Origin of the sequence: Flavobacterium crocinum, assembly GCF_003122385.1 — a bacterium.
Lineage (GTDB): Bacteria > Bacteroidota > Bacteroidia > Flavobacteriales > Flavobacteriaceae > Flavobacterium > Flavobacterium crocinum.
On record NZ_CP029255.1, the window covers coordinates 3,633,301 to 3,748,643 of the forward strand.

The 115,343-nt window shown below is 34.1% G+C and carries 81 protein-coding genes and 2 pseudogenes (2 of these 83 only partly in view); 56 read left to right on the plus strand and 27 right to left on the minus strand.

Annotated elements, in window-relative coordinates; translation table 11 throughout:
- On the minus strand, positions 1 to 1,233 hold the 5' portion of the coding sequence (locus HYN56_RS16240) for a class I SAM-dependent methyltransferase (RefSeq protein WP_109193140.1). It extends 372 nt beyond the left edge of the window; 1,233 of the gene's 1,605 nt are visible here — the first part of the coding sequence; its start codon is at positions 1,231 to 1,233; its stop codon lies off the left edge, out of view.
- Between the two features lie 671 nt (positions 1,234 to 1,904).
- On the opposite strand from HYN56_RS16240, the gene HYN56_RS16250 reads away from it, so the two are divergent.
- A complete protein-coding gene (locus HYN56_RS16250) occupies positions 1,905 to 2,141 on the plus strand; it encodes a hypothetical protein (RefSeq protein ID WP_240622567.1) in 237 nt (78 codons plus the stop codon).
- An 18-nt stretch (positions 2,142 to 2,159) separates the two neighbouring features.
- On the opposite strand, the gene HYN56_RS16255 is transcribed toward HYN56_RS16250, so the two are convergent.
- The 4 genes and pseudogenes from HYN56_RS16255 to HYN56_RS25210 form a co-directional block, all read right to left on the minus strand.
- Entirely contained in the window at positions 2,160 to 2,654 is a 495-nt protein-coding gene (locus tag HYN56_RS16255; RefSeq protein ID WP_109193142.1) for a hypothetical protein, read from the minus strand.
- An 86-nt stretch (positions 2,655 to 2,740) separates the two neighbouring features.
- Positions 2,741 to 3,172 (minus strand): helix-turn-helix domain-containing protein, encoded by a 432-nt coding sequence (locus tag HYN56_RS25200; protein WP_240622568.1) that lies wholly within the window; start codon positions 3,170 to 3,172, stop codon positions 2,741 to 2,743.
- A gap of 69 nt (positions 3,173 to 3,241) precedes the next feature.
- Positions 3,242 to 3,364: pseudogene (locus HYN56_RS25205) on the minus strand (chromate resistance protein ChrB domain-containing protein); the annotation flags it as partial.
- Position 3,365: 1 nt separating this feature from the next.
- Entirely contained in the window at positions 3,366 to 3,587 is a 222-nt protein-coding gene (locus tag HYN56_RS25210; RefSeq protein WP_240622569.1) for a chromate resistance protein ChrB domain-containing protein, read from the minus strand.
- A gap of 122 nt (positions 3,588 to 3,709) precedes the next feature.
- Here HYN56_RS25210 and HYN56_RS16265 point away from each other — a divergent pair, with 122 nt between their 5' ends.
- The 8 genes from HYN56_RS16265 to HYN56_RS16300 all read left to right on the plus strand — a co-directional run bounded on the left by HYN56_RS16265 (position 3,710) and on the right by HYN56_RS16300 (position 10,278).
- Complete coding sequence (locus HYN56_RS16265) at positions 3,710 to 4,300, plus strand: Crp/Fnr family transcriptional regulator (protein WP_109193143.1); 591 nt, start codon at positions 3,710 to 3,712, stop codon at positions 4,298 to 4,300.
- Between the two features lie 74 nt (positions 4,301 to 4,374).
- Positions 4,375 to 4,962 carry an NAD(P)H-dependent oxidoreductase gene (locus HYN56_RS16270; protein ID WP_109193144.1) on the plus strand — a complete coding sequence of 196 codons (588 nt, stop codon included), beginning with the start codon at positions 4,375 to 4,377 and terminating at the stop codon, positions 4,960 to 4,962.
- Positions 4,963 to 4,984: 22 nt separating this feature from the next.
- A complete protein-coding gene (locus HYN56_RS16275) occupies positions 4,985 to 6,016 on the plus strand; it encodes an alpha/beta fold hydrolase (protein ID WP_109193145.1) in 1,032 nt (343 codons plus the stop codon).
- A 12-nt stretch (positions 6,017 to 6,028) separates the two neighbouring features.
- A complete protein-coding gene (locus HYN56_RS16280) occupies positions 6,029 to 6,778 on the plus strand; it encodes a putative quinol monooxygenase (RefSeq protein WP_109193146.1) in 750 nt (249 codons plus the stop codon).
- Positions 6,779 to 6,808: 30 nt separating this feature from the next.
- A complete protein-coding gene (locus tag HYN56_RS16285) occupies positions 6,809 to 7,633 on the plus strand; it encodes a DJ-1/PfpI/YhbO family deglycase/protease (protein ID WP_205727618.1) in 825 nt (274 codons plus the stop codon).
- A gap of 90 nt (positions 7,634 to 7,723) precedes the next feature.
- Positions 7,724 to 8,800 (plus strand): adenylate/guanylate cyclase domain-containing protein, encoded by a 1,077-nt coding sequence (locus HYN56_RS16290; protein ID WP_146194601.1) that lies wholly within the window; start codon positions 7,724 to 7,726, stop codon positions 8,798 to 8,800.
- A gap of 220 nt (positions 8,801 to 9,020) precedes the next feature.
- A complete protein-coding gene (locus HYN56_RS16295) occupies positions 9,021 to 9,656 on the plus strand; it encodes a hypothetical protein (protein WP_109193148.1) in 636 nt (211 codons plus the stop codon).
- A 172-nt stretch (positions 9,657 to 9,828) separates the two neighbouring features.
- Positions 9,829 to 10,278, plus strand: a complete 450-nt coding sequence (locus HYN56_RS16300) for a hypothetical protein (RefSeq protein WP_109193149.1) — start codon at positions 9,829 to 9,831, stop codon at positions 10,276 to 10,278.
- A gap of 320 nt (positions 10,279 to 10,598) precedes the next feature.
- On the opposite strand, the gene HYN56_RS16305 is transcribed toward HYN56_RS16300, so the two are convergent.
- The gene (locus HYN56_RS16305; RefSeq protein ID WP_109193150.1) at positions 10,599 to 12,023 is read right to left on the minus strand and encodes an FAD-dependent oxidoreductase; all 1,425 of its coding nucleotides are present in this window, start codon (positions 12,021 to 12,023) and stop codon (positions 10,599 to 10,601) included.
- A 253-nt stretch (positions 12,024 to 12,276) separates the two neighbouring features.
- Between HYN56_RS16305 and HYN56_RS16310 the strand changes: the two genes are divergently transcribed.
- The 9 genes from HYN56_RS16310 (at position 12,277) to HYN56_RS16350 (ending at position 29,276) form a co-directional block, all read left to right on the plus strand.
- Complete coding sequence (locus HYN56_RS16310; protein ID WP_109193151.1) at positions 12,277 to 12,846, plus strand: RNA polymerase sigma factor; 570 nt, start codon at positions 12,277 to 12,279, stop codon at positions 12,844 to 12,846.
- Positions 12,847 to 13,046: 200 nt separating this feature from the next.
- On the plus strand, positions 13,047 to 14,183 hold the full coding sequence (locus HYN56_RS16315) for a FecR family protein (RefSeq protein ID WP_109193152.1): 1,137 nt from the start codon (positions 13,047 to 13,049) through the stop codon (positions 14,181 to 14,183).
- Between the two features lie 135 nt (positions 14,184 to 14,318).
- Positions 14,319 to 17,966: a SusC/RagA family TonB-linked outer membrane protein gene (locus tag HYN56_RS16320; protein ID WP_109193153.1), complete on the plus strand. Its 3,648-nt coding sequence runs from the start codon at positions 14,319 to 14,321 to the stop codon at positions 17,964 to 17,966.
- 4 nt (positions 17,967 to 17,970) lie between these two features.
- Positions 17,971 to 19,395, plus strand: a complete 1,425-nt coding sequence (locus HYN56_RS16325; RefSeq protein WP_109194835.1) for a RagB/SusD family nutrient uptake outer membrane protein — start codon at positions 17,971 to 17,973, stop codon at positions 19,393 to 19,395.
- 5 nt (positions 19,396 to 19,400) lie between these two features.
- Entirely contained in the window at positions 19,401 to 21,839 is a 2,439-nt protein-coding gene (locus HYN56_RS16330; protein ID WP_109193154.1) for a zinc-dependent metalloprotease, read from the plus strand.
- A complete protein-coding gene (locus HYN56_RS16335; protein ID WP_109193155.1) occupies positions 21,836 to 22,357 on the plus strand; it encodes a DUF3347 domain-containing protein in 522 nt (173 codons plus the stop codon). The genes HYN56_RS16330 and HYN56_RS16335 overlap by 4 nt, the downstream gene beginning before the upstream one ends.
- A 794-nt stretch (positions 22,358 to 23,151) precedes the next feature.
- On the plus strand, positions 23,152 to 26,316 hold the full coding sequence (locus HYN56_RS16340) for a SusC/RagA family TonB-linked outer membrane protein (RefSeq protein WP_109193156.1): 3,165 nt from the start codon (positions 23,152 to 23,154) through the stop codon (positions 26,314 to 26,316).
- A gap of 12 nt (positions 26,317 to 26,328) precedes the next feature.
- Positions 26,329 to 27,753, plus strand: coding sequence for a SusD/RagB family nutrient-binding outer membrane lipoprotein (locus tag HYN56_RS16345; RefSeq protein WP_109193157.1), 1,425 nt, complete (start codon positions 26,329 to 26,331; stop codon positions 27,751 to 27,753).
- 149 nt (positions 27,754 to 27,902) lie between these two features.
- Positions 27,903 to 29,276: a sensor histidine kinase gene (locus HYN56_RS16350; protein WP_109193158.1), complete on the plus strand. Its 1,374-nt coding sequence runs from the start codon at positions 27,903 to 27,905 to the stop codon at positions 29,274 to 29,276.
- Positions 29,277 to 29,382: 106 nt separating this feature from the next.
- Here the strand turns inward: HYN56_RS16350 and HYN56_RS16355 are convergent, their stop codons facing one another.
- Positions 29,383 to 30,000, minus strand: coding sequence for a cysteine hydrolase family protein (locus HYN56_RS16355; protein ID WP_109193159.1), 618 nt, complete (start codon positions 29,998 to 30,000; stop codon positions 29,383 to 29,385).
- Between the two features lie 354 nt (positions 30,001 to 30,354).
- Here HYN56_RS16355 and HYN56_RS16360 point away from each other — a divergent pair, with 354 nt between their 5' ends.
- Both HYN56_RS16360 and HYN56_RS16365 read left to right on the plus strand, forming a co-directional pair.
- Positions 30,355 to 31,125 carry an alpha/beta hydrolase gene (locus HYN56_RS16360; RefSeq protein ID WP_109193160.1) on the plus strand — a complete coding sequence of 257 codons (771 nt, stop codon included), beginning with the start codon at positions 30,355 to 30,357 and terminating at the stop codon, positions 31,123 to 31,125.
- A 22-nt stretch (positions 31,126 to 31,147) separates the two neighbouring features.
- A complete protein-coding gene (locus tag HYN56_RS16365) occupies positions 31,148 to 31,966 on the plus strand; it encodes an alpha/beta fold hydrolase (protein ID WP_109193161.1) in 819 nt (272 codons plus the stop codon).
- 264 nt (positions 31,967 to 32,230) lie between these two features.
- Here the strand turns inward: HYN56_RS16365 and HYN56_RS16370 are convergent, their stop codons facing one another.
- Positions 32,231 to 33,694 (minus strand): glycoside hydrolase family 125 protein, encoded by a 1,464-nt coding sequence (locus HYN56_RS16370; protein ID WP_109193162.1) that lies wholly within the window; start codon positions 33,692 to 33,694, stop codon positions 32,231 to 32,233.
- Positions 33,695 to 33,843: 149 nt separating this feature from the next.
- A complete protein-coding gene (gene ilvN, locus HYN56_RS16375; protein ID WP_109193163.1) occupies positions 33,844 to 34,356 on the minus strand; it encodes an acetolactate synthase small subunit in 513 nt (170 codons plus the stop codon).
- A gap of 1,169 nt (positions 34,357 to 35,525) precedes the next feature.
- Here ilvN and HYN56_RS16380 point away from each other — a divergent pair.
- From HYN56_RS16380 to HYN56_RS16430, 10 genes are all read left to right on the plus strand, one after another.
- Positions 35,526 to 36,074 carry an RNA polymerase sigma-70 factor gene (locus HYN56_RS16380; RefSeq protein WP_109193164.1) on the plus strand — a complete coding sequence of 183 codons (549 nt, stop codon included), beginning with the start codon at positions 35,526 to 35,528 and terminating at the stop codon, positions 36,072 to 36,074.
- Between the two features lie 144 nt (positions 36,075 to 36,218).
- The gene (locus HYN56_RS16385; protein WP_109193165.1) at positions 36,219 to 37,373 is read left to right on the plus strand and encodes a FecR family protein; all 1,155 of its coding nucleotides are present in this window, start codon (positions 36,219 to 36,221) and stop codon (positions 37,371 to 37,373) included.
- Positions 37,374 to 37,495: 122 nt separating this feature from the next.
- Entirely contained in the window at positions 37,496 to 40,966 is a 3,471-nt protein-coding gene (locus HYN56_RS16395) for a SusC/RagA family TonB-linked outer membrane protein (protein WP_109193166.1), read from the plus strand.
- 31 nt (positions 40,967 to 40,997) lie between these two features.
- Positions 40,998 to 42,494, plus strand: coding sequence for a RagB/SusD family nutrient uptake outer membrane protein (locus HYN56_RS16400; protein WP_109193167.1), 1,497 nt, complete (start codon positions 40,998 to 41,000; stop codon positions 42,492 to 42,494).
- A gap of 189 nt (positions 42,495 to 42,683) precedes the next feature.
- On the plus strand, positions 42,684 to 43,892 hold the full coding sequence (locus tag HYN56_RS16405) for a thioredoxin domain-containing protein (protein WP_109193168.1): 1,209 nt from the start codon (positions 42,684 to 42,686) through the stop codon (positions 43,890 to 43,892).
- Positions 43,893 to 43,901: 9 nt separating this feature from the next.
- Entirely contained in the window at positions 43,902 to 45,110 is a 1,209-nt protein-coding gene (locus tag HYN56_RS16410; RefSeq protein WP_109193169.1) for a TlpA disulfide reductase family protein, read from the plus strand.
- A gap of 28 nt (positions 45,111 to 45,138) precedes the next feature.
- Positions 45,139 to 46,347 (plus strand): TlpA disulfide reductase family protein, encoded by a 1,209-nt coding sequence (locus HYN56_RS16415; protein WP_109193170.1) that lies wholly within the window; start codon positions 45,139 to 45,141, stop codon positions 46,345 to 46,347.
- A gap of 64 nt (positions 46,348 to 46,411) precedes the next feature.
- Entirely contained in the window at positions 46,412 to 46,858 is a 447-nt protein-coding gene (locus HYN56_RS16420) for a protein-disulfide reductase DsbD domain-containing protein (protein WP_109193171.1), read from the plus strand.
- An 11-nt stretch (positions 46,859 to 46,869) separates the two neighbouring features.
- Complete coding sequence (locus HYN56_RS16425; protein ID WP_109193172.1) at positions 46,870 to 48,789, plus strand: protein-disulfide reductase DsbD family protein; 1,920 nt, start codon at positions 46,870 to 46,872, stop codon at positions 48,787 to 48,789.
- Positions 48,790 to 49,080: 291 nt separating this feature from the next.
- The gene (locus tag HYN56_RS16430; RefSeq protein ID WP_109194837.1) at positions 49,081 to 51,870 is read left to right on the plus strand and encodes a M16 family metallopeptidase; all 2,790 of its coding nucleotides are present in this window, start codon (positions 49,081 to 49,083) and stop codon (positions 51,868 to 51,870) included.
- A gap of 112 nt (positions 51,871 to 51,982) precedes the next feature.
- Here HYN56_RS16430 and HYN56_RS16435 read toward each other — a convergent pair whose 3' ends face one another.
- Together HYN56_RS16435 and HYN56_RS16440 are read right to left on the minus strand one after the other, a co-directional pair.
- Entirely contained in the window at positions 51,983 to 52,438 is a 456-nt protein-coding gene (locus HYN56_RS16435) for a VOC family protein (protein WP_109193173.1), read from the minus strand.
- 46 nt (positions 52,439 to 52,484) lie between these two features.
- The gene (locus HYN56_RS16440; protein WP_109193174.1) at positions 52,485 to 53,486 is read right to left on the minus strand and encodes a hypothetical protein; all 1,002 of its coding nucleotides are present in this window, start codon (positions 53,484 to 53,486) and stop codon (positions 52,485 to 52,487) included.
- Between the two features lie 138 nt (positions 53,487 to 53,624).
- Between HYN56_RS16440 and HYN56_RS16445 the strand changes: the two genes are divergently transcribed.
- Complete coding sequence (locus HYN56_RS16445; RefSeq protein ID WP_109193175.1) at positions 53,625 to 54,647, plus strand: LLM class flavin-dependent oxidoreductase; 1,023 nt, start codon at positions 53,625 to 53,627, stop codon at positions 54,645 to 54,647.
- Between the two features lie 39 nt (positions 54,648 to 54,686).
- Here HYN56_RS16445 and HYN56_RS16450 read toward each other — a convergent pair whose 3' ends face one another.
- Positions 54,687 to 55,319 carry a DNA-3-methyladenine glycosylase gene (locus tag HYN56_RS16450; protein WP_109193176.1) on the minus strand — a complete coding sequence of 211 codons (633 nt, stop codon included), beginning with the start codon at positions 55,317 to 55,319 and terminating at the stop codon, positions 54,687 to 54,689.
- A gap of 181 nt (positions 55,320 to 55,500) precedes the next feature.
- Here HYN56_RS16450 and HYN56_RS16455 point away from each other — a divergent pair, with 181 nt between their 5' ends.
- Positions 55,501 to 56,898: an MFS transporter gene (locus HYN56_RS16455; protein WP_109193177.1), complete on the plus strand. Its 1,398-nt coding sequence runs from the start codon at positions 55,501 to 55,503 to the stop codon at positions 56,896 to 56,898.
- A gap of 9 nt (positions 56,899 to 56,907) precedes the next feature.
- On the opposite strand, the gene HYN56_RS16460 is transcribed toward HYN56_RS16455, so the two are convergent.
- Complete coding sequence (locus tag HYN56_RS16460) at positions 56,908 to 58,125, minus strand: DUF763 domain-containing protein (RefSeq protein WP_109193178.1); 1,218 nt, start codon at positions 58,123 to 58,125, stop codon at positions 56,908 to 56,910.
- Between the two features lie 531 nt (positions 58,126 to 58,656).
- On the opposite strand from HYN56_RS16460, the gene HYN56_RS16465 reads away from it, so the two are divergent.
- Positions 58,657 to 59,322: a GNAT family N-acetyltransferase gene (locus tag HYN56_RS16465; RefSeq protein WP_394336246.1), complete on the plus strand. Its 666-nt coding sequence runs from the start codon at positions 58,657 to 58,659 to the stop codon at positions 59,320 to 59,322.
- Between the two features lie 21 nt (positions 59,323 to 59,343).
- Here the strand turns inward: HYN56_RS16465 and HYN56_RS16470 are convergent, their stop codons facing one another.
- Positions 59,344 to 59,694 (minus strand): helix-turn-helix domain-containing protein, encoded by a 351-nt coding sequence (locus HYN56_RS16470; protein ID WP_109193179.1) that lies wholly within the window; start codon positions 59,692 to 59,694, stop codon positions 59,344 to 59,346.
- 396 nt (positions 59,695 to 60,090) lie between these two features.
- On the opposite strand from HYN56_RS16470, the gene HYN56_RS16475 reads away from it, so the two are divergent.
- From HYN56_RS16475 to HYN56_RS16495, 5 genes are read left to right on the plus strand one after another with little or no spacing between them, the layout of a single operon-like run.
- Positions 60,091 to 60,327, plus strand: coding sequence for a hypothetical protein (locus HYN56_RS16475; RefSeq protein WP_109193180.1), 237 nt, complete (start codon positions 60,091 to 60,093; stop codon positions 60,325 to 60,327).
- Between the two features lie 51 nt (positions 60,328 to 60,378).
- On the plus strand, positions 60,379 to 62,421 hold the full coding sequence (locus HYN56_RS16480; RefSeq protein ID WP_109193181.1) for a S41 family peptidase: 2,043 nt from the start codon (positions 60,379 to 60,381) through the stop codon (positions 62,419 to 62,421).
- Between the two features lie 3 nt (positions 62,422 to 62,424).
- Positions 62,425 to 63,630 carry a lanthionine synthetase LanC family protein gene (locus HYN56_RS16485; protein ID WP_109193182.1) on the plus strand — a complete coding sequence of 402 codons (1,206 nt, stop codon included), beginning with the start codon at positions 62,425 to 62,427 and terminating at the stop codon, positions 63,628 to 63,630.
- The gene (locus tag HYN56_RS16490; RefSeq protein WP_109193183.1) at positions 63,623 to 65,839 is read left to right on the plus strand and encodes a lantibiotic dehydratase family protein; all 2,217 of its coding nucleotides are present in this window, start codon (positions 63,623 to 63,625) and stop codon (positions 65,837 to 65,839) included. Before HYN56_RS16485 ends, HYN56_RS16490 begins: the two co-directional genes overlap by 8 nt.
- An 11-nt stretch (positions 65,840 to 65,850) precedes the next feature.
- Positions 65,851 to 66,750 carry a thiopeptide-type bacteriocin biosynthesis protein gene (locus tag HYN56_RS16495; RefSeq protein ID WP_109193184.1) on the plus strand — a complete coding sequence of 300 codons (900 nt, stop codon included), beginning with the start codon at positions 65,851 to 65,853 and terminating at the stop codon, positions 66,748 to 66,750.
- 119 nt (positions 66,751 to 66,869) lie between these two features.
- Here the strand turns inward: HYN56_RS16495 and HYN56_RS16500 are convergent, their stop codons facing one another.
- Entirely contained in the window at positions 66,870 to 67,664 is a 795-nt protein-coding gene (locus HYN56_RS16500) for a polysaccharide lyase (RefSeq protein WP_109193185.1), read from the minus strand.
- A gap of 273 nt (positions 67,665 to 67,937) precedes the next feature.
- On the opposite strand from HYN56_RS16500, the gene HYN56_RS16505 reads away from it, so the two are divergent.
- On the plus strand, positions 67,938 to 68,963 hold the full coding sequence (locus tag HYN56_RS16505) for an NAD(P)-dependent alcohol dehydrogenase (RefSeq protein ID WP_205727619.1): 1,026 nt from the start codon (positions 67,938 to 67,940) through the stop codon (positions 68,961 to 68,963).
- A gap of 74 nt (positions 68,964 to 69,037) precedes the next feature.
- On the opposite strand, the gene HYN56_RS16510 is transcribed toward HYN56_RS16505, so the two are convergent.
- Both HYN56_RS16510 and HYN56_RS16515 read right to left on the minus strand, forming a co-directional pair.
- On the minus strand, positions 69,038 to 69,856 hold the full coding sequence (locus HYN56_RS16510) for a helix-turn-helix domain-containing protein (RefSeq protein ID WP_109193186.1): 819 nt from the start codon (positions 69,854 to 69,856) through the stop codon (positions 69,038 to 69,040).
- 29 nt (positions 69,857 to 69,885) lie between these two features.
- Positions 69,886 to 70,881 (minus strand): SDR family NAD(P)-dependent oxidoreductase, encoded by a 996-nt coding sequence (locus tag HYN56_RS16515; RefSeq protein WP_109193187.1) that lies wholly within the window; start codon positions 70,879 to 70,881, stop codon positions 69,886 to 69,888.
- A 303-nt stretch (positions 70,882 to 71,184) separates the two neighbouring features.
- Between HYN56_RS16515 and HYN56_RS16520 the strand changes: the two genes are divergently transcribed.
- From HYN56_RS16520 to HYN56_RS16530, 3 genes are all read left to right on the plus strand, one after another.
- On the plus strand, positions 71,185 to 71,721 hold the full coding sequence (locus tag HYN56_RS16520) for a hypothetical protein (protein ID WP_146194602.1): 537 nt from the start codon (positions 71,185 to 71,187) through the stop codon (positions 71,719 to 71,721).
- Positions 71,722 to 71,772: 51 nt separating this feature from the next.
- Positions 71,773 to 73,065, plus strand: coding sequence for a DUF3108 domain-containing protein (locus tag HYN56_RS16525; RefSeq protein ID WP_109193189.1), 1,293 nt, complete (start codon positions 71,773 to 71,775; stop codon positions 73,063 to 73,065).
- Between the two features lie 295 nt (positions 73,066 to 73,360).
- Positions 73,361 to 73,615 carry a hypothetical protein gene (locus tag HYN56_RS16530; protein WP_109193190.1) on the plus strand — a complete coding sequence of 85 codons (255 nt, stop codon included), beginning with the start codon at positions 73,361 to 73,363 and terminating at the stop codon, positions 73,613 to 73,615.
- Between the two features lie 58 nt (positions 73,616 to 73,673).
- Here the strand turns inward: HYN56_RS16530 and HYN56_RS16535 are convergent, their stop codons facing one another.
- Complete coding sequence (locus HYN56_RS16535) at positions 73,674 to 74,654, minus strand: SDR family NAD(P)-dependent oxidoreductase (RefSeq protein WP_109193191.1); 981 nt, start codon at positions 74,652 to 74,654, stop codon at positions 73,674 to 73,676.
- 402 nt (positions 74,655 to 75,056) lie between these two features.
- Here HYN56_RS16535 and HYN56_RS25090 point away from each other — a divergent pair, with 402 nt between their 5' ends.
- The 4 genes from HYN56_RS25090 (at position 75,057) to HYN56_RS16550 (ending at position 79,799) form a co-directional block, all read left to right on the plus strand.
- On the plus strand, positions 75,057 to 75,224 hold the full coding sequence (locus HYN56_RS25090) for a hypothetical protein (RefSeq protein WP_167398324.1): 168 nt from the start codon (positions 75,057 to 75,059) through the stop codon (positions 75,222 to 75,224).
- Positions 75,225 to 75,258: 34 nt separating this feature from the next.
- A complete protein-coding gene (locus HYN56_RS16540) occupies positions 75,259 to 75,765 on the plus strand; it encodes a PRC-barrel domain-containing protein (protein ID WP_109193192.1) in 507 nt (168 codons plus the stop codon).
- Between the two features lie 49 nt (positions 75,766 to 75,814).
- Positions 75,815 to 76,183: a DUF4440 domain-containing protein gene (locus tag HYN56_RS16545; protein ID WP_109193193.1), complete on the plus strand. Its 369-nt coding sequence runs from the start codon at positions 75,815 to 75,817 to the stop codon at positions 76,181 to 76,183.
- Positions 76,184 to 76,523: 340 nt separating this feature from the next.
- The gene (locus tag HYN56_RS16550; RefSeq protein WP_109193194.1) at positions 76,524 to 79,799 is read left to right on the plus strand and encodes an AsmA family protein; all 3,276 of its coding nucleotides are present in this window, start codon (positions 76,524 to 76,526) and stop codon (positions 79,797 to 79,799) included.
- A 93-nt stretch (positions 79,800 to 79,892) separates the two neighbouring features.
- On the opposite strand, the gene HYN56_RS16555 is transcribed toward HYN56_RS16550, so the two are convergent.
- From HYN56_RS16555 to HYN56_RS16570, 4 genes are all read right to left on the minus strand, one after another.
- On the minus strand, positions 79,893 to 81,329 hold the full coding sequence (locus tag HYN56_RS16555; protein ID WP_109194839.1) for a TolC family protein: 1,437 nt from the start codon (positions 81,327 to 81,329) through the stop codon (positions 79,893 to 79,895).
- The gene (locus HYN56_RS16560; protein ID WP_109193195.1) at positions 81,319 to 84,525 is read right to left on the minus strand and encodes an efflux RND transporter permease subunit; all 3,207 of its coding nucleotides are present in this window, start codon (positions 84,523 to 84,525) and stop codon (positions 81,319 to 81,321) included. Before HYN56_RS16560 ends, HYN56_RS16555 begins: the two co-directional genes overlap by 11 nt.
- 21 nt (positions 84,526 to 84,546) lie before the next feature.
- Positions 84,547 to 85,629, minus strand: a complete 1,083-nt coding sequence (locus HYN56_RS16565) for an efflux RND transporter periplasmic adaptor subunit (protein WP_109193196.1) — start codon at positions 85,627 to 85,629, stop codon at positions 84,547 to 84,549.
- A gap of 164 nt (positions 85,630 to 85,793) precedes the next feature.
- The gene (locus tag HYN56_RS16570; protein ID WP_109193197.1) at positions 85,794 to 86,183 is read right to left on the minus strand and encodes a hypothetical protein; all 390 of its coding nucleotides are present in this window, start codon (positions 86,181 to 86,183) and stop codon (positions 85,794 to 85,796) included.
- Positions 86,184 to 86,497: 314 nt separating this feature from the next.
- Between HYN56_RS16570 and HYN56_RS16575 the strand changes: the two genes are divergently transcribed.
- The 4 genes from HYN56_RS16575 (at position 86,498) to HYN56_RS16590 (ending at position 90,533) form a co-directional block, all read left to right on the plus strand.
- Entirely contained in the window at positions 86,498 to 87,451 is a 954-nt protein-coding gene (locus HYN56_RS16575) for an aldo/keto reductase (protein ID WP_205727620.1), read from the plus strand.
- 86 nt (positions 87,452 to 87,537) lie between these two features.
- A complete protein-coding gene (locus tag HYN56_RS16580) occupies positions 87,538 to 88,962 on the plus strand; it encodes an amino acid permease (protein ID WP_109193198.1) in 1,425 nt (474 codons plus the stop codon).
- A 206-nt stretch (positions 88,963 to 89,168) separates the two neighbouring features.
- Complete coding sequence (locus tag HYN56_RS16585) at positions 89,169 to 89,867, plus strand: DUF1826 domain-containing protein (RefSeq protein WP_109194841.1); 699 nt, start codon at positions 89,169 to 89,171, stop codon at positions 89,865 to 89,867.
- A 27-nt stretch (positions 89,868 to 89,894) separates the two neighbouring features.
- On the plus strand, positions 89,895 to 90,533 hold the full coding sequence (locus HYN56_RS16590; RefSeq protein WP_109193199.1) for an MEDS domain-containing protein: 639 nt from the start codon (positions 89,895 to 89,897) through the stop codon (positions 90,531 to 90,533).
- 590 nt (positions 90,534 to 91,123) lie between these two features.
- Here HYN56_RS16590 and HYN56_RS25215 read toward each other — a convergent pair.
- A pseudogene (locus tag HYN56_RS25215) lies at positions 91,124 to 91,243 on the minus strand (XRE family transcriptional regulator); the annotation flags it as partial.
- Positions 91,244 to 91,885: 642 nt separating this feature from the next.
- On the opposite strand from HYN56_RS25215, the gene HYN56_RS16600 reads away from it, so the two are divergent.
- The 3 genes from HYN56_RS16600 (at position 91,886) to HYN56_RS16615 (ending at position 94,779) form a co-directional block, all read left to right on the plus strand.
- Positions 91,886 to 92,536, plus strand: a complete 651-nt coding sequence (locus HYN56_RS16600; RefSeq protein WP_109193200.1) for an outer membrane beta-barrel protein — start codon at positions 91,886 to 91,888, stop codon at positions 92,534 to 92,536.
- A 255-nt stretch (positions 92,537 to 92,791) separates the two neighbouring features.
- Positions 92,792 to 93,214 carry a DUF2141 domain-containing protein gene (locus HYN56_RS16610; protein ID WP_109193202.1) on the plus strand — a complete coding sequence of 141 codons (423 nt, stop codon included), beginning with the start codon at positions 92,792 to 92,794 and terminating at the stop codon, positions 93,212 to 93,214.
- A 221-nt stretch (positions 93,215 to 93,435) separates the two neighbouring features.
- The gene (locus tag HYN56_RS16615; protein ID WP_109193203.1) at positions 93,436 to 94,779 is read left to right on the plus strand and encodes a serine hydrolase domain-containing protein; all 1,344 of its coding nucleotides are present in this window, start codon (positions 93,436 to 93,438) and stop codon (positions 94,777 to 94,779) included.
- 90 nt (positions 94,780 to 94,869) lie between these two features.
- Here HYN56_RS16615 and hxlA read toward each other — a convergent pair whose 3' ends face one another.
- The 4 genes from hxlA to HYN56_RS16635 all read right to left on the minus strand — a co-directional run bounded on the left by hxlA (position 94,870) and on the right by HYN56_RS16635 (position 99,747).
- A complete protein-coding gene (gene hxlA / locus HYN56_RS16620) occupies positions 94,870 to 95,508 on the minus strand; it encodes a 3-hexulose-6-phosphate synthase (protein ID WP_109193204.1) in 639 nt (212 codons plus the stop codon).
- 29 nt (positions 95,509 to 95,537) lie between these two features.
- Positions 95,538 to 96,104: a 6-phospho-3-hexuloisomerase gene (hxlB, locus tag HYN56_RS16625; RefSeq protein ID WP_109193205.1), complete on the minus strand. Its 567-nt coding sequence runs from the start codon at positions 96,102 to 96,104 to the stop codon at positions 95,538 to 95,540.
- 322 nt (positions 96,105 to 96,426) lie between these two features.
- Positions 96,427 to 97,305, minus strand: coding sequence for a helix-turn-helix domain-containing protein (locus HYN56_RS16630; protein WP_109193206.1), 879 nt, complete (start codon positions 97,303 to 97,305; stop codon positions 96,427 to 96,429).
- Positions 97,306 to 97,746: 441 nt separating this feature from the next.
- Complete coding sequence (locus HYN56_RS16635) at positions 97,747 to 99,747, minus strand: GAF domain-containing hybrid sensor histidine kinase/response regulator (RefSeq protein ID WP_240622570.1); 2,001 nt, start codon at positions 99,745 to 99,747, stop codon at positions 97,747 to 97,749.
- A 680-nt stretch (positions 99,748 to 100,427) separates the two neighbouring features.
- On the opposite strand from HYN56_RS16635, the gene HYN56_RS16640 reads away from it, so the two are divergent.
- From HYN56_RS16640 to HYN56_RS16650, 3 genes are all read left to right on the plus strand, one after another.
- Complete coding sequence (locus HYN56_RS16640; RefSeq protein ID WP_146194603.1) at positions 100,428 to 112,514, plus strand: MBG domain-containing protein; 12,087 nt, start codon at positions 100,428 to 100,430, stop codon at positions 112,512 to 112,514.
- A gap of 70 nt (positions 112,515 to 112,584) precedes the next feature.
- A complete protein-coding gene (locus HYN56_RS16645) occupies positions 112,585 to 113,418 on the plus strand; it encodes a hypothetical protein (protein ID WP_146194604.1) in 834 nt (277 codons plus the stop codon).
- Between the two features lie 269 nt (positions 113,419 to 113,687).
- Positions 113,688 to 115,343 carry the 5' portion of a tetratricopeptide repeat protein gene (locus HYN56_RS16650; protein ID WP_109193209.1) on the plus strand. It continues 72 nt past the right edge of the window, so 1,656 of the gene's 1,728 nt are visible here — the first part of the coding sequence; its start codon is at positions 113,688 to 113,690; the stop codon falls past the right edge of the window.

Genomic DNA, 115,343 nt, shown 5'->3' on the forward strand with positions numbered 1-115,343 from the left:
TTCAGGTTCTGTCCAAATTCGATTGTGATCTAGAAATGTTCTTACGTTCAAAAGATCTTTTAAATCGATATTGTAATTTTCTTTTAAATCCTTTGATAAAACATCGGGTCTTCCAATATCTCCCCAAATTACTTTTGCCCAAATATCTGCTTTGATAAGATTGGCTCTTGTAACTTTTAATGCAGTTTGGTTATAATCGGCACCAACTAGAAATAATGGATATTCATCGAGCATTTTACCTCGCAAAGTTTGTCGGTCAATTACTTCAAAAACATGCTGTAAAAAAGCACCGTTCCCGCATCCCATATCTAGAATTCCTTTTGGTTGTTTTTCAATTGGGAGATTAAAAAGTTTGATGAGAATTTCATCTACTACTTTGAAATACGTATCGTGAGCACCTCCGCTTCCCCAAACATTCATTTCGCGATCCACGTGAATTTCTGTTTCGCCTTCAGCAGTTTGTAAGATATCAGGATTACCAAAAAGCAACTCATCCATTTTAGCAAAAGTAGGAAGATAAGAAACTGTAACGCCATAAGCGCTGGCTCTTTTGGCAAAATACAAACCTGCTTCAGTAAACTGATAATTGCCGTTTTTTTCTAAAAACCATCCCAAATGAACAAAAAAGTCTAAAATCTTTTTAAAGTTTTCGGGCGATTTATGAAACTCTTCCGGACGGAAAGAAGTTTCCATAAAGTATTTATGAAACATTCCGTTCATCGCCAGACGAACAATGGTTGGGCCAATTAAATAGCCTTCAATATGTTTTAAAATCTGATTCTGAATTTCATTAGTTAAAGAATCATTTGAAAGTGTAATTCCGTATCCCTTTTTATATTTTTCAAAAATAAGATCGAGTTTTTCAAAAGGTTTATCATCAAATTGCCTCGGATGAAATTGTGTAGATAATTTCAGTAAATCTACCACATCTTCGTATAGATAAAATAACGAAAAAGCCGTTTTGGTTTTCTCGTTTACCCCAATTGTAATTTCCTGTGTTTGATTATTGACTTTATATTCCAGAAAACCCTGTGAAGCCAAAAGTCGTAAACCAATATTCAGATAGCCTTCATTGGCTTTGAAAGCATTTGTAAGTTCTGATAATGAAAGTTGTTTTTTCTCTAAAATAAACTCTAAAACTGATTTTTTCTTAAGCGCTATTGCAACTGGAGCAGTAACTAAACCGTCGAGATGCCTGAAAATGGAACTTAAAAGTTGTGATTTATCGCTCATAGTGTAAGAGTGAAGGTTTAGTTTAAAAATAGTGAAAATTTTTGAAACTAGCCGTATTCAAGTTTGCTACAGAGGAGCAAAATATTTATAGCAAATTAAATCACAGGGAGAACAAAGCTCTAACGGAGCGATATATTTTCAAGACTTCATTTTTTGTCACGCTATTATTTTCAAAAATAGCCCGTGGTTTCAACCACGGGGACACAATCAAAATAAAAATCCGTTTCCCGTGGTTGAAACCACGGGCTATGTTTATGTAGAGTATTTGAAATATTAACTAATTTATATTCCTCTAAACAATTCTGCCATTTCAACATTGAAAATCTTAATTAGTTTGTGCACTCTGGTGTTGTTGCAAAAATGTTTTTTTCATCATTATTATCAAACATAGCCTTTGGTTTCAACCACAGGGACACAATGGAAAAAGATACGTTTCCCGTGGTTGAAACCACGGGTTATGTTTATGCAGATTGTGTTAACGAGATATTCAAACTTGCGAAAGAAATTATGTTTCGAACGAAAAAAAACAGTCAAATATGACTGGATATATACGTTTCTCTTTTTTCAATTCCTCACCAATAAATTTGTTAAAAAATAAAGCTATGGAAATGATTGAAAATCTATAAAATCTTAAAAAATTAACTGCTCTATATTTAAATACTTTGAAACCTGTGTCTAAAGAAAAGAACATATATGAAGCAAAAATCAAATTGTCAAGTTATACCGAATTGATTTCTATAATCACACAAATGCTAAAGTCATGCATTTTGGTTCTGGAATTAAATGCAAATAAAGATTCAGATATTGCTTTAATGCTGGAAATGGTATTACAATTACTTCCTGTAGATGAATTTGAATTACTGGATAGAATAAGTGAAATTGCAAAAGTTGAGAGTTTGGATGAATAAGAGGAAAAGCAAAATATTTCAAAAAGCTATTCCAAATTGAAATCCTGTGGTAAATGAAGCGGGATGATCGTTGCCAAAACGAATAGGAAGTGGCACAGCAGCATAATAGCTCACACTATTTGTTTTGATTAATGTTTTATTGAATACAGGTGTAAAACCGTATCTTCCATTACTGTCGAAGGCGACTCGTCCTGCAAAACTATATCCTTTTCCCAAAGCAACTAGAATTCCAGGATGAAATAATAAACTTGTCGTTTTACTAGATCCGTTATCGTCTTTAATGTTCGGAACAATTTCAAACGAGAAACCTATTTTACTGTTTTTCCAAATGTTGATTCCAGTAGGAAATGATACAGCATAATAATCTCTAAAATTAACGGCAGTTTCATCTCTGCTTACAGTAACAATTGGATGCATAATACCAAAATAACCTGTAATTTTTGGGTAAGTAGTTTGAGAAAAAGTAAAGGAACTAAAAAGCAGTAATAAAAAAAGAAAGGTGTATCGAAACATGGAGTTTTGTTTTATTGGTTGTAAAAACAAAATTAGCTCCCTGTGTTTTCCCTAAATAGAACGCTTTTTACGTTTTTGTATAAGGATTACTTTTTACGGATTTTTCTGCGATAGGCGGAAGGATTATTTCCAGTATGTGCCTTAAAAATCCTCGTGAAATGACTTTGATCAGAAAAACCAGTCATATAGGCAATTTCAGTGAGTGTGTACGAAGAACTTTCAATTAGATTTATAGCTTTCTCAATGCGTTGTTTTCGAACATATTCGCCAAAATTTAGATCTTCAAAATGTTTAGAAAATTCTCTTGATAAATAGGAAGGATTTAGGTCAAGTTCGCTTGATATTTTTTTTAGGTCAAGAGTAAATTGTGCATCAATCTGATCTTGTATAATTTCTTTAAGATCTTTAACCCATGAAGGAGTTTTGGCATTGCTTTTTTTATCTTTTAAAAACTTATTGTAAACTTCATGAAGAAGATTTTCAAAAGGACTGTTTTGTAGATGTTTTTGCTGATACAAATGAGTTGCCCAGCTGTAAAGAGCATCATAAAGCAGTATTCCCGTTTCCAGGAGTTTGTAATCATCAGTAATATTATACGAAAGTCCGGCAGATATTGCCCAAAGTCCAGCCGATTCTTTGGCGATTTCATGACGATCTGTATCCGCTCCGCGTACGATGTCGGCAATAATGAATAGGGCGGGATCTTTGATTTCATGTTTTTTTTACGAAATAATCAAAAGTGCATTGTTCTTCATAATGCGTGTATTCTACATCCGGAATATCAAACGGAACAGCATTTAATTCTTTTGCTTTTTCTAAAACCTGATCATAAGGTACATATATAAATTCTGCATCAGAATCTATAAATTTCTTGATCAGCCAAGGGCAGGCGATTCGATCTATTTTAGGTCTTTCTCTAGTTATCCATTTCATTATGGAAAATTTTAATCACTGCTAATGTACATTTTATCTTTAATTATTTTGTTTTTCCGAAACACTTAATGATGAGTTTCCTTAATTTTATACTTCAATAACCAAAACAAAATCAAAGAAGTATGGAACCAGCAATAGAAGCATTTCTAAATTCCGTCAAGAAAATATGTCCTAAAATGACTGATGACGAGTTGGCTCTATATGCTACAAAACTTACTATTGAAGAGTTTCAGAAAAAAGATTATTTTCTTCAGTTTGGCCAGGTACAAAAGAGCATTGGTTTTATTGCAAACGGATTGGTGCGGTCTTATTTTATAGATAAAGACGGAGATGAAATTACAGTAGGTTTTTATGCCGAAGGCGATTACGCTACACATTATTCTGCCTTTATAGAACAACAGCCCAGTAAATATTACATTCAATGTTTAGAACCAACAGTTATGGTATGTCTCTCTCACGAAAACATGCAGTGGGTTTATGATAACATTCCTAACATGGAAAGATACGGAAGATTGATTGCGGGCGAAATTCTAAAACGCCAGCAGGAACGCATTGAAAGTTTTATATTTCAAACCGCTGAAGAACGTTATCTTGACTTTATAAAGCATCATTCCGGGATGTTCAACAGGATTTCTATATCACATCTTTGCAGTTTTTTGGGTATTGAAAGACAAACACTTACCCGAATCCGACAAAAAATAGCGCATCAATAATTTTGACACATTTGTGTCAGGAACACCTTTGTGATATTTAAAATCTTTGCAGTGTCAAATTAAATGATACTGTAATGAAAACGAATATCTTACTTATACTTGGACATCCTTCTCAAAATTCTTTTTGTAATGCATTGCTTAATGCTTATAAAAAAGGTGTAGAACGTACAGGAGCAATCTGTAAAACAATTTATATATCAGAATTAGATTTTGATGTCAATCTTGCCGACGGATATAAAACCGGCGAAAAACTACAACTAGAAGACGATCTCGTTGAAGCTCAAAAACTCATTTTGTGGGCAGATCACGTTGTTCTGGCTTTCCCAAACTGGTGGGGATTTATGCCTGCTATTACAAAAGGATTCATAGACAGAATCCTGCTTCCTGATTTTGCATTCAAACATCATTCAGGAAAAATATTCCCCGAAAAACTTCTAAAAGGAAAAAGCTTAAGGCTTTTAGTTACGATGGACACACCGAAATGGTGGTTCTATCTGATCTATCGTGCTTCTCAATATCAGATACTTAAAAATATAGTTTTTGGTTACGTTGGTTTCAATCCAATCCAATTTTCCACTTTCGGATTTATGAGAAAATCAACTGACGAACAACGCAGTAAATGGCTTAAAAAAGTCGAACAATTAGGAACACAACTTAAATAATTACAATTAAAAATCACCCATCATGAAAAATGTAGCAAAAGGGCCAAAAACAGCTCACATCAATCCTAAAAAAGGATTCAAAATTCACTTATTGGTATTTGCATTAACCGTTCCGGTACTTTGGTTAACCTGCTTATTGACAGATCAAACGTATTTATGGCCGCTTTGGCAGAATGCTGCCTGGACAGTAGGAGTATTATTTCACTATTTAGGCGTTTATGTTTTTAAAAGTAAAACAGCAATTCCAAGACTTTTGACAGCTGTATTTGCCTTTACTTCATTCTCTGCATTTGCATCTTGTTCAGGCACGAATGAAGACAATAACGGAAAGCCACAAACCTATGTTTTAGTACATGGCGCATGGCAGGCTCCTTACGTTTGGGATGAGGTAAAAGCGAATTTAATTAAAAACGGAAATAGCGTAATTGTAGTCGAACTTCCGGGACATGGAAAAGACAATACGCCGGCTCAAAATTTATCATTAAATTTATATCGTGATAAAGTTATTGAAGCGATTTCTAAAGTAGAAGGAAAAGTTATTTTAGTAGGGCACAGTATGGGCGGAATGGTCGTTACGGCCGTTGCAGAAAGTATTCCGACTAAAATTAGAAGACTAGTTTACATTGGTGCTTTTTTACCTTCATCTGGCGAGGCTATTGCCGATATTGCCAAAACCGACCCAGATTCGCAGTTAGGACCCAACCTAATTGAAGCTGCGAACCATTTGACTCTTGATGTCAAATCTGATGAATTAACCCGTTTGTTTATTAATGATGGCACAGCTGCGGCCAAACAAAAAGTAATCGATAATTATCGCGCTGAACCTGCAATTCCGTTCTCTAACGCCGTTACACTAACTCACAATTTTGCAAGTGTAGAGAAAGTATACATCAAAACACTTCAGGATATTGTCATTTCGCCAAGACTGCAAGATCAAATGGTTTCTAAAGCCGGAATCAAAACGATTTACGAAATCAACAGCAGTCATTCTCCTTTTTTATCACAGCCAAAAGCAGTTTCTGATGTATTGATTCAAATAGGAAAACAACTTTAAAAATCAATTATCATGGGAATGAAAACCAAAAAGGCAATTTCAAAAAGAATGCTGGGCGTTTTTACCGTTCTCTTTATGAACGGCTCTTTAGCTACACCACAAATTGCTGATGAGAATCAGGAAATAGTTGCAAAAATGACACGCTATGAAGTTAAAAAAGAAAGTCAGGAGAAATTCCAAAAAGCGGTTGCTGATTATGTGAAGAAATCCATATCAAATGGAAACAATATCATGTCTGAAGCTTATTTTGAGCAGGAGGATCATGCGATTATCTGGCTTTTTGAACGATGGAAAAACCAGAGCGAACTGGAGAAATTCGAGAAAAACTTTCCTCAGTTAATTTCGTTAGCGAAAACGGAACTCGTAAATCCTACACGAATTAGCTATGTAAAAGATTTAGAACCTTTAACTAAAAAACAGTGGCGTAAAACCAGTAAAAAAGGAGAGGAGCAATTAACTATTATGTTGTTTGTAGATGCTAAAAAAGGGACAGAAAACAACTTTATAGAAGTCTATCACGAAGCCATGCCCAAATTTAGAAGTGAGCCCGGCGTTGTAACGTATCAATTATCACAGTTAAAAGAAGATTCTTCTCAGTTTGTGACTTTCGAAAAATTCAGGAACAAAGAAGCATTTCAATATCATCTCGATTTTCCGCCCATTCAACCGGTAATAGACTATCTGAATACAAGTATTAAAAAACAGCCTTTTCAGGACGGAATTCATAATCTCATTGAATTTGCGCCGCTTACCAGAGAATAAAAATAAATTAAAAAATTAAACCTGATAAAAATGAAAACAATAAATAAAATGATTGCTGCAGGTATAGCCACTGTATTTGCAGTATTGAGTGTAGAAGGACAAATAACAGTAAAAACAAAAGAAATGAAATCAGCAACAACTAGAGAATTTGAGATTGTAAACCAATTAGGAACCCAGTCAGCAGTAGTCAATATGCCGGTTACCAAATTATTAAATGCTCCCGGCAATGAAGCTTTGAGAGATTTTTTCTTTACACCGGTAAAAGATAAATCGGCACTAAAAGGGAAAAAAATTGCCGTTATCGTAGCCGACGGATTTGAAGAAATTGAATTAACAGGGCCCGTTTGGTATTTTAAAGAATTAGGAGCTCAGGTTGATATAGTAGCGCCAAAATACAATCCGGCACCGGAAAGATATGGTTTGGTTTATCCGGAAATGTCTAAAACCCATGTAATGGCAATTCAATACTTACAACCTGTCGGCTGGATTAAATTTGACCGTACAGCAGATCAGATTAAAGTAAGTGATTATGATGCGGTATTTATTCCGGGAGGCGCTTGGAATCCCGATAATCTTCGTTATGACAAGGATGTTATTAAGTTCATCCAGGATTTTAATAAAACAGGAAAACTAATTGCAGCAATCTGTCACGCTCCGGTTGTATTGGCTTCTGCAGATATTTTGAAAGGGAGAAAACTTACCGGTTACTGGAACATTCAGGTCGATTTGAAAAATGCAGGTGGAAATGTGGTAGAACAAAGCGTAGTTACCGATGCCAATATCATTACAAGCCGTCATCCGATTGATGTAGCCGATTTTTCAAGAGCGGTTGAAAGTTGGTTGGTGAAGAAATAAGTTTATTGAATACAGGCTGTTAATATTCCCCGGATGTTTGATCACGTTCGGGGAATACTTGTTTGATAGGGAGTGATTTATATTCTAAAATTGGCTATTTTTATAAAGAAAATTAATCCAATGATGGAATTGCCAAAACCGCCTTTTTACAAGAAGCACAGTTTGATTTTAAAAGCCGTTATTGCTGGCGGAATCATAGGTCTTTTATATACCGCAATTATAGATTCAGGTTCAGAGAATATAGGTTTGAAATTGGTTTTAGGATTGATTATCGGAATTTCTTTTGGATTAGTTGTGGTTACTTTCGAAAAGTATTTTACTTATTTAGATCAATATTCTTTTATTAAGGCGATATTGCTTAAAGCTGTAATTTACAGTATTAGCATTTTGATTTTCTTATTGTTTTTTGTGGTTTTATTTACCTGTATTTTAGAGCATATTGCTTTAGAAGAAGCTTTTAAGCGATATATTTCTGAACGTCTAGTTGGTGATTTCATTTTTTCGTTTGTTGCTTCGGTGTTTTTGATTCTTTTCTTAGAAATAAGCAGTTTGTTGAGTGCAGGATTTTTTTATAATTATTTCACCGGAAAATACCATCAACCGATTCAGGAAGAGCGTATTTTTATGTTTGTTGATGTCAAATCTTCTACCACGCTGGCAGAACAATTAGGAGATATTTTGTACAGCAGATTATTGCAGGATTTGTTTAGTGATTTTACTGATGCAATTTTGGCTTCACGAGCCGAAATCTATCAATACGCCGGAGATGAAATTATTTTAACATGGAAATTATCTTCCGGAATCAAAGAAAACCGTTGTCTTTACTGTTTTTATATGCTAAAAGAAAGTATAAAAAAGCGAGAAGATTATTATCTAAAAACTTATAAAACGGTTCCTAAATTTAAAGCTGGAATGCACATTGGAACTGCAGTAACAACTTGGGTCGGAAAAGTAAAAAAGGAAATTGTATATCACGGAGATCTTTTAAATACCACTTCCAGAATTCAGTGTAAATGCAACGAACTGAATCACGATTTTATAATTTCTGAGCCAATGAAAAATGCCGTTTTAGAAGACGAATCTATTCGATATGTTCAGCAGGGAGAAATTGCATTAAGAGGAAAAGCAAAACCTTTACAGCTTTTTACAGTCGATTTTAAAATTTAAATGGAATTATTCTTTAACTAAGAAAGAGTTATAACGAATTCATTTTTAGGTCGTAGTAGTGGTTTTGAGAGGATAATTTTCAAGTAAAATCAATTTTTGTTATTTTTCTAAAAGTTAAAAGTAAAGAAGTAAAAAAACTATGAATTGATTTTTATAGATTTGTAAACTCTCTTTTATTCACCGCTAAAGATTATTGGAGAAAAATTAAAAAACAAATTCAATGAAGTCTGCCAGGTTATTATTTATCTTTTTACTATTTGTTTGTTCGAACTCTTATTCTCAATTAAGTTCACAAAAAATATTCGAAAGTTTTAAGCAGGGAGAGCGCACCAATTGTTCATCAATTGCTTTTATTAAAGCTTCTTTAAACGTTTACGGATTAGACAATCTCTTTGTTACAGATACTGTAAACGATAAACTTTTTAAAATAACTTTAAAAAACAACGCATCATTTGACCTTAAAAATGAGGAATTGGACAGAGCCAGAATTTCTGCCGGTTTTGTGTATATTAAAGACAATTGCGATACCGAAAAAATAACGGATTATGCGGTTTTAACGTATGCGGTTATGGCCAAATACAAACAGATTATCGATAGAGAATCTACTTTTGATAAAGCGTTAGAGGATTTGGAAGATGGCACCGTTTATACGCCGACAATCTACAAATACTTAGGTTTTTCAGTAGGAAAACAGGTTCAGAAATTAAAAAGAGAATCCGGAAGTGAATATTGCGGTGTTGTTGCCTGGTCAAAAGCTCATGCCGTTTTTGTATGTGAGGAGTTTATGGATTATTACGGCAATAAAAAAAGCATTTGGATAAAATACCCGGGACGTTTTAGAATTATAAAATCATAAAGTGGATTGTTTTGCTTATTTTAAAGTAAGAAAATAAAGATGTTAAATTCAGTAAATTCTGATAATAATATTAATTGTTAAAATTTTCTCAAAAAAAGAAATTAATAAACTTGTAAATTAAGTTAAAATACATATTTTTGTCGTCGAACAACACCCAAATCAAATTCATAACATGAAAAAGATAATTTTACTAAGTTTCCTTTTCTTATTGGCAACTGAGGCTGTTTCAGCTCAAGCGAAAAATGCTCCAAGAAGTATTATCAGTACAACAGCGTTAATCCGTAAATACCATGATCAAAAAGAATTAAGTGGTATGCAAAAAGGAGAACTATTAGAATTGTATATTGAGCGTATTAAAGTATTAGTAAAAACTCTTCCTTACATCGCTTTGGTTACTAAACCAGGTGTTACTATGGCTGATTTAGGTATTCCGGACGATGGAGATCACAAAAAAATCTTAGACAATCAGGCAGTGGGTACAACAACTTTCTTAGATACTACAGTGGAGTTCCAAAGAAAGATGATGCCTTACTCTGATAAAGGAAATTTAATCGCTGCGATTTTATTCTACGAAAACACATTAAAATCACTACACGAATTCAATGATTTGAACGAAATGTAAGATTTACAAACAATATTAAAAAACTCCAAAGTCAAAGATTTTGGAGTTTTTTTATTTTATAGTAATTTGATAGCCGTTGAGCGTTAATTGTGCAGTTTGTTATTCCAGAACGAAAAAGCTTCATGAGTAACTCTGTAAAGATTTTTTTTTAAATATTGCCCGTGGTTTCAACCACGGGGAACACAATATAGATAACACGTCTCCCGTGGTTGAAACCACAGGCTATTTTAGACAAAAGGGGGGATATTGAAACTAGACAATTGCTATTGAAATTGCCATTGAAATTGCCATTGAAATTGTCATTGTCATTGAAATTGCCATTACTCATTTCTCTTAAGACATTTTCCTCTTGGTTCATTACCTTCATAAAGGGCAATGTCGGAATGCAGGAATTCAGCGGCAGCGGCAGAATCTTTTACTTTAGAAGCACTTCTTTCAATCATTTCTGATTCAAACTGGGTCAAAGCACTTTCTCTCACGCCTTTTTCTTTCCAGTGTATTGGAGATTTACAGCCTTTTGCAATTTCGCGGGCGAGTGAAAGTGCGTCTAATAATGCCTGATTGGCGCCCTGACCTTTAAACGGACTCATAGGATGTGCTGCATCTCCAATTAGCGTAACGGGTCCTGCATTTTCCAGTAATTCTTTATTGATTAATTCGCGATCATAAACAGGATAGCCTGAAATCTGTGCGTCTTGTGTTGCGGCTAATATTTGCGGAATAGGGTCGTGCCATTGCGTTCTTCGGCAAGCTTCTTCTTTTAAGGCTTTTGTTCCTTTTGCGCTTAATTCTTTCGCTTCTTCTTCAGACATTGGAAAACTAAGCTGCCACATAATTGAATTGGATGTATAAGGCATCATATAAATTCGTTCGTTACCATTGGCAGTCTGAAAAACTGTAGCAGAATCTAATAAAGGACTATCAGTATTTTCTAAAGCCTTTAAAGGGCAAATTCCTAAAATTACAATACATCCTAAATAACGTAAAGGCGTATTTTCTTCTCCGATCAAAAGCCTGCGAACCGAACTTCGGATACCATCTGCACCGACCAGAATATCTGCTTTTGCATTTTTTATTTCTCCATCAATCTGAAAACACAAATCAATGCCTTTATCTGATGCTTTAAAATCTAATAATTGATGTCCCCATTGCACTGTATCATTGCTTTCAAGTTGTTTTAACAAAGCCTGACGTAAAGACTGTCTGGAAATGTGAATATTGGTACGTTTGGGTAAAGTATTTAGGTCATTTTCGAGCCATTTTCTAAAACCCCATTCTGCAATTATTTTTCCTTCTGTATTGTGAACAATATGTTTGGTTGAAACAACTCCGTCCTCTAGAGTTGTAATTCCAAATCCTTCCATTGCTTTACTGGCTTGCTGTAAAGTTAGTCCGTAACCCTGAGAACGGGCATTAAAGTCAAAATCGCGTTCAAAAAGTGTAAAAGGAATTCTGCGATGCAAACAGGCAACCGCGAGAGCAACACCACCAATTCCGGCGCCAATAATGGCAACATGAGGAAAATTTTCAACATCTGGTTTAGGATAAGTTTCAGAAGCAGTTAATCCTGATCCGTTACAGTTTGTACAAGTGTACAATGGAGCTTTAGGACGAACCGGAAAAGTTTCTGTTTTGTCTGATTTTTCAAACTGATCGAGGGCTTTTTCGTAATTAAGCCGTATTTTTTTGTTGATTCTTCGGCTTTTTTTACCACGTCCCTGGCATTCCTTACAAATAGTCCACATATTCTATTTTCTGTATTTTTATTCTAAAAATGGAAGAACAGGAAACTATTCTTTTGATGCCGCTAAATTAATTAAATTATTTTAATAGGATTTAGGATGAAAAGAATGATTATCGAAAACGTTTGATTCCTGATAAGCTGCTGAATTTATCATTTAGATTTGTTTTAAACTAAAAATTGTACTGCGTCATCTTTTAGCTTTTAACATAAAAAATGTTTAATATTGCCTTTTTGATTAGCAACCCTTCAATTTAATGTCTGTTTATAACGAATATACTGATGATTTCTTATTAAATCTTCTAAAAGAAGATAATCAGTTGGCGTATACAGAAATTTTTGAGCGATATTCTAAACTTTTAATCAATCATGCTTACAAAATTCTTGAAAATCAGGATGAAGCAAATGATGTAGTGCAGGAAGTCTTTCTTTCTATCTGGAATAAACGTCGGGAATTAAACATTACAGGTTCACTTTCTTCCTACTTATACAAGGCTGTAAAAAACAGAGTCCTCAATCATATCGCACATGAAAAGGTAGTTTTGCGTTATGCCGACTCCATCTCCAACTTTATTGAAGAAGATTATGTTTTTGCCGATTCTAATCTTCGCGAAAAAGAATTAGAAGCTATTATTGCTAAAGAAATTGCTTTGCTTCCTGAAAAAATGCGCGAAGTTTTTCTGTTAAGAAAGGTGGAAGAGCTTTCGTATGATGAAATTGCACTTCAATTGAATATTACGGATAAAACAGCCAAGCAACAAGTGTATAATTCGCTTAAAATCCTTCGCGAAAAGCTAAAATCAATGATGAATCTTTTTGTTTGGTAAATTATATTCATGCTTTTTGTTAATTTTTTTGAATGATTTTTATTTTTCTAACTTGTTCATTAATAAATAGAAAGCTAACGTTTTTATCAATTTGTTAAAGATATAATAATGTTTTTTTAATTTTTTTTTGTTTTTGTCTATGACAAAAGCCCTTTCTAACTGTCTTACTATTAAACAAGACAAAATTTCGTGTTGTAATTATGAACAAAACCCAAATCTCAGAATTGCTTAAAAAATATCAGGAAGGTACTTTATCTAATGAAGATAGAGATAAACTGGACGCCTGGTATCTGCATAAAGCTTCTAACAGCAACTTACAGCTTAATGAATATGAGCTGGAAGATAGTTATCAGCTTTTAAAATCGAAATTACTGCTGCAGGAAGAAACTAAAGTAGTCCGTCTTTGGCCTCGCATAGCTGTTGCTGCTTCAATTGCTGTAGTATTAGGTACAGGAATTTTTTATTTTACCCAACCCAAAGAACAAAAAGTTCAGGTTGCTGTAAAACCACAGGAAATTGCTCCCGGAGGTACAAGAGGAATATTGACACTTTCGAATGGAAAACAAATTGTGCTTTCTGAAATTACGGCAAAAGATACTATTGCTCAGGAAGGAAAAGAAGACGAAGTTACCATTAAGATGAATGCTAATGGAGAAATTACTTATATCATAAATCCGAATGCAGCAGGAGGTAAAGATGATAATTCATTCAACACACTTTCGACTCCAACAGGAGGGCAGTACAATATTGTTTTGGCAGACGGAACCAAAGTTTTCCTAAATGCGGTTTCATCAATTAAATACCCAACACAGTTTAACGGAGACAAGAGAGTGGTTGAGCTGGAAGGAGAAGCTTATTTTGAAGTAGCCAAAAACAAAAACAAACCTTTTATTGTAAAATCGGATAACCAATCTATTGAAGTATTGGGAACGCATTTTAATGTTCATTCTTATAGTAATGAATCGGTTGTTAAAACTACTTTATTAGAAGGAAGTGTAGCGGTTACGCATAAAAATCAAAAATCAATATTGAAACCAGGACAGCAGTCTGACGTATCGGAGAGTTTTTCTAAAATTAAAGTGAGAGAAGTAGATACGGAAGAAGCGGTTGCCTGGAAAAATGGTCGTTTCAAATTTGACAATGCTGATTTGAAAACTGTAATGAAACAGCTGGAACGTTGGTACGGAATTAAAGTTGAATATCACGGCGATGTCTCTGATGTTCGTTTTAGTGGCGGTACGTTTAGAAATAAAAATTTATCCGAAGTATTAAAAGTACTTGAGTTTAGTAATATCAAATTTAAGGTTGAAGGAAAAACAGTTATTGTATATCCCTAAATTTTAAGTTTACCCGAATATACTGAGACTATAAACTAAAAAACCAGAAGCAGTTGCGATGCTCCTGGTTGTTATAAAAGTGTATAGCCAGTATAAGTTGTCCACCTATTGTTTAACTATAACCAATGTAAATGTATGAAATTAAATTTACAACCAAAAAAACCTTACAAAAATCTTGGAGAAAAGATTCCCAGATTTAATTTTTCCAATTATTTAAATGTTTTTGCTGTGCTTTTTATGCTGTTTTGCAGTTTTTCAGCGCAGGCACAAAATGTTACGATTAATTTTAAAGACGCATCACTTGAAACGGTACTGAAAGAAGTGGCAAAACAAGCGAATTACGAAGTTTTGTACACGCAAAAAATGCTAAAAGATGCTAAGCCAGTTACTATTAACGTTAAGAATTCTACATTAAAAGAAGCTTTAAATAAAATTTTCAGCGGTCAGAATTTAAAATACAATTTGGCTAATCAGACGATTGTTGTAGCAGCTTCCTCAAAAGAAAAAACAGAAAGCTTGGGAAACGAGCAAATCCGCGTAAGCGGAAAAGTTACAAATAATAAAAATGAGCCATTTCCTGGTGTTACTGTAACTTTATCAGGGACAAATAGAACAAGCATAACCGATTTTGATGGTGGTTTTATTTTTGACAATGTACCTTCTAACGGAATTTTGGAATGTTCAGGATTAACAATTGAAACCAAGTCTATTGCTATTAATGGCCGAAATACTTTTACGATTATTGTTGAAGACAAAATTGCGGCTATGAAAGAAGTAGTCGTTACTGGTTATCAGACTATTGCTAGAAGTAATTTTACTGGTGCAATTTCTAAAATTGATGAGAAAACGTTAAACGAAAACATCAACTCCAATTTATCAGGTGCGATAGAAGGACGTGTTGCGGGTTTGATGTTTCAAAAGAATCCAAGCGGCATTGGTTCAGATCAGCCTATATTAAGAGGTATTGGTACTTTTTCATCTGATCAAGTTGGCTACAGTCCGCTTGTGGTAATAGATGGTTTGCCAACAGAGTTGACTTTAGATGAAATTAATCCGTATGATATTGAAAGTGTGGATGTTCTTAAAGATGCTGCAGCGGCTTCTATTTATGGTTCAAGAGCGGCAAATGGTATTATTGTTTTAACAACTAAAAAAGGAAATGGTAAATTAAAAGTTACGATCAACTCTGATTTCTTTATTTCAGATAAACCGAATCTTAGAGATATGAACTACGCTTCAACCAGCGATATGATTGACTTTGAGCAAGCGGTTTACAATAGAGAAAGAGCCAGATTTGCTGATACAGCTACCATGTTTAGCAGTTATGGAGATATTGGAAACAGCAATCCTAAATATTATAGTCCGCTTTATCAGTTAAATAGGAATCTGGAAGAGGGGAAAATAGACAATGCAACTTATAGCAGTACTCTAGCACAATGGAGAAAGAACGATTATAATAAAGATTATCGTGATAATGTTTGGCAGAAAGAATTCAGACAGCGTTACAATGTTGCATTTTCAGGTAGTACCACGAAGCAGAATACTTATGTGTCACTTAATTATGATAAATCATTAGGTCGTATTAAATACAATGAAGGTCGTAATTTTAATCTTTATGCTAAAAGCAGTTTTCAGGTAAACAACTGGTTAAATGCTACTTTTGGAGTAAATGGAACTTATAGTAATGATGATGTTACGGAATTTGATCTTGGCAATTATGATATTCAAAAAAGATACGAGCGTATTACAGACGATAACGGAAATTTAGTACAATCGTCATTTGCATCAATTAGAGACGGTTTTACTTCTGGTGGCGCTCTTAATCCGGCCATGGTCGAAAAATTAGCTGGTTTAAGTGGTTTTAAATCAACGAATTTTAATGTTTTAGATGCACTTAGAGAAGGTATTGAAGAACAAAATTCATTGAGTTTAAGAACCTTCGCTAATATAAAAGCAAAATTATGGAAAGGTTTAAGTTATAGTACACAATTTCAGTACGAAGTAAGAAAAAATGACAAGGAACAGTATCTTGATGTTAATTCTTATAGAATGCGTTCTGCAATCAATGCGCTAACGGGTTATAATCCAACTACAAATGCATACACTTATGTTGACGGTTTCTCAACCGGAGGAAGATATATGCAGACAAGTTCTCAAGCAAGTAATTATTCTTTTAGAAATCAATTAGATTTTAATCAAGAATTTGCAGAAGGCAAACACTCTGTTAATGCTTTGGTTGGTACTGAAATGCGCGAAACTTTCGTTCCAAGATCTATCGAACAATTGCGATATGGTTATGATCCTGTTACACTTAGTTCTGCAGTATTAAATAATCTTGCACTAAGCCAGACAGGAGTTTCTAGCTATATATTTGGCAGCAACAGAACGTTGGCGGCTTTGGGACGAACGCAGAAGGAAATATTACACCGTTACTTTTCAATTTTTAGTACTGCAAGTTATACGTATTTATCTAAATATAACATTACAGGAAGTTATCGTGTTGATAAAGCCGATTTGTTTGGAGTGGATCCAAAATACAAAAACCGCCCATTATGGTCTGCAGGTTTAGGATGGAACATCAGCAATGAAGATTTTATGAAAGAAGTAAAATGGGTAAGTATGCTGAAATTGAGATCTACTTATGGTATTAACGGAAACGTAGATCAAAGCACTACACCTTATATAACTGCTACGAGAAGAAATGATAACTTATATCAGTCTTTACAATATACCAATATCACTGCTCAGCCTAATCCAATGTTGAGATGGGAAAAAACACAAAGTACCAATATTGGTGTAGATTATAGTTTGTTCCGTGCTAAATTAAATGGTACTATTGATGTGTATCGTAAATATAGCAGCGATTTATTAGCAACTACAGATCTTGATCCTACTGTTGGAGCATTGTCAAGAAGAATCAATGCTGGAGCACTGTTGAATAAAGGTATAGAATTTAGCGCTGGTTCTGAATGGTATAATAATGGCAGTTTCCGTATTAATTCGAATTTGGTTTTTGCCTTCAATAAAACGACAGTTAAAAAAGTAACAAGAGCTGAAGCTAGAGCTTCTGAATACGTTTCTTCGCCAAGTAATTACTTTTTAGAAGGTGAATTGTTCAATAGTTTATATGCTTACCAATATGGAGGAATGGTAAATGGTTACCCTTATGTTTTGGATGAAAGTGGAAATCCATCGATTACTTTTGATGCTAATGGAAATCCAGTTTCGACAAGCATAAAAACAATTACTAATCCAGATGCTTTAGTAAATATGGGAACTTTAATGCCAACTTACACAGGTTCATTGTCACAGCGTTTTTCATATAAACAATTCGATTTAAACTTCTTGTTTGTTTTCTCTGGAGGAAATGTAATGCGTAAAGAAACTATCGATATGAGTTCTGATGCTGTAAACCTTTCTGGTATCACAGACCGTTACACTGACACAAACAAAAATGGAAATACTCGTTTATTTGTAGATTTTGACGAAAGTGTTAGAAATTATGCACCAACTATAAGCAGTCAATGGAGATATTCAACTGCAAATGTTGTAGATGGCGATTATATTAAACTAAGAAACATTTCATTAGGATATAATATTCCAAAAGCTTTTGCAACTCGAATGAATATTACATCGGCAAAATTTACTTTTCAAATGAATAATATCTGGTATTGGAGTGCTGCTGGAAATCGTATTGATCCTGAAGTTTATACAGCTAATTCTGGTACACGTAATTTACCATTGCCAAAAACATACCTATTTGGTTTTAATCTTACTCTTTAAAAAAATGAAAAAGATATATATAACACTGCTTTCTTTAATGATGCTAACAGTGTCATCATGTGATGATTATACAGACATAACACCTAAAGGAGCTTTAGTAATTGAAACACCACAGCAATTTCTTGAATTGGTCTCACTTCCTGGACGCGGTTATCCAATCAACAACTTTCAATACTTGTCAGATGATCAATGGATGAGAGAAGCCAATGTAATTGGTAGAACCCCAAACATCGATATTCTTAATTTTACTTTTGATGAAAGTGTTGATCGAGTTTCGTTATTAACAGGTTCTAGTTTTTACAATCAAGCCTATAGTTATATCAACAGATGGAATACTATTATTTCATTAGTAGATAATAGCAAAGGAGATGAAAACATCAAAAGGTTAGCAAAAGCTGAAGCTAAAATTTACAGAGCCTACGATCACTTTTTATTAGTAAACACTTACGCAAAAGGTTACGATCCGAACACTGCTGCTACAGATGGCGGAATCTGTATTATGGACAAATTTGATCTGGAAGCACAGCCTTCAAAATCTACAGTTGCCCAGGTATATGATTTTATTCAAAGAGATATTGAAGATGCATTACCGTATCTTCAGGAAAAACCTGTTGATGTTTATCATCCGTCTTTAGCATTTGCTTATGCATTTAAGGCTAAAGTACATTTGTTTAAACGTGAAATCGCACAGGCTCAGGCAGCAGCAGAAAAATCATTAAGTTACAACAATCAAATTTTTGATATGGTAGCTTATAACAAACAAGGAGGACCAACTGCAGTTGCTGTTCCGGCTGCCAATAATGTAGAAGTTTTGAGTTATATGTATATGACAGGGTATAATGAAATGAACTTTGGACAGCTTTATGTCATTAGCCCGGAATTGAGAACTTTATTTGGTACTAATGATGCACGTTTCAATTTATTTTTCAATACAACCAGTACAACAAATCTTGATCAAGGTTCAGGCACAGCTTATTGGGGAACACAATACACCAGGTTTTTCTATCCGACAGTGGGTATGAAAACAACAGAAGTGTATTTGATTTTGGCAGAATGTTATGCCAGAGATAATAAACTAAGCGAGGCAGTTGGCGTGTTAAATACCTTAAGAGCAAAACGTATTCTTTCGGGTACTGTCGATTTAACTGTTCCGGCTACCAGAAAAGAAACAATGCAATTAGTGATTAATGAAAGAAGAAAAGAATTGCTTTTAGGTTTTAACCGCTTTTTTGATTTGAAACGATTAAATACGGAAACAGAATACGCAAAAACGGTTACAAGAGTATTCCCAATCGTGAATAAAACGGTTCCTCAAAAAACATATACGTTACAGCCAAACTCTCGATTGTATATTATTCCATTTCCTTTGTCTGCTTTGCAAAAGAACCCAAAATTGACTTTAAATACAGACGAAAAACTTCCATTTTAATTGAGATGAAGAAATTATTTATAGTGCTAATCATGCTGTCTTTCGGACAGCATGATTTTGCTCAAACTCCAGAGAAAAAAGCCGACAGCACCAGCACGCAGCCAAAAGGCATGCAGGCTTATAACAAAGTTATCACAGATAAAGCCAAGAATAAAGCAGGTCTTTTTACGGTAAGTCAGGTAGATACCAAATATTATTTTCAAATTCCGGATAGCTTATTCAACAGGTATATGCTTGTGGTAACCCGATTTCTTTCTACTCCGGAAGGAATGGGCGTTTTTGGTGGAGAAAAAGCCAACGAACAGACTATTTATTTTGAAAAAGGAGCCAACAACACGGTTTATTTAAGATCACTGCAATACAGACAAGATGTTCGTTCTGCCGATTCAATGCTGGCAAAAGCATTGGCAGGAAGTAACGAAAATCCGATTGTAGCCGCTTTTCCGATTAAAACAACGAATCCTGATACAAAAGAAGTCGTAATCGATGTAACGGATGTTTTTAAGAAAGACAATCCAATGTTTGCTATTGACAGTAAAGAGAAAACAGAGAAAAAATTAACTTCTCTTGCAGACGACAAATCTTTTATTGAAAATATAGATACTTATCCAATCAATATTGAGGTAAAAACAACAAAAACTTATACCAGTTCTACAGCAAGCAGCGGCAATATAACATTACGTTTGAATACTTCAATTGTACTGCTTCCAAAAACGCCTATGCGTAAACGTTTTTTTGATGAAAGAGTGGGGTATTTTGCTAACAAATATGTTCTGTTTGATGATGATGAACAACGTGCTCAAACAAAATATATTATTCAGCGCTATCGTCTGGAGCCTAAAGATAAAGACATCAAAAAATACCTAAACGGCGAATTGGTTGAACCTAAAAAACAAATCGTTTATTATATCGATCCGGCAACACCAAAAAAATGGAGACCTTACTTAATTGCCGGAATCAACGATTGGCAGAAAGCTTTTGAAGCAGCAGGTTTTAAAAATGCTATTGTAGGGAAAGAATGGCCGGAAAATGATCCGACGATGAGTCTGGAAGATGCACGCTATTCGGTAGTACGTTATTATGCTTCTGAAACACCAAATGCTTACGGACCAAGAATTAGTGATCCAAGAAGTGGTGAAATTATTGAAAGTCACGTAGGCTGGTATCATAATGTGATGAAATTAGTGCAAAGATGGTATATGATTCAGGCCGGACCATTAGACGCAAGAGCCCGAAAAATGCATTTGGATGATGAATTAATGGGACAATTAATTCGTTTCGTTTCTTCTCACGAAATTGGTCATACAATTGGTCTTCGCCATAATATGGGGGCAAGCAGTACAACTCCGGTAGAAAAATTAAGAGATAAAAAATGGGTTGAAGCCAATGGACATACGGTTTCGATTATGGATTATGCCCGATTCAATTATGTAGCACAACCGGAAGATAATATCAGTCCAAAAGGAATTTATCCACGAATTGGAATCTACGATAAATGGGCCGTAAAATGGGGTTATGGTTATTATTCAAAAGCTAAAGATGAGTTTGAAGAAGAAAAAATTCTTGCCAAACTAACCACAGATAGTTTGACGGCTAATCCAAAATTATGGTTTGGTGGAGAAGGAAAAGACGAAGATCCAAGAAGTCAAAAAGAAGATATTGGCGACGATTCTGTTTTGGCAAGTGATTATGGAATTAAAAACCTAAAACGTGTAGTTCCAAATCTTATTGAATGGACATATCAGCCAAATGATGCTTATAATAATTTAGAAGATATGCATAAAGCGGTGGTATCGCAATATAGCCGCTATTTATATCACGTGCTAAAAAATATTGGAAGTAATTACATTACTAAACGTACTGTTGATGAAAAAGGAACAGTTTATCAACCGGTTCCAAAAGCAAAAGTAAAAGCAGCGATTGATTATGTAGGAAGACAATTGTTTGTAGCACCGCTTTGGATGTATCCTCAGGAAATCGATCAGCTTGTTGGTTTGAAAACTTCAGAGCAAATTTCAGATCAGCAGAATCAGGTGTTGAATATGTTGTTGAGTTCAGGAATGCTTTATAACATCAGTCAAAAAGCAATTCAGTTTGAAGGCGCTTATACGGTTCCGGAATTCTTAAACGATTTGCAGCAGACGGTTTGGGTAAAATTTAGCGGTGACGAAAAACAGGATTTTTACAGAAGAAGTTTACAGCGTGGTTACATTGAAAAAATGGGAATGTTGTTATTACCAAAAGAGACAGAACCTGGAAAAGCATTAAATGCTGCACAGAGAAGTGATGTGAGATTATACGGTAAACAACATTTGGTTAAAGTAAGAGCAGAGGTTGTCAAATTAATGAGTACTTCAACAGGAATAAACAAAGATCATTTCGAAGCAATTTTAATCGAAATTGACAAAATAAATACAAAATTAAATTCAACTACAACGATATGAAAAAATTATTAGTTATCGCATTCATTTTTATTAGTGGTTTCACTCAGGCGCAGGTAACTTCAAAAGAAGAAGTAACTCCGGAATTGGTTCAAAAAAGAGAAGAACAAAAAAAGGAAATTACAGCAAATTATCTAGCTTTAAAAAACAGTCTTATTACTTCTGATAGTCTTTCTGTTGTAAAAAACGCTGAAGCTTTAAAGAATTCTTTAAAGAACTTCAAATTTAAAAAGCTGACTTTAGATCAGATGAATGCAGCGACAACAACAAGAAAAGCAATTTCAGATTTAGCAGCTGAAATGGCAGCAACTAAAAACATTAATAAACAGCGCAAAATTTTTGAAACACTTTCTGTGAAATACTGGGATGTAGCTTCAAAATTCAAAGCTGCTGATGCGACATTATATCTACAGGCTTGTCCAATGACAGGCGCTGTGTGGACAAGTGATAGTAAGGAAATTAAGAATCCTTATTATCCAAAAAATATGCTGACTTGTGGAGAAGTAAAAGCAAGTTTGTAGTTTTTTTTAATTTGAATTAGTTTGATAAATACGGTGTTCTGACTGAAGCCGTATTTGTCGTTTCTACTATATTTTTCTTTAATGCTTTTTATAAAGCATTGAAAAAATCAAAATGCCAAGCCGAAAGGTTTGGCTTTTTTTTATGGCTATTTTTTAGACTTCAGATTTTTCTTTAAAGATATTTTTTCATTTTTAAAAACATTTAAAACGGTTAAAAAGCATTTAAAATGGACTTTTTATCAATCGAAATTCCTTCTGTTTAGTAAAATTCTTATTAAGGAGCAAAAACTATTATTGTTTTTAATTTGTTGTTTATCAATTGTTTATAATTTCTTTATCGTTTTCGTTAACAAATTTTTTGTAAAAAATTAGCATTAATACTTTCATATTAAAATTTTTAACATACTTTTGTTCTATCAAATTAGTAGAGTTTAAAAATACCGCACAATGAAGACTAGTAAAAATATTTCACTTTCAAACCAACAGAAACCTTTTAGCTGTTTCAGTGTCATGTGCAGCTTCTGTTAAAAGTCTTCAATTCCCAATTCCAAAACAAATTTTTATTAGAGTGAACCTTAGCAATAGGGCAGATCTTGTATAGGCCAATCGAAATAATAATAACCAAAAAAAGAAGAAAAAAATGAAAAAACGAATGTGTAGCCGGTAAAACAATATACCATTCCTGTTGTCGCAGAAATGGTCGAGCTTAAAAAAAATATACATCTCTAAAAGGAAGCGACAACAGATTTATTCTGTTTACTGGAATCCTTGATTTATTAAACTAAAAAGAACTAATGAAAAAAATATTAAATAGATATATTGGATTATGTGTTTTATTGATTTCCATCGGTGCCATGGCTCAGGAAAAGCAGCCACTAATCCAGTCAAAAATTGGTGGTACCGTTATTGATGCCGTTACAAAAGAACCTATTATTGGAGCATCGATAGTAATTAAGGGAACTACACATGGCGTTCAAACCGATTTTGATGGTAAGTTTTACTTCCAAACCGGACAAAAACTGCCTTATACTGTAGTTGTAAGTTATCTGGGTTACAAAAAAAGAGAATTTGTAATTAATGAAAACTCCGTTGTGATTGATCTTACTGAAGAACAAAATCAATTATCAGAAGTAGTCGTTACGGCACTTGGTATTTCAAAAGAAAAGAAATCTTTAGGATATACAACTCAGGCACTTAAAAACAAAGACATTGCAGAGACAAAAGAAACAAACTTCTTAAACAGTCTTAGCGGAAAATTAGCCGGAGTTCGTATTACAAACTCTCAGGGAGATATGGGATCTTCCCGTATTATCATTCGTGGGGAAACTTCTATTGCAGGAAACAACCAGCCTTTGTTTGTGGTGGATGGAGTTCCTGTAGATAACTCACAATTAGGAAGTGTTGGAGGCGCAACTCGTGACTTTAAAAATGCTATTGCCGATTTGAATCCAAACGATATTGAAACCTTAACAGTATTGAAAGGACCAAACGCGGCGGCTCTTTACGGATCACGTGCGGCACATGGAGTTGTTTTGATTACGACTAAATCGGGAAAAAGCCAAAAAGGATTGGGAATTACTGTAAATTCAGGTATCACAATTTCTCAGGTAGCGACTTTACCTAGTTTTCAAAACTCATACGGACAAGGGTCAAACGGAAGATTTAGTTTTGTTGACGGAAAAGGAGGCGGAGTAAATGATGGTGTTGATGAAAGCTGGGGACCAAGAATGGATGGACGTCTTATTCCACAATTCTTCTCGAATGGTGAGGCAGTACCTTTCGTGGCGCATCCAAATAATGTAAAAGACTTTTTCAATACTGGTGTTACGTATGACAATAGTATTTCTGTGGCAAAATCAGATGAAAAATCAGATTTCCGTTTAGGAGTAAACAATCAAAAACAATTGGGAACTGTTCCTAATAGTGAAGTAAACAAAACCAACTTTACAATTAATTCAAATTACCAAATTTCTAAAAGTATTAAAGTAGGAGTTACAGGTAACTATATTACAACTAATGCTCCAGCGTTGCCAGGTGGACCACAAGGGAATCGTGCTGCAGGTGTAATGCTTCAGTTTTTATGGTTCGGTCGTCAGGTTGATATTAATGAGCTTCAAAATAACAGAAATGTGAACTGGAACAACAGTTATTACAGCAACCCTTATTGGAATGCATATTATAATACCACAAGTCAGCAGCGTAACCGTTTTATTGGAGATGTGCATTTGGATGCTAAATTGGCTGAAGGTCTTAATTTTAGATTCCGTACAGGAGTAGATTACTATAATGACCGTAGAAAATATACGATCAAATATGGTACAAATGGAACACCATTTGGATCTTATGCTGAAGATGCTTACACGGTAAACGAACAAAATACAGAAGGTATTTTTACTTATACTAAAAAACTGAATGATGATTTTAGTTTAGATGCTCTTGCCGGATTCAATATCCGTAATCACAGCGATGCAAACAACTACCAAAAAGCGCCACGTTTAGCAGTACCGGATTTATATACTTTGACGAATTCAAGAGACCCTTTGACATCATCAAATACATTATCAAGATTGAGAGTATATAGTGCTTATGCTTCTGCACAATTAGGATACAAAAATTATGCGTATTTGAACGTAACAGCGCGTAACGATTGGTCATCTACATTACCAAGCAACAATCGTTCTTATTTTTATCCATCTATTAATGGAAGTTTAGTTTTGTCTGAGGTATTAAATCTAAAAAGCAATACACTTGATTTCTTAAAATTACGTGGTGGTTGGTCTGAAGTAGGTAATGATGCAGATCCGTATCAATTAGCAACAGTTTATAATTTCCAGACAGCATTTGATGGAAATCCAATTCAAACTTCTTCACAAAGAAAATTGAATGAGAATTTAAAACCAGAAACTACACGTTCAACGGAGATTGGTTTAGAGGCTACTTTCTGGAAAAACAGATTGCATTTTGATGTGGCTTATTATAACACAAACAGTTTTGACCAGATTTTGGAAATTAAAACTACAGCTTCAAGCGGATACAATTCACAGTTAATCAACGCTGGAAAAGTAAACAACAGAGGTTTGGAAATTCAGTTGGATGGAACTCCAATTCAGACTGAAAACTTTAAGTGGAATATTGGAGCAAATTACTCCAGAAACAGAAGTAAGGTGGAGATTTTGGATTATGCAAAACAAATTCAAAACTATACAATTGGTACATCGGGAGGTGTTGATGTATTGGCATCTGTAGGACAAGCTTATGGAGCTCTTTACGGAACAGCGTATTTACGTGATGCGAGCGGAAACATCGTAGTAGGATCAAATGGATTACCAAAAGCAGATCCAACAAAGAAAGTTTTAGGGCATTATACTCCGGATTATTTAGCGGGTGTTACCAATACTTTGACATACAAAAATCTTGAATTATCAGTTTTGGTTGATGCTAGTGTAGGAGGAGAAATTTTCTCAGGAACCAACAGGACAGGAACTTATACAGGAGTATTGGCTTCAACGCTTCCGGGACGTGGTGCTGAAAATGGTGGTTTAACTTACTATTTGGATGGTACAACAAAAACTCAGGTTCCAAACGGAACTACAGCATACGATGATGGTATGATTTTTAAAGGAGTTTATGAGAATGGAACTCCAAACACGACAATACTTAGTGCTCAGGAATATTATAAAGCATCATACAACATTAGCGAAGCTTATATTTACAGTTCCACTTTTGTGAAAATGAGAGAAATTAAACTGGCTTACAATTTCAATAAGTCATTTGCCAGAAAACTGGGATTAGAAGGAGCAAGTATTACTGCTGTTGGCCGTAACTTATTCTTTATCTACAAAGATGCGCCAAATATTGACCCTGAAACGGCTTTCAATACTGGAAATGCACAAGGTTTGGAAAGTTTATCTCTTCCAACAACAAGAAATTTCAGTCTTAATGTTAATCTTAAATTCTAAAAACTCGAAATCATGCTAAAAAAGCTATCATATATAATCTTATTTGGATTGACACTGACCTCGTGCAGTGATACTTTGGATGATATCAATAAAAATCCAAATGCAACCGAAACACCATTGGCGCCTTATTTGTTAACAGGAAGTTTAAAACAAGGAGCTGACTTATACTGGGGTTCAGATAATAATTTTAACTCCTCTTTGTTATTCGTACAGCATTGGGCTAAAATCCAATATACGGAACCGGACAGATACGATGTTTCAAACACTTCATTCACTTCTTTGTGGAATACAGGTTACGCAACCTTAATTACAGATTTGAATACAATTATCAATTTTCCGGACGCACAGGCGAATTCAAACTACAAAGGGATTGCTTTAACGCTTCGTTCATGGACATTTTTATTGTTGACAGACGCTTACGGAAGTATTCCGTATAAAGAAGCAGGACAAAAAGTAACACCAGCCTATAATACTCAAAAAGAAATATATACGGGTTTACTTGAAGATTTAGCAAAAGCGCAGTCTTTATTAGGTACAACAAACGGAACTGTAACAGGAGATTTGGTTTACAAAGGAGATATTGCAAAATGGAAAAGATTCGTGAATTCACTTCGTCTTAGAATTGCTTTACGAATTTCAGATAAAGAACCGGTATTGGCGAAACAGGCAGCTATTGATGCAACGAGTGATTCAGCCGGAGTTTTGAGTAGTAATAACGATACTTTTAAGTTTACCTATATTGCTTCGCCTCAGCAAAATCCGGCTTCGGCATGGTTTGAAACTCGTGATGATTTCCGTATTTCAAAAACAATGGTAGATAAATTAAAAGAGTTTTCAGATCCGCGTTTACCGGTTTATGCGCAATTGCCGTCAGATGCAAGTGTTGGTACCTATGTTGGAGGTGGTAATGGATTATCAAACAATGATGCTAACAATCAGGGTTTTGCTAAAACATCGAAACCTGGAACTTATTTCCTTACTTCGACATCACCTGCTGTAATTTATTCTTATTCTGAAGTATTGTTTAATCTTGCTGAAGCAGCTGCTCGCGGATTTATTTCCGGAGATGCAGAGACACTTTATAAAAATGCCATTACAGCATCATTCAATCAATTTGGAATTACTGATGCAACAGTAATTTCGAACTACCTGAATCAGACAAGTGTAAAATACGATGCATCCAATTATGCTAAATCTATTGGTACACAAAAATGGATTGCATTCTTCGGACAAGGTTTGGATGCTTTTACAGAATGGAGAAGATTAGATTTCCCGGTTTTGACAGCTGGACCTAATACCGTTTTGGACGGAAAAATACCATCTCGCTTTTTCTATCCGGGAACAGAACAGTCATTAAATGGAGTTAACTACCAAAATGCACTAACGGATCAGGGAAAAGATTTGCTGACAACAAAATTATGGTTTGATGCCAAATAATCGGTTTTTTGTTTTTTCGCTAGAATAAAAATTGATTTTAAAAGAAAGAAAAATCTTAGTCAATAACCCCGTATCGCCCTAATGATACGGGGTTATTTATTTCTAATTTGTATATTTGCGATGGAATAAAAAATATTCTAAGTATATAAATGCACAAATTAGTACCTCTGGATCCCAAAACCATTTTTCTTCTTTATTTCTGGGGGAATTTGTTTGTGTGCATTCTTATTTTCAGTTATTCCTTATCGTATGCTTCGACAGAAAACAGAAAAAAATTAAATACGTTTGGATTTGGAAAAATATTGCTGACGTTAGGCTGGGTATTTATTTTTTTAAGAAACATAGTTCCGGATTTTATTTCTATCAATTTAGGTAATACAGTTATTCTTTTAGGATGCTGTTATGAAACGATAGCCATAATCTCAATGAACAAAACCAAGTTTAACAAACGGTATAGGATTCAAACCGGTTTAACAATTACAGCTATACTGGCTTTTAATATTGTCACATTTTCAGGAGGCACAATTAGTACCCGCATTATCATTATGTCTCTTGGAATATTTGCGATTTACCTGCCTCCAACAATTGGATATTTTAGAGAAAAAGCAACCAATTTGTTCCGTATATTTTATCTTCTTTGTTATGTTTCTTTCGAGATTTTAATTTTTATGAGAGCGGTTTATACTTATGTTTTTCCGCAAAAGAATTTCTTCAGGCAGAGTGCTTTTGATAGTTTATACAGTATTGGCTTGTTTTTACTGACTCTTATTGGAACAATTGGATTTTTATTATTGGTGAAAGAAAAACAAGATCTCAAAATACAGAAATTACTAAAAGACAAGAATTTATTCTTTTCTATAATTGCCCATGATTTAAAAGGACCATTAGGTTCATCACTTGCCTTGTCAGAAATTCTATCTCAGGAGATCGATACTTACAGTCGGGAAGAAATTAAGGAAATTACAGAATTGCTTCATGACTCCAATAAAAACATTTATAAACTACTAGAGAACCTATTGAACTGGTCCAGAATGCAGACCGGAATGATCGAATACAATCCGAAAATGACAGAATTAAACAGTCTGATCGAGGAAAATGTAAAACTTAATAAAAATACGGCATTAAATAAAAACATCGATTTAAGATTCGAATCAACAGAAATTATCAGTGCAATGCTGGATAAAGATATGATTGATACTGTTCTAAGAAACCTTTTAACCAATGCCATTAAATTTACAGAACAGCAGGGCGAAATTGTAGTCAGTCTTCAGAAAGTAAACAAAAAAGCAGAAGTATCCATCAGAGATAACGGAATCGGAATTCCTCTTAACATACAGGAAAAGCTTTTTAAAATCAATGAAAAAGTAATCCAGAAAGGAACAGAAAACGAAATAGGAAACGGCTTAGGATTACTGCTTTGCCACGAATTTATAAAGAAACACCACGGGGAAATCTGGGCAGAAAGTAAACTGGGAATAGGAAGTACTTTTAAGTTTATATTGCCTTTAGAAAATAGAGAATAGAAGCTAGTTTATACTTTTTTGTTTCAAGCAGATTTATGGCAGATCTGCGATTATCTGCTGAAATCTTTTTAAATCTGCGTGAAACAATTTTTTACAGCATTCTAAATTAAAGATAAATCTGCTGTATAAACTCTTCCGTAGAAGAAAGTACATGTCCATAATTAGGAAAATTAGTTTCGACGGTTGCCTTAATTTCTTCCCAGTTAAAAGCACCGATTCCATCTTTAATTAAAGTCACGTGATAACCTAATTCAACGCCAAATCTTGCTGTAGAATCGATACAGGTATTAGCTCTCATTCCCGCCAAAACGATCTGATCAATATTATGTTGTCTTAAAAGAAAATCCAGATCGGTATTGGCAAATCCGCTGGCAGTCCAGTGATTTTGAGCAAGAAGATCACCTTCCTGCATCATTAAATCAGGATGAAATTCGGCACCCCAGGAACCTTTTTCAAACAAGGTAATATTCTTGCTTCCTGAGTGCGACGGAGCCATAAATTTCCAGTTTAAGTAATCATCTTTCTGCGTATGTCGATGCGGAGCATATACAATTAGTATTTTCTTTTTCCTTGCTGCAGCCAGCAGCTTTTTGATATTTTGAACTACTCCGTTTCCCTCAACGGTTTCCTGGGTTACAGGATATAATTTTCCTCCTTCAGAAAGAAAATCATTAAAAGGATCGATTAATACAATCGCTGTTTTTTGAAGTTGATACAAGCTCATAATGCTAAAGATTTAATTTGTTTCAAAATGGATTCTAATAATATGCCAGTCCCTTTTTTCTTTATCTGCTTAGGTTTTTTGAACTCGTGATAAAAATTATCTGCGATATATGATGAATTTGCGAAATATAGTGAATATGATAATCAGTTTTGATTGTATTTTACTGATATTTAGTAAATTAGTTGTTTAGCACGCTTCTTGTATTTTATTTTTCACTATCAGATCGGCTAAAATAAAGCGTGTTTTTTTCTTAAAAATAATTCACGTCTTCCAAATTTGATTTTCGATACAGTTTAATAAAACTGGATTATACTATGATTATAAAAAGCTGTTTACTAATTAAATATCAATTTTATGACAAAATCAAAATCTATTATTCTTGTTCACGGAAACTTTGTAAACGATGTCAGTTGGGCAAAGTGGAAAGAACGATATGAACAGAAAGGCTATACGGTTTACACGCCTGCCAATCCTGGTCACGAAGGAAATCCTTCAGATTTAAGAAAAACAGTTCACCCTGATCTTACTAAAACCGGTTTTATTGATGTAGTAAATAATATCGCAAAACTAGCTGACAGCCTTCCTGAAAAACCGCTTATTATTGGACATTCGATGGCAGGAATGGCGGCAATGAAGCTATTAGAACTAAACAAAGCAGCAGCAGCAGTAAGTATTGATGGTGCGCCACCCAAAAATGTATTTCCACCTTTTGCAACATTAAAATCGGTGCTTCCTGCTTTCGGATTCTTTTCTTCTAGTAAATATTTCATGGGAAGTCGCGAATGGTATGACAAATGCTTTTTTAACACCTTGCAACATAGAGACAGAGCCAAAGCATTTGATACTATTGCCGTACCCGAAAGTTATAAAGTGAGTCGCGAATTGGTTTTAAACTCTTTTTCGAATATTGACTTCAGAAAACCGCACAAACCAATTTTATTTATTGGAGGCGCCAGCGATGCTATTTTTCCGGCATCACTTACAACAACACTGGCTCGAAAATACAAAGACAAAAACAGTCAGGTAGACTTGAAAATTTTCCCTGGTAAAAGTCACTTTATCTGCGGTGAACCGGGGTGGGAAGCAGTAGCAGATTATATTTTAGAATGGTATGAAAATCTATAGTAACAATTAAAAAGAAATAAAAATGGCTAAAATTAAAGTAAAAGACGGAACAGAGATTTATTACAAAGACTGGGGTACAGGTACACCGATTTTTTTTCATCACGGCTGGCCTTTGTCGGCAGATGACTGGGACGCACAAATGTTATTTTTCCTGGATAAAGGATTTAGAGTTATTGCACATGACAGAAGAGGTCACGGAAGATCTACTCAGACTTATACAGGAAATGAAATGGACACATACGCAGCAGATGTTGCAGAATTGACCGAATTTTTAGACTTGAAAGATGCTATACATATTGGACATTCAACAGGAGGCGGAGAAGCGATTCATTATGCTGCAAAATATGGTAAAGGCCGTGTTTCAAAAGTAATCCTGATTAGTGCTGTAACTCCATACATGATTAAAGATGCTAATAATCCGGAAGGAGTTCCAATCGAAGTTTTTGATGATATTCGTTTTAATACCGCAAATAACCGACAGCAGTTTTATCAGGATATTACTTTTCCGTTTTATGGTTACAACAGGGAAGGAGCCAATATCAAAAAAGGAATTCAGGACAATTGGTGGCGCCAGGGAATGAATGGAGGAATTAAAGCGCATTACGATTGTATAAAAGCATTCTCTGAAACCGATTTTACCGAAGATTTAAAAAGTGTTGATTTTCCCGTATTGATACTTCACGGAGAAGACGATCAAATTGTGCCTTATAATGTAACGGCATTGCGGGCAATAAAACTCTTAAAGAACGGAAAAATAATTACATATCCAGGGCTTTGCCACGGTATTCCAACAACTGATGCAGATCGAGTAAACGCCGATATTTTGGATTTTATTAAGTAATTTGAAATAGTAAAATTACTTTTAGATAAAAAATAATAAGCTGTCTAAAAAGGGCAGCTTTTTTATTAGCTTCGGAGAAGCGCAATATTTATAGAATCGTATTAGTATCGACAGCAAAGCTCCAACGGAGCGACATATTTTTTCAATTTTTATTATATGTCGCTCCGCTGGAGCTTTATATTGTAAAATTCTATTTTTTGTTATAAATATCGCGCTTCTCCGAAGCGTTTTTTTTCTAATACTTTTGATGAAAGCTCTTTGTTTTTACAGGTTTTTATCTTTTAAAGCCTGAGGATATTTATTGCTCGTATGTACAATCATTTCTCCAAATAAAGTATTGGCCCAGGCAAACCATTTTCGGGTAAATTTGGTTACATCGTCTTTATGAAAAGATTCGTGCATAAATCCCGTATCAGCATTGGTTTTAATCAAAGTACTGATACAGTTTTTAATTTCTGTTTCATCAATACTGGTAATGGCTCTTAAAACAATACTCATGGGCCAGATGGTATCTACACCTGTATGCGGGCCTCCAATACCTTCTCCGGCTTTTCCTCTATAGAAAAACGGATTATTTTCAGACAAAACAACTTTTCTGGTATTAAGATATAATGGATCATCCGGAGCAATTGTACCCAAATAAGGAAGTGATAATAAAGACGGAACATTGGCATCGTCCATCATATGAAAACTTCCGTAACCATTTACTTCGAAAGCAATAATTTTTCCAAATTGCGGATGATTTATAATTCCGTGTTCGTTTAATCCTTTTTGAACCTGCTCTCTAAGTTCTTTCGCCTGATTAACAATGTCGTTGTCTTTTAAAGCCGGAAGTGAGAAAATCTCAATCAGATAACCTAATATTTCAATCGCAAACATATTACTTGGAATCAGATAGCCAAAAAGCGTAGAATCGTCACTTGGTCTGAAAGTCGAAACAATTAATCCGCACGGTTTGACAGGATATCCGTAACCCGACAAGGGAACGCCGTCTGTAGCCCATGCCGTTTGGCGCTGAAAGCTGTAAGGTCCTCCTTTGCCATCCATACGTTGTTGTTCTTTGAACGTTTTTAGCACGAGTTTCATGGCTTCTTTCCAATGGCTGTCAAACATAGAAATATCTCCGGTTTCTTTCCAATAACCATGAGCCAGACGAACAGGATAACACAAACTGTCGATTTCCCATTTTCGTTCATGAATTCCGGGTTTCATGTCTGTTAAATCATTTTTCCATTCACTTTCCTTATTGAAATCTTTGTAAAATGCATTAGCATAAGGATCTAAAATGATGCATTTTGCCTGACGATTTATAACACCTTTTACCAATTCGGCCAGTTTTGGATCTTGTTTTACAAAAGGAATATAAGGCCAAATCTGCGCGGTACTGTCTCGAAGCCACATCGCGTCGATATCTCCCGTGATTACATACGTATCAGGTTTACCGTCTATTACTTCAAATTCCACTGTAGTGTCGAGTGTATTTGGAAAACAGTTTTCAAAAATCCACGCCAGTTCCGGATTTACAATTTGTTTTTTAACTTTTACGATAGCAGCCTCAATTGCTTTACTGGTAAATTTACGTTCGGCCAAAGGTGGTCTCTGGGATACAAAATCCTTTAAAGGAAATTCAAAAGCATCGGAATTAAATCCAAAAGCTTCTGACTGAATAGCCAATAAACCCGCCGAAAAGATGCCGGCATTTTTGATAAATTTTCTGCGAGACTGCATATTTTTTGTTTTAGAAATGGTTTAGTATAGTTTAAAGATAATCGAAACTTAATTACACTAAATAAATAATCTTTTTCTTCATTTTATTTAAAATTAGACAAATGACATTTAAAGCGCTTTAAACAACCTTTCAAAAGATAGAAATACTGCTATAAGTCTTCAAAATCATCTCTAAGACCTTTTCCGGATTTAATCAAAGCAATACGTGGACTTTTGATCAATTCGATAAGTCCGTTTTCTATTAAAGATTTTGCTAAAGAATCAATTTCAGTTTCCTGTGCTGTAACTTCAAATATGGTATAATCCCTTTCCAGACTTCTGTATTGTGGATTATGCTTTTGCAATAATTGTTGAACACTGTCATTAGTTACTTTATGGGTTAAAACTTTAAATAAAGTGGTCTGAGTATATACTATTTCAGCATTTGTACTGAAATAACATTTGTAAACATCAATAATTTTCTCGATTTGCAAGGTTAAATTTCTCACCGTTTCAAAAGTTTCTGTTACAACAATTGTAAATCTGTACATACTATTAATTTCACAAAGAGAGATATTAAAACTTTCAAAGCTGATTTTTCTTCTCGAAAAAATAACAGCTGTTTTATTGACTAGTCCCATTTGATCTTCTGTGTAAAATGTTAAGGTGTATTGCTCTTTCATTGGATGTTTAATGCTTTTTTATTAGTAATTTATTTTTAGATTTTTAGTGAAGAAATTTCGGTTAGAATAAAAAAAAACCTTTCTCAGCACTATGAGAAAGGTTTCTATTAGACAATACAATCCTGACTCATCACGAGAGATGAATGATAATAATGCTAATAATAATGATTGCTGTGTTTTTCATGTCAGTTCTAAACGAAAAAACCTCCCTTTAAGGGAGGTTTTAAAAATTGTACTTTAATACTTTATATAAAATTCCCTTTACTAATATCTGTCGATAATAATAGCGTTGATAATAATAAGGGAAATAATTGTATTGTTCATTTTGTTCTTTTGTGAGGGGCAAATATATTGTTTTTTCTCAAATAATCTTTTTAATTTCTGTTTTTATGAAGGAAAGATTCAATAGGTTGGTTTCGTAAAAATAAGTTTAAATTTTTAAATTGAACAAATGACGATTGTTTGCAGCTTTGGTTTTAATCAGATAAGAAATCATTTAAGAATTTTCTGAAGATATATTTTTCATTCAAATTTTTGATAAAATATGTGAAAGTTTAAAATGTAGATTTTCAATAATTTACATGAAAAGCTTTTTAAATTTAACAAATTAGTTTAAAATTATAATCTATTAATTCTATAGAATTTATATAAATTTGTAGAATGAAATATATTTGTAGTGTAGTATATTTTGCAAATCAGATGATTTTTATGGACAAAAAGAGCTAAAAGAGACATTTGGATTTTAAGACTTTAAATTTTTTATATAGAATCTTATGTTAAATTTTAGATTGTTGTTTTTTGAATATATCTTGAAATCTGTGAATGTTAAATGTTAAAAATGTCATATAATCTTACATTATGTATTAAAAGTGTAATTTTTACTTAATTTTGTTTTTTAATAAATCATATGATTTTTTATTAAATTAAATATCAAATTCGTAAGAAAGGCACTATTTAATGGGATTGCAGGATATTATTTCAATTTCTACCAAAGCTAAAGAAGCAAATATATATTTCTGATTGAAGGTACTTTGTTCGCCAATTAACAATTTATCTGTGTTAGCATTTAAAATGACGATTAAAATATTCTTTACCAGTCAGTTTCTTAATAAACAGAAAGGTAAAGAAGAATAAAAACTTGATTTTTTTAAGACTTCAAAACGAAGGATATGAAAGTGCATTCTTTAACATTAAAAGAATATAAAAGCGTTTTTAATACGCTCTATCCTTCGCTGTGCTTATTTTCCAACAAATATATTGAGAATATAGAAGTATCAAAAGATGTAGTTCAGGAAGTTTTTATTAAAATTTGGGAAGATAAAATTGAGTTTCATGATGATACTGCGATCAAATCTTATTTATATACTGCTGTAAAGAACCGTTCCCTTGATTATTTAAAAAGCAAACATTACAAAGTAACGGACTCTATTGGTGAAACTGATTTTGCCCAGATGGAGACCGATCCGTTTTTTTTAAGAGAAGTTGTTATTTCCGAAACTTCCATGCTTATTGAGAAGGCGGTTAATACCTTACCTGCAAAATGTGCCCAGATTATTAGATTGAGCATTAAAGGATTAAGTAATACTGAAATTTCAGAAGAATTAGGCATTTCTTTAAATACCATTAAAACACAAAAGAAAATTGCCTACAAGCGTTTAAAACCCCTTTTAAAAGATTGTTTCTTCATTATTGCATTTGTATTCGAGATTAGAAACTGATGCTTATTAAGCATTAATTTTTACTTACGATTGTCATAAATGCATATTATTTTACAATAGGTTAAAAAAAATATATTTTTTTTCATCCTCTTTTTCACCCCCCTTTTTCTTTTTATCGTCTTAGCATTATAAACAAATTATAAGATGTCTATTTTTAGTGAAATAATTGACCTTTCCGGTCGTACTGCTTCCTCCATTTTAAAACGGGACAAACCGGATGATCTTGCTGATTCTGATTTTTTTTCAGATTTGGACAAAGAATATATAATGAAACATCTTACTGATGAAAAACTGTTGAAAGAACGTGCTGTTTTATTGCAGCAAATTAATAAGAAAGAAGACTGGAAAGCGATTCAGAGTAAAATTGACGTTCCTGTTAAGAAATTAGCTTTCTGGAAATATACTGCTGCTGCCGCAGTTCTTGTTTTGGGATTAGCTGTTTATTTTTCTAAAAATCATTTAAATGAAAAACAGCCGGACAAAATTGTCGAAACCAAATTGGATATTAATCCGGGAACAGACAAAGCGATTTTGGTTCTCGCAAACGGAAAGCAGGTAGCTTTGGGCAAAGGTTCAGTATATAACTCAGCAGGTGTGCATAGTAATGGTACCGAAATTATTTATAAAAATAACAAATCAGCTAAAAATACAGTTGCTTACAATTATTTAACGATACCACGAGGCGGACAGTTTTTTATCAAATTAGCAGACGGCACTAAGGTTTGGCTGAATTCAGAATCAAAATTAAAATTTCCTGTAAGTTTTAAAGACGGAGAACTGCGTCAGGTTGAGCTGGTGTATGGTGAGGCTTATTTTGATGTTTCACCAAGCACAGCACACAAAGGTTCGCATTTTAATGTGGTAACTCAAAACCAGAATATAGAAGTTCTGGGAACCGAATTCAATATTAAAGCTTATCAGGATAGCCCAGCCATTTATACAACGCTTGTAGAAGGTAAAGTACACTTGTCAGGATCGTTTGATTCTACGATTCTAAAACCGGGAGACCAGTCGGTATTACAAAATAATAATATACAGGTGGCAGCTGTTGATGTATTTAATGAAGTATCATGGAAAGAAGGAATTTTCAGCTTTCAGGAAATGCCTTTAAAAGACATTATGAAAGTACTGGAAAGATGGTACGACATCAAAACGGAGTTTAGAAATAAAGCGATAGAAAACAACACTTTTAATGGAATATTAGATAAAAACCAAAAAATAGAGGAAATTTTAAACATAATTAGTAACACAAACAAGATACCGTATGAAATAAACCAAAAGACTGTAATTTTTAAGTAAGAAAGGAATTATAAGCGGATAAAAAAGGGAAAAGTGGTTAGTGGGTCGAAGTACAAACCATCTTTTCCCGTGATAGGACTTATAATTAATTCAGCATTAACTAATAAACCAAAACCAAAATTATGAAAATTAAAATTATTAAAGCTGCTTTCTCTAAAAGAAAAAGCATATCAACTTTAATCATGCGAACTATTATTCTTTTTCTTTCTCTGGCACTTTTCAGTTTTACCCCATCAGAACTGTTGTCCCAAAATGTAAAAATTGTGATTAAGCATGACCAAAAAGCGACTGTAGACGAAATCTTTGAACTCATAAAAAAACAAACTCAATACAGGTTTGTATACCGTTCGGATATGTTTGATAATCTGCCGGAGATTGAGCTTGAAAAAGGAACTTTAAGTGTGAATACCCTTTTAGAAAAAAGCCTTTCCAAAGGAAAATTTAAATATGAAGTAGTCGCTAATAATACTATAATTATTAAGGAAATTACGGCTCCAAAGACACACACTGTTGAATCTTTAGAAATAACAGGAAAAGTAACGGATGTAAACGGACAGCCAATTCCCGGAATTACGGTTTACGTTTCGAGCTATAAACCAACCAGTACAGGAAGTAACAAAAACTTCGTAATCAGAGGAACTACAACTGATTTTGACGGAACTTTTAGTATTACAGCCGAAGTAGGATATTACATTGTAGCAAGCGGTGTGGGATTTCAGTTGTTTACGGAAGAAATAACCAAAAACAAAACCACCTATACGATTGTACTTAAAGAAGAAATTAGTGCGCTCGAAGAAGTACTGGTTGTGGGCTACGGAACCACGAAAAAGAAAGATCTTACAGGTTCAGTAGGTTCTATTACTGCAGAAGATATCCAGCAGATTAAAACGCAGACGATCGATAATGCTTTGATTGGAAAAATCCCGGGCGTTAACGTACAGAGCAGAGGCGGTGCGCCTGGAAGCAGTTCTTCTGTTAGCATTCGCGGTTTAACACAAATTAGAGGGGATAACCAGCCTTTATATGTCATTGACGGAACACCAATTTCTATTACACCAAACTCCGAGAGTTTAGGGTTAATTAATTACGGTTCAAGAGAAAACCCGCTTTTGGCAATTAATCCGGACGATGTAGAACGTATTGATGTTTTGAAAGATGCCTCTGCCGCAGCAATTTATGGTTCAAGGGCTGCAAGCGGGGTTATTATTGTAACTACCAAAAGAGGTAAGAGAAATCAGGCACCCAGATTCTCTTTTAATGCGGCAAGTACATTTCAAAATCCGGTGAAAACGTATGATTATTTGTCAGCAGCAGATTATATTAAGTTTTCTTCCGAAAAAGCACAGCAGCTCTTAAATCTTTATCCACAGTCATCCTGGACGTCTTTTCCTAAACAATATGCCATAGTAAACAGCCCGGGCACTTATTTCGGAAAAGCAAATACCAACTGGCAGGATTTAATTACCAATAAAAATGCCTTATGGACACAATACAGCTTTAATGTAAGTGGGGGAAGTGATAGAGTAAATTATATGATGTCTGCCGGAATTTCTGACCAGCAGGGAGTGATGATCGAAAATGATTTTAAACGTTATACTTTTAGCACCAATCTGGATATTAATGTTACCAATTCTTTCAAAGTCGGCGGATCTGTAAATTACAATTATTCCGTAAATAAAAATAAAGGATTTAGTTCTCTTGCTCTTGGAAGTTTCAGACCGGATCTTCCGGCGTATAATGAAGATGGCTCTTATTCAACTTATGCAGGTGACTTTGGAAAACAGTATACGCCTTTAGGAGAAGGAATGCAGACCAGAAAAAAGGCACTTTCCAAAAATTTGATCGGTTCTGTTTATGGGGAAGTTGAAATTATAAAGGGACTTAAATTTAAATCTCAGTTAAATGCTTCCGTAAATTCCGATGAATCTAATAAGTTTGGTACTTCAAAAAGTTCCAATTCTTTATTTCAGGCAAAGTACTATAGCAGACCAGGTGCTACACTCGATATACAGCATAATGAAGGATGGACAACAGCTTTTGAAAATACATTAAGCTACAATAAAACAATAAGTGAAAACCACAGAATTGATGCTGTTGCCGGTGTTTCCTGGAACCACACCCGTTATGATGCTGATGCACAGCATTACCGTGGTTTTCCGGATGATAATACTTTAATTGATATTAATTCTTCTAATTTTAGAGACGGTGTTGAAAGTGAAAGTATAGAACAGGGACTTAACTCTATTTTTGGAAGGGTAAACTACAGCTACAAATCGAAATATCTGGCAACCTTTACAGCCAGACGGGACGGATCAACCAAGTTTGGACCAGATAGCCGTTATGGATTTTTCCCATCAGCAGCGTTGGCCTGGAACATGCATAATGAAGATTTCTTAAAAGATGTATCTTTTATCAACCAGTTAAAATTAAGAGCTTCATTAGGAAAAACAGGTTCTGATAATCTTCCGTCTTTTACCTATTTGGCTTATTATCAGTCATTAGAAAACGGAGATTCTTTTTATGACGGAAAAAACGGTATAGCCGTTACCGGAGTTCCTAATTCTAACATTAGATGGGAAACAACCAAGCAGCTGGACTTAGGGGTCGATTTTAGTTTATTTAATAACAGGATTGCAGGAGAAGTGGTGTACTTTAAAAAAAATACTTCGGGAATCATCTTACTTACATCGCTTCCGTATGAAACAGGATCAATCAGCTGGAATACCAATGTGGCAGATGTATCCAATAAAGGCTGGGAGTTTTTAATTGGCGTAGATATTTTTAGAACTAAAAATTTCAAATGGAATTCTTCGTTCAATATTTCAGCCATAAAAAACAATGTTGATAATCTATACGGCGGAAGTGCAGGCTCTCAGACCGTTATTCAGGGCCAGCCGCTTGGTGTTATTACAGGGTATAAGGTAGTGAAGATTGCACAGACACAGGCGGAAATCAATGCCTTGAATACTTCAGCCGGTGGTGTTTATCAAAGCTCTCTGACACAGCCGGGCGATTATATTTTTAAAGATATTAACGGCGACGGAAAAATTACTACTGCAGACCGTGGCCCAATTGGAGATATCAACCCCAATTATTTTGGAGGCTGGAACAATATAGCAACATACAAAAATTGGGATTTCAGTATGAACTGGAACTTTTCTCAGGGCGCTCAGAGACAGTACGATAAAATTTCTAATCTTTATTCTATAAATGCTATTTCGAACCCTACTCCTGAGGCTTTTCAGACATGGACACCAACTTACACAGATGCCCCGTATGCAAGATACGGATCTCCATCAAACGGTTATACACCAACTTCAAGATCCGTTGTAGATGCTTCCTATATTAAATTACGTTCGGTTTCTATAGGATATAGTGTGCCATCGAGTTTATTTAAAAATACAGGTTTAAGTAAAGTAAGACTATCCCTGAGCGGTAATAATTTAATCACGATTACTAGTTATCCGGGACTTGATCCGGAAGATGTTGTTATGAGTTCTTTTGCCAACAGGTCAACAGGATTTACCTATGACAGAGGAAACTCTTATCCCAACATTAAGACTTTTACCTGTTCTCTAAATGTTACTTTCTAGTTCACAGTAAATAATTGTAAAAAAGACAGAAATGAAAAATTTAAAATATATATACCTGGGTTTAGTAAGTGCTGCAATGTTTACCGCTGCTTCCTGCCAGTTAACAGAAGATTTAGACAATTACAAACCGGCTTATGTCTTGGAAGCAGACACGGCAATTAACAGCGAAACGTCAGCAGAATTAGCACTGACAGGTGCTTATGCCACATTTAGGCAAAAAAGCTCGGGAGGTGCCTTTCCGATATTTTACTTAGTGCCGGATATTATGAGCGGTTACAGTAATAACGGTTCATACAGTACTGGACCCGAACCATTAGGCTGGGCGACAAATAATCCGCTTGCCACCGGAGCCAATGATACAAAAAATATCTACGGAGGATTGTATGATTTAATCAATCGTACCAACTGGCTTATCGAAAAAGTAACCGCATTAGAGGATAACGTTTTTAGTACTCCAGGAAGAAAAAAGGAGATTTTGGCCGAAGCTAAAATTTTAAGAGCGCTGGGGCATTTTTACCTGCTTCGTACTTTTGGACAATTTTATGATGTGAAATCAGAATACGGAATTTTAATTAGAACAAAGCCGGTAAAAAATTCAGAAATCAGTCCAAGAAATACAGTGGCGGAAACCTATACTGCTATAATTGCTGACTTAGACGAAGGAATTGCAAATGCCCCGGATCTTAGAAGTAAAAAATACACCAATAAAACCTTTGCCAAAGGCTTAAAAGCAAGAGTACTATTGTATAAAGGGGATTATACCAACGCAGCCGCTTTGTGTCAGGAGATTATTACCACTTCAGGTTCAAACTTTAAACTCGAACCTACTTACGGAGCCATTTTCGACCATCATGATTCGGATGCTGTTTTTAACAGTTCAGAAATTTTATTTGGTACGGCAGGAGAATCAGATGCAGGAGTTGGAATAGGTAATTTTTATAGCGGAAGCACAGCCAATATTTCACAGGTTTATAAAAATGCTATTGCAGGAAGTATAACGGTTGGATCCCAGTCTATTGCATATGATGCTGCCAGGACTTCTATTTTTATAACCAACGTGTCCTACGGAGGGTATTATACCACAAAATATACGTCTTATTTTACCACAGGAACAAACGAAATGTTTTATCATATGCGTATGGCAGAAGTGTATTTGATTTTAGCCGAGGCCAGTGCAAGAGCCAATAATGCTGTAACTCCGGAAGCACTTTTAGCTATTAATACTATTAGAAAGAGAGCAGGAGCTGTAACAACGGGCGGAAATGGCTTTGAAACCTATCCCAATACGATTTCTTTACCTCAGTTTTTAACGGCAGTTCGCTATGAAAAGTTAGCCGAATTGTATGCTGAAGGCGGTGAAAACTGGTTTGATTTAATCAGATATGATTATGCTGACGGATTTGGTACCGGATTTAAAGTATCTGATGTAAAAGCATCGGCTACGAATTCAGATAAATTTATTCTGCCCATTCCAACAGAATCTATAGATGCGGGTAATCATGTCATTAAACAAAACCCATCCTATTAAACTTTAAAAATAAAGGTCAGAGAAGTGATTTTTCCTCTATATAACTTCTCTGATCTTGTATTTCATTTCGAATAGTAAAACATACGAATTCACTTATTTTTTTATAAGTGAACGGCCGGACTTATGTCTTTGACTGAGACAGTTTCAATGAAAATAATTTAATAACAACTAATCTTTAATTAACAACAAATGAAAAAAATCGCAATTGTACTAATAATGCTATGGGGGCTTCCAAAGCTCAGTGCCCAAGGAATTTCCTTTGAGCACAGCACTTTCAAAGAAGTACTGGCAAAAGCCAAAGCAGAAAAAAAGCTGGTTTTTATGGATTGTTTTACAACCTGGTGCGGCCCTTGTAAAATGATGGCAAAAGAAATCTTTCCACAGCAGAACGTTGGAGACTACATGAATGCCAATTTTGTAAGCATCAAAATGGATATGGAAAAAGGGGAAGGCATCGAATTGACAAAAACATACGATGTAAATGCTTATCCAACACTGCTTTTTATGGATTCCGACGGTAAAGTGGTACACAGAGCGACAGGAGCAGATAAAGCAGAAGATTTTATTGAGCAGGCCAAAATTGCTTTTGATCCTTCAAAACAGTTAGACAATCTTGATAAACAATATCAGTCTGGCAAACGTGATCTTGCTTTTTTGTCACAGTACGTAAGAGCTTTATATGCCGCTTACAAATTGGATGTTATTGAAAAAGTGGGTAAAGAAGTTATTCCGGTAATGAAACCGCAACAGTATTCCACAGAAGATGGTTTCACGGTTATTGCACATGTTGGACTTGATTATAAAAGCAAAGTCTACAATTACATAATTAAAAATAAAAAAGTATTTATTGACAAACCTTATATTGGAAAAGAGGATTTTTATTACGTAGTTGGTCAGGCAGTATCAAAATACCTGGTTGGTATTGCAACAAAAAAAACACTTCCGGAATTAGACAAAGCGATTGCAGAAACTGAAAAAGATTATGTTTCTCCACAGCAAAGTGAGGATAAAACATACTATTACGGTCGGTATTATCTAGCTCAAAAGCAATACGATAAATGGTTTGACTTGAATAAAAAACAAGCAGACGAAGCCTTTGCAAAAAACAAGAAAGAAGCATTGTCGGCCTATATTAATACAGCTTACAGCGTAGCTGTTAATCCTGATTTAGAAAAAGCAGGATTAGAAGAAAAAGCAATTACAATGATTGAAAATGTGAAAAATGCAGATCCGGAATTCCTTGCTGTAAACTTTTGCTTAGCAAATCTGTACCTGAAAACTAAAAATAAAGAAAAAGCTTTGGAAAACATTAACGCCTATATCAAAAAATCTGCAGATAAAGGAGAGGAACCCAATACAAGAGTCCTTGCCCTGAAAACACAAATCGAAAATTTATAAAACACAATCATGAAACATTTAAGTATATTAACAATAACGCTTTTGGGTCTGCTTTTCATTGCGTTAAATTTTAAAGCAGCAGCACAGCAAAAATTTCATATTGATGGTACAATTACAGGTTTGACCAATGGTAAAATCTATACGTATAAAAATAATGAAGTGGTACCGATAGAAGTAAAAAACGGTAAGTTTCAGATTGAAAATGAAATGGACGAACCGGTTTATAATCTCAGTGTTACAAAAGATGCTGAGGTTAATCACAGTGACCGGAGAACTTTTATGTTTGTTTGTGTAGAGCCTGGAACACAGACCTTAAAATTAGATTATTCAGATTTTAGAAAAGGTATTTTGAAAGGATCAAAAACTCAGGACGACAGTTATAGATATGACGCTGATCAGGACAAGATCAAGAACAAATACAAAAAAGGGTTTGATAAGTTAGAAGCTCTTCGTAAAAAATATGACGATGCCGTGGCTGCTAAAAAAGATGAAAAAACGACAGACGCAATCAACAATGAAATCGATGATGCAAAGGAACTTTTAGAACCTGCTTACAAAGAAATGACGGCTGCTACACTGAAATTTATTAAAGATAATCCTGAGTCTTATTTTAGTATGAGCACGTTGTTGTATTATCTAAGCGGAATGACTTATGAGGAAGCTAAGAATTATTATGACAGTTTTAATCCGTTGTATAAAAATACTAAAATGGCAAATCAGTTAGCAGCTGAAATAGAAAAAATGAAGAAAGGTATTCCAGGCACTCCGGCAGCAACTTTTAATACCAAAGACATTAATGGTAATCCATTAAAACTGGATGATTTTAAAGGAAAATATGTGCTGATCGATTTTTGGGCTTCCTGGTGTATACCATGTCGAAAAGGAAATCCGCATTTATTGAAACTGTATGCCCAATATAAACCAAAAGGACTGGAAATCTTAGGTGTTTCTGATGACGACAGCGAACAGGATAAATGGAAAAAAGCGGTTGAAAAAGACGGGATAGGAGTTTGGCACCACATTTTAAGAGGGCTGCAGTATAAGAAAGGAACTTACGAAAGAATCAATATCGATCAGGACATCAGTGAAAGTTACAATATTCAGGCGTTACCAACCAAAATTTTAGTAGATCCAAACGGAATTATCGTGGCCCGATATAGCGAAGAAGATGAAGCAAAAATGGATGAAGATTTAGCTGCTATTTTTAAAGCTAAATAAAGAAAAGTAGAAACTTAAATAGATCTAAATGAAAATACTAAATATCATAAAAACAGCAGTTTTATGTCTGCTGTTTCAAAGTTTTACAAACGAATGTGAAGCACAGGGAAAATATAAAATAGACGGAACCGTAACCGGACTTAAGGAAGGAAAAATCTATGTGCTGAATGGAAACAAAAAAGATTCAGTCAAGGTTTCTAAAGGAAAGTTTCAGATCAACGGCAAAATAGAAGATCCTGTAGAATACATTGTGATTGCAAAAACTTTAGACCAAAGAAAAATGAATGAAAAATATGCATCATTTTATATAGAAGCGGTGCCTATGACAGTGCAAATTAATTATGCAGACTTATCATCCGCTAAATTAAAAGGTTCTAAAACACAGGACGATATTTATAAATATAATGCCGGTATCGAAAAGATAAAATCAAAATATAAAAAAGAATTGGATCAGTTTGATGCCGTCAGAAAAAAGTATGATGATGCCCGTACTGCTAAAAAAAGCGAAGAAGTCCTGGAAGCAATTAAAAACGAAGACAGTGATGCAAGAGACCGTTTGGAACCAATGAATAAAGAATGCGAAAAGGCCGCTTTCCAATTTATGAAAGACAATCCGAAATCCTATTACAGTATGTATTTATTAAGATCAAATTCCAGAAATTTAAAGTACGATGAAGCAAAAGCATTTTATGACAGTTTTAATCCCTTATACAAAAAAGGAGAATTGGCGAAATATCTGGAAAAAGAAATCGAAAATATGAAAAAAGGCATTCCGGGTGCTTTGGCAGGACCTTTTAATACCAAAGATATTAACGGAAATCCTATAAAACTGGATGATTTTAAAGGAAAATATGTGCTGATCGATTTTTGGGCTTCCTGGTGTGTACCCTGTAGAAAAGGAAATCCGCATTTGTTGAAATTGTATGCCGAGTATAAACCAAAAGGCTTAGAAATCTTAGGCGTTTCTGATGATGACAGAGATCACGACAAATGGAAAAAGGCGGTTGAAAAAGACGGAATAGGAGTTTGGAAACATGTTCTTCGAGGTCTTCAGTTTAAAGAAGGAACACATGAAAAAATCAATATTGACCAGGACATTGACGAAGGTTATAACATTCATGTACTGCCTACCAAAATTTTAGTGGGTCCCAACGGAATTATCGTGGCCCGATATGATGGCGAAGAAGATGAAGCCAAAATGGATGAAGATTTAAAGAAAATTTTCACAAATAAATAGTGCTGAGATTTAACTGCCCGGATAGCTTTTCGGGCAGGTAAATACGGCTCATAAAAATTACACAATGAAAAAAATAGTTTCGATCCTGCTGCTGTTCTATGTAATAGGCAGTAATGCACAAATATACAATCCGGTAAAATGGACTACAAGTGTTGTAAAAATATCAGAATCAGAATACGAGCTTATAGCGAAAGCCTCCATAGAAAAAGGCTGGCATTTGTATTCGCAGACTGTTCCGGAAGAAGGACCTCTACCAACTAAATTTTCTTTTGACGGTAAAGGCGAATATCTCAAAAAAGGAAACACCAAAGAAGAAGAAGGTCATGTGGTTAGCGATCCCATTTACGGAATGAAAATTAAATATTTCGAGAATAAGACCATTTTTAAACAGCGTATTAAGATTAAGGACAAAGTACCTAAACAAATTAATGCAAATGTAGAATTTATGGCTTGTGATGATAGCAAATGTCTGCCGCCTAAACAAGTAGAACTGATTTTTAAGATTAAATAAAAAAACGTTTTATGAAAAAAGTATTGTATTTAGTCGCTCTTTTAACCATGACGCTGAGTTTTGGACAAAAGGCAGGGCCGGTAGTATGGAAGACTGTTGTGCAAAAAATCTCTGACACAGAATATATTCTGGCAGCAGAAGCAACGATTCCTTCAGACTGTCATTTGTATTCGCAAAATGTTCCCGGAAAGAGTACAGCGGCCACAACTTTTATGTTTGATGACAGCGAAGGCGGTTTTAGTCTTCTTGGCAATACAACAGAAAATGAAGGTAAAATAATCGAAGATCCTGTTTTAAAAATTAAAGCAAAAGTCTTTGAAAAGAAAGCCGTTTTTAAACAAAAAATAATGGTTTCAAAGAAGTTAAATTCGATCAATGCTTTTGTTGACTTTACAGCGGGAAATTCAACTGCTTTAGCGGTTCAGGATGCTGAACTGGTTTTTGATCTGAATAAAGCAACACAATTTCAAAAAGAAACGGCTGAGGGATCAAATAATAAGGATCAAAAAGGACTTCTGGCCATTTTTATTATTTCGTTTTTATCCGGTTTCGCAGCCTTGCTGACGCCCTGCGTTTTTCCAATGATTCCTATGACCGTTAGTTTCTTTACCAAACAAAGTAAAACCAAAGCGGCGGGGATTAGAAACGCAGTAATCTATGGAATTTCCATAATTATTATTTATGTTTTACTCGGTTCACTTGTAACGGCTGTTTTTGGAGCAGATTCTCTCAATGCCCTTTCAACAAACGTTTGGTTCAATCTGATATTCTTTGTATTATTAGTTGTTTTTGCTATATCATTTCTGGGGGCTTTTGAAATTGTACTTCCTGGCAGACTGGCCAATAAAGTGGATTCTCAGGCAGACAGAGGAGGATTAATTGGCATCTTTTTTATGGCTCTGGCTTTGGCCGTTGTTTCATTTTCATGCACCGGGCCAATTGTCGGGACACTATTAGTTCAGGCGGCTTCAAAAGGCGGAATAGCTCCAATTGCCGGAATGTTGGGTTTTTCTATGGCTATTGCACTTCCGTTTTCCCTATTTGCCGCTTTTCCGGGCTGGTTAAATGCACTGCCAAAATCGGGAGGATGGCTCAATACAGTAAAAGTAGTACTTGGATTTTTGGAACTGGCGCTGGCGTTTAAATTCCTGTCCAATGCAGATTTGGTACTGCAGCTTCACTTTCTGGAGAGAGAAGTCTTTGTAGCAGTATGGATTGCGGTTTTCGGAGCTCTGGCCTTTTATTTATTCGGAAAAATTACGCTTCCTCACGATGCTCCGCTGAATCATATTTCAGTAGGCAGACTCGGACTGGGACTTTTGGTTTTAACCTTTACCATTTATTTAATTCCCGGACTTTTGGGAGCACCTTTAAAATTAATCAGCGGATTTCCTCCACCGGTGCATTACAGTGAATCTCCCGACGGAATGGGAACTTCAAAAAGTACAGTTTCAACAGCAGAAGCAACTTTGCCGGATGGTGCGGAAACAGGACCTCATAATATAGTTACCTTTCATGATTATGAAACAGGAATGGCTTATGCCAAAAAACAAAATAAACCAGTACTTCTCGATTTTACAGGATATGCCTGTGTGAATTGCAGAAAAATGGAAGAGAAAGTATGGCCTGATGAAAGTATTTTAAAACATTTAAAAAATGATGTGGTCGTAATTTCCTTGTATGTTGATGATAAAAGAGAACTTTCTGAAGAAGAAAAGATTATCTCAAAAATTACAGGAGAGAAGTTGGAATACGCAGGTCAGAAATGGAGCGAATTTCAAATTTTGAAATATAAAACCAATGCACAACCTTATTATGTTCTGATCGATCATGACGGAAAAGCCCTTAATACCCCAACAGCTTACAATTCGGATATTGATTTTTACAACGACTGGCTGGAGCAGGGAATTAAGAATTTTAAATCATTGTAAAGGTTTTTCTGTGTTTCATTTTTTTATTTTGAATTATTAAACAAAAAACAATTTAGTAGAAAAACCAAATAAAAGAGCTGTGAAAACGGCTCTTTTTAACTCTGATTAAAAATCCGGAATGACTTAAATTTCGCAGACATTATGAAACCACTGAAACTATTTAAGAAATACTGGCGTGAGCAATTGTGCTTTAAAAAATTCAATAGTAAAGAATTATCAGTAATGATAGCAAAGGACTCTTCGCTTATTGTGAAAATCTATTTTAAGAAAACTAAAAAATATCAATTAAAAATGAAAAAATCCATCCTTCTGGGCTGCTACTTATTGTTATTCTGTACACTTGTTTCTGCACAGAACACAGCAGTTAATTTTAAGAAAATAAAAGAATTAGGCGGAATAGAGGAATATTTGTACCAGCCAAACGGCATGAGCGTTTTGCTTTTGCAGGACAACGCTTCGCCAGTTGCAACAGTGCAGATTGTTTACCGTGTAGGTTCTAAACACGAAGTTTTAGGAAATACAGGATCAACGCATCTTTTGGAGCATTTAATGTTCAAAGGAACACCAACTTTCAACAAAAAGAACGGAAATACAATTACCGATGTTTTACAAAATACAGGAGCACAATTAAACGCCACAACCTGGTACGATCGTACGAACTATTTTGAAACACTGCCAAGCGATAAAATCGAACTGGCATTGCAGATCGAAGCTGACAGAATGCGAAATTCTTTATTATTAAAAGAAGATAAAGAAGCCGAAATGACGGTGGTGCGCAACGAATTTGAAAGAGGAGAAAACAACCCAAACAGTTTATTAGACAAGGAAATCTGGGCTTCGGCATATATTGCACATCCTTATCATCATTCCACAATCGGATGGAAATCGGATATTGAAAAAGCACCAATTGAAGTTTTAAAGAATTTCTATAATACCTATTACTGGCCAGATAATGCAACTTTAACCATTATTGGAGATTTTAAAAAAGACAACGTTTTTGAACTGATTGAAAAGTATTTTGGAAAAATCACAAAAGCGCCTCACGTAATGCCTCAGCCTTATACAGAAGAACCTCAACAATATGGTCCGCGTAAAATTGTGGTTAGAAAGCCTGGTGAATTGGGCGTTGTAAATAAAGCTTATAAAATTCCAGGCGCACTAAATGAAGATATGCCTGCCTTGAATATTTTAGCAGAAATTATTAGTTCCGGAGCTTCCTCAATTTTGAATAAAACATTTGTGGATACTCAAATGGGAATTTACGCTTATGCCAATGCGACAAACTTTAAAGAAGTAGGATTATTTACTATAGGCGTAGGATTTCCAGCGAGTTCAAAACACGAAGATATTGATGCTAAAATCAGCGAGGTGGTGGCTAAAATCCAAAAAGAGGGTGTAACTCAGGATGAGGTAAACAGAGTAGTAGCCAATATAAGTGCACAGACTGTTTTAGCCCGTGATGGTTCAGGTGTAATTGCATCAGAATTAAATGAAGCTATTGCCTCCGGCGACTGGACAGATTATGTAACGGGTGTTGAACGTTTGAAAAAAGTAACCCCTGCAGATGTGCTTTGTGTTGCCAATAAATATCTGGTGGAAGATCAGAGCACAACAGGTTATTTTATTCCGAAACAGTCTGGAAATCAAAATCAGGATACTGCAAAAGCAAACAACTTTATTCCTGAAAACGCCCCGTTTTATTACAGACATCCAAAAGTGGAACATACAGGCGAAGAAACAGCTTCAACTATTTCATCAGAACAAAAAAATACAATGAAAACTGCTTTTGATGATACCGTAATCGAGAAAACAGCTTCAGCTTATCAAAGAGAAAAAGTTTCGGGAATTGATGTGGTTTCTGTAAAAACTTCAGCTAAAGATTTTGTGACTGTTGCAGCGAGTATTTCATTAGGAAATTATGCAAGTGAGACTAAAAATGATATTATTCCAGCTTTGACAGCTTCGATGCTTTCAAAAGGAACAACGTTGAATGATAAGTTTAAATTCTCAGAAAAACTACAGAAATTAGGAGTGACTTTAAATGTAAATGCTTCGACTTTCAAAGTAAATATCGGGTTTAAGTGTTTGAAAAAAGATCTGGATCAGGTTATTGCTTTATTGGCTGAAGAATTGAGAACTCCTTTGTTTGATGCTAAAGAATTCGAAAATTTAAAGCAGCAGTTTATTGGGAATACACAACAGAGTTTAAATGATCCGGGAGAAAGGGGAGGTATCGCTTTATCTCAGTCTATTTATCCAAAAAACAATCCGAATTACAGTTTAAGCGTTGAAGAAAATATCGAAAATATCAAAAAAGCGACTTTAGAGGAAGTAAAAGCTTTCCATAAAAAATATTTTGGTACTGCATCAATGCGATTGGTTATTGTGGGAGATACAGACGGAGCGAATCTAAATTCATCTTTAAAAAAATCATTCAAAAACTGGAATGGCGGAGTATCAGAAAAGTTAAAATTTGAAGAAGCTTCAAAATCAAATTCAAAAGCAGAAGTAGTGACCATTCCGGAGAAACCAAGTGCCGAATTATTCATAGGACAATTTACAGGTTTAAAAAGAGCCGATGTAGATTATATTCCGTTCTACATTGGAAACTACACATTGGGAGCCGGATTTGCAGGACGTTTAATGCAGACTGTCCGTGATAACGATGGATTGACTTATAATATTTCATCGGGAATTGGAGGAAATATTGAAACGGGAGGTTACTGGTATGTAAACGCTTCTTTCAATCCTAATTTATTCCAAAAAGGTCTTGACGCTACAATGGTTCAGGTGAATAAATGGGTTAAAGACGGAATTACAAAAGAAGAACTGGAAAACAAGAAAACCAATTTAATTGGAAGTTTTAAAGTCGGAATGTCAACCACTAGCGGAATGGCAAGAACGATTTTAAATTTTATCGAAAGAGGTTTAGAACCAAATTATATTGACCAATATCCAAAAGACATTGAAAAAGCCACTTTACAGCAGGTAAATGATGCGATTAAAAAGTATGTTAAGCTGGATAAAATGATCATTATTAAATCAGGTTCTCTTGACCAAAGTGGGAATCCTTTGAAATAAATGTTCAGTGGTCTTTAGTGTTCAGTGTACAGGTTTTTAGTGATCAGTTTGAAAAAAACAACTTTGACAAAGTTTGACAGAACTGAACACTAAAAACCTGAACACTGAATACTTAAAAAAAAGCTTCATTCATAAAATCCTCCAGCCCCGATTCTTCCAGTATTTCAATTGAAAATTCTCCGAAACGTTTGGGTAACCAGATGATTCGTACACCACTTGGAGAATTGAGTTGTTCTTTGGATAAAGGATTTCCATTTTCATCTTCCGGCTGAAGACCGGAATCCGTTAATTCGTCATAAACTGCTTCTATGTCCGGAGTTGAATAGCAATGACGGTAAATAGTTCCTTCGCCTTTGCTGTCCAGAAGATTTTTGAGATTTCCCGTAAAAGGTTGTACAAGCATGAATTTTTCCTGTCCAATTTTTACAACGACATACGTCACATGAAGATCGTCTCTTTGCCAGACAAACTTTTTTGAGATTTCTGCCTTGAGTATTTTGGAATAATAATCGCAGGCAGTTTGAAGATCTTTTACTAAAATATCGATATGACTAAATTTTAAGTCCATTTATAATTTAAATATAGTGGTGTATAATTTGGAATAAGATATAGACTTATTGGGGATTTGTAAATTTGATGTTATGCAAATCAAGCGTGTCGGCTTTTTGTGTGTTCATCTCGTATACAATTTCTATTTCATTTTCAGATACAAATTTTATATCCTTACCACATCCATGGGCACAGGATTCTACAATAACAGGAAAGTACAAACTTTTATTCTTGTCATATGCAATAATGTTATGGCGAAAATAGGAAACAATTTTAAAATCGGCATTTTCAATTACTTGGTCGTCATCGTAAAGACCATTAAATTTAAAGAGATCTTCAGTGTAATAAGTACTTGTAATAGTAAAGGAAGCTGAAGTTTCTCCATCTTCATGAGTATTATCTTTATACCATTTTTGTTCAAAATTTTTATAATAGTTAATGTCCTTTTCTTTTTCTGCTGGCTTGTATATCCATTTGCTTTTAGACGCAAACTGATATAATTCAGTATAGACTTTCGTATTAGATTCCAGGATTTTATCTTTTGTAAAATCACCATCAATAAAATCACCGGATCTTAAAGTATACTCTCCAATATATCCTAATTTGTAAAAATTTAAATTATTGGTATTAATCATAATATAGCTTAGATATGATGAGGGATCTCCGTTACCCATAGGAGATTCTTTTAATGCAAATAAGAAATAATCTGTGCCCTGGATTTTTTTTCTTAAAAAATGAGGATCAACGTTGATGTAATTAAATTCACTTATCAGTAAAGTATCCTGTTGAACAATTTTCAGGTTTTTATATTTTGAAACAATTATTGTGATTTTATCCGCACCAAGACTAAATTTATCTTCATCACCCGCTCCATTAGCAGATATTTTAATTACTTCAGTATTGTTTTCATTGCTAAAAGTGAATAAAGTGACAATTGGATCATCAGTTGCTATTTTGGTATTTTGATGTTCGTTTTCTTTATGAATTGTTTTTTCATCTTTTTTACAAGAATAAAAAGTGATTAGAACGAAAAAAAATACGGTTAGTCTGGTATTAAAAGTGCTCAATTAATCTTTAAGTTTTAGGTTATAAACGAAGATAAAATTTATTTTTTATTCTAAAACACATAAATATTAAATCCTTAATAAATGCACTCAATAATGATGCGTATATTTGGGATAATAAAATAACAAGAAGTGTAATCTATGAAAAAAATAGGATTTTTATCGTTTGGACATTGGGCCAATCATCCTTCCTATAAGGCTCGTACAGCAAGTGATACATTGCTTCAATCTATAGATTTAGCTGTTGCCGCAGAAGAAATCGGGATAGATGGCGCCTATTTTCGTGTGCATCATTTTGCACGACAATTAGCATCACCATTTCCTTTACTTTCGGCGATTGGTGCCAAAACAGAGAAAATTGAGATTGGAACAGGAGTAATCGATATGCGTTACGAGAATCCTTTATACATGGTAGAAGATGCCGGTGCAGCCGACATCATTTCAGAAGGACGTTTGCAATTAGGAATCAGCAGAGGATCGCCGGAACAAGTTATAGACGGCTGGGGATATTTTGGATATAAACCGGAAGAGGGAGAAACTGACGCCGATATGGGACGTAAAAAAGCTTTGGAATTTTTGGATAAACTGAGCGGAGAAGGATTTGCAGAACCCAATCCGTATCCAATGTTTCCAAATCCACCGGGTTTATTGCGTCTTGAACCACATTCAGAAGGATTGCGAGAGCGTATCTGGTGGGGTGCAGCATCAAATGCAACTGCTATTTGGGCTGCAGAAAACGGAATGCACCTGCAAAGTTCTACTTTGAAGTTTGACGAAAACGGAAAACCATTCCACATTCAGCAGGCAGAACAAATCAGATTGTATAAAGAAGCCTGGAAAAAAGCCGGACATGATCGAGAAGCCAGAGTTTCTGTAAGCCGATCCATATTTGCCTTAGTCAATGATCAGGATAAATTCTATTTTGGAGATCAGGGCAAAGCAGCTGATAGTTTTGGTTATATCGAAAGTGATAAACGTGCTATCTTTGGAAGAGGATACGCAGCGGAACCGGAAACACTAATAAAACAGTTGGCCGAGGATGAGGCAATTCAGGAAGCAGACACGTTATTGCTTACAATTCCAAATACTTTGGGAGTAGAGTATAATGTTCATATATTGTCTTCTATCTTAAAATATATTGCACCGGAACTTGGTTGGCGTTAAGTTTTTAAAAATATAAAAGACGATTTTTATAATCGTCTTTTATATTTTATTGGGTTTACTAACATATTTATTTCCTTTAATAAAAAAGCGCCACGGTAAAAGCGCATCTTCCTGGGCATACGCAACACCAACACGCGGAGTGGCACCAATTTCTTCTTCATCATATCGAATACCATGATCTTCAATCCAGATTTCGTCTCCTGTTAAATCTTTTTTATTAAAAGAAGAATCAATTCCCAAAGCCTTTGCTGCGGAACCGGGACCAGCTGAAATAGCAACTTTTGAAGAAGACATATTTCTCCTTTCTTCCATAATTTCTTTACCTTCAAAAGGCTCAATTGCTCTTATTAAAATAGCATGCGGTTCACCTTCAACAGAAGTTACAATATTGAAAAGGTAATGAATGCCATAACATAAATAAACATAAGAAACCCCACCATTAGTATACATGGTTTCAGTCCGGTTCGTTCGTCTGCCGCCGTATGCATGAGAAGCTTTGTCCTGTATACCAAAATAAGCTTCCGTTTCTACAATAATACCGCTTGTTATTTTTCCGTCAATTTGAGTATAAAGAAGTTTTCCTAAAAGATCTTTGGCCAGAAAAAGTACATCTGGATTTAGATAATAGGAAAAAGGCAATTTATAAGGGGATTTTTGCAGATTTTCTATCATTGTAAAATTAGAAATTTAATTAAATTTAGAGAGTAAAGATAGCATTTGAATGAAATTGACTTTTAAAAAGGCTAATAATTTAAATGAGAATGTTTAAATTTAACTTAATTCAATCAAAAGAGCTTTAAAAAACAGATAAAGCTTTTTATTGACATTTTAAGATATTGCAGAAAAAACAAATATGTTGGAGAAAACAGAAGAAAAAAAAGAACAAAATGCCGTACATCTTTTACCCTGGGTTACTGCAATAGCTATGTTTATTCAGTCTTTGGATGGAACTATTCTCAATACTTCTTTGCCTTCTATAGCAAAAGATATGGGATACTCTCCAACAGAAATGCATTCTGTAATTGTTACTTACACATTAACACTCGCGATGTTCATACCGTTGTCGGGCTGGCTGGCAGATAAATTTGGCACCCGAACCATGTTTATGATTGCGGTTTTTTTATTTGTAACAGGTTCTTTGTTTTGTGCTTTGTCTGTTGATTTGCAAAGTTTTAATTTGGCTCGTGTCTTACAAGCTATTGGAGCATCCATGATGGTTCCAATTGCAAGGCTGGCTATTTTGTATCAATATCCAAAAAGCGAACTTTTAAAAACTATGAACTTTATTACTGTTTTTGGGCTTTTAGGAATGGTGGCGGGGCCAAGCCTGGGCGGATTTCTTTCCGATAATTTGTCCTGGCACTGGATCTTTTTAGTGAACGTTCCAATTGGTCTTATTGGAATTTCTATGGCCTATAAAATTATGCCCAATTTTAAACATGCAGTTGGAAGATTTGATTTTAGAGGATTGGTATATTTTAGTTTAGCCCTAATATTCATTACAATGGTTCTCGAACTCATCGCAAGTGGAAGAACTCATATGATGGTCATTTTAGGATTACTTTTTCTTTCCGGTTTATTATCACTTTTCTATTATATCCATTATAAAAGAACCGAAAAACCTATTATAGATTTAAGGCTTCTAAATATCCGAACGTTGAAAATAGGTTTAAAAGGAAGTTTGATAACAAGACTTGGAATTGGCGGATTGCCCTTATTATTGCCTTTAATGCTGCAAACCAGTTTTGGTTATTCAGCTTCGGTATCCGGTTTGCTTTTGCTTCCGTCTGCTTTGTCCAACGTGGCAGTTAAACCTTTTATGGTAAGTATTATAAAATTCTTTGGCTACAGAACCGTTTTAATCAGTAATACTATAATGCTGGGATTAATATTGATAGTCTTAGGCTTTGTTACCAAAGAAACACCGTTGCCTTATTATATTATACTTATGGTTTTTTATGGCGCTTTTACATCCATTCAAATGTCGGCCATGAACACCATAACATTATCTGATCTGGATCAGGATACGGCTAGTGGAGGAAATACAATGCTGGTTATCATGCAGCAATTATCAGTAAGTTTTGGAGTTTCTGTGGCAAGTTTAGTATTGTCTTTATTTCAGTCCGGAATATTTGAACTAAATACAGCAAAAGCCTTTCAGTATACTTTTATAGTTCTTGCTGTTTTTACCATTTTGTCCAGTATCACTTTCTCCAGATTAAGTAAAACGGATGGAGCAGGTTATATGTAATTTTATGAATTAAAATAACTCCAGCTGATTTGGATTGTTCGGTTTATTTTTAGGCGGTTTGGCATCTCCAAAAACGGTCCTTCCTCCGTATTTATAAGATTCCGCTCTTTCTTTCTCAATTAAGGCATCAAGATTAGTGTTAGGTGTAAAGCTTTGTTCTGCTTTTCTTGAGATTTCGGATAGCTTTTTAATGGCATCGATTTTATCAGAGTTCCCAATTTTGGCACGGTTGATAGCACGTTGTAAAGTATCAATAGTTTCATCATAGATTTTTACAGGAACCGGAAACGGATGTCCGTCTTTTCCTCCGTGCGCAAAGGAGAAACGTGCAGGATCTTCAAATCGGGTAGGAGTACCGTAAATGACTTCACTTACTAATGCTAAAGACTGTAGCGCTCTTGGTCCCATTCCTTTTAAAAGCAGCAATTCTTCGAAATCCTCAGGTTTATTTTCGTGAGTTGTCCACAGCATGGCACCGAGCCTTTTCATATTAACATCTTCCAGTCTCACATCATGATGAGCTGGCATAGTAAGATGCTGCATTTCTTTTATAATTTTAAAAGGAGATTCTTTTACTAATTCTAAAATACCTTCCCGTGATTTTTCAGCAGCCTGAGCGGTAAGATTTAAGATCTTACCTTGATTTTCTCCATAAATAAAAGTATGAGGTTCATTGATAAATGATTTCAAATCCTGCGAATGCCAATGATATCTTCGGGCTGTTTTGGAGTGAGGATTCATTCCCTGTTGTATCACTGCCCATTGGCCTTTGTTATCTACAATAAAATTATGCTGATACAATTGAAATCCGTCCTGAATGGCTGTGTTGTCTACTTTAGCGGTTAATTTGCTGCAGTTTGCAAGATTATTTCCGTCCAGACCGGTTTTGTCTCCCACAAATAAAAGTTCCTGGGGAGTTAAAAGAGAATTTTTGCCTTTACCGCCGCAAATGTAAATTCCAAGTTCTTTTGAATGCGGATTAACAGATTTTTTTAATGCTCCAAGTACAGATGTTGTAATTCCGGAAGAGTGCCAGTCCATTCCCATAACCGCACCAAAACTCTGAAACCAGAAAGGATTACTTAGCTTGCTGATTACTTCGGATGTAGAAAATTCCAAAGCAATTGTTTCCACAATAGCCAAACCAAGTTTAGACATTCGCTCAGAAAGCCAGAGCGGAACTTGTCCATAATGTAAAGGAAGATCTGCTGTACCGGAACGCTTCATGTGATTGTTGTGTTTCTACAAAATTAAGTAAAAAAAAATCCCATTTGAATTGAAATGGGATTGTAAGTTTGATAAAGCATATAAATTATAATTAATGCAGGCAATTTTGTCCTATAATATTCAAAATATTGTTAGTAAGTATTTTTATTAATAAATAGCATAAACTTCTCATTTTGAAAAACCTTCTTCTCATTTTGATAGGTAATTAGAGCATCAATAAAATTGGATTATTGTTTAAGTTATTGGTAGCTAGTTTGTTGTGCGTGTTTTTAGGCTTTTGGCATGTATTTTGGCTTAAGTGAATGGAAATTAATACGCTAAAAAATAATATGAAAACAAATAAAACAAGAAGCAGAGAAATTACGAAGCAATATGTATCAACAAAATCCGGAAAGAATAAAGACAAGGTGATAAATGTAATGGTATTTAGTATAGTCTTTTTTATTGCCATTTTACTGATATCACAAATTGTTTAAAATGAGAATGGTGATACAAAGAAAACGGAACTAACAAAGTTTAGATAAAATCATTATGAAAATTATAAACCCCGTAATAAATCCTGATATAAACCTGAGTAAAAAAAGCTTTTTTTCTGTTTTACCTCAAAATCATATCATACTTTCAGCTGTTGAAGAAAAAACAACTCCGATTGATTTTACTATCGAAAAAGCCCGATCTGTACATAGTTTCTGGATAAGAGAAATATGCGAAGTAACCTTATCATCCGCGATTGCGAGAGGAACAGGTATTTCGAAACGTTCCCCGGAACTGCTCGAAACTAAAATGAACAAGGGGGAAGCCGTTATTGCATTTGCTTCTGATGGTAGATGGGCCGGTTTTTCGTTTATTTCTTCATGGAAAGACGGACAGTTTGTTTCAAATTCAGGACTTATTATTGCGCCTGAATTTCGTCATACCGGTCTTGCAAAAAAAATCAAAAACAAAATATTTGAACTGAGTCGGGAAAAGTATCCAAATGCTAAAATATTCAGTTTAACTTCCGGACTTGCTGTAATGAAAATGAATCATGAATTAGGATTTGAACCTGTTACGTTTTCAGAATTACCTTCAGATGAATTGTTCTGGGAAAGTTGTAATTCATGTATAAATTGTTCGATACTAAAAAGTAAAGAAAGAAAAAATTGTTTGTGTACCGCTATGCTTTATGATTCTGAACAAAAAATGGATACAGTCTGAATTTTTTTGATTTAATCATCCTTATAATTTTTTTAATTGTTTTCTTAATTCTTTAATTGTTTTTTTTTGCTCTTTAATGCGTTCTTCATATTGCTCAGTTATTTTTTTTGATAGTTGAGTTAAAATCGCATTAGATAATTTTTCTATTAGAGTTATTTCAGAATTTAAGTTTTCATTTTCTAAGAGCTCTTTCGGTTCAATTTTAAAGATTTCTGAAATTTTAAGAATGTGAGATGCCCAAGAATGATTTTCACCACTTTCCATTCTTGCATAAGCAGACTGGGAGATATCAAGATAATCAGCTATTTCTTCTTGTGATAGTCCTTTGCTTTTTCGTAGTTTTTTAAGTTTTATGCCTACATCTATATTCATAGTTTATAAAATTAAAGTTATAATATAATTAATAGAGGACTGATTCAGATTAATATACTCATTTTATAATATTTTTTTTCTGGGTAAAAATACCCGCATAAAGAGTAATATAAAGCTTACAATTTTAATAGTTTTGTTACTCTAACTACATATAAAGTTAAATTCTGACTAACTGTTTAATTGTTTTCAGGATTAATCTTTATATGAATTATAAGATTTGGATTATTTTTTTTTGGAAAGTATTTTTAAGACATAATTACAGTCTACAACTGGAAAAGTTATAATTCACTTAAAATAAAGACTCATAAATATTGAATTGTGATTTAGTACTTAAGACTCTTTATTTTTTATTTTAAGTATTCATATTGTATTTTATCAACAAAAAATGTAAATATTATGAAAAAAGAGAAAAAAACTTTAGAATCTTTTGCTTTAAGTAAACAGGCAATTTCAAAACTTCAAATGGAAACTGTTGAAGGAGGTGTGGAAGATGGTTTGACTTACTTATTTCCAGGTTGTCATACTCATCCTAAACTTTGTATTATCAACATGACCAATGATCGATATTGTCAGAATGTTACCGTTGTTGGGTGTAGTCCGATCGGTCCAACTATGGAATGTACTGTCGCTTAATTAATTTTAATATTTTATGAACTGGTGTTTACACCAGTTCATATTTGTATTATGAAGAAAATTTTTTATTTGATATTTGCCATATCAAGTTTATTAAGGTCACAAGAGATAAATTCGGAATATAATCTAGATTTTGAAAAACTTACTTTAGAAGGAATGCCTCAAGATTGGTTTGAATGGGGTAGTTTGTCTTGCGCTGTTGATACTGTTAATAAAATTTCTGGTAGATACTCTATTTCTATTACATCAACAGATAAAACTAAGTTTGGTTCTGTAGCTTATTCGTTACCGACTTATTTAAAAGGTAAGGAAATAACATTGGAAGGATTTATCAAGACTAAAAATGTTATAGGACAAGTAGGTCTGCTTTTAAGAATTGATAAGAATAATGATGCAATAGAGTTTGATAACATGTCTCTTAGTCCAGTAACAGGAACTACAGATTGGAAAAAGTATAAAATTACCAAGCCTTTGCATAATGGTGCAGATGCAGTATATGTGGGAGGCATAATATCAGGAACGGGTAAAGTATGGTTTGATAATTTCAATGTTCTTATTGATGGAGAAAGTATACTTGATTATTCAGAGAAAGTTTTATCACTCAATAACCCTGATAATGATACAAGGTTTAGCAATGGATCTAATTTTTATCTTGACAGCCCTTCAAAGAAACAGATTGATAATCTTGAGAAGTTGGGGATTTTGTGGGGATTTTTAAAATATAAAAGTCCTTACGTTGCTCAGGGAAACTATAATTTTGATTATGAACTTCTTGAGAAGCTAGCCTTTATAGATAATGATAGTTTTGAATATGATTTAGAAAAATGGAAAGAAAGTTTAATGAACACTCCTCCATATTTGGGATCACATTACTATTTAGACTTTATGAAATTTAGTTTGAATCCGATATTTGAAAATGAGGTAGTATTTCCTAATATGAAATTTAACGATGATGGTCTTAAACTTATAGCTTTATTTAGATATTGGGCATGTATAGAATATCTTTTTCCTTATAAAGATATGACAGATTCTGGCTGGAAAGGGATTTTGAGTAAATATATACCAAAATTTTTAGCTGCTGATGATGAGCTGTCTTATAAGTTGTTACTCATTGAATTATTTAAAGAAACAGGAGACTCACATGCCGCTCTATATGATCTAGGGAAATGTATAGATGAATATTTTGGTTTATACGAAGCACCTATTGAAATTAAATTTATTGAAAATCAGGTTGTTGTTTCTAATTTTAGAGGTGTTGACGGAGTTAAGTTAGGGGATGAGGTTATTGCATTTGATAATGAAGATATTATTAATAGAATTGCCCGTATTAAAAAATACACTATTGCTTCGAATGGTGCATCCGAAAACAGAGATGTATTGAGAAAACTTTTATGCACCAACAAGGATAATGTTATAATACGTTTTAAAAGGAAAAATGAGATTTATGAGGTAAAGGTTAAAACGGGAAGTATAAAATATTTTGTTGATAATAAACCTTCGCACATGGAGCTTGCTGAAGATGTGGGATACATATATCCAGCAAGTCTTAAAAGGAATGAAATTACAGAAATTATTAAAAAATACAAGAATAAAAAAGGATTGATTTTTGATTTTAGATGTTATCCAAGTGATAATATAGTATATACTGCATCAGAACTTTTACTTCCGGCTAGAAAAGAATTTGCACAGTTTACAGCTACGGATCTTCAGAATCTAGGGCAGTTTAGGTTCAAAAATACTGCTTCAACTGGGCATGAAAACCCTGATTATTATAAAGGTAAGGTTGTAGTGTTGATAGATGAGCAGACGCAAAGTAATGCGGAGTTTACAGTTATGGCCTTTCAGGTAATTCCTAATGTAAAAATTATAGGTAGCCAGACAGCAGGTGCAGATGGAGATGTCTCAAAAATTATTCTACCTGGAAATATTTATACCATGATGTCAGGAATAGGTGTATACTATCCAAATTACGGTCCAACACAGCGAATAGGTATCATACCTGATATTAAAGTTTTTCCAACAAAAAAGGGGATTATGCAAAATAAAGATGAGATTTTAGAACGTGCTCTTTTGTATATAAAATATAATAATTAGAAGGTGGATATTAATAATGAATTACATAAAATTCTTCAATCGGTAAATAATCATATTAATAAAGAATACATTGAGGTAGAGCATCTTGGTATTTTATCGGGGCTTTCAGGAGCAGCATTATTTCAGTTTTATTACTCAGCATATACAAACGATAATTCTGATAATACTACAGGAATAGATATAATAGGATACTGTATACAGAAAATTAACAATGGTTATGGATATCCTACTTACTGCGGAGGAATAGCTGGTTTTACGTGGATGCTGCAACATCTTAGCGAGCAGAATTTAATTGACCTGAAAGGAATTAATCTTAAAGATTTCGAACCTTATCTTTACAATTGTATGCTTGAAGATATTAAGATTGCTAACTATGACTATCTTCACGGTGCAACTGGATATGCACTTTATTTTCTCGAACGTTTTAAAGTTTCAGATTCAGTAAACGACCATTTTTATAAATCTTACATTATCGATTTTATTCATTTTCTTGAAGAAAATTCTGTTGTGCATAACGGGGGGATTATATGGCTCACTAAAGATCATGATAATAAAGGAGGGCAAAATTATAACTTAGGGCTGGCTCATGGAGTAGCAAGTATTATAGGGATTTTGTTAAGACTTTCAGGATTTGAAGATTTTAAAGAAAAGTCTGAAAAACTGTTAAAAAAAGCTGTAACAGCGTTAATAAAACAAATGAATGATATAGCATTATCAGATTCCTATTTTGCTAGTTTAGTACCATTTGGAAGTGCTGACTATTCTAAGAATAGCAGATTGGCATGGTGTTATGGCGATCTTGGAATAGGTTTACAATTACTTTACTACTCTAAAATTATAAATGATAAAAATCTCAATCTACAGGCAAAATCTGTATTGAAGCATTGTGCTTCAAGAAGAAGTTATGATAAAACCCTGATTTTAGATGCAACAGTTTGTCATGGAGCGTTTGGAGTTGCATTGATGTTTAACAATGCTTTTAGGAATACTCTTGATTTAACTTTTTTAGAAGCTCGTGATTATTGGCTACGTTTTGGTATTCAATTGTGGGAGAATAAAGACAAGATTACAGAAGTGCATTCAGTTGCTTTTGGAGATGATAAAATTTCAGTTTTAAATGGCATGGCAGGAATTGGACTTGCTATAATTAGTTGTATATCAGATTTAAATCAATGGGAAAGCTCCTTAATGCTTCATCAGTATGAATAATAAATTTCCTTATAAAAATTTTCCAAGTTATATACTTAGAGCTCCTTTACTGTCTTTTACAGAGTTTGAAAAACTTACAAGAGATTTTGAGATAAATAATGATGAACTGAAAAAACTTTGTAATTCTTCAGTTGTTAAAGAAGCTATTTTTTTAGCAAGTGTTCCCTTATATAAAGAGATGGAAAAATGGCTTGGTGGCTTGGATATGCCACAGAAAAAAGTGGAGAAGCTTAAAGAATCACTTCTTAAATATATATCGAGAATGTGCAGTAGATGCACTCCTTTCGGACTTTTTGCTGGTGTGGCAGTAGGAAAATTTGAAGACATTTCTGAAATTGAATTTAATGAGCCGCAATTTAATGGTCGCACAACTCGTTTAGATATGAATTATCTTGTTTGGCTTTCACAAAAAATAGCTGTAATTCATGATATTAAAAGAGAATTAAAGTACTTTCCTAATAATAGTATTTATAGGGTTGGTAATAAAATCCGTTATATTGAGTATAATTATCTAAATAATAAACGTCTTCATCAAATTTCGGAAGTAGATTGTACCAACTATCTGGATGAAATCATAAATAGAGCTACTGAGGGTGTCTTACTTAATGATTTAGTGCTAATACTTTGTAAATATGGTGCAGAGAAAAATCAAGCTACAGAGTTTATAGAAGAACTTATCAAAAATCAGCTGCTTTTTAGCGAACTAGAGCCTAGTATTTCAGGTCCAGATATGCTAAAACAGATTTTATCAGTTTTAGAAAAAATGGATAAAGCTGAATTTACCACTGAGAAATTAAGACAAATAAGATTATCATTAAACAGACTCGATCGTAAGTTTTTTAATGATATCAAAAGTTATCAGGATTTAAAGAAACTTATTGAAGATTTTATTGGTAATCCTATAGGAGATGAGAATCTTTTACAAACAGATTTTCTGCTTAAACCAGTTCGGAATACTCTTGATACGAAAGTAATCAAAAGTATATTTAAGGCTTTTACAATCTTAAATAAGCTTACACCTGTTCATGAAAACAGTACTTTGTCACAATTCAAACATGCTTTCATTAGAAGATATGGTGATCGTGAGGTTAACCTTACTCATGCTCTGGATAATGAAATAGGAATTGGATACGTTCAAAATGGTTTTAATGCTGATATAAATCCTCTACTTGATAACCTTAGTTTTTTCAAAAAACAAAATAAAGGCAATGTAAATTGGACAAATATTCAACTTTATTTTGTAACCCTGATTCAAAAAGTTAATAATGAGCAAAATATTATTAAATTAACTAAAAATGATTTTAACGATCTCGAAGTGGACTGGAATGATTTTGCTGACACTGTTTCTTTTTGTGTTGAAGTAATTTATGAAGACGGAATCTCAAAAATTAAGTTAGGACATGGAGCTTCTCTTGGTGCAGCTGATATGCTTGGACGCTTTTCTCACTTGGGTGATGAACTAGAGAGTTATGTTAAAGAAGTGATTAAGGTTGAATCGAATTTAAAAAAGGAATATACTATTGCCGAGGTAGTTCATCTGCCTGAATCACGAGTTGGCAACGTTTTGATGCGTCCTGACTTTAGAGAGTTTGAGATTCCTTATCTCGCTAGATCTATTAAAGAGACGGAAAAGCAAATTAAAATAGAAGATTTGATGGTTTCGGTTAAAGATGATAGTTTGGTACTAAGATGTAGGCGAACCAATAGATTTATTTTTCCAAGACTAACTACTGCTCATAATTATGCAGCTAATTCGTTACCTATTTATCATTTTTTGTCAGATTTTAAAAATCAGGATACACGTTACGGCGTAAATTTAGATTTAAATCCTCTTCACACTATTTTTGATTTTATACCCAGAATAGAATATGAGGAGATAATATTGCATGAAGCATCGTGGCTTATTAAAAAAGAACATATAGAAGAAACATTTGATATGGAGAATAATGATGAGGCTGTGTTTAATTATGTAAAGAAACTGAGAACGAAGTTTAATCTTCCAAAATTTGTTCTGCTAAATGAGGGAAATAGTAAAATTCTAGTAAATCTCGAGAATATAAATTCCATTAAAATACTTTTAAATATAGTTAAAAGCAAAGAAAGTTTTCAGATTAGTGAATTTTTGTATAAAAAAGACAGTATAGTACGCAGAAATAAAGAGAAATTTACAAATGAAATAATAATTGGACTTTACAAGGACCAAAGTTAAAAGCAACGGTTATGCAGAGAGATTTTATAACTGGTGATAGTTGGGTATACTTTAAAATCTATACTGGTTACCAAACATCTGAGAAGATACTAATAGATATTATTAGACCAGCAGCTGATTTTTTGATTACTGAAAAAATTATTGATAAATGGTTTTTTGTAAGGTATAGTGATCCTGATTATCATTTGAGAGTTCGTTTTGAATGTACTAAAAAGGAAGATTATTTTAAGGTGATTTCTTTTCTTCATAATCCTCTGAAAGAAGAAATAGATAAAGGAACTATTTGGAATATACAGTTAGATACTTATAAACGGGAATTAGAGCGGTACGCTGAGGAAACGATACTATTGAGCGAAGAATTATTTTTTCATGAAAGTCTACTGATAACTGATTTTATAAAAAACATAAATCAGACGAAGGATGAAGAATTACGGTGGCTTCTTGCTTTAGTTTTAATTGATAATCATTTGGAGGTATTTTCACTTACTATGGAGGAAAAATTTAGATTTATGAAAAAATTAAAAGATAATTTTCATAATGAGTTTACTACTTCAAAGATGCTCAAAAAACAAATCAGTGAAAGATATAGAAAAGAAAAAAATAAAATAAAGCATTTTTTTGATCAAGTCAATGATTCAGAATCAGATAATTCTATTAATAAAACATTAATAAAATACAATGATAGTATAAAACTGACAATAAACAATATTTCAGATATAATATCAGTAAAATCAAGTCTGGAAAATGAATTGCTGTATATGACTTATATTCATATGTCAATGAATAGATTGTTTAAATCATATAACCGTAGGCATGAGCTTGTCTGTTACGATTTTCTTTATAATTTTTATTCATTTTGTGTTCATTCGGGAAAGAATGTGAAGAGCGAAAAGATATACTCAAAACCTTAAAAGAATAGAGTAAAAATACAAAATATAAACTATTTTGAAGACTGCTATATCCAATAAAGCAAAAGTAAAAAAAACGCTAAAACCTAAGTTTTAGCGTTTTCGATTAAGTTATATCAATTTTACAAAGCATCCCATGAAGCACTTGGATAATAAATTGAACTTGTAACAGGAGCTTTCCAGTATTCCTGACTTCCACCACGGAAAGTATGCAAACTCACAGCATTTACATTTCGTTTAGCATCATTAGTTACCCAGCGAATTTTCTCGTTCAGTATTTCTGTACCATTTACGTAATACTTCACATAGCCATCAGTATTTGAACCAGTATTTAGCTTAACAGATATCTGACAGTTGTAAGTTACGTTTTCCTGTATGTAATATTTTTTTCCAAAATCGTTACCATATTGTCCCGGCTGATCTCTGTAATATACATATGGCTGAAGATAAGCGCCGCTTCCTTTTGCACTGTTTGATCCATTTGGACAATACCACATAAATCTGGCACTGCCACCATTACCGTCCCAACCCGGATCACCGCCTGTATTCTGGTCGCCAATTAAGATACCATATCCACATTTGCCGCCTCGGCTCCAGTAAAATCCAGAATTAAATCTCATCTGAAACCAAACGGTATAAAGATTACCCGACCAAACACCATACGATGTACACAAACCGCCCGGACAAGATAGTGTATTGGTTTGTAATGTAATGGTTCTGGCTCCGGTACTTCCTTTTGCTGTAATACTGCCCGCAACAGCATCTTTGTTAACATTTTGTGCAGCGTCTTTATCGACATTTTGTTGTTGCTCTTTGTTAACGCTTTGTGGTTCGTTTAACTCATGTTCCTTTTCACAAGCATTCAACATTAAAGCTGACATAAATAGTAGGCTTGTTAATTTGAAGATTCTTTTCATTTTTTGAAATTTTAAGGTTAATAAATTGATAGTTAGTAAATAACAATTAGTGGTTACGTTATTTACATCGTAAAATTGATTATTAATTATTTAGAACAGGAGAAATAAAGTCCGTTTTTACGTACATAAAAATCCAGCCTATATATTTTGAGTATATTTTTTTGAGGGATAGTATTAGGAATCAAAAAACGATTATTAACATAAGTTTAAAAGATACATCCTTTATAAATCCACCATTTTGGCGTAAATTGTATGTTATTAAAATATATAATTATGAAAGCAGTACGTTATTTTGGACATAAAGATGTAAGAGTAGTGAATGATTTAGAAAAACCGGTTCCCAAAGGTGATGAGGTTTTACTAAAAATAGGTGGAGCAGGTGTCTGCCACTCTGATTTACACATTATTGATGAAGGAACTATTGGAAATCTTGTGTTTACTCTCGGACATGAAAATGCCGGATGGATTGAAGCTGTGGGAGACACAGTAAAAGATTATAAAAAAGGGGATGCGGTCTTAGTTTACGGACCTTGGGGATGCGGACATTGCAAACCGTGTCAGCAATCAAAAGAAAATTATTGTGACCACCAAAGTGAATTGGGCTATGGCGGCGGACTTGGACTTAATGGCGGTATGGCAGAGTATATGTTGGTTCCGTCTTCAAGATTATTAGTTCCAATTTTTGATCTGGATCCTGTTATTGCCGCTCCATTAACTGATGCAGCGCTCACACCATATTCTGCTATAAAAAGATCTCTCCCTAAACTTATGCCCGATGAATATGTTGTGGTAATTGGAGTAGGCGGACTTGGACACGTTGCCATACAGATTTTAAGAGAAACATCCGGTGCTGCAATAATTGCCTGTGATGTAACAGATGAGAAATTGGCTTTCGCCAAAGAATTAGGTGCAGCTCATACTGTGAATTCTAAAGATCCGGATGCTGCTGAACAAATTTTAAAAATTACAGGACTTAAAAAAGCTAAAGTTATTTTGGATTTCGTAGGTGCAACTCCAACAATTGAATTGGGTACAAAAGTAGTTGGAATGGACGGAGATCTCACCATAGTAGGTCTTGGCGGAGGATATTACCAATACAGTATGAACGGACTTCCTTTTGGAGTAACCATGACCAATCCGTATTGGGGATCCCGTACTGAATTAATGGAAGTTGTTGGTCTGGCAAGACAGAAAAAAATACATATCGAAATTGAGAAATTTGACCTGGAACAAGCAAATGAAGTTTATGACAGAATGCGCCACGGACAAATTAAAGGCCGAGCTGTATTAGTTCCTTAAATTAAATAAAACTGCTATAAATAGAAGAAGGTGCCATTATAAGCGGCACCTTTTTTAATTGACTGATTCTTTTCTCAAGAATTAGTTTTTATCTTTTGTAATGTTGTCGGAGAAAATCCAAATTGTTTTTTAAATGCAAAAGAAAAGTGTGATAAATTCTCAAATCCTGTTTCATAATATACTTCAACAGGTTTTTTATTTTTTTCGGTAAGCTGATAATAAGCTAATTCCAATCTTTTTTTAGTTAACCAACGTTGAGGTGTAATACTAAAAGCTTTATGAAAATCCCTTTTAAAAGTAGTCAGGCTTCGGCCAGTTAAATATCCGAATTTTTCTAAAGACATATTGAACATAAAATTCTTTTCCATAAAACTGATTAGATCAATTTTATAAGGTTCATCGAAGTTGGCTAAAATAGAGCCAATATCTTTATCAATTGCTGAAAGGATTGTAATGGCTTCTGTAATTTTCAATGATGCAATATTTTCAGGAAAGTTCTCCTGCATTTCAAAATAAGGAATAAGTGAAGCCAGACAGCTTTCCAGCAATGGATGTTTATGAAAACTGAAAATTTTTGAAACCGTATTTTTTTGTTTAATACTTTCCTGATTGTAAAATGCTCTAAGTCTTTCGGCTGACAAATGCATAGCCACCGCTTTATGTGGCAACCCGTCTTTTGGAATATTGATAATGGTTGCCAGTTGATTTCTCGGAATCAAAAAAGTACTTCCGGGACCAAATACAAAGCTTTCGTCTGCCTGAATAATTTTGGTTTCACCGGAAATTAACCACACAAGTAAATGATCAGTAAATGCTGCTTCTGTCTTAAAAAGCTTTCCGGTATAATTTGAAAGTTTAATTTCGGGATTTATGTAATTTACCTGATAGTCCATAATGCTTGTGTGGTATAAAGATACAAATATTAGTTAAGATCGAATTGGATTCCTGTCATCTGTTCACTTAATTCCCATAAACGTTTTGCCTTTTTTTCGTCAAGCGAATAAGGCTTAATGCCCCCAATTATTGCCGTATTCGGACTTAAGGAAGCAATATCCACGTTTTCGCAATAAACACCGCCAATATTATTAAGCAGTTTACTTGTAGCAGCCCAAACTGTTGTGGCGGCACCTTGCGGAATCGTTTTTAACGACGCAGCAACTTCAGGAAATATATTTCCTTCAGCATCACAATAACCTAATTTCTGAAATAAATCGATTGGTGCTTCTCTTGCTAATTCTGTTTCACCAACAGCTCCGGGGCATAAAGAATAGCTTCGAACATTAAAATCTTTTGCACGATTATCAAATTCCATAGAGAAAAGATTAACGGCTGTTTTGGATTGACCATAACCCAGTAAAGTTTCATACTCGCGGTTTAAGAAGTTAGGATCTTCAAAATTAAAATCAGAAAACTGATGCCCGCCCGACGAGACATTTACGACTCTTGCTCCGTTTGCTTTTTTTAGTGCCGGCCATAATTTAGCTGTAAGCTGAAACAAAGCCAGATAATTAGTAGCCAATTGTGATTCAAACCCACGATCATCTCTTCGTAACGGAACCCACATGATACCGGCATTATTAATGAGTAAATGTAGTAGTTGGTTTGATTGCATAAATTTTTGAGCAAAAGAATCAATAGAATCAGGATTCATTAAATCCATTTCTTCTATGATAATATTGGGAATTCCGTTTAGATTTCTCTTCGCTTTTTCAACATCTCTTGCCGGTACAATTACAGTTGCGCCAGCTTCTGACAGTGTTCTAACTGTTTCCAGACCAATGCCTGTATTTCCTCCTGTTACAATTGCAGTTTTTCCGGTAAGATCAATTCCCTTAATTACTTCATTGGTCGTTGATTTGGCATTAAATCCTGAATTTGTCGGCTGTTGTAATGCCCCATAATAATTATTCTGTTCCATTTTTTTAATTTTTAAATTATTTGATGAAACAAAATTAGAGGGAATGAAAGATGCCAACTTTGTTTAAACGTCCTAATAAACTTTGTTTAAACGTCCGTGATGAAAAAGGTATTGAAGCCGAGTTATTTCTTTTTTAAATAAAGTCTGTTTTTAAGGGGGAAATAACCATGAAATCAGGTATTGTTTTCTCTATTTAGCGTCAGTAAATTTGTTCTAATAAAAGAAATTACAATGAAAGTTAACGGAATAAAAGTTTTTTTTATGACCAAATCAACATTTAAAAAAAATAAAATAACAAGTCTTATGAAACAATTTTTCAGCATATTAGTTTTGACTTTATTATTTTTTGGCTGTTCAAGTGATGATAATGGATCAGATAATTCAGGATCTGATTATTTTTTTAAAGCAACCTTAGACGGGCGAAAAATAGATTTTTACGATGTAAATTTTCAAGGCGGTGGTAACGATAATCGATTTGAGCATATTACAGTAGGAGGATTTGAAGAACCTTATCCAAATAAAGTTGGCGAGTTAATACCACCTTCTTTAGATTTTGAAATATGGAGAACAGGAGGAGATATCAAAGCAGGTACTTATTCAACGCCTACAGAACCGGAAATGGTAGCGCGTTATGCTGTTCAGACTACAAACGGAACTATTGTTTACAGCACTAGTACGGCAGATGATGTTTTTACGTTGAAAATCGAATCCATTAGTAAAAATGGCATTAAAGGCACATTTTCCGGAAAGGTTCGAAATTTAGATTCAGGTGTGGCAATAGAAATTACAGAAGGGACATTTAATCTTCCTTATGAAGATATAATTAATACCACAAAATAAGAGATTCCAAATGATAAAAAATATTTTTCCCCCAATTATAGTATTATAAATATGAAATTAAATATGCTTGCTTTTGCAGTGATGCTACTTCCATTTATTGCAATCAGTCAAAAAGCAATAGAACCTGGTAATAAGGATATTAATACCAAATATATTAAACCTGGAAAATATCTTTATACTGTGTATTACGTAAAAGGTCAAGAATGGAAAAATATGGGAGCTTTGACCTATGATATTACATTGGCTAATAATCAATTAACTTTAAATAATACTTTTACTCCAAAAGATAATGGACAGCCAACCCCACGAATAAGTACAGCCGATGCTCTAACGCTTAAAGCCATTAGCTATTCTGATGAAACCAAGAATGCTAAACTAAATCTTAATTTTGGCGGAACAATTACAGGGAATTATTATTCAAAGAAAACCAAAAAGGATAAAAAGCTGAAACTTAATCCTAAGGAAGATTTTTTTGACTTCAACTGGACGGATCACTTAATTGGAACGCTGCCATTAGATGTTGGATATAAAGCCCGTTTTCCTCAATTTTATTATAATGACGGATCAGATGTTTTAGTGGAATATTACACTATAAAAGAAGTAAAAAGTTTTGTTTATAATTCACCAAGAACCGGTAAGCATGAAACGTGGCTTGTTTCAGTTTTAGAAGAAAGTACTAAAGGGGTTTACAATTATATCATAGACAAGAAAGACCGTCGTTTATGGCAGCGTGAAATGTCTATGGCCAACGGAATGTGGGAAATCACTGTTAATGAGGAACTGGATTATCAGCCTATTAAAAATAAATTTGATAAAGAAGCAGTGGCAAGACAAATTTCTGGCGGTAACAGTGTTATAATTGGTACAGCTTACGCAAGATCAGATTCTGGTAAGAAATTAGGAGGTTTAGTGAATACGGCCAAGAAACAATTTGCACCAAAAGGTACTGAGATTACACTTTTTCCAAGTTCAGCTTATTATGAGGAATGGGTAGAAGTCAACAAGAAAATCCGCAAACAGAAAAAAATGCCAGAAGTTCCTTTGGATAGTGATTTTGGATATTCTATCAAAAAATCCAAAGTGTATGACGATCAGGGACATTTTGAGTTTGCCGATTTAATGCCAGGAACCTATATAGTAATGGTAAGTTTTGACTTTTCTAATTCTTATAACTATTCATACGTATCAGGTTATACCAATTATTATAATTATTATGGTTATCAAGGTTCTACAACAAATTATGGAACAGCGAGACAAAATTACACAGATAAAGCCAATATTGAAAAACGCGTTAGCATTGATAAAGATGGCGAGAAAAAGGAAATTAACTTAAAAGAAATTTAATAAAAGAAGCCGTGTCAATGAAAAGTTTGATACGGCTTTTTAGGTTTTATAAAAGTATATAAGCGATTACATTAAAAAGAAAGTTATCATAATCCATTATATTTATAAATGGCAATTTTTTCCCCGTTAGATGTAAATCGATTGCCTTCGTGTTAGTAACAATTTGTTCTTTTTTTGCGTCTTAAAAAGACTCTAATAATTTTAACACCAGTAGGTTGTGTTAAAATATTTTTTTGAATCAATAAAACACTTAAATTTATTTTTTTTAGAAATAGATTGTAAAAAACAAACTGGCATGGATAGAGCTATACAATTACAGATCCGCAAGGAACTTGACGGACGCCAGCAGCAAAACATTATTAAACTAAAAGGCAGCCTTATCTCAAGAGGCTATACTGATATCATCCATATTTTAGATAAGGATGAGGAATTTCATATTAATTTTTTTGAAACCTCTGCAGATAAAAGAGGGGAAGTACAAGAATATATTAATGCCTTTTTAAATAAAGAAAATCTGCTGGATGCTGCTGCAGTAGTATCGTCAAGATGAATGCATAAATTTTAAGATTAATCAAATATCTGATAGTTCTGTTAGAATGAGTTTACTGCTATTTTTTGCTAAATAGAAAAAGGCCTAAACTTATTCCTATTCCGGCAAATAATGCCAGCTTAAGATCTGATACTCCTTTTGCAGAAGGATTCCCGTAAACCCTAAGCGGTTCTTTTGATTTATTTAAAACATTTCCGGGATTGTTCAATTTTTCATCATTGAATTTCATTTTCGTACGCACAACTGCAGATGCTGCGTTGATGAGTATCTTTGGAAGCAATTTATAAGTGTTTGTGATGGCGGCAGACTTAAAATCAGGAAATAATTCTTTTCTTGGATTTTTTGCGAGTTCTACTATTTTCGCTGCAGTATCACGAGGATCAGATGCTATAAAAGGGATAGTCATATCAAAACCGGAATACTTGGCAGAATGCAGGTTTCCAGTGGAGTTTTGTAGCTGCGGATAAAGATTACAGATATGAATATGTCTTCGGTTTGATATTTCCCCCTGTAAACATTCCATCATACCTCTAATTCCATATTTGCTCGCAGAATAAACAGCGCTGTAAGGTGCAGGCATAAAACCGCCTATTGATATATTGTTAATTAAAATCCCTTCATTTTGTTCTTTAAAAATTTTGATGGCATTGTAAGCCTCATGCATATAACCAAACAAATTAGTTTTAATAACCTGCTGATGGATTTCTAACGGAATTTCTTCAAATTTTCCGCTCGCCATGACGCCCGCATTGTTTACCCAGATATCAATTTTCCCTCCTAATATCATTGCTGCGGCAACTATTTTTTCTACATCTTCGGCAATAGACATATCAGCAGATACACCAACGGCAACAACCCCGAGATCACGACAGAATTTAACGGTTTCATCAATCCCTTTTTGTCCTCTGGCGGCTATAACTACATTACATCCTTCTCTGGCAAAAGCTTCGGCTGCAGCCCTGCCAACACCACTGCTTGCACCTGTAATAACAACATTTTTCCCTTTAAGGCTCTTTTCTATTGTGGCAATATCTTTCATGATTCTATTCAATTATATGATTAAGCTTATTATATGTTAGAATTGTTTGAAACATTTTTGAATGTTACAATATAACTTTTTTCATTGGTTCGGCTTGAGATACTTTTTGTGATATATTTTTTCTCCGAAGTTCTTGAACTAAGGATTCTGTTCTTCTGATTTGAAAAATTCATAGTACAAAATTTAATGATGAAAAATTGCGAATTAGCAGTCATAAAATTATACTAAACCAATTCGATACTGTTATATAATTTTAGTTGTTAATTGTTTAATTATTAGGTTTTTATAATGATGTGTAACTGGAAATTTTATAAAATAAGATTGAAATTAAATAGGTGTAACCCTCCAGACATTTGTAATTTTATTCTTAGTTAAAATATTTATAATCAAAATAATAAAGTTATGGCAGAAATAAAAATCGAGAAGAAAAAGCCTTTATGGCCGTGGATTGTAGCAATCCTGTTAATCTCGGCAGTTGCGTACTACGTTTTTATAAAAGACGATGAATCGAGAACTGACATGAGCATAGAAACCGAAAACGCTGTGAGCACAGATACAACAGCAAATTAGAAAAGAATATAATACATATATAAAAGAAACTACTATGGAAACTAAGGAAAGAAATTTATACCGACTGGATGAACTTCCTGATTATAAAATCGCTTCAAACTATTCTGATGTAAGAGGATGGAAAATAGTCGACTCAGACAACCACACTATAGGAACTATTGATAATCTATGGGTGAATAAAGATATGCAACGTGTTATTTATCTCGATGTCAAAGTGGATAAAAAACTGATAGAGGATAGCCGTAAAGAAGTACACGATGCAATTGCTTACGATAATGGTAAAGAGTTTGTTTATAAAGATGGAGACAGTCATATCATTATACCCATAGGATCTGTAAACATAAATAAAGATACCAAAATTGTGATGGCCAACGGAATAGGATATGATACATTTCGAAATACAAGCAGGTACAACAGACAAGATAGTTTTGACAGGGAATATGAAAGAAACGTATTAAGATCCTATTATCCTGCTGATGATTCCGGATTTAATTACGATGATGATAATTTTTATAAACGCAAAGAGTTTGATAATCGTTAATCAGCAGTTTTCTGTCACATAACTGTTTAAGCAATAAAAAGGATTAATTATGGAAACGGAAATTATAGAATTAGAGAAAAAGTACTGGCAGGGAATGGAAAATCACGAATATGAAACAGTAAAGAATCTAACTTATTTTCCCTGTATAGTTGCCGGTAAAAATGGTGTTCACAGTGTGGATGAAGCCAGTTTTAAAAAAATGTTTGAATCCGGAGACGGAGATAAAATAAAAGTCCTGGGTTTCTCAAATGTCAAATCCCAATTACTCACAAGAGAAACTGCTATAACAGCTTATATAATAGAATTGTTGGATGTAAAACAAAATAAACCAATGAAATGTGCTTGTACTTCCACCTGGATAAAAGAAAATAAACAATGGTTTTGTGTTCTTCATACCGAAGCGGAATTGTCTGCATAATAATGTTCAAATCAATTAGAAATAAACTTAATATTGATTTTTTAATAAAATGCATTTGAAGTGTTTCTTAAATAATAGATGACCGGCGGGATTGTCTGGAACGGTGTGTGTGGAAATTTAGTTAATTAGAATACTTTTCAGGTACCGGCCGGCTGTCGAAAAACTCCATAGTTTTGCTATGGAGTTTTTTTTATGAGATTTAAATTTCGGGACATTTCTTGTTCATTTTGGCATTAAAAAAAACTAACTAAAATTGTTATTTTTGAGTTAATATTACTTTCAGTAACTATCAATAGTTCTTAAATCTCTATTTTTAAAACTTAAAAATACGCCTCCAAAAATGATTAAGAAGTTTTTAAAAAAAGCGGCAATTGTTATTGCAACTCTATTTTTGCTTTTAGTAATAGTCCTGACCATTGTTCCTTATTTTTTTAAAGATGAAATAACGCAAAAGATAGAAAGTATAGCCAATGAAAAGCTGGATGCAGAAGTTCGTTTTGATGAAATTGGACTTTCTGCTTTCAAACATTTTCCGGCAATCATTCTGTATGCTAAAAATGTAACTATAGTAAACAAAAAAGCGCAATTTACTTCATCAAATGTCGTAAAGGCAGAAACGGCAGCTGTTGGGGTCAATTTTTATAGTTTACTAAAAGGCAAAATAGTATTAGATGCAGTTTATTTGGATGATGCCAATTTAAATCTCGAAATAGATGCCAAAGGTCATGCCAACTTTAATATTGTTAAACCTTCTAAAGCTCCTGTAGATACTACTCAAACCGAGTTTAAGATAAAGAAAGTCGTTATCAACAAAACGAATATTGTGTATAATGATAAAAGTACTCTTTTAAAATTCAGAGTTCAGGATCTTAACTATAAAGGAACCGGAGATTTAAGTGCCGATTTTTTTGACCTAAATTCTAATGTAAAAATAAAGACGTTCGATTTTAGTGTGGCCGGAGTCGATTATGTGCGCAGTAAACCCATAAATGCTGAAATTGTAACTTACATAGATACAAAAGCACTGAAGTTTAAATTTCAACGAAATGCTATTCGGATTAAAAATTTCCCTTTTTCGTTTAATGGTTATTTTGCTTTCATAAAAGGCGGTTATGATTTTGATCTGCGAATGCTTTCTAAAAATTCTACTTTAGAAGAGATGCTGTCACTGGTACCACCAGCTTATGATCAGTGGCGTGAACAAATGACGATTACGGGAAACATTAATTTTGGAATTTTTGCACGTGGAAAATACATGCAGGATCAATCGGAAAAACCGGTTGTTTCGGCAGATTTGCAAATTAACAGCGGAACTATTGCTTACAAAAAAATTAAAGAACCGGTAAAAGACATCAATATTTCTGCCAAAGCTCTGGTTAGAGATTTAGATATCAATAAATTAAAATTTGATTTAGACAACCTTTCTTTTAATCTGGATAAAAAGAGAACGGTAATTAATTTCCATTCAGAAGGTTTTAAAAAACTAAAAATTAAAACCCTTATCAAAGCTAATTTAGATGCCGCGAAATTTAAAGAAGCACTAAATCTCAACGATAATGATATTCGCGGAGACATTGCTGTTGATTTAAAAGCCGACGGAACATTTTTAAGAGATTTAGGATTTAGTCCGCGTTTGAATAAAATAGATACTATCATTAAAAGTATTCCGAAGTTTCAGCTAAACGTCAGCTTAAAAAATGGCTATTTAAAAAATCCTAAAACACCAGACGCAATAAAAAATGTTAATCTGAATCTGAATCTAATAGCCAAAGACAGTATTTTACGTAACATTTCCGGTAAAGTGACCAATTTGAATGCAGAAGCGCTGGGCAACTTTATTCATGGACAATTCGAACTGCATAAATTATATCCTTTTACGGTAGATACTGAATTAGAATCTAAAATTAACTTAGCGACTGTACATCAATTTTATCCTTTGGATAGTTTGGAAGTTAAGGGAGATTTAAATTTAAAAGTGAGCATGCACGGGGTTTTAAACCGTAAACAGAAAAAATATCCGTCATCAAAAACCATTGTAAATATTAAAAACGGCTATTTAAAGTCACTTAAATTTCCTAATATTCCAATTGAGAATATAAATGTAAGTGCTGCTGTAACCAGTACTAAAGGTACGGGAGAAGATTTAAATGTAAAATTACAGCCGGCAGAATTTGTTTTGGCAGGATCACCTTTTAAAGTACAAGGCGAGGTCAATAATCTTTATGATTTGGTGTATAATATTAAAACGCAGGGAACTTTGGATGTTGGTAAACTAACACAGATATTCCCGATTAAGGATGTTACTGTTTCAGGAATAATTCAGACCAATCTTATTGCAAAAGGTTCTAAGAAAGATTTAGACGCTAAAAATTATGACAACATCAAAAATGGTGGAAAACTCGAAGCCAGGAATTTAGTAATCAAGAGTGCGATGTTTCCGGAGCCGTTTCAGGTTTCTAAGGGAACCTTTAAGTTTTTTAAAGATAAAATGCGTTTTGAGGAAATCAGTGCCACTTATGGTAAATCTGATATTGTTTTAAATGGGTATATCCATAATGTTTTGCGATATCTTTTTAATAGAAAGTACTTGCAGCAATCGAATGAAAAGCTTAAAGCGGATATTGAGCTTTCCAGCAATCATATTAATGCCAATGAGTTTTTTGACATGATTGCAAAATATACCGATCAGAAAGCGGAAGAAGAAGCCGCGCAAAAAACAGATTCTACTGTTGTGACTACTATTAATAAAAGCGGTGGTGATAAAAATAAAAACTTCGTAATTCGAATTCCAAGAACAGCCGATTTAAAGATCTCTGCAAAGGTTAATGATTTAGAATTTGATACGTATAAGATTAATGATTTTGTTGGAAACCTTGTTGTGAACGAGCGCAAAGTTCAGGTAACTCAGGCGGCTTTTAATATGGCGGGCACCAAAATAGAAATGACGGGAGATTATAAAGCCCAGCATCGTTTATTGGCGAAATATAATGCAAATTTTAAAGCCAGTAATTTTGATATTCAGCGTGCTTATAAAGAGATCCCGATTTTTGCAGAATTGGTTTCTATGGCTAAAGATGCCTACGGTTTGGTCTCGGTTGATTATCAGCTTGGAGGAAGTATTGACCGAAACATGGATATTGATTTTAAATCTATTGATGGAGAAGGAACACTGACTCTGGAAGATATTAAATTTAAAAACTTTAAACTTTTAAATCATGTAGCCAAAAAAGCAGATGCAGCCGATTTAGAAAAAGCTTCCTTTAATAAAATCGCCATTCATTCGACTATTAAAAATAACGTCATGACAATTACGCCGACCACTATGAAAATGGCTGGTTTTAGAGGCAAACTGGAAGGCCAGGTTACAATGGATGGAAAAATTAATGTTGGATTTCGATTAGGACTTCCGCCAATGGGACTTATTAATATTCCGATGAAAATTACAGGTACAGCCGAAGATTTTGAAATTTCTACGGGTAAGTTTAAAGAGGACACCAGTTTTGCAGAAGAAAGCGAATTGAAGAATTTACCACCTTCAGAACGCAGAAGATCCAGACAAAGAGATTCGATAAATACACCGGTTGTAAATGCTAAAAAGATTGATACGTTGAAATAATCTGTTTTTATGTGTGATTTAAAAATTCTACAAAACAAAAAAGGAGACCAATTGTAAACAGGTCCCCTTTTCCAAAAATAAAAATAAAAACTATTAGTTCCAGCCGCCTCCTAATGCTCTGTAAACATTAACAAAAGCATTCATTTGCTGTTTTTTGGTTTCAATAAGTTCAAATTTAGATTCTAAAGCATCTTTCTGAGTTAGCAAAACTTCCATATAATCTGCTCTCGCAGAACTGAAAAGGTTATTGGATATTTGCACAGACTCGTTTAAAGCCTGAACCTGTTTTGACTTCAAATCATAACTTTGTGCTGTATTTTGAATTTTAGAAAGCTGATTCGCAACTTCAACATAAGCGTTTACCAAAGTTCTTTCATAATTGTAAACTGCCTGAATTTGTTTGGCGCTTGCAGTAAGATAGCTTGCCTTAATAGCATTTCGGTTAATTAAAGGAGCAACCAAATCACCCGCAATGGAATACAATAAAGATTCTGGTGATGTCAGCAAATATTTGGTATTAAAAGCCTCATATCCAATTCCGGCTGAAATTCCAAGTGAAGGATAGAATTGTGCTTTCGCTGATTTTATATCCAGTTTTGCGGCGATTAATTCCATTTCTGCTTTTTTGATATCCGGACGATTTTCCAGAAGCTGGGAGGGTATTCCGGCATGAACATCCGCAGGAGCTATAGTACTGAAAGTATCGCTGTTCCTTGCAATTTTCTGAGGAAAACGACCCAATAAAAAATTGATTTTATTTTCGGTTTCTGTAATCTGTTGTTGAATGTCAAACTGCAGACTTTGCGTACTTAAAATCTGAGCTTCAAATCTGCGTACCGCCAGTTCATTAACTCTGGCAGCTTCTTTTTGAATTTTTACAATTCTTAATGCATTAGACTGAATATCAATATTTTGTTTGATAATTTCCAGTTGATTGTCCAAAGCCAAAAGTTCATAATACGATTCTGCTATTTCTGCAATCAGATTGGTAACTACAAAATTCTTTCCTTCAATAGAACCTAAATAACGATTCAAAGCTGCTTTTTTAGCATTATGAAGTTTGTTCCAAATATCTATTTCCCAGCTTGATGTAAGCGCAAAGCGAAAATTTGGAAGCGGATCCGGTGTTTCTTTACCAGGCATAATTTCTGTTGTAGCTTCACCTGAGCCTGTGCTTGTATATCTTCCGGATTTAGTTACATCAGCACCGGCACTAAAACCTACAAACGGCAGGTATTCTCCTTTTCTGGCTTTTACTTCACTTTTTGCAATTTCGATTTCCTGAAGTGTAATGTTTAACTCCTGATTATTTTTCAGTGCAATATCAATCAAACTGTTCAGGTTTTCATCCGTAAAATAAGTTTTCCATTTTACTTTTCCGGTATTGAGCGTGTCTAAACTGTTATTAGCGTAAGTTTCGGGTACTGTTTTGTTTTCATTTTTTTCTACTATAGCAGGAGTTTTACAGCCAACGATAGAGAGTAATACGCAGGCGATGCCTGCGTATTTTATATTTCTGTTATTCTTCATTTTCATCTATTTGATTGTTTTTCGAAAAATCATCTACATGATGCATAAATTCATCAGACAATGAACTTTCTTCTTCTCCTTTAATTAGTTTTCTGCCTTCGGCCATCGAACCAAAGATGTAGTAAAGTCCCGGAACGATAATCACACCGAAAATAGTCCCGAAAAGCATTCCTCCAAGCGCAGAACCTCCAATAGTTCTGTTACCAATTGCACCGGCACCTGAAGCAAAAATCAAAGGAATTAAACCGGCAATAAAAGCAAATGACGTCATTAAGATTGGTCTGAAACGTACTTTTGCACCTTCAATAGCCGCTTCGAGTATTGTAGCGCCCTGCTGATGCTTGAGCACCGCAAATTCAACTATCAGTACGGCATTTTTTCCCAGCAGTCCGACAAGCATGATTAGTCCGATTTGCGCATAAATATCGTTTTGTAATCCCATCATTTGAAGAATTACAAAAGAGCCTAAAATTCCAACAGGAATAGATAAAATTACAGACAGCGGAATAATAAAGCTTTCGTATTGTGCAGCAAGAACAAAATACACGAATGCCAATACAACAAGGAAGATGTAAAGTGATTCATTTCCTTTTGCGGCTTCATCATAAGATAAACCTTCCCAGGCAATATCATAGCCTTTTGGAAGTGTCTTAAGAGCGGTTTCCTGCACGGCTTTAATGGCATCTGCAGTGGTGTATCCTTTTGCAGGTTGCCCCTGAATAGCTGCAGAGTTGTACATATTGTATCGCGTTACCTCATTTGGTCCCTGCGTTTTCTTAAGCGTCATAAAAGCAGAGTAGGGTACCATTTCACCATGATCATTTTTTACAAAAAGATTCAGTACATCTGAAGGAAGTCTTCTGAATTTTGGATCAGACTGTACATACAATTTAAAGAAACGCCCGAATTTGATGAATCCTTGTTCGTAAGTACTTCCGATTAAAATATTCAGGTTTTCCATGGCTTTACCAATAGAAACTCCTTTTTGCATCGCCAAATCATTATTAATTTCCAGTTCATACTGTGGATAATTGGCAGCGAAGAAAGTAAACAAACCCGAAAGCTCTTTACGTTTCCCTAATTCAGTCATAAATTGTTTGTTGATTTTATCGAATTCCTGATAATTGGTACTCGTCGTTTTGTCTAGTAAACGCATAGAGAAACCTCCTGAAGAACCAAATCCCGGAATTGCAGGCGGTTCAAAAAATTCCACAACAGCTCCCAGATTTTTTGATTTCTTCTCCAGTTCTTCCATGATTTCTGTTACAGAATGTTTTCTGTCAGACCATGATTTTAAGTTAATCAGACAGGTTCCTGCATTAGATCCTCGACCTTCAGTCATAATTTCATAACCTGCCAATGATGAAACCGATTCAACTCCTTCAACGCTTTCGCAGATTTTCTGTAATTTTTGTGCTACCTGATTGGTTCTTTCCAAAGTAGCTCCCGGTGGTGTCTGAATAATTCCGTAAATAGTTCCCTGATCTTCACTTGGAATAAATCCGGAAGGCAATACCTGATTTTCTACAAAAATAAAAGCACAGAATGCAATCAGGATTCCAAAAGTCAATACACGCCTGCTTACAATTGATTTTAGAACTGTCACATATTTTCCGGTAAGTCTTTCAAACCAAGCATTAAAAGCATCTAAAGATTTTGTCAATATGTTTCCTTTTTTCTCTTTTCCATGATTGTTTTTCAAAAGGATAGCACAGAGAACAGGAGTAAGGGTCAAAGCTACAATTGCGGAGATAATAATCGAACTGGACATAGTAACCGAGAACTGTCTGTAAAAAGTTCCCACCGGTCCTGACATGAACGAAACAGGAATAAACACAGATACCATTACGGCAGTAATAGCGATAATAGCACCTCCAATTTCGCCCAATACCAGTTTCACTGCATGATAAGGCGTAATATGCGGAAATTCTTCAAACTTGGCATGGACGGCCTCCACGACGACAATGGCATTATCTACCACGATACCGATCGCTAATACCAAAGAGAATAAAGTCACCAAATTGATAGACATTCCAAAAAGCTGAATCACAAAGAAAGCGCCAACCAAAGAAACCGGAACAGCAATAATTGGGATTAAAGTCGAACGCCAGTCACCTAAAAATATAAATACCACTAAAGCAACCAGGATGAAGGCGTCTCTCAAAGTATGTACTACCTGATCGATAGAAGCATCCAGGAACTGCGAAACGTCATAACTGATTTTATAATCCATTCCTGGCGGGAAGCTGCCTTTCATTTCTTCCAGTTTTGCTTTAACGGCATTGATTACATCGCTGGCATTACTTCCGTAATTTTGTTTTAATACAATTGCTGCAGAAGGATGTCCATCCAGATTCGAGTAAATATCAAAGAATTCACTTCCTAATTCTACTTTTGCAATATCTTTCAGGCGAATACTTTCTCCTTCAGAATTGGCACGTACAATAACATTTTCATATTCTTTAGGCTCGTCGTATCGTCCTTTGTAAGTCAGTACATATTCTAAGGACTGTGCTGCAATTCCGGAACTTTGTCCCAGTCGTCCGGGACGACCAATAATACTTTGTTCCTGAAGCGCTTCCATAACTTCTTCAACAGAAATTTTATAAGCTCTCATTCTGTCAGGATTCAGCCATACACGCATTGCATATTTACGGCTTCCTAGTATTTGCGTTCTCGCAACCCCTTTTACACGGCTGATTTCGGGAATCATTTTTACATCGGCATAGTTGTAGAGAAACTTCTCATCCATGCTTTTGTTTTTCGAATAAAGGTTCACATACATCAACATACTAGGCTGAATAGGAGTAATTACAACTCCTTCTCGTTGAACCAGTTCAGGTAATAATGGCATTACCTGATCGACTCTTGTTTTAACCCTGATTACGGCTTCATTAGGATCGGTTCCCGGTTCAAATATTATTCTGAGTGTTGCTTCTCCGGCACTTGTAGCATCTGTTGCCATGTAACGGACACCTTCTGTACCGTTAAGAGAATTTTCTAAAGTAATTAAGGTAGATTTCACCAATACATCGGCACTTGCTCCGGGATACGCAATAAAGATATTTACAGTGGTGGGCGCAATTTGTGGAAATTGCGATATAGGAAGCTGTTTGATGGACAGCGTACCTAGAAAGACAATTATAATCGAAATTATAATTGCAAATACGGGTCTATGTATAAATTTATTAAACATTGCTTCTTTTTTTAGATTCGGTTATTCTGCATATAGCTCTAAATTGGACATAACCGATTGAGGTTTTACCACTTCGTAGTCTATTTTGTCATTTTCTTTCACAAGACGAAGTCCCTCTAAAAGTATTTTATCATTGATTGATAAACCTTCTTTAATAACAAATAAATGTGGCATTTCGGCAGCAATAACCACCTCTCTTGATTTTACAGTATTGTTTTTGTCAATTACGTAAACATATTTTTTATCTAAAACCTCGAAAGTTGCTTTCTGAGGTATCAGCATGGCATTTTTCAGTTCAATCGGCATTTGGATACTTCCGGTTTCGCCATGTCTTAATAATCTTTTTGGATTAGGAAAAACGGCTCTAAATGGAATGTTTCCGGTTTCATTATCGAAATCAGCTTCGATAGTTTCAACCACTCCGGAATAAGGGAATTTTTTGTTATTGGCCATCAAAAGATTGACTTTCATTTTGCCGCTTTTTTCAGCCTTTTCCTGATAATCCAGATATTCAGATTCCGGAACATTATAATATACCCACATCGAACTGTTGTCTGCCAGTTCTGTCAGCAATTCTCCTTCATCAACCAAACTTCCCTGACGCACATGAAATTTGTCTATAATACCGTCAAAAGGCGCTCTGATTTCTGTAAACTGAAGATGCACTTTGCTTAAAGCCAGTTCGGCGTCTGCTTTTTCCAGTTTTGCTTTTGCCATTGCCAGTTCGTTTGGCGAAACCACTTTTTCATCGGCTAATTTTTTTGCATTTTGGTATTCAATCGCGCTGAAACTTACTTCTGCTTTCGATTTTTTCATTTCTGCTTCGTAAAGTGCAGGCATAATTTTAAATAACAGCTGACCTTTTTTTACCATTTGTCCTTCGTCAACATAGATTTTTTCGAGATAACCGCGTTCCTGAGCTCTTATCTCGATATGTTGGATGGAATGTATCTGCGATACGTAATCTTTTGTAATTGTAGTATCTCTTTCGATTGGAGTTGTAACCACAAATTTGGTTTTTTCTTCTTTTTCTTCTTCTTTTTTGGAGTTACAGCCAGCAAAAACTAAGGCGCACAAACTCATGATCATGAAAATTCTTTTCATAATTATTTCAGCGTTAAAATGTAATTTATTTTTGATTTTTAAATGAAAGGTCTTTGGGAACAGACCATAGAAGTTCCTATCCGTCTATTTTCTAACAAGTAGAAGATTAGAGGATAAAACAATAAAGTAACCAGCTGTTTATAAAAGACAGCAGGGGTTAAAAATCAAATTCTGAAAACCTGAAATAACAGATATACTTTGTTATAAAGTAAACTGAAAATTTTGCAGTCATCTACTTTTTGAGTAAAAGCAGTTGTCGCAACTGTAAATAGATTGTTGCAGTGAAAAATTAAAAAGTAATTGCTTTTAATAAGCTGTTTTTCGGCTGTAGAAAAATTTTCTTCGTTTTCCTCGTTATCAAACAGACACATCTTTCTTTTAAAACATTCAAATGAACGTCCGCGATTGATATTATTTTGATTTTGAATAGTACTGATAAGAGTACAGAACGAGAACTTTTTGTAAGTAACAATATTTTGGTGTGCATAAGTGTTGCCATATCCGTTTAAAAGAATGACAATTGAAAGTATAAGTTTAGCGCACCAATTTTTCATAAGAGTCACAAATTTATATAAACAATGTCATATAAACAACGCAGATCATTTATAAATCAAAGGAAATATTATTTTGATAACAAACCCTTTCTCTAATTTAGAATCTTGTTTTTTTTCGGGAAGATAAAGATAATAAGTTAATAAACTCAGTTATTGTGTTTTAAATACAGGATTTTGGGATTAGTTTCCATCTTGGATTGGCATATTCAATCTGTTGTAAACAATTAAATAGTATTAAAAGAAACACACATTTTATTTAAAATATAATATTTACTTTTAGTAATTGATTTACTGACTAACTAACACAAAAAATCATGAATTCTCAAAACCAAAAAAATGAAATAAACCGACGTAGATTTCTACAAAACAGTGCAAAATTTGTAGCTGCCGGAATGTATTTAGGTGTATTTGGTATGCCTGAATTATTTGGAAATGTGCTAACAGAAGATAAAGCTTCACAAGGTATTCCGGATGTTAAACTGAATAATGGTTTAAAAATGCCTTTACTAGGATTTGGAACCTACGGACTCCGCGGAGAATTGTGTCAACAATCTGTTGCAGATGCGATAGCATCAGGTTATCGTCTTATTGATACGGCAAAAGTATATGGAAATGAAGAGGAAGTAGGCAAAGCAATAAAACAAAGTGGCATTGACCGAAAGCAACTTTTTGTAACTTCAAAACTATGGGTTGATGATGCCGGTTATGAAAATGCTAAAAAAGGTTTTGAAGAAACACTTAGAAAATTAGGATTGGAATATCTGGATTTGTACCTGATACATCGCCCAAGAGGAGATGTGAAAGGATCCTGGAAAGCCATGGAGGAACTTTATAATCAAGGAAAAATAAAAGCTATTGGTATTAGTAATTTCGATTCCGCTCAAATGGCAGATCTTTTGTCTTATGCCAAAATAAAACCAGCTGTGAATCAGATTGAAACTCATGCTTATTTTCAACAAATCAATGATTATAATGTGCTCAAAAAACATAATATCCAGATGCAGGCATGGGCGCCTTTTGCAGAAGGACGCAATGGACTTTTTACAAACGAAGTTTTAACTCAGATTGCTAAAAAATACGGCAAAACCACGGCTCAAGTTAGTTTAAGATGGCATTATCAGCGCGGTATTGTGGCTATTCCAAGATCTTCGCAAAAAGGACATATTATAGAAAATCTCGATATTTTTGATTTTAAACTGGATACTGCCGATCTAAAAGCGATTGAAAAGCTTGACTTAAATAAAACGCAGTTTCCGGAATGGAGTTAAGGTTAAGTGTGATATATTCCTTTTTTAATTTATCTTCGCTGTTTATACATTTGTGAGTACATTCCACTCACTTAAAAATCTAATTTGTGAAAAAAGAACATGAAAATGTAGAAGAAAGTCAGCTTAAACGCGGGCTGACTAATCGCCACATTCAGTTAATTGCTTTAGGAGGATCAATAGGAACAGGCCTTTTCCTTGGTATTGGTCCGGCAGCCGTATTAGCGGGTCCATCAGTTATTTTGGGATACGCAATTGCTGGAATTATCGCCTTTTTTATTATGAGACAACTCGGTGAAATGGTTGTCGAAGAACCTGTTTCAGGAAGTTTCAGCTATTTTGCTTATAAATATTGCGGTTCTTTTGCAGGTTTTGCATCGGGCTGGAATTATTGGATTTTGTATATTTTAGTGAGTATGGCTGAACTTACAGCCATTGGGGTTTATGTGCAGTTCTGGTGGCCCGAAATTCCGCTGTGGACATCCAGTTTATTTTTCTTTCTGGTAATTAATGCTTTGAATTTTGCATCCGTAAAAGTTTATGGAGAAACAGAATTTTGGTTTTCAATTATAAAAGTGGTTGCTATTATTGCTATGATTCTTTTTGGTACTTACTTATTGGTAAGTGGAACAGGAGGAGAACAGGCCACTATTCATAATTTATATAATGATGGAGGTTTCTTTCCAAAAGGGATCTTTGAAAAAACAGCAACTGGAGATTTTCAAGGTTTATTGTCAGCTATGGCGCTGATTATGTTTTCTTTTGGAGGATTAGAACTAATTGGAATTACCGCAGCTGAGGCAGAAAATCCGGAAAAAAACATTCCAAAAGCAACCAATCAGGTTATCTATAGAATCCTGATATTTTATGTGGGAGCATTGGTTATTCTATTTGCTTTATCACCCTGGAGACAAATCACTACAGACAGCAGTCCGTTTGTGATGGTTTTTCAAAACTTAAACGGAATGGAATTTGAGCTGTTTGGCAACAAAATATACTTTACGCGTCTTATTGCCAATGTGCTTAATTTAATTGTTTTAACTGCCGCTTTATCTGTATATAACAGTAGTGTTTACAGCAATTCACGCATGTTATTCGGTTTAGCAGATCAGGGTAGTGCGCCTCAATTTTTAAAGAAGCTAAACAAACAATCGGTGCCTGTAAATGCTATTTTAATTTCTTCTTGTTTTGCCGCAATCTGTATATTAATCAATAAAGTGATTCCTGAAGAGGCTTTTAGTATTTTAATGTCTTTAGTAGTTTCCTGCTTAGTGATCAACTGGGTTATGATTTCGTATACACATCTGCAATTTAGACGTACAAAAGACAGAGAAAATATAAAAACCAAGTTCGCATCTATATTTTATCCGGTAAGCAATTATATCTGTTTTGTGTTTTTACTGGGTATTTTATCCATTATGTGGATGACGAATATGAAAGTATCCGTAGAATTAATTCCTATTTGGCTGGGTATTTTGTTTGTGTTTTATAAAATTTTTAAAACAAATAAATAAAGAGTTTTTACTGTATAGTGGAAATTTTTTTAACACATAAAAACATAGCTTTTGTTTATCTAAAAAAGGGAGTAAAAGAAACTAGTTTCTAACACATATTTTTCTCTGTATTTTATTAAAAGTGAAACGACTTTACCAAAAAGAAAACCTATGTTTCTATGTGTTTAAAAATAATGATCCCAACAATTTATCCTACAATTTTTACCATGAGCAATACATTTTCTGATAGCAACCAAATTGGAGTAGTTTCTACTTTCTCTGATCTTGTGCATACCCATTTCAAAGGAGAAATGAATGCACTTTGCTGGTACAGAACTTTGGATGGTGATTTTAAAGAGATTGTAGAAAAGTTATCTTTAAAAGAAAATATAACAGAAGTTTCTACTGAAGATCTAATCGCGCTTCAACTCTCAGAAAAAGGTAAAACAGCAAGAGAAATAATTTTAAACGATTTACAATTATTAACTGATTTTGGCGCTTCACCTTCTCTTAATTTGCTGAAATGCTATGAACGTGATGATGAATTCGATTTCATCTCTACTGATGTGTATTCGTTTCATGTAGATCGTTCGCCTATTGCAACAGATACTTTTTTATGTACCTATCACGGAGCAGCAAGTGATATTGTTGCTAATTCTCAGACAGAACAAAAGATTCTGATTCCGGAAATTCGGACAAAGTTAAAAGAACTACATGATGGACCAGACGAAGAATTCGAAGACTTTTTAAAAGAGAATTTTTTCGATTTGCATTATCAGCTTCATGAAAATGCAGAACCTGTTAATTTAGGATTAGGACATCTGTGGCGACTGGCTGTAGATCATCCAAAACAAGAAGTCTTACCTTGTGTTCATAGAGCACCAGTAGAAAATGATGGAGAATATCGGTTGTTGTTGATTTGTTAATGAAAACTAATTACGTATATTTGATATATGAACAAACAGGCACCTTTTTCAGTATGTGGAGAATCATTGTCAGCTCCAATGCATATTTGTGGTTTTTTCGATTCGAGAGAACAACAATATGAAGTAATTATCCCTTATATTTTGGAGGGATTGGAAGCGAATGATAAAGTCATTAACATCCTCGAAGGAAACCGTCATGGTGAGCATTGTCGCTGTTTGACTGATAACGGAGTATCGATTACTGAAAAACTGCTTAGCGGTCAATTGGAAGTTCTGGCTTCTGAAAACACTTATATAAATGGTGGTAAGTTTGTTGCAGATGAAATGTATGATTTGCTGGAAAAGTCTTTATTATCATCTTCAAGAGCGGGGTATGATAGTGTTAGAGCGTGTGGTGATATGGTGTGGGCACTCAAAAACCTGCCAGGAACAGACGAACTGTTAGAATATGAAGCCAGACTGAATCTACTAACTCCAAAACATTCTTGTTCCTTAATTTGTATGTACGATATCAGTAGCTTTAACGAAAGTACACTTAAAGATATATTGCTTACACATCCTTACGTAATCAAAGATGGAAAGATTAGCAAAAATCCATTATATGTTGAGCCTTCGGCATTACTTTCTAGTCTTTCAGATTTGCGGTCAGGTTCGGTAAAATCTTAAATATTTGTCATTTATTTTTTGTTAGGTCAATCGTAAAGATTTATCTCCGCAACGATAGTCCGGATTTGCAACCGTGCACGCAAATATTGGTTAGTTCTCTTTGTAAATATAAAAAAGCACATTAATTTGTGTAACTTTTGTTTTAATGATTTGTTTTATGTCTTACTGATGTGGACATGGATTGTCAATCCGTGCAAGCGGGTTTCATTGCAAAATGTATCGTTCCTACGGAACTTTATTAAAAGGCGTTAATTGATTTCAACGGATTGAAATCCGTTGCTACAATATTTGTTGTTCCTCTGGAACTTTTGTGAGCTACTATTTATTACTTGAAAGAGATAAAACCCATTGGTAGAATATATTTTCATTGATAAGGAATTTTTTAATATTAGGCAATAACCTTTTCGTTGTTTAAGAAGAGCCATTGGCTCGATATATTTCGTAGGGCCGGATTTTAATCCGGTTAAATAATATGCGCGTCCCTCATTTAGAGAGCCATAGGCTCGGACCATAATATCAATACTATATTTCGCAAATTAAAAAAGAGACTCTAAAGTCTCTTTCAAAAATTAATAAATCCTTATAAACAATCATTTCCCAATCAATTTCTCAAGCTTCGCCATCATCTCATCTTTCTCCTTCAACATCCTTTCATACAAAGCAATTTTTTCATCATATAATTGAACAATCTTATCAACGGGTTTCATTGTAAAATGTATCGTTCCTACGGAACTTTATTAAAAGGCGTTAATTGATTTCAACGGATTGAAATCCGTTGCTACAATATTTGTTGTTCCTCTGGAACTTTTGTGAGCTACTATTTATTACTTGAAAGAGATAAAACCCATTGGTAGAATATATTTTCATTGATAAGGAATTTTTTAATATTAGGCAATAACCTTTTCGTTGTTTAAGAAGAGCCATTGGCTCGATATATTTCGTAGGGCCTCCCGATAGCTATCGGGATTAATCCGGTTAAATAAGGAGGTGGTTCCCTAATTTAGAGAGTAATAGGCTCGGCTCATATTAACCATGCAATATTGGTAAACAAAGTAAGATACCCGAAAGTCTCTTTCTATCATAAAATATCTTTTTTATTTAAATTTTAAAACGGATTCTTTTTAGGATTAAGTGTTTGTTTTATAATAAGTTGTATTTTTTTTAGATAAATATCCTATAATATGGTTTCATTTTATAATTTGAAACCTAATTGACTTCGCATTTTTACCGAAAATTAGTTTTGTAAGATAACTTTGGATGGAAATAAGGCCTTAATTCAATCCCTAATTCATTTTCTATTAACTAACGGGCTTTAATAATAACTCCATTATTACAAACTAAAATTAAAAATTATGAAAAAGTATCATTTATTAGTTGTCTTTTTTTTGTTTTCACTGGCGGTGTCGGCACAAGGCAGCCAGTCGTTTTTGCTTAATCTGTACGGAGGATATACTTTTTCCGACAGAGTGGATTTTGACTCTTCCTACGCTAAGGTAGAAGATGGTTTTGAGTATGGAATAGGTCTGGAATATTTTATAATGGATAATGCTTCGGTAGAGTTAAAATATAACAGACTGGATACCAATATGCCTTTGTATACAAAAGTTCCTTTAAACGAAGGCAGCATTTCTCCTGGAACTCAGGTTAATGCCGGAGATGATAAAGGTGCGATTAATTACATACTGGCAGATTATACCTATTATTTTGGTTCAAGCTCTCAGAAGGCACTTCCTTTTCTTGGTGCGGGTGCGGGGGTAGCCATACTGGAAACACCAAGGAGTGGCAATGGAACGTATTTTGCCTGGGAGATTAAAGGTGGTGTGAAAGTAAAAACCAATTCGCCATTGTCTATTAATCTTCATGCTTATCTACAGTCTATGTCTGCAGCGGTTGGATATGATTATTACTGGGACTATTATTGGGGTCCTGTGGCCGTTAATGATTATGTTTCAACATTTCAGTTTGGACTTGGGTTTTCTTTAAGTTATAATTTCAGTAAATAATCACTGCTGTATTAAACTTTTAAAAAGGGCCATAGAAGTTGGTACAAATAGTAATTTATTTTGAATGTTAATCGCGTATAGAGAAAGACAGGTATTTTTTATATCTGTCTTTTTTATGGGATTTTCGAAAAATAGAAACTGATCTTTTGGTTTGTCAAGGAATGAAAAAACAACATGATAAAAGTCATAGCTAAGATTGAAACATCTTAGTACTATTGTTATCATTTTTTCCTCAAAAAATCAAAAATAACAATTATGATAAAATTCTTCGTTTCTGTTTTTCTGTTTAGCAGCAGCTTGGCATTGGCACAAAACTCAAATCTTACAGTTAGCGTTTCTAATTTAAAAGATAATACAGGAGTATTAGTTGCAGAATTATATAATTCTAAAGAGACCTTTCTGAAAAAGACATACAAAACGGGTTCATCCTCAATAAAATCAAATGCTGCATTAGTTCATTTTGCAGGAATTCCAAACGGTGAATATACCGTTTTGGTTTATCAGGACAAGAATAGTAATGGCAAACTGGACAAATATTTTATAGGAATGCCAAAAGAACCGGTAGCGTGCTCAAATAATGCAAAAGGATTTATGGGACCACCTAAATATGAAGACGCAAAATTTAATGTAGCTGCACCCGAGACAAAAATTTATATCAAGATGAGTACTGCTCATTAAAAATAGTTTATTGGAAAAATAAACAGAAAGCTTATGGAAATGGGGGAGTTCTAAAGGAAAAGGTTAAGCTGTTTTTCTTTTCTGCCGTTTTCGTTTTTCCAACCTATACACGATTGAAAATGGTAATGCGTTATAAGTCAGTATTTTTTTAATATATTTATTCAGCGAAATAGATATTTAATGAAGACAGAATACTAGTGCATATTGTAATTCAAAAGAAAATGAAAACAATTGTTTTACTTTTTACATTTTTAATAAACTTAAGTGTTTACAGCCAGTCTAACGGATTTGAGAAGGATCTGGACAATCTTTTTAAAAATAATTTTTCAGAGAAAACCCCTGGATGTTCTGTTCTCATATCGCAAAATGGCGAAGTGGTTTACAAAAAAGCTTTTGGCTGCGCGAACTTAGAATTAAATGTTCCTTTAGAATCTAAATCGGTTTTTAGTATTGCTTCCATTACAAAACAATTTACTGCCGTATCTATACTTCAGCTGGTTGAAAAAGGAAAAATAGATCTCGATGATCCTTTGGAAAAGTACATTGAAAGTTTCAAGGGCAAAAATATTCGAATTCATCATCTTTTGTCACATACTTCAGGACTTAAAGATTATTTGCAAGTTGAGACAAATCAAAAATTTGGTGAGAGAATGGACTACACACCAATAGAATTAATTAGTGTATTCGAAAAATTACCTCTGGAGTTTGAACCCGGAACAGCATATAAATATTGTAATTCAGATTATATACTTTTAGGTTTTATTATCGAAAAGGTAAGCGGTCTGAAATATGCCGATTATTTAAAAAAGAATATTTTTGAGCCTTTAAAGATGGAGCATACTTATTATGACAGTGACGAAAATATTATTCCAAATCGTGTTTCAGGATATTTTAAAGACGGGGATAACTATAAAAAAGCAGAATTCTGGAGCGCAACAATAGGCTATTCAGCCGGAGGGCTTCTTTCTGATACAGCTGATTTGGAGAAATGGAATAATGGATTGATGTCTTATAGTATTTTAAGTAAAGAGCTGTTGAATCAGGCCGTTAGTTCTTATAAACTTAAAGATGGCACGCTTGTCAATTATGGTTTTGGGTGGAATATCAACAGTGATAATCCTATTAAAAAAATAGATCACGGCGGTAATAAAAATGGCTTTACGTCTTATGCAGGTTATTTTCCTGAAAAAAATCTTTATGTAGTATTACTTTTTAATTCCGAAGATGCTCCCAGAGATGAACTTTCAATTCGGGTACCCGAAATTATGATAGGAAAATCATTTCAGACAAAAATAGCCTTAACAGATGAAAATCTTAAAAAATATATAGGGAAATATCAGCTGGTTTCGGATCCGGGCAGAACTATTACTATTACAAAAGAAAAAACGGGATTGGTTGCCGCTATTTCGGGTCAGGGTAAATTTAATCTTATTTTCCAGTCTCAGACTCAGTTTCAGTTCTCTAATTTATTAGATGCACATTGTGAATTCAGGCTTTCCGGTGAAAATACAGAGAGTATCATTGTAAAGCAAAACGGTACATTCGAATGGAGAAAGATTCGTTGATAATTTTAAAATGTAAAATATTACACTTTAAAATATTGCAAAAAAAAGGCCAGAACCTGTAAAAGTGTTCCAGCCTTAAAGAATCAATTATTATGCAGTAACAGTGCTTATAGCTTCTTTTAATGCTTTAGCGGCAGCAGCCGGATCAGCAGCACCATAAATAGCACCACCTGCTACAGCTACAGTTGCACCAGCTGAAACAACATCTTTTATGGTATCGATATTTACACCGCCCGCAACAGAAAAAGGAACTTTTGCTTCTCTTCCTTCACCGATAAGTGTTTGTACAGAATATCCAGGTAAAGCCTGCTCGTCCAGACCTGCGTGTAGTTCCACAAAAGCTACTCCAAAAGCGGTAACTTCTTTAGCTCTTTGTACTCTGTCTTTTACTCCAATAGTATCAACAACAACTTTTCTGTCGTATTTTTTTGCTGCTTCTATAGCACCTTTAATAGTAGCGTCGTCAACAGTTCCCATTACGGTAACAAGATCAGCACCTGCTTTAAAAGCCATTTCTGCTTCCAAAGCTCCGGTATCTGCCGTTTTCATATCAGCAAAAACCAATTTATCCGGGAAAGCTGCTTTCATAGCTGTTACAACGCTAAGACCTTCGGCTTTAATAAGAGGCGTACCCAATTCTATAATATCAACGTAAGGCGCTACTTTTCCGGCAAGTTCTAATGCTGCTTCTGTAGTAAGTAAATCAATTGCAACTTGTAATTTTGTCATGTCTAAAATGTTTAAAAAGTAAAAAAAAGTTATTCCAGATTAGCGTGTTTAGGCCAAAGGTCTTCTTTGGTTAAACCAGATTCCTGCCAAAGGCTCATAAAAATGCTCTCCAGTATTAATAATGTAAATTGTTCAAAAAGGCTTCCTGCATATTGTTGAGAAACAGAAACACCAAAGTCTGTTTTAGTTGCAGCGTTAATAAGTAGTATACTATCTGCTATTTCTGCCAGTTTGCTTTTTGAGTCGGCTGTAATGGCGACAACTGCAACATTTTGTTTTTTTGCCTTTTCTGCTGCGGAGATCACAGTAGAAGTGGTGCCGGATCCAGATGCTAAAATAAGCAGGTCGTTCTCAAGAATAGCGGGAGTAGTGGTTTCGCCTGCCACATATACGTTGTACCCCAGGTGCATAAAACGCATAGCAGCCATTTTTAAGGCAAGTCCGCTTCTGCCGGCCGCCATAAAAAAGATTCTGTTGGCCAATTTAATTTTGTTCACCAATGCATCAATTTCCTGAGGATTGATCTGATCTGCCAATTTTAGGTTTTCTTCTAAAATGGTCTTAAGATTTTGGTTTATCAAGCTATTGTTGTTCATATTTTGTATTTAAAAATAAGCGTATAAATGCCTGCTGTCTTTCTCAAAAAAACAGTGCAAAGGCAAGTAGAATAAATAATGATACTATTGAATAGTACCAGATTAATAGGCAGATGAGTGCAATGAAAAAAAAGATCTGCGCTGCTTATATAGTAATAGGGATTTATACATTTTTGCATCAGTAGTATTTACTGTTGCAAAAGTAGAGCAGGGAAAAAGGAGGATGTTATAAAAACGGGACTATGCGATATAAATTTGCGCCGTTTTTAATAAAAATAGAAAATAGAAAATAGAAAATAGAGAATAGAGAATAGAGAATAGATTATGCGTTATAAATCTGTGAGAGTTCGTTTTGAAGTTCGGTTGGGGTTTCTTTAAGTTTTGATTTCACAAACTTATTCAAAGCGGATGGAGAGCTGAAACCAAGATTAAATGCGATTTCTTTATGAGAAAGGTCGGAGAACAGAAGCTGTCTTTTGATTTCTTTTAAAATCCTGTTATGAATGGCATTAATAGCCGTTTCACTACAGTGCTTCTTGGTTATTTCATTGAGTTTTTTAGGCGTTATACCGAGTCTTTCTGCATAATACTGCACTGTTCGTTGGTTTTTAAACTCTTCGTTAAGCAGTTTTTTAAAAGCAATATAAACATGCTGATTCGTTTTTTGATGCAATATTGGGTGCTGGCCGTGAATAGATTCAATAAGTCCCAATAAAAATATTTTGATGTAAAAGCGCGCCTGTTCTTTTTTGACCAGTGTTGGACTATTGTAAATCGTTTGAATGCTTTCTACAAGTGTCAAAGCATGTTGAAATTCTTCTGTATTCAGCGCGTTACAGTTAAGATTCGCTGATAAATTGACGTTATAAGGACTTAATTCATTTTTCAATATGTCAGAGCAGAATAAAACTTCTTCGAACAAAATAATTTTAGCTTTCAGATCGCTGTCTGGATTGGAGATGAAGTTAATTTGGTCTGGGAATACAATTGATATTTTCTCTGATTTTAGATTAAAAACATTATCCTCAATATGAATATCAATTTTTCCTTTTTCTACTATTAGAATAAAAAAGTGATCATTTTTGTGTGGATTCAGATATTCGTTAATGTTTGAATTGTCTATGTCAAAAACTCTGAAAGAGAGATTTTTGTCTTCTTTTTTTTGAATATTTTGTTTAAGGTTGAATCTTTTTAAATCCATTTGACGAGAAATGTTTTATAGTGTGTTTTAATATTTCTTTCTAAAAAAATATCCATCCGGAAGTTGTAAAAGTGGTATTTTAAAGAAATCTGCAAATTTAAGAAAACCTATTGTTTTAATGTTCTAAATCATGAAAATAGAAGTCAAAATAGTTTTCGTTCTAAGATATAAGGATGAGATCTTGATAATTTGTAGAAATCTTTTTTGATTTGATTTTAAGTTTTTAAAGTTAAAGCTCTGAATGTTATGCTTTTGTATAAATAAAAAAGGAGACGACTATTTAATAGTTGTTTCCTTCAACATACATGGCTATACACCTACAAAATTGAGAGAAAAGTAACCTTATTTCTTAAAATTATCAATTCCTGTTTAAGTAAATAGTGGTTGGGTACTAATTAATAACGCTTTTATATCAGAGAAAAAATAGATGTCTTTTTACCATCAACTGTCATTTTCTTTTTGCAATTCTTTTATGATTTCCTGAATGCTGCAGTGTAATATATTTAGATAGTCGGCAGTTTCAGCAGTGAATTCTTTTTTGCGGGCCTGTTCTTCTATAAAAGAGAGTTCTGTGCTTAGGCCTTTTAGCAGGAACAGATGCAACCATACCTGAAGCTGTTCGGCAGTTTGCAATACTATTCTGAAATCATTTCGGTAAACGGCTTGTTGTAGTTCTTTTAGTTCGGAAGGAGCTTTCTGGATAAACTGAGAAGTCACTTCTTTTTTCCAGCCGGGTTTTATAAGGTCAGTTTGTTCAATTGCAGATAAATCAGCTTTGGGCGCAATAAAAGGACGTCGCTCTTTTTTTAATGCTTGTTTAATTGCTTCGAGAAGTTCGTGCTGCTTAAAAGGTTTTGGTACATAACCGTCCATTCCGGCATTCAGACAGCGGTGTTGTTCACCGGCAAGAGAATGTGCGGTCATAGCTATAATAGGAATTTCATTTTTGAGTTCATTACGAATATAATGCGTAGTTTGATAACCGTCACGAACAGGCATTTGAAGATCCATTAATATTAAATCATAGCGGTTTTCAGAAAGTAGTTCAATTCCCTGATCTCCATTCTCGGCAGTATCAATTTCAAATCCGAATCCTTCAATGACATTCTGCGTGAGTTTCTGGTTGAGACGATTGTCTTCCAGCAGTAGTATTTTAAGCCTGCCAAGGTCGTTTACAGGAAGTATTTTGGGTTTCTTTTTCTCATTAGTCGGTTTCTTGTAAGCAGCTGTGAAATAAAATTCTGATCCTGCTCCTTCACGGCTCTTAACCTGTATTCTGGAATTGTGCAGTTCTACTAATTCTTTGACAATACTCAACCCCAGACCAGTTCCTCCAAATTTTCTGGTAATGTCTTCCTGAGCTTGTGTAAATCGTTCGAAGATGCTTTCCAGGTGCTCTTTGGGAATTCCGATTCCAGTATCTTTAACCGAGAACCGTATCAGATAATCATGTTCTGTTTCTCCTTTATTTTTAACAGATATAGTTACTTCTCCTTCGGTAGTAAATTTAAGTGCATTTCCTGCCAGATTTACCATTATCTGATTCAGCCTTCCCTGATCGCCTGTGATAATTTCAGGCAGTTCAGCATCCAGAAACAGGTTGAATTCGACACCATGGGCAACTTTTACCTTTAGAAGATCATAAACATGGCGGAGCGACTTCTTTAAATTGAAAGGTTGTAATTCAAGTGAAAGTCCGCCTGATTCAATTTTGGAAAGATCCAGTATATCATTAACGATGAGCAGAAGATTATCTCCGGCCGTTTGTACATCCTGTACGAAAACACGCTGCTGTTTATCAAGGCGGGTTCCTGCCAGAAGCTCAGTAAATCCAATAACCGCATTAAGGGGCGTTCTGATTTCGTGACTCATGTTGGCCAAAAAAGATTCTTTAGCTATTATGGCACTTTCAGCAATTTTTTTCTGTCCGAGTAGTTCATTATTTTTTATTCCAAGTTCAAGGGTTGTAATAACATGTCGTGCTACGATATGAAGCGCTCTTCTTTGACTTTCATTAAGCGTTCTGGGTTCATGATCAGCAGCGCATAAAACCCCAACGGCATAGCCTTCCGGAGTAATTAAAGGCATTCCTGCATAAAACCTGATTTTGAGGCCGCCTTTAACGTCAGGATCATCTTTAAAACGTTCACTGAGCAGCGTATCGTGGATTTCGACCAGAGAAGAATCCATTATAGTAAAACGGCTAAAAGTAATCTCGCGAGGAACAGGAGAAAACCCAAGACCAATTTCAGATTTGAACCATTGGCGGTTTTCGTCTATAAAAGCTATATATGCAATGGGTACACTACAGATATAGGATACCAAAGAAGTGGCATCATCAAAAGCATGTCCCGGAAGAGTCTCCAGCATATTGCTGTAACGCTTTAAAATTTCTAGACGTTCGGATTCAGTATGAGGCATGGATAAAGGGGCATTTCTCATGACAGGTAGATTAAACCTTAAATTTATAAAATCATTTCATTTTAGATTTATATTTTTATGCGGTATTTCTTATATAATTTACAGGTAGTGTATGAATTGCATGTTTTTATTTTTTTGTATAAGAAGTTTATTCCTAATTGGTACTTACTGTATAAATTTAAATTTGAGGAGGTAACTATGTACTCAAAAGTTAGATATATAAAACCAGTGTGTTGGTAAAAAAAAAACTCTTATTGATTGGAAATGAGCATCATTGAAAAAATGTCTCTTTTTTGTCCACCCTAATAAATAGGATGAGTTACGAAGATATCTTTAGTTTTGAAGTTAAATTGAGTGCCCCCTTTAATTTTAGTCCTCGATAAAACAAATAAACTTAATCCTACTTGAAAAAAATCTACTTACCGTTGTTTTCAATGTGCTTCGGCTCATCTGTAATCTATCAAAATTCCAATATTTCATTTCTTGAAAATAGTGGAGATTGTCTGACGTTTTTTCAAACTTCTGAGAAGACATTGAGTTTTTTTAAAGAAAAATTTCTAACGATAATCAGACAGTCAGTCTTTAATGAAAAAGCTACTTTCTCATTAAATATCTTAAAAAGTTACAGCTTAAATGAAGGCTGTAAAAACAGTTTCAAAATTACCCAAACTATATAAATCAATTTTATTACTTACTTTTTTATGGAAAAAAACTACTTATTGATTTTAAAGTTTTTAGTTTTTGTATGGCATTTTTGTCTGCAGAAAATGAAAGCTCTTTGGCTTTTTAAAAAGCAACCCAATTTAACAAGATACACGTTTGTAACTTGTTTCTTTTTATTTACTGTTTTATTGCAATCTCAAACAATAAAATATGTAACAGTAAACGGTTCCGGAAATAAAGACGGAAGTTCCTGGAGTAACGCTTCGGAGAACTTACAGAAAATGATTAGTTCATCAGAGAGTGGTACCCAAATATGGATTGCCAGAGGGACATATACTCCTAAAGTAGCTTTGGCGCCTAACGGCAGTGCACAGGACAGGAATAACACTTTTGGACTAAAAAAAGGTGTACAATTATATGGTGGTTTTATTGGTAATGAAAACAGTCTTTTACAGAGAAATATTACAGCAAATGAAACTATTCTTAGCGGAAATTTGGGTGGTGGAAATTTTGCACACCATGTGATACTTATTTATGCTCTTGAAGAAAATGAGAATTACTACTTAAACGGACTAACCATTAGTGATGGTAAGGCTGATTCATTAGAGTATTATAAAATATCTACAGAAACTAAGAAGAATTCTATTAACGATAATATCAAAGATAAATATCCGGATTGGTTTGTTTCGATGACAGAAAGCCCTTATTATAGTTATGCTTCGTTAGGTTTGCAACTTGCAGGATTTAGTGGCTTGCCTAGTATAGCTTCAATACCGGGAGGTGACATGGTAACAACGGAAATACTTAATACATCCTACCCTAAAAGTAATGGTGGGGCTATATACAACATAAAAGGGGTTTTAACATTAGAAAACGTAACCTTTAAAAATAATCAAGGTATAATTGGTGGGGCAATATGTTTACAGGAAGGTGCTCGAGCCACTTTTACTAACTGTATATTTTCTAATAATACAGCAACAGATAATGGAGGTGCAATTAGCAACAGCGACAGTTATTTGACTATTACAGGAGGAAATTTTAATACTAACAGTGCGCCTCTAGGGGGAGCTATTTCTGATTTAGATGGAAAATTTTTAAATCTAAGTAATGTAACATTTAGTAATAATCAAGCCTACACCACTAAAATTGGTGATGGATATGGAGGAGCTATTTACATTGAAAAAGTGAACAAGGATAATTCGTCATCAAGAATTATCAATAATTGTACTTTTAGCAATAACAGTGCGGAAGTTGCAGGTGTTCTTTATGCTGATGAAAATATTACTAATCTTAAAATTACAAATTCTACATTTAATGATAACAATGCTGTGATGACAGCAACTAACACACTCGCTGGAGGTGGAGGAGCTATTATGCTTCGCCGAGTTATAAATGCAGAAGTAACATCAAATAATTTTAGCAATAATAAAGCTTCAAAAAGTATAGGAGGAGTATTCTTATTGGTCGAAGCAAATGGAGTTAAATTTTCAGATAATACATTTTCAGGAAATGCGTCTTTGTTAGGAGGTGCTTTATCTTCACTTCAGAATAAAAATACTATTACTTTAACAGGAAATACATTTACAGGAAATAGTGCTACAGTGACAAGTAACTATGATGCTTCCGGATTAGGAGGTGCCATAGTGTCTATCAACGATAATAACATTAAAATCTCTGATAACATATTTACAGGAAATACTGCTGCGAAACAAGGAGGAGCAATAAATTTCGAAACAAATACGGTTAATTCTGTTGTTAGTAATAATACTTTCAAAACCAATAGTTCTACTATGTATGGAGGAGCAATATTTGCTAATGCTTCTGACAATAGTACTACTAAGCTAACAATAAACGGTAATAATTTCGAAGGTAACAGTTCTACTGAAAGAGGTGGGGGAATATTCTTAAATCAAGGTTCAATTGCAACTGATATATCCAATAATTCATTTATAGGAAATAAATCCTTTATAGGTGCTGTTGTAGATATCGAAAGTTCTGCAAAAAACCAATTTTTCAGTAATACGGTCAGAGGCAATGTTGGAAGCACAAATAATCAAAATGAATCGGGGAGTATAATTGCCACTATTAATGGGGTAAATAAATTCTATAATAATGTTTTTACCGGAAATGAAAGTTTTACAGCTGTTTTTTATGATAATTCAACTGTTGACTTTGTAAATAATACTATTTGGAACGAAAAGTTAGCGTATGGTATTTATATGTTTAGTAAAAACATTAAGCTTTATAATAATATTCTAGAAGAGCTTGGAGGGACAAGTACTTCAGCTGATGTTCAAAATAATGCTTTCAGGTATGATACTCCGAATAATTTTGTCACTAAAAAGAATAATATTCGTGAAACTAACCCGTATTTTGCTGATGTTGCTACTTTTAATTTTAATCTGACAGGTTGTAGTTCTATAATCAATAAAGGAAATAACGCATTATATTTAGCCGAATATTCCAGCACAGATTATTTAGGAAAGAACAGAAAAGTAAATACGATTGATATTGGGGCTTATGAAAATGAATTAGGCGCTTCCGGTAAAACAGCGCCAACAGTTGCTTCAACACAAGCTTTTTGTAATGAAGCTATTGTAAACGATTTAAAAGCAACAGGATCAAACATAAAATGGTACAGCCAGGCTTCAGGAGGAACTCAATTAGCGAGCAATACATCTTTAGTTTCGGGTACTACCTATTATGCAAGTCAGACTGTTAACGGTTGTGAGAGCGACAGAGCAAGTGTTACGGTATCTATAAGTTCTACTGAGGCACCAACAGCACAATCTCCACAAAACTTTATTATTGGTCAGCCAGGATCTAAAATTGTGGTAAATGGAAGTAATTTAAAATGGTATACACAAGAAAAAGATGGTACAGCATTAACAATGCCGCCTTCTTTAAATATGTCATCTGAAAATTCTGCTACTTATTGGGTTAGCCAGACCAATGCTAATAATTGCGAAAGTATTAGAACTAAAATAGTTGTAAATGTAACCAAGATACCTCTTACAATTAAAGCTATTAATAAGGTAAAAGTATTTGATGGAAATGTTTATGGAAATGGTAATTATACGGTAACATATTCTGGTTTTGAGTCTGGTGATAGTCAGGCAAATAGTATTTCCGGAACTCTTGCTTTTTCAGGTGATGCCGTTACTGCAACTGAGCCGGGTATCTATAAAATTATTCCTCAGGGTATTACCTCTACTAAATACACTGTTTTGTATGATGAAGGAACGTTAGAAATTAAATCGAATTTAATTTTAAATGATAACATTTTATATGTAAAACAAAACGGAAACGGAGATGGTACTTCATGGAATAGTGCCTTAAGCAATTTGGAAGTGGCTTTAACAAAAGCTTCTAATATTAACTCCGTACATACAGATGATAATGATCCTAAAAAGGTTAAAAAAATATTTGTAGCTAAGGGAACTTATCAATTGGCTTCAGGAAAATCATATATAATGCCTAAGAATGTAGAAATATATGGTGGATTTGATCCTGATAATGCTATTACAAACCTAACACATCAACGTATTACCGGTAATTTGAATGATGGAAGTATTTTAAAAGGAAATAATGCATCGGTTATTAAAAATGATGATAATAGCTTAACCGGCAATGCTCTTTTAAACGGTTTTACCATTACTGGCGGTAATGCAACTAATGGAGGTGGTATCTACAATAAAAAAGTAACAGCAAAATTTGAAAACTGCATTATAAGATCAAATAATGCTACTACAAATGGAGGTGCTGTTTATAATGAAAATGCTAATACAACATGGATTAACTGTTTGATTGTTAGTAATACAGCTCCAAACGGTGCGTCTTTGTACAACAATGCATCGTTGCCAACACTTCTTAATGCTACGATAGCTGATAATACAGGTGCACAAGGAGCAGCATTGTATAATGCAAATGGTTCTTCTGCAAGAATTGTAAATACAGTTAGTGTAAAAAATAATACAGATATTGTTAATAATACCAGTAATCCTACTTATGAAAATAGTTTAATTCAGGGGGTATTTGGTTTTACTGGCACAACTACGATTTTTGATGCAAATTATTCGTTATTAACGAATAGTGCAGCTCTAAATGCCGGTAAAAATAATGTGGTTAACCTTGTTTTACCAGCTAAAGATTTAAAAGGCAAATCCCGTATTATTGATACTACTGTGGATATAGGAGCTTTTGAGAGAAATAAAGTTCAAACCATAACAGCGGCTGCTCTTACAAAAAAATACGGAGATGAGCCATTTACACACGGTACAGCATCAAGCGGATTACCATTAGAATATACCTCTGGTAATACTTCTATTGCTATAATAGAAAACGGAAAAATTAAGCCCGTAGGTACCGGAACAGCAACTATAACCCTAAAACAATCAGGAAATGACAGCGAATATGATGCTGCATCTCCAATAGACTTCATATTAACTGTAAATAAAGCAGCATTAACTGTAACAGCAGATAATAAATTATTTTTCGAAAATGGTTCTGTATTTAAAGACTTTTCTGTGAATTATACTGGGTTTGTTCTAGGAGATACTCCAAGTACAGCTTTGGTGGGTGCAATAGCTTATAGCGGTACAGCTGTAACTGCAACCACTATAGGTAACTACGTTATAACTCCCTCTGGATTAACATCTTTAAATTATAATATTACTTACAATAATGGTAGGCTAACAATTGAGTCTGATGTTCAATTAACAGATGGTACAATATACGTTAGAAAAGGAAGTGCTGGAAAAGGGACTTCTTGGGATGATGCATTAGGAGAAGTTGCTGAGGGATTAAAATTAGCACACTCACTTAACACTAGTACTAGACCAAATGTTACTAAGGCTAATAAAATATATGTGGCTAAAGGGACTTATGCTCCAAAATACAGTCCTAAAGACAGTGCTAACTTTGCGGATGAAGATACAGACAATAGTTTTTTATTAGTAGATGGTGTAAAAATTTATGGAGGTTTTGATGGATCTATTGCTAATGAAAGCATATCCAACAGACAAATTCAAAAGAATAAAACTATTTTAGATAGTTATAATCCAGTAACACAAAATAGAGTACATCACATTGTTATTGCTTCTAACTCTACAGGAGACAACGAAATAGATGGATTTACCATTATGAATGGTGCGGGAGGCTTTGGATCATGGATGGGGGCCGGTGCGACAATGACCATAAAGGGTAAGCCAATTACCCAGGCATTTGGTTCAGCTATTCGTGTACACAGTTCTAACCTTAATATAAAAAACTGTATTATTACTGGAAATTCCTCTGGTAACCAAGCAGGTGCTATGTATATAACGGATGTGTCAAATGTATCTGTTTTTAATACGCTTTTTTATAATAATACCGCAGATCATTATGGGGCATTAGGTACCTCTATGATGATATTAGAAGCTAATGTGAAAATTTATAATTCTACTTTTGGAGATTCGCAGAATGCATTTCAAATTGTTACTGATCATGCCAATGCTAATTTGCAAGTATATAACTCAATATTTAGATATTTCGCTGATCCTAATCATAATGATATAAAAAAATCGAAAGGAACAATTACCGTTAATAACTCCTTTCTACCTAATGCAGAAACTTTTTATAGTAGTAATGGCTTTGTGTTAGCCAATAACATCTATAATGTAGACCCTGGTTTTATTGATGTTAACACTAATAATTTTGCTTTAAAAACAAGCTCTGTAGTTGTCGATAAAGGAGACAATTCGTTTTATAACACCGCTATTTATCATGATAAAGATATTGCAGATGATAAACGTGTTCAGAATAGTACAATAGACATGGGATGCTTTGAATCTAAGCTACCTCAAACTATTACAACATCTGATTTAACCAAAAATTATGGAGATTCAGATTTTGTTAATGCAGCTGTAACAGTAAATACTGGCTTACCGTTAACTTATACCAAAAGTAGTAACACTACTGTTGCTGCTATTGTAGATGGTAAAATTCATGCACAAAATACAGGTACAACTACAATTACTGTTGCCGTAGCAGGTAATGAAACTTATGCTCCAACAGAAAAAACCTTTGTTTTAACTGTAGCAAAAGCAAACTTAACTGTAAAAGCAAACGATAAGACTAAACTTGCTAATAATTTAGCAATGACAAATGCGGATTATGATGTAAGTTATACTGGTTTTGTTAACGGTGATGATCGTTCTAAGCTGACAGGATCATTAGTATACTCAGGTAATGCTATAGGTAAAACAGATGTTGGTATATATACAGACGGGATAATTCCAGGTGGTTTATCTTCCAATAATTATAATTTTATTTACACTGCAGGAACTTTAAAAATACTACCTAATACTACATTAACAAATAACACACTATATGTAAAACAAGGTAATGTTGGTGGTGATGGTTCTTCATGGCAATTAGCGTTAAACGATTTGTCATTAGCTTTACGTTATGCTACCATTTTGAATAACAATACACCAAACACTGTCAATAAAATTTATGTTGCTAAAGGTACTTATACACCAAAATATAGTGCAAGAGATAACTCCAACTTTATTAATGAAGGAAGAGACAACAGTTTCTTACTATTAGACGGCGTAAAACTATATGGAGGTTTTGACGGGAATATTGCTGATGAAGCTATAACTGACAGACGCATTCAGGAGAATAAAACGATTTTGGATGGTCAATCTACAATTAACCATATTATTACAGTTTCTAATTCAACAGGTAATAACGAGATAGATGGTTTTGCTATCTTAAAAGGTGCGGCGGCAAGTGCAGCACAAGGTTCTGAAGGAAATGTGACTGTTAATGGAAAATCTATTACCAGAGAATATGGTGGAGGAATACGTGTACACAGTTCTAACGTTATTGTAAAAAACTGTACTATTGCAGAAAATTCTTCAGGTTTTAGAGCTGGTGGTATGTATATTACAGATAATTCTAATGTTTCAATATACAATACACTCTTTTACGGTAATTTAGCTTATAACGCTGGAGCACAAGGAACTTCAATAGCAATAAATGATGCCATTGTAAAAATTGTGAATACTACTTTTGGAGATAACATCAGTAATTCAGCTCATATTTTTACTAATGGTACTTCAAACTTAGAAGTATTCAATTCTGCTTTTAGAGATATTTCGGGTAACAATGACATAAATAGAACAGGAGGGACAGTTACAGTTAAGAATTCTTTACTGTCTAAAGCTCAGTCTGTATACGCTTCAATGGCATTAGCCAATAATTTTTATGCACAACCAGTTGATTTTGTTGATGCAAATGCAAATAACTTTGCTTTAAAAACAACTTCTCCAGCAATCAACAAAGGAGATAATGCACTGTATAATACACTAATTGGAGGTAATAAAGATATTGCAAATAACAATCGTATTCAGAGTACTACAATAGATATGGGATGTTATGAGTCCAAAATATTACAAACTATTGTTGTCGATGATATCACCAAAAAATATACAGATGCTGAATTTGTAACAGGAACTGCATCAAGTGGTCTGTCGCCAATTACCTATAGTAGTGATAATAAAAATATAGCATACATTACAAAAGATAATAAAATTCAGATCACAGGGGTTGGTCAAGCTACAATAACAGTTGCTCAAAATGGGAATGAAATCTATGCTCCGGCAACTAAAACCTTTAAACTTACGGTTGGAAAAGGAGACTTTACTGCCACTTTAAACACGCAAACATATACTTATGATGGTACTGCAAAATATCTGAATGTTTCAGCTTTACCGGCAGGGGCAAGTGTGTCTTATGAAGGGAATGGACAAATAAATGCAGGAGACTATACTGTTAAAGCAATTATTAACGGAGGTGAATATTATAATGATATTACATTGTCTAATACACTTAAAATTAATAAAAAGAACCTTTCAGGTATTTCATTTCCGTCAAATACATTTACTTATGATGGTTTTGATAAACATCCTGAAGTATCGGGAACTTTACCTGAAGGTGTAAGTGTGGTTTATTCAAACACTCAAAAGAATGCTGGTTTTTATAGCAATGTAAAAGCTGCAATTTCAGGTTCAAATTACAATGTACTTGAATTATTTACTTCTATGACTATTAATAAAGGAGATCTTCCGGGCGCACTGTTTTTATTAGAAAAAGAAGAAATTTATGATGGTACTCCTAAACGATTATCGCTTGACGGAATACTTCCTGATGGTGCTACAGTAAGTTATACCAATAATGATAATATCAATGTTGGGACTTATAATGTTACAGTTAATATTAACGGAGGCGTAAATTATAATAACAAACAGCTTAATGCCAAATTAACAATTTTAAAAGGCAACTTAACGGATAATTTCGTTTTAGCATCTAACACTTTTGTTTATGATGGCAGCGAAAAATCATTAGCTATTCAGGGTACTCTTCCTAATCAGGTGTCTGTAAGTTATACAAATAACAACAAAACAGATGTTGGTACTTATAGAGTTTATGCTGTATTAAGCAAACCAAATTATAACGATAAAACAGTAGAAGCCGATTTAATTATAGAACCAAAAACGATAAATGCTAAAGTAAAAGGTGAAATATCAAAAGTTTATAATGGTTCTGCTGTCGTAGCATTAAATGCCGATAATTTTACTTTAGAAGGTGTTGTTGACGGTGACAATGTAGTATTGGATAATCCTGCTGCCGGTGATTTAGATAATAAAAATGTGGGAGAAAATAAATCAGTTACAATTAATGGTTTAAAGTTATCCGGAACCGATTCTAAAAACTACACATTAAACGCTACCTCTTTAGTGGCTAATATAGGTATCGTTAAGTCTAAAAAAATTGAGGCTTCATTAAAAGGAAACATAACCAAAACTTTTGACGGAACAACTGATGCTGTTTTATCAAATAGTAATTTTGATCTTAGCGGAGTTTTAGAAAATGAAGTTGTGACCTTAAACCATCCGTCTTTAGGAGCGTATGATACAAAAGATGTTGGAAAAAATAAAACGGTTACAGTTAACAATCTGACAATTGGAGGAAATGATGTTTCAAATTATACATTAAACGCTCAAACAACTTCGGCTCAAATAGGTGAAATTGCTATTAAAGCAATTACAGTTACGGCTAATGTTGCACAAGCCAAAGTGTATGGCGATATTGAACCTGTTTTAAGCTACACTGTAACTCCTGGTTTAATAAGTGGAGATTCGTTTACAGGAACTTTGGAAAGAACAACAGGAGAAGATGTAGCAACTTATGCAATTGCACAAGGAACATTAAGTGCAGGAACCAATTATAGTATTACCTATGTACCAGCAAATTTTGCTATAAAGGCAAAACCAATTACTGTAACAGCTGATGCTTCTCAAACAAAAGTGTATGGTGCAGCAGATCCAATTTTTACTTATTCGGTTTCACCGAGTTTAGTCGGAAATGATACTTTCTCAGGTGTTTTAAATAGAGCAACCGGAGAGAATATTGGAAATTATGCTATTGGACAAGGAACGTTGACTGCAGGTAATAATTATGCCATTACTTATATTGGTAAAAACTTTGTAATTACTGGAAAGACAATTACAGTTACTGCTGATTCGCAAACTAAAGTATATGGAGAAGATGATTCAGCTTTAACCTATTCATTTGCACCAGCTTTAGAAAGTGGAGATTCATTCACAGGAACTTTATCAAGAGATTCAGCAGAAAATATTGGTAAATATGCTATTACAAAAGGAAGTTTGAGTGCAGGTTCTAATTATACCATTAATTATATAGATGGAGATTACACGATTACACCAAAACCTATCACAGTAACGGCTAATGCTTCTCAAAAGAAAGTTTACGGAACAACAGATCCAGCTCTTGGTTATTCGGTTTCACCAGCTTTAGTAGGAAATGATACTTTTAAAGGAGCTTTATCCCGAGAAGTTGGACAGAATATCGGAACTTATGCTATCAACCAAGGAGACTTGAGCGCCGGATCTAATTACACAATGACTTTTGAAAGTAAAGATTTTGAAATTACACCAAAAGAAATCACTGTAACTGCCGATGCTTCACAAGTAAAAGTCTATGGCGATATTGATCCTGTTTTAACTTATACTTCAAGTGAAGCTTTGGTAACGGGAGATACTTTTAACGGAAGTTTAAGCAGAGTAAGTGGCGAGGATGTTGGAACTTATAACTATACTATTGGAAGTTTATCAGCAGGATCGAACTATATTGTAACTTTGGTTGGTTCAGACAGCTTTGGTATTACGGCAAAACCAATTACCGTAACAGCTTATGATTCTCAAACTAAAGTTTACGGAACATTGGATCCGGCTCTTACTTATTTAGTTTCACCGAGTTTAGTCGGAAATGATACTTTCTCAGGTCTTTTAGAAAGAAGAATAGGAGAGAATGTTGGAACTTATGCTATCGGACAAGGAACGTTGAATGCAGGTAACAATTATGCTATTACATACATAGGCAAAGATTTTGAAATTACAGCCAAAGCAATTGCGGTTACAGCTGCTTCACAAACTAAAGTTTATGGAGAAGATGATTCAGCTTTGACCTATTCATTCGTACCAGCTTTAGAAAACGGAGATTCATTTACAGGAAATTTATCCAGAGTTTTGGGAGAAAACATTGGTAATTATGCAATAGGACAAGGGACTTTGAGTGCAGGATCTAATTACACTATTAATTATGTAGGTAAAGATTATAGAATCACAGCCAAACCTATCACAGTAACGGCTAATGCTTCTCAAAAGAAAGTTTATGGTTCAGTTGATCCGGCTTTTAGTTATTCGGTTTCACCAAATTTAATTGGAAACGATAGTTTCACAGGAGCTTTAGAAAGAGCAACGGGAGAAAATGTTGGTTCTTACGCTATCAAACAAGGAGATTTGAGCGCCGGATCTAATTATACAATGACTTTTGAGAGTAAAGATTTTGAAATTACACCAAAAGCAATCACTGTAACTGCCGATGCTTCACAAGCAAAAGTATATGGCGATGTTGATCCTGTTTTAACTTATACTTCAAGTGAAGCTTTGTTAACTGGAAATACTTTTACAGGAAGCTTAATGAGAGTAAATGGTGAAAACGTTGGAACTTATAAATATACTATTGGTAATTTATCAGCAGGAGCCAACTATAGTATAACTTTGATTGGTTCAGACAGCTTTGGTATTACTGCGAAACCAATTACCGTAATGGCTGATGCTTCTCAAACCAAAGTATACGGAACAGTAAATCCTGTTTTGACTTATTCGGTTTCACCAGCTTTAGTTGGAAATGATACTTTCTCAGGTACTTTAGATAGAGCAATTGGAGAGAATGTAGGATCTTATGCAATAGGACAAGGAACCTTGACTGCAGGTAACAATTATGTCATTACCTATACGGGCAAAGACTTTGAAATTACCAAAGCAGATCAGGTAATTACGTGGAATCAAACGTTAGTTTCGAATTGTGATGGAGCAACTACAACTGTGTTAACGGCTATTTCAAATAGTGGATTACCAATAAATTATGCTTCTTCTAATGAGAATGTGGTAACGATTTCTAATGATCAATTAATCTTTAACAATCCTGGTTCAGGAACTATTACAGCTTCTCAGGCAGGTAATAACAATTACAATGCGGCTGAAAATATAACATTACCAGTTTTAAATAGCCAGCCAAATTTAATTAAGCAACAGTTTGACAATGTTATTTTCTTTGACAACAGCTCAAAAGAATTTAAGTCCTATACGTGGTACAAAGACGGAGTTCTGGTCGCAGGTCAAACTTTGCAATATTATAAAGAAGTTGGAGGTTTAAACGGAACATATTACGCAGTTGCAACAAAACTAGACGGAACGGTAATAACTTCTTGTCCATTAACCATATCATCAACAGGAATAATTGAGACAGTTAGAATTTATCCTAATCCAGTTAAAGCTAATGGTAGTTACCAATTGATTACCAATTTAGATGCTGCTAAAATGATAAATGCCCGCGTTGAGGTATTTGGAATAAGTGGATCATTGGTAGATCAAAAAACAACCAATGAAAACGAGACTACTTTACTGGCTCCGGCTGTTGAAGGTATCTATATTGTAAGGATGACTTTAGCAAACGGTAAAACATTTACAAAAAACCTTTTAGTGAAAAACTAAATAATGAAAGAGTATGAAGTCCCCATTATTTATAAATGGGGATGGATTATTCTGGTAAAATATAACATGTATGAAATTTAATAGTAAACATATATTAGGATTTATATTAATGCTGTTTTCTACAGTTGCAACTGCTCAGTTTTACGTAGGTGTACAAACAGGAGCTGCTAATCTTGAAAGCGATGTAGCAGGAACAGTAGCCGAAACAAAAATGGGAGGAGCTGTAAAAGCAGGATATATTTATTCCTTTACAAAAAATATCGGAATTGGATCAGGAGTAGAATTTTCGCAATATAAGCAAAATGTATCTTTGGTCTCTTCTTCTACAACACTGACAAATTATGAAGTAGATGCTTCCGGTTCGGCATTTATTTATAACGTAACTACCAGTAATTACAAAGAAAAACAAACATTGCAAGCCCTTCAAATTCCGCTTTTTCTTCAATTTAAAATGAACATTAATAAAGGGATTGATTTTAATTTCAGAGGAGGAGTAAAGTATTTTTTACCTGTTAGTTATAAAATAAAAGCGACAGCAGATAATGTAACCGGTACAGCTTATTATCCTGATTTTAATTTGTCAATTGATGATTTACCTGAATATGGAATAGGGCAGGAAAGCAGTTATTCTGCATCAGGAGAATACGAAACAAAGGGAATTTTAATGAGTTCTTTTGAATTGGGATTTACATTCGATATAACAAAAAAGAATGCTCTGTATGTAGCCATGTTTGTCGAAAACGGATACGGAACGATACTTGATCAAAAAAATAATCAGTCTTACGTAGGTTTTAATCCGACGTCTACAAACAATAGAAAAGCAAATGGTTTATACAGCACAGAACAGAATGCTAAAATTACACCGGCAGCATTTGGTTTGACATTAGGGTGGAATTTTAAATAAAATGATAAAGTCAAGGTAAAGTCAAAATTACAGAAATTTATTCCATCCGACATTTACCGATAATTAAGATTTAAGTAATCTAACATAAAAAACAACTTTCGGGTTGTTTTTTTGTTTTCAAAATATATTAAAGAAAAAAACTGCCCAACCTCGTGTTATAAGTGGCTGTAAAGCATGAAACAACTGTTAAAGTAGTTTTATGTTAATTTTTTTATAAAATAAAATCTATATTTTTTTAATTTAGCGCTTCAATAAGCCCAGTTTCCAAAATGACTTTCTGTACAAAAAAAATTAGACTCTTTTTTGTGTTATGTGCCTTTGTTTTTTTTACAAAATTACAAGCTCAAAAAGTAGGCTCTCCATTAGGAGGCTTAATAACTAATATAGAATCTGCAGTAACCAAAGAAGATAATCCTAAGAAAAAAGACACTTTAGAATTAAAAAAAAGACTGGCTTTTTTAAAAGAATCATCCGATAAAAAAAATAATATTTTATATCATGCGCTGTTAGCAAATGGATATTCTGTTTTTTTTGACAGGATAAACAGAAAAAGTGAGTATTATTATTTGAAATCTATTGAAGAAGCTAAAAAAAGTAATGATTTAAGTCTTAAAATCTGGACACAGATAAACTACTCAAAGTACTTGTATTTTTATTGCCAGATAGATAAACTTCTTCCTATCGTTCTCAAAACAATGGAAGAAAGTAATCAGATTGATGCTTCAGAAATGATTTTACCAGCAGAGACTTTTCAATTTTTTGGCTGGATAATGCTTACTGTAGAAGATAGTTCAGCTATCAGTTTTTTAAAGAAATCAATGCAGTACATACAAGAATCATCTCCTGAATCTGCAAGTGTTTTAAATGCAATAGGCAACTGTTATTTCAAAAATAAAGATTTTACAAATGCAATGCTTTATTTTGATAAATCTGAAGCTATGGCATTAAAAATAAAAGATACGATAAGATATGCTAAAGTATTAGGAGATAAAGCACTTGTTTATGATGAAAAAGGTGAAGTAAATACGGCTCTCCATCTTTTAAAACAGGATATAGCATATTCTCAGAAATTCAAAAATGAAAAAAATGAGATGTATGCTTCCATATTATTAGCAAAAATTCTGCTGAAATTAAACAATAAAAACGAAGCCGAAAAAATACTGGAAAGAGCTGAGGAAATTGCCGGTACTAAATCATACTACAGAAGTTCATTAAAAGAAATAATAGAATTAAAGCTGCTGCTTTTAAACGGGGCAAATGTTCAAAAGGAATTGATCTTAAGGAGACAGCTTAAACAGCTTGATGAGTATTTACTTAAAACAAACGGTAATGCCGTATTAAAGCGATCCAACTGGCTTATTCAAAAAAAGAAATACGAAAGCGAAACTAAAGAAATCCGATTACAATTAGAACAGGGAGAAAGAATTAGAAATATCGGTATTTTGATTTTGATCTCAACAATACTGTCAAGTGGAGTAGCTTACACTTTTTTAGCTAAAAGACTAGAAGCAAAAGCAGAAAAGTTTGAAGAATATGAAAGTGATCGTTTGGCATTTGAAGAAAAACTCAAAAATGCAAGTTCTAATATGAATAGCTATGCAGAGAATCTTCAAAGTAAAGAAAAACAGATTGCAATTTTAGAAGATGAACTGGAGGAAATTAAAAGTTCTGCTGCAAAACACATAGATGAAGAAAAAGATAAACTTCGGGAAATGCTCAGTTCTCATCTTATGACAGATGAAAACTGGAGCGCTTTTAAACAAGAGTTTATAAAACAGCACAGTTCTTTTTATAATACTATAATGGAAAATTTTCCTGAGTTAAAAGAATCGAATCTTAAAATAATAATGCTTCAAAAACTAAATCTAAACAATTATGAGATGTCTAACTTGTTAGGCGTTACAGTAGATGCAGTCAAAAAAAGC

Excerpts from the sequence above, each read along its gene's own strand:
- HYN56_RS16255 (WP_109193142.1), bottom strand. The coding sequence starts at position 2,654 with ATGTTTCGATACACCTTTCTTTTTTTATTACTGCTTTTTAGTTCCTTT.
- HYN56_RS25210 (WP_240622569.1), bottom strand. The coding sequence starts at position 3,587 with ATGAAATGGATAACTAGAGAAAGACCTAAAATAGATCGAATCGCCTGC.
- HYN56_RS16265 (WP_109193143.1), top strand. The coding sequence starts at position 3,710 with ATGGAACCAGCAATAGAAGCATTTCTAAATTCCGTCAAGAAAATATGT.
- HYN56_RS16270 (WP_109193144.1), top strand. The coding sequence starts at position 4,375 with ATGAAAACGAATATCTTACTTATACTTGGACATCCTTCTCAAAATTCT.
- HYN56_RS16275 (WP_109193145.1), top strand. The coding sequence starts at position 4,985 with ATGAAAAATGTAGCAAAAGGGCCAAAAACAGCTCACATCAATCCTAAA.
- HYN56_RS16280 (WP_109193146.1), top strand. The coding sequence starts at position 6,029 with ATGGGAATGAAAACCAAAAAGGCAATTTCAAAAAGAATGCTGGGCGTT.
- HYN56_RS16285 (WP_205727618.1), top strand. The coding sequence starts at position 6,809 with ATGAAAACAATAAATAAAATGATTGCTGCAGGTATAGCCACTGTATTT.
- HYN56_RS16295 (WP_109193148.1), top strand. The coding sequence starts at position 9,021 with ATGAAGTCTGCCAGGTTATTATTTATCTTTTTACTATTTGTTTGTTCG.
- HYN56_RS16300 (WP_109193149.1), top strand. The coding sequence starts at position 9,829 with ATGAAAAAGATAATTTTACTAAGTTTCCTTTTCTTATTGGCAACTGAG.
- HYN56_RS16305 (WP_109193150.1), bottom strand. The coding sequence starts at position 12,023 with ATGTGGACTATTTGTAAGGAATGCCAGGGACGTGGTAAAAAAAGCCGA.
- HYN56_RS16310 (WP_109193151.1), top strand. The coding sequence starts at position 12,277 with ATGTCTGTTTATAACGAATATACTGATGATTTCTTATTAAATCTTCTA.
- HYN56_RS16315 (WP_109193152.1), top strand. The coding sequence starts at position 13,047 with ATGAACAAAACCCAAATCTCAGAATTGCTTAAAAAATATCAGGAAGGT.
- HYN56_RS16320 (WP_109193153.1), top strand. The coding sequence starts at position 14,319 with ATGAAATTAAATTTACAACCAAAAAAACCTTACAAAAATCTTGGAGAA.
- HYN56_RS16325 (WP_109194835.1), top strand. The coding sequence starts at position 17,971 with ATGAAAAAGATATATATAACACTGCTTTCTTTAATGATGCTAACAGTG.
- HYN56_RS16330 (WP_109193154.1), top strand. The coding sequence starts at position 19,401 with ATGAAGAAATTATTTATAGTGCTAATCATGCTGTCTTTCGGACAGCAT.
- HYN56_RS16335 (WP_109193155.1), top strand. The coding sequence starts at position 21,836 with ATGAAAAAATTATTAGTTATCGCATTCATTTTTATTAGTGGTTTCACT.
- HYN56_RS16340 (WP_109193156.1), top strand. The coding sequence starts at position 23,152 with ATGAAAAAAATATTAAATAGATATATTGGATTATGTGTTTTATTGATT.
- HYN56_RS16345 (WP_109193157.1), top strand. The coding sequence starts at position 26,329 with ATGCTAAAAAAGCTATCATATATAATCTTATTTGGATTGACACTGACC.
- HYN56_RS16350 (WP_109193158.1), top strand. The coding sequence starts at position 27,903 with ATGCACAAATTAGTACCTCTGGATCCCAAAACCATTTTTCTTCTTTAT.
- HYN56_RS16355 (WP_109193159.1), bottom strand. The coding sequence starts at position 30,000 with ATGAGCTTGTATCAACTTCAAAAAACAGCGATTGTATTAATCGATCCT.
- HYN56_RS16360 (WP_109193160.1), top strand. The coding sequence starts at position 30,355 with ATGACAAAATCAAAATCTATTATTCTTGTTCACGGAAACTTTGTAAAC.
- HYN56_RS16365 (WP_109193161.1), top strand. The coding sequence starts at position 31,148 with ATGGCTAAAATTAAAGTAAAAGACGGAACAGAGATTTATTACAAAGAC.
- HYN56_RS16370 (WP_109193162.1), bottom strand. The coding sequence starts at position 33,694 with ATGCAGTCTCGCAGAAAATTTATCAAAAATGCCGGCATCTTTTCGGCG.
- ilvN (WP_109193163.1), bottom strand. The coding sequence starts at position 34,356 with ATGAAAGAGCAATACACCTTAACATTTTACACAGAAGATCAAATGGGA.
- HYN56_RS16380 (WP_109193164.1), top strand. The coding sequence starts at position 35,526 with ATGAAAGTGCATTCTTTAACATTAAAAGAATATAAAAGCGTTTTTAAT.
- HYN56_RS16385 (WP_109193165.1), top strand. The coding sequence starts at position 36,219 with ATGTCTATTTTTAGTGAAATAATTGACCTTTCCGGTCGTACTGCTTCC.
- HYN56_RS16395 (WP_109193166.1), top strand. The coding sequence starts at position 37,496 with ATGAAAATTAAAATTATTAAAGCTGCTTTCTCTAAAAGAAAAAGCATA.
- HYN56_RS16400 (WP_109193167.1), top strand. The coding sequence starts at position 40,998 with ATGAAAAATTTAAAATATATATACCTGGGTTTAGTAAGTGCTGCAATG.
- HYN56_RS16405 (WP_109193168.1), top strand. The coding sequence starts at position 42,684 with ATGAAAAAAATCGCAATTGTACTAATAATGCTATGGGGGCTTCCAAAG.
- HYN56_RS16410 (WP_109193169.1), top strand. The coding sequence starts at position 43,902 with ATGAAACATTTAAGTATATTAACAATAACGCTTTTGGGTCTGCTTTTC.
- HYN56_RS16415 (WP_109193170.1), top strand. The coding sequence starts at position 45,139 with ATGAAAATACTAAATATCATAAAAACAGCAGTTTTATGTCTGCTGTTT.
- HYN56_RS16420 (WP_109193171.1), top strand. The coding sequence starts at position 46,412 with ATGAAAAAAATAGTTTCGATCCTGCTGCTGTTCTATGTAATAGGCAGT.
- HYN56_RS16425 (WP_109193172.1), top strand. The coding sequence starts at position 46,870 with ATGAAAAAAGTATTGTATTTAGTCGCTCTTTTAACCATGACGCTGAGT.
- HYN56_RS16430 (WP_109194837.1), top strand. The coding sequence starts at position 49,081 with ATGAAAAAATCCATCCTTCTGGGCTGCTACTTATTGTTATTCTGTACA.
- HYN56_RS16435 (WP_109193173.1), bottom strand. The coding sequence starts at position 52,438 with ATGGACTTAAAATTTAGTCATATCGATATTTTAGTAAAAGATCTTCAA.
- HYN56_RS16445 (WP_109193175.1), top strand. The coding sequence starts at position 53,625 with ATGAAAAAAATAGGATTTTTATCGTTTGGACATTGGGCCAATCATCCT.
- HYN56_RS16450 (WP_109193176.1), bottom strand. The coding sequence starts at position 55,319 with ATGATAGAAAATCTGCAAAAATCCCCTTATAAATTGCCTTTTTCCTAT.
- HYN56_RS16455 (WP_109193177.1), top strand. The coding sequence starts at position 55,501 with ATGTTGGAGAAAACAGAAGAAAAAAAAGAACAAAATGCCGTACATCTT.
- HYN56_RS16460 (WP_109193178.1), bottom strand. The coding sequence starts at position 58,125 with ATGAAGCGTTCCGGTACAGCAGATCTTCCTTTACATTATGGACAAGTT.
- HYN56_RS16465 (WP_394336246.1), top strand. The coding sequence starts at position 58,657 with ATGAAAATTATAAACCCCGTAATAAATCCTGATATAAACCTGAGTAAA.
- HYN56_RS16470 (WP_109193179.1), bottom strand. The coding sequence starts at position 59,694 with ATGAATATAGATGTAGGCATAAAACTTAAAAAACTACGAAAAAGCAAA.
- HYN56_RS16475 (WP_109193180.1), top strand. The coding sequence starts at position 60,091 with ATGAAAAAAGAGAAAAAAACTTTAGAATCTTTTGCTTTAAGTAAACAG.
- HYN56_RS16480 (WP_109193181.1), top strand. The coding sequence starts at position 60,379 with ATGAAGAAAATTTTTTATTTGATATTTGCCATATCAAGTTTATTAAGG.
- HYN56_RS16490 (WP_109193183.1), top strand. The coding sequence starts at position 63,623 with ATGAATAATAAATTTCCTTATAAAAATTTTCCAAGTTATATACTTAGA.
- HYN56_RS16495 (WP_109193184.1), top strand. The coding sequence starts at position 65,851 with ATGCAGAGAGATTTTATAACTGGTGATAGTTGGGTATACTTTAAAATC.
- HYN56_RS16500 (WP_109193185.1), bottom strand. The coding sequence starts at position 67,664 with ATGAAAAGAATCTTCAAATTAACAAGCCTACTATTTATGTCAGCTTTA.
- HYN56_RS16505 (WP_205727619.1), top strand. The coding sequence starts at position 67,938 with ATGAAAGCAGTACGTTATTTTGGACATAAAGATGTAAGAGTAGTGAAT.
- HYN56_RS16510 (WP_109193186.1), bottom strand. The coding sequence starts at position 69,856 with ATGGACTATCAGGTAAATTACATAAATCCCGAAATTAAACTTTCAAAT.
- HYN56_RS16515 (WP_109193187.1), bottom strand. The coding sequence starts at position 70,881 with ATGGAACAGAATAATTATTATGGGGCATTACAACAGCCGACAAATTCA.
- HYN56_RS16520 (WP_146194602.1), top strand. The coding sequence starts at position 71,185 with ATGAAACAATTTTTCAGCATATTAGTTTTGACTTTATTATTTTTTGGC.
- HYN56_RS16525 (WP_109193189.1), top strand. The coding sequence starts at position 71,773 with ATGAAATTAAATATGCTTGCTTTTGCAGTGATGCTACTTCCATTTATT.
- HYN56_RS16530 (WP_109193190.1), top strand. The coding sequence starts at position 73,361 with ATGGATAGAGCTATACAATTACAGATCCGCAAGGAACTTGACGGACGC.
- HYN56_RS16535 (WP_109193191.1), bottom strand. The coding sequence starts at position 74,654 with ATGAAAGATATTGCCACAATAGAAAAGAGCCTTAAAGGGAAAAATGTT.
- HYN56_RS25090 (WP_167398324.1), top strand. The coding sequence starts at position 75,057 with ATGGCAGAAATAAAAATCGAGAAGAAAAAGCCTTTATGGCCGTGGATT.
- HYN56_RS16540 (WP_109193192.1), top strand. The coding sequence starts at position 75,259 with ATGGAAACTAAGGAAAGAAATTTATACCGACTGGATGAACTTCCTGAT.
- HYN56_RS16545 (WP_109193193.1), top strand. The coding sequence starts at position 75,815 with ATGGAAACGGAAATTATAGAATTAGAGAAAAAGTACTGGCAGGGAATG.
- HYN56_RS16550 (WP_109193194.1), top strand. The coding sequence starts at position 76,524 with ATGATTAAGAAGTTTTTAAAAAAAGCGGCAATTGTTATTGCAACTCTA.
- HYN56_RS16555 (WP_109194839.1), bottom strand. The coding sequence starts at position 81,329 with ATGAAGAATAACAGAAATATAAAATACGCAGGCATCGCCTGCGTATTA.
- HYN56_RS16560 (WP_109193195.1), bottom strand. The coding sequence starts at position 84,525 with ATGTTTAATAAATTTATACATAGACCCGTATTTGCAATTATAATTTCG.
- HYN56_RS16565 (WP_109193196.1), bottom strand. The coding sequence starts at position 85,629 with ATGAAAAGAATTTTCATGATCATGAGTTTGTGCGCCTTAGTTTTTGCT.
- HYN56_RS16570 (WP_109193197.1), bottom strand. The coding sequence starts at position 86,183 with ATGAAAAATTGGTGCGCTAAACTTATACTTTCAATTGTCATTCTTTTA.
- HYN56_RS16575 (WP_205727620.1), top strand. The coding sequence starts at position 86,498 with ATGAATTCTCAAAACCAAAAAAATGAAATAAACCGACGTAGATTTCTA.
- HYN56_RS16585 (WP_109194841.1), top strand. The coding sequence starts at position 89,169 with ATGAGCAATACATTTTCTGATAGCAACCAAATTGGAGTAGTTTCTACT.
- HYN56_RS16590 (WP_109193199.1), top strand. The coding sequence starts at position 89,895 with ATGAACAAACAGGCACCTTTTTCAGTATGTGGAGAATCATTGTCAGCT.
- HYN56_RS16600 (WP_109193200.1), top strand. The coding sequence starts at position 91,886 with ATGAAAAAGTATCATTTATTAGTTGTCTTTTTTTTGTTTTCACTGGCG.
- HYN56_RS16610 (WP_109193202.1), top strand. The coding sequence starts at position 92,792 with ATGATAAAATTCTTCGTTTCTGTTTTTCTGTTTAGCAGCAGCTTGGCA.
- HYN56_RS16615 (WP_109193203.1), top strand. The coding sequence starts at position 93,436 with ATGAAAACAATTGTTTTACTTTTTACATTTTTAATAAACTTAAGTGTT.
- hxlA (WP_109193204.1), bottom strand. The coding sequence starts at position 95,508 with ATGACAAAATTACAAGTTGCAATTGATTTACTTACTACAGAAGCAGCA.
- hxlB (WP_109193205.1), bottom strand. The coding sequence starts at position 96,104 with ATGAACAACAATAGCTTGATAAACCAAAATCTTAAGACCATTTTAGAA.
- HYN56_RS16630 (WP_109193206.1), bottom strand. The coding sequence starts at position 97,305 with ATGGATTTAAAAAGATTCAACCTTAAACAAAATATTCAAAAAAAAGAA.
- HYN56_RS16635 (WP_240622570.1), bottom strand. The coding sequence starts at position 99,747 with ATGAGAAATGCCCCTTTATCCATGCCTCATACTGAATCCGAACGTCTA.
- HYN56_RS16640 (WP_146194603.1), top strand. The coding sequence starts at position 100,428 with ATGGAAAAAAACTACTTATTGATTTTAAAGTTTTTAGTTTTTGTATGG.
- HYN56_RS16645 (WP_146194604.1), top strand. The coding sequence starts at position 112,585 with ATGAAATTTAATAGTAAACATATATTAGGATTTATATTAATGCTGTTT.